The sequence below is a fragment of the Secundilactobacillus kimchicus JCM 15530 genome (assembly GCF_001433995.1).
Lineage (GTDB): Bacteria > Bacillota > Bacilli > Lactobacillales > Lactobacillaceae > Secundilactobacillus > Secundilactobacillus kimchicus.
In genome coordinates, this window is the sequence record NZ_AZCX01000001.1 from 402558 (window position 1) to 486001 (window position 83444).

The 83444-nt window shown below is 45.9% G+C and carries 84 protein-coding genes and 2 pseudogenes (1 of these 86 only partly in view); 12 read left to right on the forward strand and 74 right to left on the reverse strand.

The features are described 5' to 3' along the window. From tuf to rpsO, 4 genes are all read right to left on the reverse strand, one after another. Positions 1 to 451, reverse strand: partial view of an elongation factor Tu gene (gene tuf, locus FC96_RS02030; protein WP_054659658.1) — the 5' portion only. The gene continues 737 nt to the left of window position 1, outside the view; the window shows 451 of its 1188 coding nt (coding positions 1-451); the start codon lies at positions 449 to 451; its stop codon lies beyond the left edge, outside the window. A gap of 188 nt (positions 452 to 639) precedes the next feature. Continuing rightward, positions 640 to 1554: a hypothetical protein gene (locus FC96_RS02035; protein ID WP_056941813.1), complete on the reverse strand. Its 915-nt coding sequence runs from the start codon at positions 1552 to 1554 to the stop codon at positions 640 to 642. A gap of 58 nt (positions 1555 to 1612) precedes the next feature. Continuing rightward, positions 1613 to 3349, reverse strand: coding sequence for a ribonuclease J (locus FC96_RS02040; protein WP_056941814.1), 1737 nt, complete (start codon positions 3347 to 3349; stop codon positions 1613 to 1615). A gap of 303 nt (positions 3350 to 3652) precedes the next feature. Further along, entirely contained in the window at positions 3653 to 3922 is a 270-nt protein-coding gene (rpsO, locus tag FC96_RS02045) for a 30S ribosomal protein S15 (RefSeq protein WP_054659664.1), read from the reverse strand. 261 nt (positions 3923 to 4183) lie between these two features. On the opposite strand from rpsO, the gene rpsT reads away from it, so the two are divergent. Next, positions 4184 to 4447, forward strand: a complete 264-nt coding sequence (gene rpsT, locus FC96_RS02050) for a 30S ribosomal protein S20 (protein ID WP_054659666.1) — start codon at positions 4184 to 4186, stop codon at positions 4445 to 4447. A 56-nt stretch (positions 4448 to 4503) separates the two neighbouring features. Here rpsT and holA read toward each other — a convergent pair whose 3' ends face one another. The 16 genes from holA to pdhA all read right to left on the reverse strand — a co-directional run bounded on the left by holA (position 4504) and on the right by pdhA (position 20887). Further along, positions 4504 to 5523 (reverse strand): DNA polymerase III subunit delta, encoded by a 1020-nt coding sequence (gene holA / locus FC96_RS02055; protein ID WP_056941815.1) that lies wholly within the window; start codon positions 5521 to 5523, stop codon positions 4504 to 4506. Next, positions 5498 to 7690 (reverse strand): DNA internalization-related competence protein ComEC/Rec2, encoded by a 2193-nt coding sequence (locus tag FC96_RS02060; protein ID WP_056941816.1) that lies wholly within the window; start codon positions 7688 to 7690, stop codon positions 5498 to 5500. Before FC96_RS02060 ends, holA begins: the two co-directional genes overlap by 26 nt. 76 nt (positions 7691 to 7766) lie before the next feature. Next, positions 7767 to 8249, reverse strand: coding sequence for a ComE operon protein 2 (locus FC96_RS02065; protein WP_056941817.1), 483 nt, complete (start codon positions 8247 to 8249; stop codon positions 7767 to 7769). A gap of 62 nt (positions 8250 to 8311) precedes the next feature. Beyond that, positions 8312 to 8980, reverse strand: coding sequence for a helix-hairpin-helix domain-containing protein (locus FC96_RS02070; protein WP_235804704.1), 669 nt, complete (start codon positions 8978 to 8980; stop codon positions 8312 to 8314). 98 nt (positions 8981 to 9078) lie between these two features. Continuing rightward, positions 9079 to 10128 carry a SepM family pheromone-processing serine protease gene (locus FC96_RS02075; RefSeq protein WP_056941818.1) on the reverse strand — a complete coding sequence of 350 codons (1050 nt, stop codon included), beginning with the start codon at positions 10126 to 10128 and terminating at the stop codon, positions 9079 to 9081. A gap of 3 nt (positions 10129 to 10131) precedes the next feature. After that, positions 10132 to 10614 carry a pantetheine-phosphate adenylyltransferase gene (gene coaD, locus FC96_RS02080; protein WP_056941819.1) on the reverse strand — a complete coding sequence of 161 codons (483 nt, stop codon included), beginning with the start codon at positions 10612 to 10614 and terminating at the stop codon, positions 10132 to 10134. A gap of 1 nt (position 10615) precedes the next feature. After that, the gene (rsmD, locus tag FC96_RS02085) at positions 10616 to 11176 is read right to left on the reverse strand and encodes a 16S rRNA (guanine(966)-N(2))-methyltransferase RsmD (protein ID WP_056941820.1); all 561 of its coding nucleotides are present in this window, start codon (positions 11174 to 11176) and stop codon (positions 10616 to 10618) included. Continuing rightward, positions 11176 to 11466, reverse strand: coding sequence for a YlbG family protein (locus FC96_RS02090; protein WP_054659680.1), 291 nt, complete (start codon positions 11464 to 11466; stop codon positions 11176 to 11178). Before FC96_RS02090 ends, rsmD begins: the two co-directional genes overlap by 1 nt. Then, the gene (locus FC96_RS02095) at positions 11456 to 12619 is read right to left on the reverse strand and encodes an FtsW/RodA/SpoVE family cell cycle protein (RefSeq protein WP_056941821.1); all 1164 of its coding nucleotides are present in this window, start codon (positions 12617 to 12619) and stop codon (positions 11456 to 11458) included. The genes FC96_RS02090 and FC96_RS02095 overlap by 11 nt, the downstream gene beginning before the upstream one ends. A 137-nt stretch (positions 12620 to 12756) precedes the next feature. Next, positions 12757 to 14598 carry a translational GTPase TypA gene (gene typA, locus FC96_RS02100; RefSeq protein ID WP_054659682.1) on the reverse strand — a complete coding sequence of 614 codons (1842 nt, stop codon included), beginning with the start codon at positions 14596 to 14598 and terminating at the stop codon, positions 12757 to 12759. Positions 14599 to 14711: 113 nt separating this feature from the next. Continuing rightward, positions 14712 to 15497, reverse strand: coding sequence for an inositol monophosphatase family protein (locus FC96_RS02105; RefSeq protein WP_056941822.1), 786 nt, complete (start codon positions 15495 to 15497; stop codon positions 14712 to 14714). 12 nt (positions 15498 to 15509) lie between these two features. Continuing rightward, positions 15510 to 15791, reverse strand: a complete 282-nt coding sequence (locus tag FC96_RS02110; RefSeq protein WP_056941823.1) for a UPF0223 family protein — start codon at positions 15789 to 15791, stop codon at positions 15510 to 15512. Positions 15792 to 16015: 224 nt separating this feature from the next. Next, positions 16016 to 17440, reverse strand: a complete 1425-nt coding sequence (gene lpdA, locus FC96_RS02115) for a dihydrolipoyl dehydrogenase (protein WP_056941824.1) — start codon at positions 17438 to 17440, stop codon at positions 16016 to 16018. 7 nt (positions 17441 to 17447) lie between these two features. Next, positions 17448 to 18746 (reverse strand): 2-oxo acid dehydrogenase subunit E2, encoded by a 1299-nt coding sequence (locus FC96_RS02120; RefSeq protein ID WP_054659685.1) that lies wholly within the window; start codon positions 18744 to 18746, stop codon positions 17448 to 17450. A gap of 45 nt (positions 18747 to 18791) precedes the next feature. Beyond that, positions 18792 to 19769, reverse strand: a complete 978-nt coding sequence (locus tag FC96_RS02125) for an alpha-ketoacid dehydrogenase subunit beta (RefSeq protein WP_056941825.1) — start codon at positions 19767 to 19769, stop codon at positions 18792 to 18794. 2 nt (positions 19770 to 19771) lie between these two features. Continuing rightward, entirely contained in the window at positions 19772 to 20887 is a 1116-nt protein-coding gene (gene pdhA / locus FC96_RS02130; RefSeq protein WP_056941826.1) for a pyruvate dehydrogenase (acetyl-transferring) E1 component subunit alpha, read from the reverse strand. A 272-nt stretch (positions 20888 to 21159) separates the two neighbouring features. On the opposite strand from pdhA, the gene def reads away from it, so the two are divergent. Then, a complete protein-coding gene (def, locus tag FC96_RS02135) occupies positions 21160 to 21720 on the forward strand; it encodes a peptide deformylase (protein WP_054659687.1) in 561 nt (186 codons plus the stop codon). Between the two features lie 70 nt (positions 21721 to 21790). Here the strand turns inward: def and FC96_RS02140 are convergent, their stop codons facing one another. After that, positions 21791 to 22285 carry a hypothetical protein gene (locus FC96_RS02140; RefSeq protein WP_054659689.1) on the reverse strand — a complete coding sequence of 165 codons (495 nt, stop codon included), beginning with the start codon at positions 22283 to 22285 and terminating at the stop codon, positions 21791 to 21793. Between the two features lie 497 nt (positions 22286 to 22782). Here FC96_RS02140 and FC96_RS02145 point away from each other — a divergent pair, with 497 nt between their 5' ends. The 4 genes and pseudogenes from FC96_RS02145 (at position 22783) to tnpA (ending at position 26493) form a co-directional block, all read left to right on the forward strand. Next, positions 22783 to 23001 carry a DNA-directed RNA polymerase subunit epsilon gene (locus FC96_RS02145; RefSeq protein ID WP_054659693.1) on the forward strand — a complete coding sequence of 73 codons (219 nt, stop codon included), beginning with the start codon at positions 22783 to 22785 and terminating at the stop codon, positions 22999 to 23001. Further along, positions 22998 to 24674 carry a ribonuclease J1 gene (gene rnjA / locus FC96_RS02150; protein WP_056941827.1) on the forward strand — a complete coding sequence of 559 codons (1677 nt, stop codon included), beginning with the start codon at positions 22998 to 23000 and terminating at the stop codon, positions 24672 to 24674. Before FC96_RS02145 ends, rnjA begins: the two co-directional genes overlap by 4 nt. Positions 24675 to 24801: 127 nt before the next feature. Further along, positions 24802 to 25758, forward strand: coding sequence for a diacylglycerol/lipid kinase family protein (locus tag FC96_RS02155; RefSeq protein WP_056941828.1), 957 nt, complete (start codon positions 24802 to 24804; stop codon positions 25756 to 25758). Between the two features lie 208 nt (positions 25759 to 25966). Continuing rightward, positions 25967 to 26493: pseudogene (gene tnpA / locus FC96_RS12665) on the forward strand (IS200/IS605 family transposase). A 93-nt stretch (positions 26494 to 26586) separates the two neighbouring features. Here the strand turns inward: tnpA and FC96_RS02170 are convergent. The 40 genes and pseudogenes from FC96_RS02170 to FC96_RS02365 all read right to left on the reverse strand — a co-directional run bounded on the left by FC96_RS02170 (position 26587) and on the right by FC96_RS02365 (position 65856). Then, the gene (locus FC96_RS02170; RefSeq protein ID WP_056941831.1) at positions 26587 to 26793 is read right to left on the reverse strand and encodes a hypothetical protein; all 207 of its coding nucleotides are present in this window, start codon (positions 26791 to 26793) and stop codon (positions 26587 to 26589) included. A gap of 101 nt (positions 26794 to 26894) precedes the next feature. Beyond that, positions 26895 to 27260: pseudogene (locus tag FC96_RS13265) on the reverse strand (C40 family peptidase); the annotation flags it as partial. Positions 27261 to 28025: 765 nt separating this feature from the next. Further along, entirely contained in the window at positions 28026 to 28769 is a 744-nt protein-coding gene (locus FC96_RS02180; RefSeq protein ID WP_054659698.1) for a serine hydrolase, read from the reverse strand. Continuing rightward, the gene (locus FC96_RS02185; protein ID WP_054659700.1) at positions 28766 to 29656 is read right to left on the reverse strand and encodes a C40 family peptidase; all 891 of its coding nucleotides are present in this window, start codon (positions 29654 to 29656) and stop codon (positions 28766 to 28768) included. Before FC96_RS02185 ends, FC96_RS02180 begins: the two co-directional genes overlap by 4 nt. An 8-nt stretch (positions 29657 to 29664) precedes the next feature. Continuing rightward, positions 29665 to 30777, reverse strand: coding sequence for a mandelate racemase/muconate lactonizing enzyme family protein (locus FC96_RS02190; RefSeq protein ID WP_235804700.1), 1113 nt, complete (start codon positions 30775 to 30777; stop codon positions 29665 to 29667). Positions 30778 to 30862: 85 nt separating this feature from the next. Continuing rightward, positions 30863 to 31333 (reverse strand): arginine repressor, encoded by a 471-nt coding sequence (locus FC96_RS02195; protein ID WP_056941832.1) that lies wholly within the window; start codon positions 31331 to 31333, stop codon positions 30863 to 30865. 28 nt (positions 31334 to 31361) lie between these two features. Continuing rightward, on the reverse strand, positions 31362 to 32063 hold the full coding sequence (locus FC96_RS02200) for a Crp/Fnr family transcriptional regulator (RefSeq protein WP_056941833.1): 702 nt from the start codon (positions 32061 to 32063) through the stop codon (positions 31362 to 31364). Between the two features lie 52 nt (positions 32064 to 32115). Beyond that, complete coding sequence (arcC, locus tag FC96_RS02205) at positions 32116 to 33081, reverse strand: carbamate kinase (RefSeq protein ID WP_054659708.1); 966 nt, start codon at positions 33079 to 33081, stop codon at positions 32116 to 32118. Between the two features lie 60 nt (positions 33082 to 33141). Further along, positions 33142 to 34170 carry an ornithine carbamoyltransferase gene (gene argF / locus FC96_RS02210; protein ID WP_056941834.1) on the reverse strand — a complete coding sequence of 343 codons (1029 nt, stop codon included), beginning with the start codon at positions 34168 to 34170 and terminating at the stop codon, positions 33142 to 33144. Between the two features lie 23 nt (positions 34171 to 34193). After that, the gene (gene arcA / locus FC96_RS02215; RefSeq protein ID WP_056941835.1) at positions 34194 to 35429 is read right to left on the reverse strand and encodes an arginine deiminase; all 1236 of its coding nucleotides are present in this window, start codon (positions 35427 to 35429) and stop codon (positions 34194 to 34196) included. Between the two features lie 333 nt (positions 35430 to 35762). Beyond that, positions 35763 to 36785, reverse strand: coding sequence for a ribose utilization transcriptional repressor RbsR (gene rbsR, locus FC96_RS02220; RefSeq protein WP_056941836.1), 1023 nt, complete (start codon positions 36783 to 36785; stop codon positions 35763 to 35765). Between the two features lie 115 nt (positions 36786 to 36900). Further along, positions 36901 to 37893: an aldo/keto reductase gene (locus FC96_RS02225; RefSeq protein WP_054659710.1), complete on the reverse strand. Its 993-nt coding sequence runs from the start codon at positions 37891 to 37893 to the stop codon at positions 36901 to 36903. Between the two features lie 85 nt (positions 37894 to 37978). Then, positions 37979 to 38881, reverse strand: a complete 903-nt coding sequence (gene murQ / locus FC96_RS02230; protein WP_056941837.1) for an N-acetylmuramic acid 6-phosphate etherase — start codon at positions 38879 to 38881, stop codon at positions 37979 to 37981. 184 nt (positions 38882 to 39065) lie between these two features. Then, on the reverse strand, positions 39066 to 40052 hold the full coding sequence (locus FC96_RS02235; RefSeq protein ID WP_056941838.1) for a ribose-phosphate diphosphokinase: 987 nt from the start codon (positions 40050 to 40052) through the stop codon (positions 39066 to 39068). 60 nt (positions 40053 to 40112) lie between these two features. After that, complete coding sequence (recD2, locus tag FC96_RS02240; RefSeq protein WP_056941839.1) at positions 40113 to 42632, reverse strand: SF1B family DNA helicase RecD2; 2520 nt, start codon at positions 42630 to 42632, stop codon at positions 40113 to 40115. Positions 42633 to 42646: 14 nt separating this feature from the next. Further along, positions 42647 to 43330 carry a tetratricopeptide repeat protein gene (locus FC96_RS02245; protein ID WP_054659712.1) on the reverse strand — a complete coding sequence of 228 codons (684 nt, stop codon included), beginning with the start codon at positions 43328 to 43330 and terminating at the stop codon, positions 42647 to 42649. A 17-nt stretch (positions 43331 to 43347) separates the two neighbouring features. Next, on the reverse strand, positions 43348 to 44013 hold the full coding sequence (locus FC96_RS02250; protein WP_056941840.1) for a histidine phosphatase family protein: 666 nt from the start codon (positions 44011 to 44013) through the stop codon (positions 43348 to 43350). Between the two features lie 193 nt (positions 44014 to 44206). Next, positions 44207 to 45331 carry a tRNA 2-thiouridine(34) synthase MnmA gene (gene mnmA / locus FC96_RS02255; RefSeq protein ID WP_056941841.1) on the reverse strand — a complete coding sequence of 375 codons (1125 nt, stop codon included), beginning with the start codon at positions 45329 to 45331 and terminating at the stop codon, positions 44207 to 44209. A 113-nt stretch (positions 45332 to 45444) separates the two neighbouring features. After that, positions 45445 to 45792 (reverse strand): DUF1831 domain-containing protein, encoded by a 348-nt coding sequence (locus FC96_RS02260; protein WP_056941842.1) that lies wholly within the window; start codon positions 45790 to 45792, stop codon positions 45445 to 45447. Beyond that, a complete protein-coding gene (locus FC96_RS02265; RefSeq protein ID WP_056941843.1) occupies positions 45792 to 46958 on the reverse strand; it encodes a cysteine desulfurase family protein in 1167 nt (388 codons plus the stop codon). The genes FC96_RS02260 and FC96_RS02265 overlap by 1 nt, the downstream gene beginning before the upstream one ends. A gap of 22 nt (positions 46959 to 46980) precedes the next feature. Continuing rightward, positions 46981 to 47670 carry a 5'-methylthioadenosine/adenosylhomocysteine nucleosidase gene (locus FC96_RS02270; protein ID WP_056941844.1) on the reverse strand — a complete coding sequence of 230 codons (690 nt, stop codon included), beginning with the start codon at positions 47668 to 47670 and terminating at the stop codon, positions 46981 to 46983. A 21-nt stretch (positions 47671 to 47691) separates the two neighbouring features. Continuing rightward, entirely contained in the window at positions 47692 to 48003 is a 312-nt protein-coding gene (locus FC96_RS02275; protein WP_056941845.1) for a hypothetical protein, read from the reverse strand. Further along, positions 48000 to 48554: an NUDIX hydrolase gene (locus tag FC96_RS02280; protein WP_056941846.1), complete on the reverse strand. Its 555-nt coding sequence runs from the start codon at positions 48552 to 48554 to the stop codon at positions 48000 to 48002. The genes FC96_RS02275 and FC96_RS02280 overlap by 4 nt, the downstream gene beginning before the upstream one ends. A gap of 63 nt (positions 48555 to 48617) precedes the next feature. Beyond that, on the reverse strand, positions 48618 to 48845 hold the full coding sequence (locus tag FC96_RS02285; RefSeq protein ID WP_056941847.1) for a cold-shock protein: 228 nt from the start codon (positions 48843 to 48845) through the stop codon (positions 48618 to 48620). 63 nt (positions 48846 to 48908) lie between these two features. Next, positions 48909 to 51716, reverse strand: coding sequence for an isoleucine--tRNA ligase (ileS, locus tag FC96_RS02290; RefSeq protein ID WP_056941848.1), 2808 nt, complete (start codon positions 51714 to 51716; stop codon positions 48909 to 48911). A gap of 258 nt (positions 51717 to 51974) precedes the next feature. Then, entirely contained in the window at positions 51975 to 52700 is a 726-nt protein-coding gene (locus FC96_RS02295) for a DivIVA domain-containing protein (protein ID WP_056941849.1), read from the reverse strand. A gap of 17 nt (positions 52701 to 52717) precedes the next feature. Further along, positions 52718 to 53500: a YlmH family RNA-binding protein gene (locus tag FC96_RS02300; RefSeq protein WP_056941850.1), complete on the reverse strand. Its 783-nt coding sequence runs from the start codon at positions 53498 to 53500 to the stop codon at positions 52718 to 52720. A gap of 11 nt (positions 53501 to 53511) precedes the next feature. Further along, positions 53512 to 53793: a YggT family protein gene (locus tag FC96_RS02305; protein ID WP_056941851.1), complete on the reverse strand. Its 282-nt coding sequence runs from the start codon at positions 53791 to 53793 to the stop codon at positions 53512 to 53514. Positions 53794 to 53797: 4 nt separating this feature from the next. Beyond that, the gene (locus tag FC96_RS02310) at positions 53798 to 54238 is read right to left on the reverse strand and encodes a cell division protein SepF (protein WP_054659716.1); all 441 of its coding nucleotides are present in this window, start codon (positions 54236 to 54238) and stop codon (positions 53798 to 53800) included. Between the two features lie 23 nt (positions 54239 to 54261). After that, entirely contained in the window at positions 54262 to 55494 is a 1233-nt protein-coding gene (gene ftsZ / locus FC96_RS02315; RefSeq protein ID WP_054659718.1) for a cell division protein FtsZ, read from the reverse strand. A gap of 26 nt (positions 55495 to 55520) precedes the next feature. After that, on the reverse strand, positions 55521 to 56849 hold the full coding sequence (ftsA, locus tag FC96_RS02320) for a cell division protein FtsA (RefSeq protein ID WP_082593148.1): 1329 nt from the start codon (positions 56847 to 56849) through the stop codon (positions 55521 to 55523). Between the two features lie 128 nt (positions 56850 to 56977). Continuing rightward, a complete protein-coding gene (locus FC96_RS02325; RefSeq protein ID WP_056941853.1) occupies positions 56978 to 57817 on the reverse strand; it encodes a cell division protein FtsQ/DivIB in 840 nt (279 codons plus the stop codon). 12 nt (positions 57818 to 57829) lie between these two features. Beyond that, positions 57830 to 58927 (reverse strand): undecaprenyldiphospho-muramoylpentapeptide beta-N-acetylglucosaminyltransferase, encoded by a 1098-nt coding sequence (murG, locus tag FC96_RS02330; RefSeq protein ID WP_056941854.1) that lies wholly within the window; start codon positions 58925 to 58927, stop codon positions 57830 to 57832. Next, positions 58927 to 60306 carry a UDP-N-acetylmuramoyl-L-alanine--D-glutamate ligase gene (murD, locus tag FC96_RS02335; RefSeq protein ID WP_056941855.1) on the reverse strand — a complete coding sequence of 460 codons (1380 nt, stop codon included), beginning with the start codon at positions 60304 to 60306 and terminating at the stop codon, positions 58927 to 58929. Before murD ends, murG begins: the two co-directional genes overlap by 1 nt. A gap of 25 nt (positions 60307 to 60331) precedes the next feature. Next, positions 60332 to 61288 carry a phospho-N-acetylmuramoyl-pentapeptide-transferase gene (gene mraY / locus FC96_RS02340; RefSeq protein WP_056941856.1) on the reverse strand — a complete coding sequence of 319 codons (957 nt, stop codon included), beginning with the start codon at positions 61286 to 61288 and terminating at the stop codon, positions 60332 to 60334. A 48-nt stretch (positions 61289 to 61336) separates the two neighbouring features. Beyond that, positions 61337 to 63484 carry a penicillin-binding transpeptidase domain-containing protein gene (locus FC96_RS02345; RefSeq protein WP_056941857.1) on the reverse strand — a complete coding sequence of 716 codons (2148 nt, stop codon included), beginning with the start codon at positions 63482 to 63484 and terminating at the stop codon, positions 61337 to 61339. Continuing rightward, complete coding sequence (gene ftsL / locus FC96_RS02350; protein WP_054659722.1) at positions 63481 to 63870, reverse strand: cell division protein FtsL; 390 nt, start codon at positions 63868 to 63870, stop codon at positions 63481 to 63483. Before ftsL ends, FC96_RS02345 begins: the two co-directional genes overlap by 4 nt. A 28-nt stretch (positions 63871 to 63898) precedes the next feature. Then, the gene (gene rsmH, locus FC96_RS02355) at positions 63899 to 64852 is read right to left on the reverse strand and encodes a 16S rRNA (cytosine(1402)-N(4))-methyltransferase RsmH (protein WP_056941858.1); all 954 of its coding nucleotides are present in this window, start codon (positions 64850 to 64852) and stop codon (positions 63899 to 63901) included. A gap of 20 nt (positions 64853 to 64872) precedes the next feature. Continuing rightward, a complete protein-coding gene (mraZ, locus tag FC96_RS02360) occupies positions 64873 to 65304 on the reverse strand; it encodes a division/cell wall cluster transcriptional repressor MraZ (RefSeq protein ID WP_054659724.1) in 432 nt (143 codons plus the stop codon). A gap of 201 nt (positions 65305 to 65505) precedes the next feature. Next, positions 65506 to 65856, reverse strand: coding sequence for a DUF3397 family protein (locus FC96_RS02365; protein ID WP_056941859.1), 351 nt, complete (start codon positions 65854 to 65856; stop codon positions 65506 to 65508). Between the two features lie 173 nt (positions 65857 to 66029). Between FC96_RS02365 and FC96_RS12670 the strand changes: the two genes are divergently transcribed. Next, complete coding sequence (locus tag FC96_RS12670; RefSeq protein ID WP_082593153.1) at positions 66030 to 66155, forward strand: DUF4044 domain-containing protein; 126 nt, start codon at positions 66030 to 66032, stop codon at positions 66153 to 66155. Between the two features lie 38 nt (positions 66156 to 66193). Here FC96_RS12670 and FC96_RS02370 read toward each other — a convergent pair whose 3' ends face one another. Together FC96_RS02370 and FC96_RS02375 are read right to left on the reverse strand one after the other, a co-directional pair. Beyond that, positions 66194 to 68515 carry an FtsK/SpoIIIE family DNA translocase gene (locus FC96_RS02370; RefSeq protein ID WP_056941860.1) on the reverse strand — a complete coding sequence of 774 codons (2322 nt, stop codon included), beginning with the start codon at positions 68513 to 68515 and terminating at the stop codon, positions 66194 to 66196. Between the two features lie 24 nt (positions 68516 to 68539). Next, entirely contained in the window at positions 68540 to 69055 is a 516-nt protein-coding gene (locus FC96_RS02375; RefSeq protein WP_056941861.1) for a tRNA (cytidine(34)-2'-O)-methyltransferase, read from the reverse strand. Between the two features lie 332 nt (positions 69056 to 69387). On the opposite strand from FC96_RS02375, the gene rpsN reads away from it, so the two are divergent. Next, complete coding sequence (gene rpsN / locus FC96_RS02380) at positions 69388 to 69657, forward strand: 30S ribosomal protein S14 (protein ID WP_054659728.1); 270 nt, start codon at positions 69388 to 69390, stop codon at positions 69655 to 69657. Positions 69658 to 69701: 44 nt separating this feature from the next. On the opposite strand, the gene FC96_RS02385 is transcribed toward rpsN, so the two are convergent. Then, positions 69702 to 70862, reverse strand: coding sequence for an AI-2E family transporter (locus FC96_RS02385; protein ID WP_156403129.1), 1161 nt, complete (start codon positions 70860 to 70862; stop codon positions 69702 to 69704). Positions 70863 to 70943: 81 nt separating this feature from the next. On the opposite strand from FC96_RS02385, the gene FC96_RS02390 reads away from it, so the two are divergent. Next, a complete protein-coding gene (locus FC96_RS02390; protein WP_054659732.1) occupies positions 70944 to 71543 on the forward strand; it encodes a copper homeostasis protein CutC in 600 nt (199 codons plus the stop codon). Between the two features lie 65 nt (positions 71544 to 71608). Here the strand turns inward: FC96_RS02390 and FC96_RS02395 are convergent, their stop codons facing one another. From FC96_RS02395 to yjbM, 3 genes are read right to left on the reverse strand one after another with little or no spacing between them, the layout of a single operon-like run. Continuing rightward, the gene (locus tag FC96_RS02395; protein WP_056941862.1) at positions 71609 to 72550 is read right to left on the reverse strand and encodes an RluA family pseudouridine synthase; all 942 of its coding nucleotides are present in this window, start codon (positions 72548 to 72550) and stop codon (positions 71609 to 71611) included. Then, positions 72537 to 73349 carry an NAD kinase gene (locus FC96_RS02400; RefSeq protein ID WP_056941863.1) on the reverse strand — a complete coding sequence of 271 codons (813 nt, stop codon included), beginning with the start codon at positions 73347 to 73349 and terminating at the stop codon, positions 72537 to 72539. Before FC96_RS02400 ends, FC96_RS02395 begins: the two co-directional genes overlap by 14 nt. Before the next feature lie 2 nt (positions 73350 to 73351). Beyond that, on the reverse strand, positions 73352 to 73999 hold the full coding sequence (gene yjbM, locus FC96_RS02405; protein WP_056941864.1) for a GTP diphosphokinase: 648 nt from the start codon (positions 73997 to 73999) through the stop codon (positions 73352 to 73354). Between the two features lie 289 nt (positions 74000 to 74288). On the opposite strand from yjbM, the gene FC96_RS02410 reads away from it, so the two are divergent. Next, a complete protein-coding gene (locus FC96_RS02410; RefSeq protein ID WP_056941865.1) occupies positions 74289 to 74900 on the forward strand; it encodes a DsbA family protein in 612 nt (203 codons plus the stop codon). A 61-nt stretch (positions 74901 to 74961) separates the two neighbouring features. On the opposite strand, the gene FC96_RS02415 is transcribed toward FC96_RS02410, so the two are convergent. The 7 genes from FC96_RS02415 to FC96_RS02445 form a co-directional block, all read right to left on the reverse strand. Next, complete coding sequence (locus tag FC96_RS02415; protein ID WP_156403130.1) at positions 74962 to 75837, reverse strand: IS3 family transposase; 876 nt, start codon at positions 75835 to 75837, stop codon at positions 74962 to 74964. Then, positions 75834 to 76337 carry a helix-turn-helix domain-containing protein gene (locus FC96_RS02420; RefSeq protein WP_056941866.1) on the reverse strand — a complete coding sequence of 168 codons (504 nt, stop codon included), beginning with the start codon at positions 76335 to 76337 and terminating at the stop codon, positions 75834 to 75836. The genes FC96_RS02415 and FC96_RS02420 overlap by 4 nt, the downstream gene beginning before the upstream one ends. Before the next feature lie 83 nt (positions 76338 to 76420). Further along, the gene (gene pepF, locus FC96_RS02425) at positions 76421 to 78232 is read right to left on the reverse strand and encodes an oligoendopeptidase F (protein WP_056941867.1); all 1812 of its coding nucleotides are present in this window, start codon (positions 78230 to 78232) and stop codon (positions 76421 to 76423) included. 51 nt (positions 78233 to 78283) lie between these two features. Further along, the gene (locus FC96_RS02430; RefSeq protein WP_056941868.1) at positions 78284 to 79318 is read right to left on the reverse strand and encodes a competence protein CoiA; all 1035 of its coding nucleotides are present in this window, start codon (positions 79316 to 79318) and stop codon (positions 78284 to 78286) included. A gap of 70 nt (positions 79319 to 79388) precedes the next feature. Next, on the reverse strand, positions 79389 to 80072 hold the full coding sequence (locus tag FC96_RS02435; protein WP_056941869.1) for an adaptor protein MecA: 684 nt from the start codon (positions 80070 to 80072) through the stop codon (positions 79389 to 79391). Between the two features lie 157 nt (positions 80073 to 80229). After that, the gene (spx, locus tag FC96_RS02440) at positions 80230 to 80634 is read right to left on the reverse strand and encodes a transcriptional regulator Spx (protein ID WP_054659738.1); all 405 of its coding nucleotides are present in this window, start codon (positions 80632 to 80634) and stop codon (positions 80230 to 80232) included. A gap of 134 nt (positions 80635 to 80768) precedes the next feature. Next, the gene (locus tag FC96_RS02445) at positions 80769 to 81506 is read right to left on the reverse strand and encodes an MBL fold metallo-hydrolase (RefSeq protein WP_056941870.1); all 738 of its coding nucleotides are present in this window, start codon (positions 81504 to 81506) and stop codon (positions 80769 to 80771) included. 94 nt (positions 81507 to 81600) lie between these two features. Here FC96_RS02445 and FC96_RS02450 point away from each other — a divergent pair, with 94 nt between their 5' ends. Continuing rightward, complete coding sequence (locus tag FC96_RS02450; protein WP_056941871.1) at positions 81601 to 82095, forward strand: hypothetical protein; 495 nt, start codon at positions 81601 to 81603, stop codon at positions 82093 to 82095. 64 nt (positions 82096 to 82159) lie between these two features. Then, positions 82160 to 83377, forward strand: coding sequence for a DUF2075 domain-containing protein (locus FC96_RS02455; protein WP_056941872.1), 1218 nt, complete (start codon positions 82160 to 82162; stop codon positions 83375 to 83377). Positions 83378 to 83444 lie beyond the last annotated feature (67 nt).

Consider the following 83444-nt stretch of genomic DNA (forward strand, 5'->3'; position numbering starts at 1 on the left):
CAACCAAGTCAACCAATTCATCATCGTCAACTAAGTCGGTCTTGTTTAAGAATACAACAAGGTATTCAACACCAACTTGGCGAGCCAAAAGAATGTGTTCACGAGTTTGTGGCATAGGACCATCAGTTGCGGCAACAACTAAGATGGCACCATCCATTTGAGCGGCACCAGTGATCATGTTCTTGATGTAGTCCGCGTGTCCTGGGGCGTCAATATGTGCGTAGTGACGCTTTTCAGTTTCGTATTCAACGTGGGCAGTGTTAATCGTGATACCACGTTCACGTTCTTCGGGTGCCTTATCAATGTCAGCATAGTCTTCGGCTTTAGCCAAACCTTTGTCAGCTAAAACCTTAGTGATTGCTGCAGTCAAAGTGGTTTTCCCATGGTCAATATGGCCGATAGTACCAATGTTTACATGGGGCTTGGTTCTTTCATATGTTTCCTTTGCCATTAATGAAACCTCCTGTATTTTTCACAAAGATTATGCCGACGGAAACCGTCGACACCCTTTAGTGACAATTATACTACTTCTCCTCGAAAAGGTAAATCGAGAATCCCTCAAGAAGAATCCTTAAACATTATATAGATTGAACGAATGTTTGTAAACTATAAAATACCGATTTCTGAAAAAGAATTCGACTAACTTTGCATTGCTTGTGTCAAAGCCGCTAGTTTTTGTCGCCATGCCGTCATTGACTCGTCTTCCGCTTTCGGCCGACCCGGTGTTTTCGATGGGCCATCTAAACTCTGACTAGCCGCGGCCACCCACCTTTCAGGGCTGGTGACAACGTCATCAATAAACGGATACAGCAACGTCAAATTAACCATTTCGCCTTCTAATAAGGCCACTAATAATCCCGGATCAGTTCCCCGGCGCGATAAGGTTTCCAGCAATCGCTCTTGAACTTGCCTAACGGTCGGCTGTTCATCAAAATCTGTCAGTTGGCTGGGCACAATTTCCCGCGGTTCACCAATCAGCCACTGAAACCTAACCGGCTTATCAAATCGGAGCTTTTGCAAATCTTGAAGTAGCGTTACCCGAATGATGGGCGTCACAAATGGATCTACCAACAAGTGTTGGGTGGCTGTGAGCCACTCCTTGAGAGGTAGTTGTTTCCCCCGCTCATACCGTTCACGCTGTCCAGCAATGGATTCCGTGGCCAACTGATAAAACGCTTGATAGGCAGCTTGGAATCCCACCTGTTGTCGGTGGTGCTGTTCCGCCATATTAATTTGTTGATTGGCGGCTTGCTTCATAGCTGAATTCGTTACCGTCGCCGCTATCTGGTTTGCCATTAGTAACTGGTCATTTTCCAACACAACCGTCATCAAGAACTGAAAGTGATCCGCATCTGATAAGTAACTATCCGGTGCTTGCAAAACGACTTCAAACGCATACGCTGCATCTCCTAACGACATTAAGCTACGGGCTAATAAGTGGTTGATTTTAGCGCTGGGACGGGTCTGATAAATCGCTTCATAACGTTGGACAGCGGTTTGCCAGTCCCCGTCTTTAAACGCCTGATTTGCTTGGGCTAATGGTCGGTCATCCATCGTTTTCCTCCCCACGAAAAAGCCGTTCCTCAGCGACAGCTCGGAACGACCCTTCAACTTATTTTTCCACTTTCGGTGCGGCCTCCGACTGACTCTTTTTCTTTTTGCCCTTAGGCTTTTTACGTCGTGGGTCGACTTCCATAATCACCGGTAAGATAACTGGATGCCGCCTTGTTTGTTCAAATAGGTACCGGTTCAGCTTTTCGCGGACGTCCTGTTTCAAATGAGTCCAGTCAAACTCTTTGTTATCCAAGTTGTCTTGGACCGTTTTAGTCACAATATCCGCACTTTCCCGCATCAAGTCCTTATTTGCTTTAACGTAAACAAAGCCACGGGACGTAATCTTAGGTTCCGAAATAATCTGTTTCTTCTTGTGGTCAATTGTGACAACGGCCACAAAAATCCCGTCTTCTGATAACACTTTACGATCCCGTAACACGATGTTTCCGATATCGCCAACACCAATACCATCAATCATCGTGTTGCCAACCTCAATACTGCCACTCAAGACCATATCGTGACCATCATAGACTAATTGATCACCCTTAGCCGTTAAGAAGATGTGGTCATCATCCATCCCCACTTCCAAGGCAGCTTCACGGTGTGCCTCTAACAAGCGGTATTCACCTTGAACTGGAATGAGGTAGGTCGGATGGAGCAAGTTCAACATCAATTGAAGGTCCGTTTTGCTGGCGTGTCCCGAGGAATTTAATTCATCCGAAATGGCCTTAACCTCAGCGCCGGCGCGATAAATCATGTCCCGGGTTTTGGCAACCGTCGTTTCCATCGCGTGCGACGGTGTCGTGGTGATAAACACCAAATCACCAGGCTCGATGGACGGGCCCTTTTCTTGCTTGTTAGCCATCCGTTGAAGGGCCTTAATTGGTTCGCCCATCTTCCCGGTTTGCACAATGACAATTTGTTCTGGCGCCAATTTTTCTAACTGTTCAGCATTAATCAACAAATCGTCTTCAGGTAAGACCAATTTGTTTAAGCGCATTGCCGTATCCACGATTTTTTCAATATCACGGCCGGTCAATAACACCTTTCGGTTTGTCTTGGCAGCTGCATTAAAGACCTGTTGCATTCGCAAAATGTTCGACCCAACGCTAGCCACAATGATTCGCCCATTCTGATAGTTGAACGTTTCGGACACGTAGTCGTAAATATCACGCTCGGTGGCCGTCTCATTTGGATTCTCCGCATTAGCTGAATCGCTTAACAATGCTAATACACCATCTTTGCCAATTTCCGCAAGCCGGGCATAATCCGTTTGAAAACCGTGGACTGCCGTCTGGTCAAATTTAAAATCACCAGTATAAACAATGCTACCCGCGGCCGTCTTCAAAACAACCCCAAAGGATTCTGGAATCGAGTGCGTCGTCTTGAAGAACGAAGCAGTCACGTCTCCAAAATCAATTTCAGTGTTGGCATCGACCACGTGAAAATCATCAAAATCCTTCACATTAGCATCGTTTTGGACGTTTAACTTGGCTAACTCGATTGTTAACTCAGAACCAAAAACCGGGACTTTGAACTCCTCAAGAAAATACGGTAAAGCGCCAATCGCATCGGCATGCCCGTGAGTCAAGAAGACCCCCACGATTCGGTCTGCGTTTTCCTTTAAGTACGTGTAATCAGGGATGACAATATCGATCCCTAATAGCTCATTTTCTGGATACTGTAACCCACAATCCATCACGTAAATGCCATCATTCACATCAACTAAATACATGTTCTTACCGTTTTCACGGACACCGCCAAGCGGCATTATTTTTATGCTAGTCTGTTCCATAATTCACCTCAAACAAATTTACTCAATCTCCCCGTAAAAACGCCGTTACATCAAACGGGTCGCTTTTGCCAGGTCATTGTTATCCCCATCGTTTCTGGGGGCCGACTACAAACTGGTTACAGTTTATCATACTTTTATTGAAACTCCTACTTTCAGCCAATAAATTATACTAACTCGCTTGGCATCGTGATTCGCTAGTTTTGCCCGGCTTGAATCACAATGAAAAAAGCCCCCGCAAAATTGCAGGGACCCTCTGAGAAAATAAAAAAAGCGCCCAGTAGCTGAGCGCTTTGATTGCTTGAATTAACGACGCAGACCCAAGCTTTGGATCAAGTCACGGTAACGTTGAATGTCAGTCTTACGAAGGTAAGCTAACAAGTTACGACGGTGACCGATCTTCTTCATCAACCCACGTTGTGAGTGGAAGTCTTTTTTGTGTTCTTTCATATGCGTGTTCAATTCGTTAATGTCGGCAGTCAATACCGCGATTTGAACTTCAGCAGAACCAGTGTCGCCATCATGACGAGCATACTGCTTCATAATTTCGTTTTTCTTTTCTTGACTAATAGCCATGAGAAATCCCACCTTAAAAAATATTTTGTCCGCCTGTCACCGGGTAACCGTGAGATGAGATCGCGAATCACTAAGTGAAGGCAATTAAGAACGTTTTTAATTGTACCTGAATCCTTTCTAAATAACAAGCACTGCTTATCAAGTAATTTTACTTGTCATTTGTCATTCCAACGGTTGCAATCACCTGCTTTGTTTTGTATAATAACATTCGTTGAAAAAAATTACGATAGCCATCTGGCTTCTCGCATGGAGGTGAACCAAATGCCAATTATCAAATCTGCAATCGAACGTGCCAAGACCAACGTTAAGTCAAACAAACGTAACGCTGCTCAATTAAGCACGATGCGGACAACTGTTAAAAAGTTTGAAAAAGCAGTGACCAACCACGATAACAACGCCGCTGAATTATACAAGGCTGCTTCTAGTGCCGTTGATCGCGCCGCTTCAAAAGGTTTAATCAAAACCAACAAAGCTTCCCGCGACAAGTCACGGATGGCTGCTCGGTTAGCAAAAGCTAACGCCTAACACTTAATTGAAACAATCAAAAAGGACCGATTCGATCGAATCGGTCCTTTTTGTGTCTAAGCTGCTTGACTAGCATACTTTAACATAAACAATTCAAATAGTGTCATGGGATCTTGACTAGTGGATTTTAGGTCCTTCTCAATCTCAATCAGCCCTAGGTAAGCCCGCTTCAGGTTTACCTGTTGCAAGTGCCGCAAGCTCTGAAGCGCTAATTTCACACGGTACGGGTGAACCTTAAGTGTCGATGCAATGGTGCCTTGGCTATAGCCATTTCTAGCAAGGATCTGACACTGAATTAATAATCGGAATTGGCTCACCAACACTGCGTTAATTCTTAGCGGTTCCTCCTTAGTTAGAATCAGCCCCCGATACAGGGTTAACGCCGCGTTAATTTTTTTGGCCATCACCGCATTGACCAAATCAAAGACGTTTTGATCCAATGTTTTGGTCACTAATTCCCCAACTACCGAACTTGTAATGATCTTGGTGTCATAACAAGCTAATTCCAACTTGGGGAGTTCGTTCATCATTAGGGTTAAATCACCACCAGTTCGTTGCTGCAACTGTTCGAAAGCCGGATCGTCGATCGTATAGCCATCAACCGCTAATCGATCCGCCAACAAAGTTTGGATTTGACGCTCCCCAAGTGCCTCAAGCGCCACAACCTCAGCTTGTTTTTTGAGGGTTTTGACCAATTTTTTTCGACTATCTAGTTTTCCAGTGACAAAAATGACCACAACACTGGTCGGCTCGGGATGTTCAATATACTGCAACAGCCCATCAATATCATGATCGACTTTACCGCCCTTCTCAGTGGTTAAAAACGTCGCACGGTCGATAAAAACCAACCGACGTTCGCCAAAAAACGGGGCTGACATGGCATCATCTAGCGCCTGAGCAACTGGCGTTGTTTCCATATCGTAAGTCACGAAATTCATAGTTTGTTCACTTTCTGGAACCAGCGCGCGAAACGCCTGTCGCAATTGGTTAGCCAGATAAGGTTGATTGCCCGTCACTAAATAAAGTGGGCGCGGCGTTTGTTTTTTTAGTTCAGAAAGAACGGAAACGTAAGTCACTTCCGGGTGCCTCCTTTAAATACGATTGCCATTTTCCTGAATGACCACTCGTGTATTGATAACGTATCATTCCGTTCACTTGAGTATTATAATATGGAATCTGTTGCTGGGAAAGCATCGTTAAGGTTTCTTGATTTGGATGCCCATACCGATTCTTCCGGCCAGCTGAAATAACGCTAAGACTCGGATGTAGTTGGGCAACCACAGCTGGGTCTGAGGAAGTTTTACTCCCGTGATGACCCAGCTTCAATACATCCGTCTGCAGTCCGGGATAGTGCGTCATAATTTCACGCTCGCCTTCCCGGCCTAGGTCACCGGTAAATAAAAACCGAAGTTGCCCAAATTGACCGTGCAGAACCATTGAATCCTGATTTTCACCCAACCCGGCTTTGAATGGGTGGACCACCTTAAATCCAGTCGTGCCAATGGCATCACCCGCTTTAACCGGGATGATCCGTAGCCGCGTTTTAAATGCCGCTAGTCGCCGCATAAACTGAGGGTTCTGATCCATGCCAAGCGGAATATACAACGTCTTAACGCGTAATGTTGACAAAACGGGGACAATATCCCCAACATGGTCGGCATCTTGATGTGACAAGCACAAGGCATCCAAGTGGCCAATGCCCAAGCTTTTTAAGTAGTTAAGACTAACTTTTTCAGCTCGAGTCCGACCATGACTAATTCGACCCCCAAACTGTGGTTTGCCGCCAGTGTCGATCATAATAATTTGACGGTTGAAGGGCGTACGAACCAGAAAACTGTCACCCTGTCCAATATCAAAAAACGTGACTTCACCCGTTTTAGGAAAGTGAATCAGCATAAACATGACGACGTAACACCCCACCAAGCTAGTGACCAACCACCGCCTTTTTTTAGCTGCCAGGGTCACAAAAGTCAAAATGAGTGTCCCCGTTAACAACCAAATTGAGGGTTTCCCAAATAACACCATTCCTGGCAGTGCAGCCAGTTGGTCTAGTCCCCAGTTAAAGCCCGCCAAGGCCCTATCCGTCACCATCGCAATACTTGGAACCATTAGTCCCAAGATTCCGGCAAGAAGCGTCAGTGGGAAAACCACCCACGAAAAAATCGGCAAAATCAATAAATTAGCTAACAGTGTCAAGGCGTGCCACTGATAAACATGAAAGATAATAACGGGCAGGCTGACCAGATTCAAAAATAGCGTCCTCACCATCAACGACTGTTTGGCCGTGAAGATTAGGGTTAACGCTAAAAGATAACTTAACTGCCCCCCCATCTGGACCAGGAGGGCAGGATGACAACCAAGGCCTACCAATAAACTAATCCCAAAAACGGTCAGTGGTGTCCAGGACCGATGCCCAGCCTCCGCTATTAATCCGAGAAAGGCTACCAAAATGGCCCTCAACAAACTCGGGGCAGCCCCTGCCATTAGGTAATAATGGGGCAACGCCAGCATCAATAGCCAAATTGCAACTCGACGAGGTACCCGGCAGCCATTTAAAATTGCAGAAAATAAACCAATGACCCAGTAAACGTGAAATCCAGAGATACTGAATAAGTGAATGAGGCCCAAATCTGTGACTGATTTTAATTCATCATAAAAGTTGTCAGCTCGATATCCCAGAAACAACCCTTGAACGTACAGCCTTAGGGTCTTCGGTAACTGATTACTCAATCGAATCATCCAAGCACGCACGCCGTGGCAAGCGTTTTGCCACCACTGAACAGGCGTTGTTGCCTGAGCATTAGCAATCACTGTAAATCGAGTAATTTTTAGATCATTCATTATCCCGTTTTGGGCTTGATAGCGCTGATAATCAAATTCATTCACATTTGTCGCTTTCGGGATATCTGCAACGTCTGCGATCACCGAAATAACCATCGTCTGGTGACGATTTTCAAGAGGCGACTGTAAACTGTCTTCTGGCAAAAAATAAACCGCATCTACGGGTTGGCCATTAGGTAGGTGGGCTTTAAGTTGCAGACGCCCATCGCGCTTAGTCAGCTCGTCTGGTTGAACCGTTAAATTAAGTGCTTGGTTGGCAGCGCTGGGTAACGCACGACTCAAAACTTGCTGCTGTCGAAATGAAAACCAACCCGCAAACCCAACGCCCACCAATAAACAAATGATTAAAATTTGCCGGTTTCTTAAACAAATGATTCGAATGCTCCACAGTATCAATAACACTACACAAACCAGTGAATGGCCATAGAAGCACCCACTGATTAAGGCAACGAGAATCGCTACCCAAATAATCGTTTTATTAATGGTCAGCTAGGAAGGAATCAAAGGAAGCCTGTTCAATCATCTCGGTATCCATTTCGACATGATTAACCGTAACGTTTTTGAGTTTAATCAATGATAACGCGTAAGGATCATTGTTGTAGTTACGAAGATATGAAATCTTTTTGATACCGGCTTGTAGCAACATCTTCGTACACTGTAAGCACGGAAAGTCAGTCACATATATCTCGGCACCGTCCGTGGATTCACCAAATTTAGCGCACTGTAAAATTGCGTTCATCTCAGCATGGATCGTTCGCACGCAATGACCATCGACCATGTAACATCCCTCGTCTAAACAGTGAACATCACCCGAAACGGAACCGTTATAGCCACCAGCAATGATGCGCTTATCGCGAACAATTGTGGCGCCTACGGATAAGCGATTACACGTACTTCGACTCGCTAACAACACCGACTGCATCATAAAGTACTGATCCCATGGAATTCTCTTTTTTGGCATGCGCCCATCTCCTATTTTTTGTTTCAGTATATCAAATCCAAGGAGCGCTGACTAATATCGATTTAGACTCGAAGTTGCGGTTTAAGTCGTTCTAGTGTTTTATCACCAAATCCTGACACGTTCTTCAAATCATCAACCGACTTAAATTGACCGTTTTGTTCCCGGTACTGAATGATTTTTTCCGCTTTTTTCTCACCAACGCCATCTAATTGCTGAAGTTGCGTCACATCGGCATTGTTAAGGTCCACTTCAGGCGCTTGCTGCCCTCCTTGACCAGTAGTTGCTTGTCCGGTTCCCATAGTACCAGTTGTGCCCTGAGGGGCCTTCTCGCCACGCTGCGGGATAAAGACGACTTGTTGATCTGTCACTCGTTGCGCTAAATTCACTTGCCGTTGATCCGCTTGTTTTGTAAAGCCACCCGCTTCTTGGACAACGTCCACAATGCGCATGTCTCCGGTCATCTTTTTAAGACCAGGATCGTGGACCGCGCCTTTAACGTCGACATAAATAGCACTTGGCGCTGAGGAATCACTAGCGGCGCTTGAAGCCACAGCACTAGCAGAAGTGGCACTAAACATTTGTTCACTCGTCTCTCCATCGCCCATTTCTGACGAGGTCGCGTCACTCGTTGATTGGGTCGCCATAAAAACCACCATTGCCATCAAAACCAAGATTGTTGCAATCCCGCCAATGATAACCTCACGAACGTGATCAGCCAAAATTTCCTTCATCTTTTCCAACCTAATTCCTCCTTTCAGATACTTTCAACTACTCAACCAATTGAAAAAAACGCCTCAAAAGGATAAAAATCCCTTTGAGGCGTTCATCATTAATGGGTTTTAAGATACTGTAAAGCTTCTTTAAAGGTTTTAACTGGGACAACCTTCATCTTAGGTGCAACTTTTTTAGCTGTTTCTTTCGCTAATTGATAATTCGTCTGGTGCTCTTCTTCCAAAGCTAAGAGTGCTTTAGTGGGTTTAACATAGGGCGCAAAGAAAATGGTTGCGCCTGCTTTGTTAGCGGCCACAATTTTTTTATCAATACCACCAATTTCACCGACGCTACCATCTGGATTGATAGTCCCCGTCCCAGCAATTTTACGCCCATGACGAATATCTTGACCCGTCAACTGGCTATATATCTGAAGGCTAAACATTAGGCCCCCCGACGGGCCACCAATCTGACCTGGGTCTACTGAAATTTGAGGTTGCGTGGTCACTTTAACGTTATCCGTTAAGCTGATCCCAATTCCGGCTTTTTTCGTGGCTGATAGTCTGATGAGCGGCGCAGCGACCTGACCTGATTTTGTTCCACGTTGATAATTGACCCGGAGCTTATCGCCCACTTTTTTAGCCCGAATATAACGTTGAAACCCAAAAGCATTCTTAAAGTGGTGACCGTCAACTTTAGTGATCGTGTCACCAACCTTTAACCGGCCGTTAAATTTCGACTGCTTTTGCATCGCCATGACATAAATGCCCAAGTATTTTTTATCGACCTTTGCCCCAGCAGCCTTAGCCGCGACAGCTTTGGCTTCATTGATAGCGCTTTGCATGTAAAACGTCTGCATCCGCATATAAGTCGCGCCGCTCTGACCACCGGTCACACTTTGCTCATCTTCAATGGTATGGTATGGCAATACCTTGGCTAATAGGTAACTGACCGGTCGCGCCTGGGCGAGCCGGACCGAAGTTATCATAAACGCGCCCTTTTTGCGGTCGGGATGATTCTTAATTTTAACGAACGCACTGAGGTTATCGGCCGATCCAGGCGACTCTATATAATCAGATAACGGCCATAAAAAAGCCCACAGCACGAAACTAACCGCAAGAATACTGACGCCAATCCGGACACTTTTACGCTTAAAAAACGACCGCATAGGTTATTGGTCACCCCGCTTCGCTAACAGTGCTCTGTGAACTGCCGGTGGTACTAATCCAGAAATGTCGCCACCAAAAAACAGAACTTCTTTTAACACTGACGACGAGATAAAGGTATCTTTGGGGTCTGCCAATAAGAAAACTGTTTCTATGTGGTGCTCTAAGTAGCGGTTCATATTCGCAATCCCCGCTTCATACTCATAGTCCTTACTATTTCGAATGCCCCGAACAATTACGGTTGCTTGCACCTCTTTGACGAAGTTAACAGTCAGCCCGTTCTCGGCTCTCACCGTGACATTTGGCAAATCAGCAACGCTTGCTTCAATCATCGCAACCTTCTCATCACTTGTGAAGAGCGCTTTTTTGGCGGTGTTAGTCCCCACCGTCACAATCAACTTGTCAAATAACCGACTCGCGCGCTGAATCAAGTCAAGGTGCCCAACTGTTAACGGGTCAAAACTCCCTGGAAATACGGCAACTGTCATATTACGACTCCTTTTCAACATGGAAAATACTGATTCTGGTAATCCCATACTCTTTTTGTTCAACAAGGTGGGCAGCCCCTACCCAATTCTCAAATGTGGCTTCAAGATTGGTTTCACAGACAATAATACAGTCTTGGTTTAACAGATTTAGTGCCTGTAGTTGGCGGATTTCACTAGCGATTTTTTGAGCCTTATAGGGTGGATCAAAATAAACCAGATCAAAAGTCAAACCTTGCTCACTAAGTCGTTGAATCACCTTATCTGCGTCACCCTTAATGAGGCTGAATTTATCCGGCTCCTTAGTGACGTCAATGTTTTGTTCAATCGTTTTAATTGCGGCAGCTTGCCGATCAATTAAAACGGCGGCGGAAATGCCTCGGGACACTCCTTCGATACTGAGACCGCCAGAGCCCGCAAAAAGGTCAAGGCTTCGCCCACCGTTAAAGTACGGCCCAATAATGTTAAAAATGGCTTCCTTTACTTTATCGGTCGTCGGGCGGGTTTTCATTCCAGGAACAGCCCGTAACCGGCGGCCACCATATTCACCAGCAACAACACGCATTAAACTTCATCCTCCTCTTGCGACTGGCCACCCTGAGCTGGGGTCACTTGGTCTAGGTTCAAGAGTTCAGCTAATCGTCGTCTCGGTGACCGAACAATTCGCCGAACGAATTTTAATTGTTTTAAGCGACTAACCGTTTCCTCAACAAGCTCATCATTCATATAAATAACGGCATACCGCATGCGCTTCGACACATAATCAACATGCCCGTAGCGCTTCAACTGACGAACTTGTCTTAAACTAGAAACGTAGACGACTAAACTGGTTCGAGCCTGAAGTTCAAACATCATGATTTCGCTCCTTCCGTTCACGGGTACTGATATTTAGTAACGTTCCTAGCGCTAGGGTCAGGGAAAACATACTTGACCCCCCATAACTAATAAACGGGAAAGTCACTCCGGTAATGGGTAAAACTCCAGCCACACCGCCAACGTTAATCACCGCTTGAACTGTAAAGTAAGTCGCGATGCCATAACAAAGCAATGCGTAGTACCCATTGGTAGAACGAATGCCAAGCTGGACAGCGCGACCAATAATAATCGCAAGTAAAATTAAAATAACAACAATGCCTACTAACCCCAATTCCTCACCAACAATCGCCATAATAAAGTCAGTATTGGGTTCCGGTAAGTAGCCGCGTTTTTGAATAGAGTTCCCTAAGCCGACTCCAAAAAGACCACCATTACTCAGTGCATAATAGGAATTAACTAATTGGGCACCCGCTGAGCTAGCATGACCAAACGGATCAACGAAAGCTAACACTCGTGCCAGTTTGTAAGACTTAATAGCACCACTTTCTGACAATTTAACGGCGATAGGAAATAAAATGCAAACAATAAAGGCGACGGTGACGACGAGAATCCGAAAACTTCGCCGCCACGGGATACCGCTGGCCAGCCACATCATAAAACAAATGGCTGCGATGATTGTAGCCCCTCCCATGTCGGGTTGAAAAAACACTAACAATATGATTAAAGCACTCATGATAAGGGGTTGGCGCATCGTACGCCACCACTCCCCATTCAATAACCGAGTCTCCCGATTTGAACGAGTGATAAAAAAGGCGTTAATAATAATCAATATAAACTTTGCAATTTCAGCCGGTTGAATGTTAATGGGTCCTATCCGAATCCAGCCAGCCGCCCCATTGACCGTTTGGCCGAAAAATAGCAAACCAAACAGCAGGACCATGACCCCCAAATACCCCAGCCCCATTACTACCGGACTCTTTAAGATTGTAATGTTGATTGAGGTCATGAAGTAAGTAATCCCAAAACCAATCACAACAAAAAGGGCTTGCCGAATAAGGTAGGAAATCGGGGTCGTTCCATTCTGAGCCGCAACATTGGAGCTTGCCGAAAATACCATAATAATTCCAATAGCACATAATAACAGGTACGGAATTAAGATGTAATAGTCAATTTGTTTTATCCTTGAACTCATGTTTTCAGACCCCACCAATTTCAATCTACTGTTTTGTCACTCCTACGATTATATCATAGGTTGCAATTTTCGATACGGCGCTTTTAAAAACCTTTGAAAACCAAAAAACCCTCTCAAATGAGAGGGTTTAATACTAGCTACTTTGCGTTTGACCGCTTTTTCTTAGCTGCTTTTTCTCGAGAGTTGGTGTCCAGAATCTGCTTTCTCAACCGAACGTGATCCGGCGTTACTTCACAGTATTCATCATCGTTCAAGAATTCGAGTGATTCTTCCAATGAGAAATGAGTTGGCGTCTTAATCCGTGCCATATCATCAGAACCAGCTGCCCGGACGTTAGTCAGGTTTTTACCCTTAGTGATGTTAACTGAAATGTCGTTTTCACGACTGTTTTCACCAACAATCATTCCTTCATAAACATCAGTACCTGGATCAATTAACAACCGACCACGACTTTCGATTCCCATCATAGCATAAGTCGTTGCTTTGCCAGCGTTCATGGAAACTAAAGTTCCCTTCTTCCGGCCTGGGTTCCAGTTCTTAATAACTGGCATGTACTTTTCAAAGGTATGGTTCATGATTCCGTATCCACGCGTCATTGACATGAATTCGGTTGAGTAACCAATCAAGCCACGACTAGGTGCCAAGAACGTCAAACGAGTCTGACCGTTATCGGTACTTTCCATGTTTTGCATTTCACCCTTACGTTGAGACAGAGAATCGATCACGCTACCGGTGTATTCTTCTGGCGTATCGATTTGAACCTCTTCAAATGGTTCGCTTAGCACACCTTCAACGTCGCGGTAAATAACTTCTGGCCGTGAAACTTGTAATTCAAAGCCTTCACGTCGAAGTGTTTCAATCAGAATAGACAAATGCAGTTCCCCACGACCGGAAACAATCCAGGCCGCTGGTTCATCAGTATCGTCAACTCGTAATGAAACATCGGTTTCCAATTCAGTCCGAAGACGGTCTTCCAATTGACGGCTTGTCACAAACTTCCCATCCTGACCCGCAAACGGTGAGTCATTGGTCCGGAAAGTCATCTGCAAGGTTGGTTCATCAATCCGAAGAATTGGTAAGGCTTCTTGGTTAGAAGAGTCTGCTACCGTTTCACCAACGTTAATGTCTTCCATACCAGAAACGGCAATTAAGTCACCAGCTTTGGCCTCTTCGATCTCAAGACGCTTCAACCCAAAGTAACCAAACAGCTTAGTCACACGGAAGTTCTTCGTTGAACCATCCAACTTCATCACCGTCACATTATCGCCAACTTTGATAGTGCCACGGAAAACCCGGCCAATTCCGACCCGGCCGACGAAATCGTTGTAATCAAGCATCGCCACTTGGAATTGAAGCGGTTCGTCTGAGTTGTCGATTGGGGCTGGAATGTGTTCAACAATAGTGTCGAAAATTGGCTTCATTGTGTGTTCTTGAGTAGCTAAATCAGAATCATAACTTGAAGTTCCGTTCATAGCACTCGCATAAACCACAGGGAAGTCAAGCTGATCTTCATCGGCACCAAGTTCAATAAACAAGTCAAGAACTTCGTCCACAACTTCTTCAGGACGGGCACCTGGACGGTCCACCTTGTTGATGACAACAATTGGTGTCAGGTGTTGTTCAAGGGCCTTTTTCAGCACAAATCGCGTTTGTGGCATCGTTCCTTCGAACGCATCAACAACCAGCAAAACACCGTCAACCATTCGCATGATCCGCTCAACTTCACCACCGAAGTCAGCGTGTCCTGGGGTGTCCAAAATATTAATTTGCTTATCACCGTAACGAACGGCGGTGTTTTTAGAAAGGATCGTGATCCCACGTTCCTTTTCAATATCGTTCGAATCCAACGCCCGGTCGGCAATTTGAACGTGTTCGTCTAAAGTGTCGGATTGCTTCAACAGTTCGTTAACCAAGGTTGTTTTACCGTGGTCAACGTGGGCGATAATTGCAATGTTACGAATATCATCTCTAGTTTTCAAAAATGTATCTTCCTTTCACTTAGCAACTCGATTTCAACAAACGAAGATTCGGAAGTTGTTCAAAGGGCTGCCGAACCTGACGCCATAAAAAAACTGTGACAGAGCCGTCACAGTCAGCCGTTTTGACCGATGATTGGTAGAATGTCGCGTTGTGCATTCTCCGTTGCTACCATTACAAAACCTGATGATAGCATATCAAGCGGTTGCCCGTCAATAGTTGAAGTGACAAGGCCAAGAGTTTCTCCCAAAATTTTGCCAGCTGCAAAATCCCACGGCTTTAAGTACGACACATAGGTAATAATTTTTCCCGTTAATAAATGAATCATCTCAATTCCGGCCGAACCATAGACCCTGACTCCTGAACTTTCATCGGCAGCCTGCAATAGGTTAAATCGGTCATGAATCAGCAGCGGTGCACTCAAGCTGACGAGGCCATCAGCAAGAGCAGTATTGGCGGGTTGATCTAATTGCACATCGTTTTTAAACACGCCTAGGTTTGGTCCCCCAGAATAGAGTTCATCATTCATGACGTCGTAGATGTAGCCTAAAACACCTTGGCCATCAATGTATAACGCAACCATGATGGCAAAATGATCCTGCTGCTTGACAAAATTCATTGTGCCATCAATTGGGTCAACAATCCAAATCCAACCCTTTTCACGGTTAATTTGATCGCCAAATCCTTCTTCCCCTAAAACATGACTGTCAGGGGCGTAATTTTTGATTTTTGTAATCAGAAACTTTTCATTTTCCTTATCAACGTTCGTCACCAAATCCTTGCGACTGCTTTTTTCATTGACCGTTAGTCGCTCAGTCATCTTTGTCAAAACAAGCGTCCGCGCCTGACGGAGCCATTGTTTCACATTTCGATCAATCTGAATTAATGTTAAATCGTCCATTTTCCACCTCCGTTACGACATTTTGATCATTTTTTTCTCACTATTTTTTGCGGCCTGAACCGTTTTGTAAATACTATAATTACTAACCTGTTCAAACTGGCGGCCTAAATTTTTCTCTAGCGCCTTGCTATCGACAACTGTTTTAAATTGTAAATAACTCGCTAATAATTGCGCCCGGTTGACCCCTTGCGGTAACTCGTACGCATCTTCTACGTGACGGTATAGCGTTGTGACCGTCTCGATATCCTTCGCCGACCAATCTGGCTCCAGTGGGTACTGATAGTTTGTTTTCACCGTTACCCTCCTCGTTATCAACCTAACAGGTGGCTTACACCACGTTTCTTCTTTTCATTATAAAGAAAACCTCACGAAGCGCAACATTTAACCCTACGCCACGTGTTTTTCCAACATGTTCAACAACTTTCTTTGCCTCAACAGTTCATAAAACCCGTTTAATCACGAAAAGAGGAGGTAAGCTAGCCTGCTTACCTCCTCTTTATAAAACGTCAACCAATCAATTAAATATGGGTTGGGAATCCAATCGCAATATCAGCCGCTTCTTGAATCGGTTCTGATAGCGTTGGGTGTGGGTGAATGGTCAATGCAATATCTTCAACATTCATCCCACCATTAACAGCCAGACTCAATTCAGCAATTAAGTCCGATGCGCCAGGTCCGACCACTTGAGCGCCTAAGACGTTTTTTTCGTCCTTCGTGTAAACCAGCCGAACAAATCCATCAGGCTGATCAAGAGAGACAGCTCGAGCATTACCAGCAAATGGGAACTTGGCCGTTGAAACCTCGATTCCCTTATCCTTAGCGTCTTGCTGGGTTAACCCAACCGTTGCTAATTCTGGGTCAGCAAAGCAGACTGCTGGTACTCCGACCCAATCATTGGCCGTCTTATTGCCAGCAATGGCACCGGCAGCAGTTTTAGCTTCAAAAAAGGCTTTGTGAGCCAGCGCCGGACCCGGAACAATATCACCGATTGCCCAAATGTTCGAAACACTGGTACGACCCTGCTCGTCTACTTCAATTAAACCACGGTCAGTCGTCTTAACATCGGTCATTTCGAGCCCGATATCGTCAGTATTTGGTCGCCGACCAACAGTGACCATGCAGTAATCTGCTTTAATGTCTTGGGCTTTCCCGTCAACTTCATAAGTAACGGTCACACCGTTAGCATCCTGAGCTGATTTCTTAGCCATGGCACCGGTGACGACATCGATGCCCTTCTTCTTCATTTCCTTCAAAACAACGGCAACCATATCTTTGTCAAAGTTTGGCAAAATAGAGTCCGTTCCTTCAAGAATGGTCACATGAGAGCCGAGGTTTGCATAAGCACCAGCTAATTCAGTGCCGACGTACCCGCCACCAATCACAACAAATTCTTTTGGAATTTCTGGCAAGTTCAAACCACCCGTCGAGTCAATGACCCGGCCTTCAAATTTGAAACCAGGAATTTCAACTGGTCGACTTCCAGTTGCAATGATCAGGTTTTTAAACTCAATTGTTAGTCCGTCATCGGCACTCATAAACTGCTTTGGTCCCGTTGAAACAACCCGGAGCCGCGAATTTGAGTCCAGAACGGCTTCTCCTTGTAAGACATCAACTTTGTGTTTCTTAAGCAACATCTTAACGCCGCTGGTCATCCGATCAACCACAGAGTGTTGCTTCCAATCTTGCGTCTTTGAAAAATCAATACTTGGTTGTTGTGTCGTGATTCCAAAAACAGCAGCATCAGCAGCTTCTTGGAAACGGTGACCCGCGTTAATTAATGCTTTGGATGGCACACATCCGACATTTAAGCACACGCCGCCTAAAGTATCAGATTTTTCAATAACCGTCACACTTTGCCCGAGCTCAGCGGCTCGAATTGCGGCTACATAGCCCCCAGGTCCTGCTCCGATAATGACGGTATCGCGCTTTTCAACATCTGCCATATTATGGTCATCCTTCCATTAATAACAATTCCGGTTCATGGAGCAATTCGTTCATTAGGTTCAATGCTCGTTGAGCTAATGCGCCATCAATCAAACGGTGATCGTAGCTTAACGATAGTTTCAGCATGTTGCCAACTTCGATTTCCCCATCTTCATTGACGTACGGTTCCTTAGCAATCTTACCGACCCCTAAAATTGCGACTTCAGGTTGGTTAATTACTGGTGTGAAGAAACCGCCACCAATTGAGCCAACATTACTGATCGTAATGGATCCGCCTGACATTGCGTCGGCACTAAGTTTGTTATCCTTAGCAGCTTGCGTGTTTTCAGTGATTTCTTTGGCAATCTCAAACATGCCTTTGGAATCAGCGTTCTTCACGTTTGGCACATACAGACCGTGGTCCGTATCCGTCGCAATCCCGATGTTGTAGTAGTGCTTATAAACGATTTCTTCACTTGCCATATCCAATGAAGCGTTAAATTCAGGGTATGCCTTCAAAACAGCGACTAACGCTTTAACAATGTATGGTAAGAAAGTTAAATGGATGTCTTGATCAGCAGCCCGTTGTTTATACTTCTTCCGGTTAGCCATCAGTGCTGAAACTTCGACGTCTTGGAATGAAGTAACGTGAGGTGAAATATCCTTTGATTCACGCATTGCTTTAGCGATTACTTTACGAACCATTGACATCGGTTCGCGGGTTTCCAAATCAGGTTCGGCTGACTTGTAAGGCTTAATTGGTGCAGCAGCCGGAGCAGGTCCAGAAGCAGCTGGGGCAGCTGGGGCAGCTGGAGCAGCGGCACCGTTAAAGTTATCAATATCAGCTTTTAAAATCTGGCCGTGATTCCCACTTGGCGTAACGGTGCTAATATCGATCCCCTTGTCGCGGGCGTACTGCCGTACAGACGGCATTGCTAATACAATCTTATTCGGATCAGAAATCGCTGGAACACCAGTAGCGGGTGCAGCTGCAGCAGGTGCTGGCGCAGCTGGTTCTGGCGTTGCTGCTGGTTCTGGTGCCGGTTCAGCCGTGTCCGCACTACCACTGTCCTCCGGCGTATCAGCAGAACCGTCGTCGATTTCAACAAGCGTGTCACCAATCTCTGCTGTTTCGCCTTCCTGTTTAACAATCTTCTTAATCGTTCCATTTACAGGTGAAGGGAGTTCAGAAACAGACTTATCGTTTTGGATTTCAACTAACGGGTCATCTTCCTTAACGGTGTCTCCTTCTTTAACTAGCCATGAAGCGATTTCGCCTTCGGCCATACCTTCACCAAGCTCTGGGAGTTTGAATGCAAAAGCCATGGAAAAACTTCCTTTCTATTATCACAAAGTATTGCTAGGTACGACCTAGTAATTCAGGATCTCGCGCGCCTTTTCTTCAATATCGTCGGCGTTTGGTAACCAGTCATTTTCAACCTGAGCCCAAGGATAAACTGAGTCTGGTGCTGCAACCCGGCCAATTGGGGCGTCAAGGTTCATGATTGCATGTTCTGCAATTTCTGAAGCGACTTGAGCGCCAACACCGGCCATCTTTTGAGCTTCTTGAACAACAACTACTTTGTGGGTCTTTTCAACTGACTTAAAGATTGTATCGGTGTCAATTGGTGATAATGACCGCAAATCAATGACTTCAACGGAAATGTTTTCCTTTTCCAGCTTTTCAGCCGTCTTCAATGCTTCGTTGACTTCGGCACTGTAAGCCACAATTGTGAGGTCGGTCCCTTCTTTGACGACCTTAGCCGTATCTAGTGGCACCGTGTACTTGCCTTCTGGAATTTCATCCTTCATTGACCGGTAAAGCTTTAAGTTTTCCATGAACAAAACCGGATCGTTATTTTCAACTGCTGAAATAATCATTCCTTTGGCATCGTATGGGTTAGATGGGGTCACAACCCGCAACCCTGGCGTCCCGACAAAGTAGTTTTCCAGGTTGTCGGCATGCATTTCAGCGGTATGAGTCCCACCACCAAACGGCGTCCGAATTGTAATCGGCATCGCCCGCTTGCCGCTAAACCGGAACCGGTTTCGGGCCATTTGGCCTCCGATTGAGTCAACGGCTTCAAAGGTAAAGCCCATGAATTGAATTTCAGGGATTGGGCGCCAACCAGTTGCTGCTAGCCCGATTGATAACCCTAAAATCCCAGATTCCGCAAGGGGTGTATCGAAAACTCGGTCTTCACCATACTTATCTTGAAGGCCTTCCGTTGTCCGGAACACACCGCCGTTTTTACCAACGTCTTCACCGAAGATCAAAGTTTTTGGATCTTCGCCCAAGACAACGTCTAAACCATCTGTAATTGCTTTGATATAAGTTAATTTAGCCATGGTTACTTCGACTCCTTTGCTTCAAATCTTGCAATGTCAGCTTTGACTTGAGGTGTCGGTTCTTCAAACGTCGTCTTCAACATGTCAACAACTGATTGCGTTGGTGTGTTTTCGGCCTCTTTCATTGAAGCCTTGAAGTCATTCTTGTATTCTTCAACAAGCTTGTCTTCTTGTTCTTGTGACCATAATCCTTTATCCGTTAATACTTTTCTCATCCGAATCAATGGATCAGCATCGAACCAAGGTTTTTCTTCTTCCTTAGTCCGGTAACGTGATGGATCGTCACCAGCTGATGAGTGAGCCCCAAACCGGTAAGTTAAGGTTTCAACTAATGCTGGACCGTTACCGGCTGCTGCAAATTCGCGGGCCTCTTTAGTGGCAATGTAAACGGCCAAAACATCCATCCCGTCAACCTGAACACCAGGAACACCTGAAGCAACACCCTTTTGAGCCAACGTTTCAGCGGCTGTTTGCGTCTTTCGTGGTACGGAAATGGCCCAACCGTTGTTTTGAACCATAAAGACTGCAGGGGCTTGGAACGATGAAGCAAAGTTGATTCCTTCGTAGAAGTCACCCTGAGACGTCCCACCATCACCGGTATAGGTGAAGGCCACAGCATCTTTTTCACCGTTTTTCTTTAACCCTAAAGCGGCTCCGGCTGCTTCGACGTATTGAGCACCAATAATTATTTGTGGGAACCAAGCACGAGTATCGCCATAATCGTCGCCGACGGCATTTCCTTTTGACCAGAGGAAGCCTTGGGTGACACTTGCCCCGTGTTGAATAAGTTGTGGTAAGTCACGGTAAGCTGGGAACAGCCAGTCCTTGTCGGTAAAAGCAGAAACTGACCCCATTTCTGATGCTTCTTCACCAAAAGTTGGAGCATAGAACCCTAACCGGCCTTGGCGGGAGAAGTTCATGGTCTGTTCGTGCAAGGCGCGCTCCCAAACCATTTTTTTCATGAAATCTACCAGCTCTTCGTCTGAGAAACTATCGAAAAGTTCTTGATTCACAATCTTACCTGTTTCATCCACTACTTGGAGTGGCTTTTTGTAAGGATCGCTCATCTTGGCTTTAATTGATGCAAAATCAATTGTCTGCCCAGTCTTTTTCGCCATAACTAACACTTTCCTTTCCGTGTATATGCAAACGCAGTCCGCTCATTTTTTGAAAGCGTTTGCTTTCTCAACTACGACTCTAAATTAACACGCTTTCACAAATCGTGCAAGCCCTTTCATTACTTTTATATCGCAAAATGCTCCGATTCCGCGCTACGTCAATAAAAAGAATTTTCTGAAAAAAGATAGTGATTTTTATCACATATTTTGCAGTTTCATTTTTATTTGAAAATATGATAAAATTAATTGATTTTAGTTCGGAGGTCGTTCAAATGATTTTAATGAAAAATATTGTTCGCGACGGTGATCCGGTTCTTCGCCAAGAAGCCGAAAACGTCACTTTCCCACTCTCAGAGTCGGATCGTAAACTAGCCAACGATATGATGGAATACCTCGTCACTAGTCAAGACGAGACACTGGCTAAAAAGTATGGGCTTCGTGCTGGCGTTGGCCTAGCAGCACCACAGGTTGGCGTTTCTAAAATGATGGCCGCGGTCTTGGTACCAGCAGAAACCGAAGGTGGTCAGTCGCCTTTCACCGACGTCATCATTAACCCTGTGATCGTTAGTCACTCCGTTCAAGACGGCGCTTTAACCGAAGGTGAGGGCTGTCTATCAGTTGATGAGGATGTGCCTGGCTTTGTACCACGCCACGATCGGATTACCCTTCGCTATCAAGACGTTGAGGGCGAAACCCACAAAGTGCGCCTAAGGGATTATCCCGCCATCGTCTGCCAACACGAAATTGATCATCTTCACGGCATTTTATTTTACGACCATATCGACCGGGACCATCCTTTTGAAATTAGTGAAGACACCGTCATGTTTGACTAATATGACCCGTCCCTAGAAACGGTCACAAAAAGCCTCCGCAGATTTATCACCTAAATCTGCGGAGGCTTTTTTAGTCCCTTTGATCCACCTTATGTAGATCTTTTAAGTATTCAATCGTCGCTTCATTGACAAGGTAGGCAACACTCATGTGCACCCGGTCACCGTGTTGCCAAATATCGGTAACCAAGAAGGCCGAGCCCCCCGCCGGACTGGCAGTCTTGATGTCGTGATCACTCGCATAATCACTCAACATCCGATTAAGCTGCTGCCGAAAAATCTGGAGTTGCTCACCGCTATTAGTGGGCAATTTGACCACAAATTCAAACGCCATCACCCCGCGGCCCCACCCGTCCGCGACCGTTGTCCGTGATAACAAAACAGTCTGGTCGGAAACAAAGTGGTCGTCCACCAGGCGTTGAAGGGCTGCTCGCATGGCACTTTCAGTTTGTAAAAGAGCCTGTTCATGGGCTCGCCGGGTGGCCCGATTGACGATTCCCCGATGAATGAGGATGTAGATAACAATGGCCACAACAACGGCGATTATAATGGTTAGTTCACGACTCATGATCAGTCCTCCTTTAAAATAATCATACCATGGACTGTGAAAATTAGGTAATGCGATGCGATTGTACCCGGATTCCACAAAACCCACGGTACCGGCAAATCTGAGAAATCAAGTTTAAAAATACCAACGTTGCTGGCAACTGGCTGCGAGTTGCCAACTAAACCGAAACAGGGCCCAATCATTTGAATTCAGAGCGACTTGACGGCCTTTTTGCCCACTTATTACCAACAACTCAGAACTGCACAAAAGACACCTTTGATTGAGTGGGTCAGTAGCGAATGGTTTTGAAAACCTTAAAGCTTGTCGGACCAGGATTTTCAAACCAACCAAGATTATGTCAGCACCGGTTAAACTTATATACAATTTTTAAGCGATATGATAGTATGTAAATAACTGTTGTTGCTTACAACAAGACGTTCGGTTGCAAAAATAGATGATTCATTCTACATGAACTCGAAACGTATTTTTAACTCAGAAAGGATGCTGACTATTTCATCATGATTTTTAAAGTCTACTATCAAGAAGACCAAGTTCGCAACCCCAAACGGGAAACGACTAAGTCCCTTTTTATTAATGCTGACACGGAAGTTCAGGCACGAGCACTCGTGACCGAAAACACCGGTCATAACATTGAATTCATCGAACCGCTTGAGGGGAAGTTCCTTGAATACGAACAACAAAACCCGGACTATAAGTTGACGGAGTTTAATCAATGAAAAAATTGAACGTCAAAAATAATGAGACTGCAATTTTTGGCGTTGGTGGATTAGGCGAAATTGGGAAAAACACTTACGGTATTCAATTCCAAGATGAAATTATTTTAATTGATGCCGGGATTAAATTTCCCGAAGATGACTTACTAGGAATTGATTATGTCATTCCTGATTATCACTATCTTGTAGCGAATAAGGACAAGATCAAGTGTTTGGTTATCACCCATGGACACGAAGATCATATTGGTGGGGTTCCCTACCTATTAAAAGATCTCAACGTCCCCATTTATGCTGGACCACTAGCGTTAGCACTCATTAAAAACAAACTTGACGAACACGGGTTACTTCGGACAGCCGAGCTTCACGAAATTAACGAAGACACGGTGTTGAAGTTCCGGAAAACCAGCGTTGAGTTTTTCCGAACCACCCACTCAATTCCTGATACACTTGGAATTGCTGTTCACACCCCTGCTGGGGTCATCGTCCAAACTGGGGACTTCAAGTTCGATCTGACCCCAGTTACCAATCAGCCGCCTAACCTGCAAAAAATGGCTCGGCTTGGCGAAGAAGGCGTGCTATGCCTCATGGCTGACAGCACCAACGCCGAACGACCCATTTGGACAAAGTCCGAAAAATGGGTCGGTAAGTCAATCCGGAAAATTTTTGATCAAGTAGAAGGCCGAATTATTTTCGCCACTTTCGCCTCAAACATTTCGCGGATTGAAACAGCTTGCGAAACAGCGCTTGCACATGGTCGCAAGATTGCGGTGTTTGGTCGAAGCATGGAAGCTGCCATTGTTAATGGCCGCGAACTTGGCTACTTAAACATTCCGGACGAAGCCTTGATTGACGCCAATGATTTACGTTCACTTCCAGCCGACAAGGTCATGATTTTATGTACCGGTTCTCAAGGTGAACCAATGGCTGCCCTTTCACGGATTGCTAACGGAACTCACCGTCAGATTTCAATTCAACCGAACGATACCGTTGTTTTTTCAAGTAACCCAATCCCTGGTAACACCACCAGTGTTAACCACGTCATTAACGAACTTGAAGAAGCCGGTGCCAAAGTGATCCACGGTAAGGTTAACAATATCCATACGTCTGGTCATGGTGGCCAAGAAGAGCAAAAGTTGATGTTACGGCTAATGAAGCCGAAGTTCTTTATGCCAATTCATGGTGAATACCGGATGTTAAAGATCCATACCGAATTGGCTGAACAATGTGGCGTACCGCTTGACCATTCGTTTATCATGGAAAACGGTGATGTCTTAGCCTTAACCAAAGATACGGCGCGAATTGCTGGGCATTTTACAGCAGGCGATGTTTATATCGATGGTAGTGGAATTGGCGACATTGGAAATGTCGTTTTACGTGACCGCCAACTTCTTTCCGAAGAAGGGTTAGTCGTCGTTGTCGCGACGATCAACCTAAAAGATAAAAACATTCAAGCTGGTCCAGACCTGTTATCCCGCGGATTTGTGTACATGCGCGAGTCTGGCGAACTCCTTAATGAAGGGCGCCGCCTCGTCTTTTCAACAATCCGGCGGGCCATGCGATCGAAAAAGGCGAATGAAGCTTCAATTCGCAATGCCATCATCGATGACTTGCAGAATTTCTTATTTGAAAAAACAGAACGTCATCCCATGATTTTACCAATGTTGATCATGGACTAGACGACAAAAACGGTCTCAAAATTTCTATATTTGAGGTCGTTTTTTTATTTTTGCGCAAAGCATGTAGCCCGCACCAAAAAAATTCGCTATAATGATTAGGTATGATTTTTAGGAAAGGAGCCATTGGGTGGCTGTGAAATACTATGTTATTTTAAATGACCACGCGGGTGCGGGCCGTGCTAAAGCAGTGTGGCCGGCTATTGAAGAACAGTTAAACCAGCGAAACGTTACTTTTGAGCTCGGTCGGTCCCAATACGCTGGGCACAGCATCCTACTCGCTCATCAATTTGCTAAGAACCACGCCAGTGATCCGGCTAATTGGGTCGTTTTGGCTGTAGGTGGCGATGGCACGCTCCATCAAGTATTAAATGGCTTGAATGATGCCCATTTAACCACCCCCATCCCCGTTGCCTATTTACCCGTCGGTTCTGGTAATGACTTTGCACGAGGCCTAAAAATGGCTAATAGTTGGCGACCGGCCTTAAACCAGATTCTGGACTGCACTGCCGCCAATTGGTTAACCATTGGCCAGTATCGCGACACAATCAAACAGTCTAGCTCGGTCTTTACTAATAACGTTGGGATCGGGCTCGATGCGGCCATCGTAGCGGCCGCTAATAGCTCTCGCTTGAAAGTCTTTTTAAACCGGATTCACATGGGGAAATTAGCCTACCTCTTCTCTTTTATCAACGTTGTTTATAATCAACAAGGCTTCCCGCTTACGGTCCACGTCAATGGCCACCGGGATATTTATTCAAAAGCGTTTCTCGTTACGGTGTCAAACCACCCTTATTTTGGCGGTGGTATCAATATTCTTCCCCCCGCCTCGGTGAGCGACGCTAACCTTGATTTGATTGTGGTCGAAAAACCAAACCTATTTAAAATGATTGGAATCGCCCTGATGATTGCGTTGGGGCGCCATCTTAAAATGAAATCAGTTCACCACTATCATGCTGCTAAAATTCACCTCATTGCCCCTAGCATCGAGTACGGTCAAATTGACGGCGAAGAACTGGGCGGTAAGTACTGGGATGCTTACTTTGAAATCACACAATATCCATTCTGGATTGATCCCACCATTTAATATAATCACCACCACAAAAAAGCGATCAGCTAAACTGATCGCTTTTTTTAGTCGTATTGTCTTTAGACCGAGTTGAGCTCGCAAAGCGTGCGAAACAAAAACCCACCCGCTATGCGGGCGGATGGCAAATTTGTTAGACAAAAAATCCCCCAATCGGCATAGAATGTAGGTGTCGAAGCCAACATAAAATTCGAAGGGGGAAACTTTCATGGCGAATAAGCTCAATAGTCTCGCGCACACTAAATGGTTGTGCAAGTACCATATCGTATTTACTCCAAAGTATAGGAGAAAAGTAATTTACAATCAATACCGCAAAGATTTACAGGCGGTGATAAAACTCCTTTGTAAGTATAAAGGAGTTCAAATAATTTAAGGTCACATGATGCCAGATCACGTGCATCTGTAAACATTCCGCCGAAGTTAAGCGTCTCAAGCTTCATGGGATATCTAAAAGACAAGAGTGCCCTGATGATGTTTGAAAGACATGCGAATTTGAAGTATCGATTTGGCAATAGACACTTTTGGGCTGAGGGGGACTATGTGAGCACTGTCGGACCTAATGAAGCAACCATCACAAAATATATTCGCGACCAAGAAAAGCATGACATGGCTGTTGATAAGTTAAGCGTCAAAGAGTACGAAGACCCCTTTAGGGTCCAAGCAAGTAATACGATAAAGCGGTGGGCAACAGTGGTAAGTGCAGTTGGCTTTGACACACAAAAACCAGCGCCTTGAGACGCTGGCAAGTACATAGGGCTTATAGCCCTAGAGCAAACCACCCGTTTTACGGGTGGTTATGATTCCATCCAAAATTAATAAAACCAACCGCTAATCTTCGGAAGCCTCCATGGCTTCCAAGATCATTTGTAACTGATCGCATTTCCGACTCAGTAACTGCATTTGAAACCCAAATTCTGGTTGGATAACCACGGTGTCCGCAGTTTTCTTGATTCGTTTACATTCGGTCGTTTTTAAAGCATCTAGCGCTGTGGAAGCATCTTGCAATTCCGCAACAATCTCTGAGCGATTACTCATTTCAACACCCCGTCTAGCATCATAATTGTGACTCTCATTATGAGAACAAAACGTATTCTACAACCTTTTGGGCCGTTTGTTAACCCTTTTGATAAACTTTTTTACGCGTCAGTAACCGTCCCAGCGAAACTAGGCATAAAGTACTGACTAATCGTTTCAATTTCAACGTTTTGACCCGGTTGAGGCGCCGCGACATACTGGTTATTGCCAATGTAAATCGCATCATGATACGTGGCCCCTTCTTGACCCCAGAATAAAATATCACCGGGTTGGGCATCTGCTACACTGTGCGTTGAAACCGCCTTTTCCTGGGACACTGTGCTGTGTGCCAGACTAATACCAGCCGCATGACCATATACGTACGACACCAACCCAGAACAGTCCATGCCACTTAATGAAGCGCCACCCCAAACGTACGGAATCTTCATCCCCGCTAATTTGACAGCCAATCCTGTCACTGATGTGGTCGAGTTCGCAATGACCGCATCGGCCTTTGTCGTCGTTGCCTTCTTCTTAGAAACCGACTGCTTCAGAGGCTTAACGACCGATCCCGACTTCTGAGCCGCGCTAGCGCGAACCGCTAATTTTTCACCCGGGTAAATGAAATTAGACTTTAATCCATTCCAGCTCTTCAACTGATTAATGGTTACACCATATTTAGAACTGATCCGAGAAAGCGAGTCGCCCGATCGGACCGTATATGTAGTGCCTGTTGTGCGGGTTGTTGCGGTCGTCGCTTTAACCGACCGAACGACCTGCTTAGTAGTACCCGCTGCCTTAGCCTTAGCTGACTTGGTGCCAAGCGGCGCCGTCGTTCGCCCTGGTAAAACGATCTTTTGACCAGCAAAGATCTGGTCAACGCCCGCTTTAGTTTGCTTAATATGATTTAACTGTTCCAATGTTTTGATGGTCACACCATACTTGTTGGCGATTCCCCACATTGAATCTCCAGATTTAACGGTTATGGTCTTGGCACTGGCAGATAGACCACCTGCTACCATTAGACCGGCTGCCCCGATAAGCCCAGCCGTTGCAGCTTTAACAGCTGTCTGTCGTTTTCCCAAATCAAACCACTCCTTCGTATGTCTCCATATCAAATATCGCGTTTTAAAATGATACAAGTTCATATTAACACATTTTCCAAAAATGGCCCCACAAAACGTTAAGTTTTTCTTGCGAATACAGCAAAAAACTAAAAATAACCATAAAAAAAAGTAGCCGGTTTTCACCGACTACTGCGTCATTTCTTGCCAAATTAACTGACCAATTGATTGGATAAACGCTAATGCTTGCTGACGTCCCGGGATTCCAGCAGTTAGGACGGCCACGGTTACCACCTGACTGTCCGTCTCAAACCAGGCAACATCGTGATCGATGTTTGGACCTTCACCCGTTTTATTGGCAACCTTAACGGCCGTATCAAGCTCATCGAAGACCCCGGGCAACTTATAGCGAAATTGTTGGTTAAAAAACCATGATCGGACAACTGGATAACGCGTCAATAAATGAACTAACAGCCGTTCTGACTCCGCCGCACTAACCGTGTTCTCGCGGCCCTGTTTTAAGGCGCCCACATCCATTAACCGGCGATTCAAACCCGTTTCATGATAACCATTCCGGCCTAGCCAGTCGTTAATGGTCGCCATTCCAAGGTAGTCAATCAATAGATTTGCTGCGGTATTATCCGAAACACTAATCATTAACGCTGCAACATCCCGCAATGAATAGGTACCTGACCCCAATTCTTGTAAGACACCCGCACCACCCACGACTCCCTGGGACGCTAACCGAATCGGTTTCGCCATGTCTTCTTCTTGATCCATGAGCGTTGCCAATATAGCAAGCTTAATAATCGAAGCTGCTGGGAATAATTGACGAGCACGGTGAGCAAAAATGGTTTGATCAGCGACTTTGACAATTAATCCCACATGATCACTCATCGGGGCCACTAAGGTTTCAAACGCCGTTGTCTTCATGCCCGCCAGTACCTCCGAGCGCCGACGTATTCTGGTGCATACCGTAGCTCAGTCAAGGTCGCAATGTCCACTTGTTTCCCTAATGTCCGGGATTGAATCATCTGACCATGACCAATATACATGCCAACGTGGTGAATCCGACCGTGCCCATGTTCGTATGCAAAAAATAGTAGATCCCCGGGCTGGAGATTTTCAGCCGCAACGGGTTGACCATTATAGTACTGATCATCCGCATCACGTGGTAATTCGAATCCCAAAACGCGGTGAAGGGTGTAAACAAAGCCAGAGCAATCAAAACCGTACGCGCTAATTCCGCCCCACAAATAGCGAAGGCCCAAGAATTGACGCCCCATTGCTACCAACCGTTCATTCATTGCTAGATCAGCAAACGGCATGGCAATGCTTTCTTTATCGATATAGCCCGGCCCAAGCGGCGTGGCCACTTTAACCGCGTCCGCCGTTATATCAAGCTGGCTAAATCGCGTTCCCATTGAGACCGTTAGTAACGGATCGTGATGGTCATCAAATAACGTTGTTAATGGGCTCGCCACCGTGACCTGAGTTGTCGTCACAGCATCTGGTGCAATTTCGGTCAAAAGCGCCGTTTTAACCCAGCCAGGATAACCGCGAACATCTGAGTCATCAGCCTGCGACGGCACCACAATTTCAGACCAGTCGCCAGCCTCCGAAAGCACCAACACCTCATCATTAAACAGGACTTGCGTGGCAATCCGGTTGCCATCTCCCAATGTAATGCTGTCCGCATCAGACATATCCGCAACCCATTGTTGCACATCGCCCTTCAAAGCGGGCGCATCTATTTCTCGGGGCGCCGTCGAACTAGTCCAGACCGTTGCGACTGGCACCACCACCCGTTTCAATTTCATTTAATCACTCACCTCACTTGATTTGGTTCATATTTAAGACCCAGCCCAGCGGCATCAGGAACCGTAATGACGTTGCCTTCGTTCACGATTCCACCTTGAGCTGGCTGTGATTGAAACATCATCGCGGCATCCAAATCGACGTAGGCGACATTTTGCTTAGCCGCTACTAAATGGGCTGCTGCTGTCACTGACACTTGAGATTCAATCATCGATCCCACCATGCACGGAGTGCCAAAGGATTCTGCAATTGTGTTAATCGTTAAAGCATTGTCTAATCCGCCAGCCTTCATTAGTTTAAGGTTGATAATATCACATCCGCCCATATTTAGCAGGCGCAACGCATCCGCTGGTGAAAAGATGCTCTCGTCCGCCATAATTGGGACCTCGGTGTGTTGTGTCACGTACGCCATTCCAGAGAAATCAGCGGCTGGCACCGGTTGTTCAACCAACTCGAGATTAAGACCTGCGTCAGTCATTTCATTGATTGCCCGCGCAGCAGCTTTTGGATGCCATCCTTGGTTGGCATCCAGTCGTAATCCGATCGCTGGTCCAACTGCCGATCGAATAGCCGCTACGTGTTGCCGGTCGGCCTCTGGCGCCAACGTGCCCACCTTAATTTTCAACGTTTTGAACCCCTGCTTTACTAATCGTGCCGCGTGATTAACCATCTCCGCTTCAGAGCCAACGCTGATGGTATAGTCGGTTTCAAAAGCCGATCGAAACCCACCCAAATAACGCGCAACGGAGACACCATAGTGCTTGGCTAATAAGTCATTAACCGCAATATTAACGCCTGCCTTGGGACTATGATTGCCCACAATGGCCGTTTCAATCGCGCGTTTTACCCGCTCTGGGGCTGTCAATGGCAACCCCACAATCTTCGGGGCAATTGCGGTTTCAATGGCCGTCTTGATGCTTCCCTGAGTATCACCGGTAATTGCAGCCGTCGGTGCAGCCTCACCTAACCCCGTCATACCATCGGAATCAGTCAACACGATGAGGGTCGTTTCAGCGGTTGTCACCGTGCGCAATGCAGTTTTGAACGGTTCCTTCAAAGGAACGGATACGGGGAACAGAGCAACGGATTTAATCGTCAGGGTCACAATCATCTCTTCTTTCATTTTGATGAAATTTTTATGAAAATCGTCTCATTTATTGTAACTCAAAAGACCAGCCACAACAATACGCTGTGACTGGCCTTTTGAGTTACTCCTCTGACAAATCAGGATTTGCATACCTTGCAAAAACTGCCAAAACGGATTCTGCATCAGGCTCGCTTGGACTGATTAAGACAATGGTATCATGCCCAGCTAGCGTGCCAGCGACCGCATCTAAATCTAAGTCGTCAATGATGGCCGCCAACATGTTAGCGTAGCTCGGTAGCGTGTGCACGATCGTAATAAATCTCACGCGCTGATAGTTCGTCACCGTTTCGCTAATGGAGCGATACAGGCGCTGCCGCTCGTTTTGGTTGCCTGCTTTATAAACCATGTAGTGTGACGCCCCAGTAGCGTCTTGTTGCTTCACAATTTGCATCTCCCGAATATCGCGCGAAATAGTGGCTTGCGTGGCCACAATTCCAGCGCTTTTTAACCGGGCCATTAGTTCCTCTTGCGTCGCAATTGAATACTGGTTAATGAGTTGTTCAATTTTGGATTGCCGAACCTCTTTTTTCATGGTGAGCCTCACTTTTCCAACCCGTTCGCTATTGACCGTGCGACATCAAATCATTGGGATCAAACGTGAACATCTTCCGGTGGTACATAATTTTACCTGATTCGACCAGTTGAGCCACAATCTGACCAGCCGTTTCCCTAGTCGTCCCGCTAACACGAGCAAGCTCAATTAGCGTGATTGGGTACGGAATTTTAATGTTGGTCGCCACTGAAGGGACCCCCAATTCCTTGCCAAATATAATCAGCGCTTGCATCACTCTATTGCGGGCACTCGACGTCACCATTCGTTGAAGTCGATCCTCAGTCACGTCAATAATTTGTCCCAGTAGCTTCACCAATCGCGCCATCGTTGCTGGGCAATGACGAACCGCGTCCTCATAGTCGCTCATCGGAAATGAGGCAATAATCAAGGGCGTCATTGCAACCGCATCGTACGGGTACTCCGTCGCTGAAAAAATCCCTCGGTAGGGAAATCCCTTGTCCGGCTTGACATAATTGAGGTAGCCAAAATCGCCCGTTTCGTCGATCCGCTCAAGGCGAACCACCCCATCAATCACATAGTAAAACCGGTCGCGGCCGTCTCCTTGACTAAACAGGACTTGGCCTTTCGGATACTTTCGGACTTGCAAATCAGCCGTTAAATTAGCAAAAGCCGAATCGCTTAGCGTATTGAAGTCATCTTTTTCGCGCAGCAGTGGTCTGTATTGATCAAGCGTTCCTCTGTTGTCCATCAGTCAATGCGAACCCTTCCGTATCATTCTGGTTCCATTATACCGTGTTCAACTAGGACTGGCTAGGGACGGGAGACATTGAAATAATCGTGCCGTCGCCCTTTTCGAGAAACCGGCCAACATTTTCTAATGACGTAATGACCGCCGAACTTTCTGGCCGACTCTCCACAAAGTCAATGGCGGCTTGAACCTTCGGCAACATGCTACCTTTAGCAAACTGATCTTGCGCAATATAGTCCTTCATTTCAGCCACCGAAACAGCCTCTAACCGTTTTTGATCGGGCTGATTGAAATTCACAAAAACATTGTCGACCGCAGTCAGAATAATTAAGAGGTCAGCCCCCACCAACTCGGCTAATTTTTCGGATGCAAAGTCCTTATCAATCACGGCTTCACGCCCAACAAAACGCTGGTTATCGCGAACAACTGGGACGCCACCGCCGCCCACCGTAATTGGGACAATGCCAGCACTCACCAACTGGTTAACAACACTTGCTTCAATCACACCAATTGGTCGCGGAGAAGGAACCACACGCCGATAGCCACGGCCTGCGTCTTCAACAAAAGTTTGCTCGGGATGAGCTGCTTTGATAAGGTCACACTCAGCCTTTGAATAAAACGGCCCAATGGGTTTTGTTGGGGTTATAAACGCCGGATCATCAGGGCTCACTTCAACCTGAGTCACAATTGTGGCCACCTCTGTCTCTAACCCATTTTCGACCAAAACCTCGTTCATTGCGTTTTGGAGCCAGTAGCCAATGCTCCCTTGAGTCATGGCAACTGCTGTATCCAGTGGCATTGGCGGGTTCTTTTCAGTGCTGCCGGCCGCTTGCTGGAGTAGTAAGTTCCCGACTTGCGGTCCGTTTCCGTGAGAGATAATGAGTTGATCGCCTTGTTTGATAAAGGCAACGAGGGTTTTCGCGGTGTCTCGTAGTGCTTGCTGTTGTGCTTGGGCACTCGCATCTTTGGATAGAATCGCGTTGCCGCCAAGTGCGACCACAATCTTTCGGTTTGCCATCCTAATCACCTTCCTATTAAAAACGGGCACATAGTCATCACTATCTGCCCGCAATTGTTGTTAAACCCGTGGAATGAAGAGGTTTCCAAGGGTTGCAGCCATCATCGCTTTGATTGAATGCATCCGGTTTTCAGCTTCTTCAAACTGACGTGCATACTTACTCCGGAAAACTTCATCCGTAACTTCCATTTCGGTTATGCCATATTTTTCTTCAATTTCTTTCCCATATTCAGTTGTTGTATCGTGGAACGCTGGTAGACAATGCATGAAAATTAACTGATCATCAGGCGTACCCGTCTTTTTCATGGCGGCCATATTCACCTGGTAAGGCGTTAATAGCTTAACGCGTTCCTCCCAGTTACTTTCACCCATCGAAACCCAAACGTCTGTATACACCACGTTTGACCCCTTCAAGCCTTCATCGAGATCATCCGTAATTAATAGTTTGGCCCCGGAGTCGGCAGCAAAACCGTTGGCGATATCTTGAACCTCCTGAGTCGGATGAAGTTCCTTAGGGGCCACGATGTGAATGTTAACCCCTAAAATGGCGCCAGTAACCAATAAGGAATTAGCCATATTGTTTCGACCATCACCCATAAAAGTCAACGTGAGACCTTTAATGTGGCCAAAGTTTTCTTTAACCGTCATAAAGTCAGCCAGCATCTGGGTCGGATGCCATTCATCAGTTAGCCCGTTCCAAACCGGAACGCCAGAGTATTGCGCTAACCCTTCGACCGCACGTTGCGAAAAGCCACGGAATTCGATGCCATCAAACATACTACCCAAGACTTTGGCCGTGTCTTCAACTGATTCTTTCTTACCAAGCTGAATATCGTTAGCCCCTAAAAACTCTGGGTGAGCGCCCAAGTCAATCGCAGCCGTTGTAAAGGCCGATCGAGTCCGAGTTGACGTTTTTTCAAACAACAACGCAATGTTTTTACCTTCCAAGTAGTGGTGTGGAACCCCAGCTTTTTTGAGGGCCTTTAAGTGAAGTCCAAAATCAATCAGGTAGCTCAACTCGGCAGCTGTAAAATCCTTTTCGGCCAGTACTGACCGGCCCTGAAAGACACTATTTTTAAAATCAGTCATAATTTTTCTCCTTAAAAATGAATTTAGATGTCCTCGCGAACTAGTGGCATACTCATGCAACGAGGACCACCACGGCCTCTAGATAATTCACTTGACAGCACTTCTAGCACTTTCAAGCCGTGTTCGCGTAATACGCGGTTTGAAACGTAGTTCCGGTTATAAGTCACCACAACGCCGGGAGCAATGGCCAACGTATTTGAGCCATCATTCCACTGCTCACGATCCGCGATTAACGGATCGCCACCACCTGTTGGAATCAAATCAAGATCGTCCAAGTTAAGCGCATTTTTAAGCACTTGCTTCAGATCCGTGTCGTGCTGAAGGTGAAGTTCCCCGTCGTTGCCCTGCGTGATTGTCCACGTATCAATGTAACCACCCTCGCCTAAAATGCCTGGGTGAACCGTAAATTGATCATGATTAATCATTGTAAAAACCGTATCCAAATGCATCATTGCGTGGTTGTGAGGAATCTTAATGGCAATCACTTTTTCAAACGTGCTGCCCTTCGTAAACAGGTTTTGAGCAATGTCTTCAATGGCGTTAGCACTTGTCCGTTCAGAAACCCCGATTGCCAGCACTTGTGGACTCAAGACAAGTTCATCTCCGCCCTCAATTCGGGTTGTGTGGTGACGATCCCGCCAAACGTTGAGTCCCTGGTTCGCAAACCGTGGATGATGTTCAATAATGGTTTCCATAAATAAGGATTCGCGTTGCCGTGCCGGGAAAGTCATGTGATTAATGCTAAGACCATCGCCAATCGAGGCAGCCGGGTCACGGGTGAAGTAAAGGTTTGGCATTGGATCCATGAAAAACGGATAATCTTGCTCCTCTGCCGCACTAACCAAATCACGTGGAATGAAGTCCAACTCGTTCTTTCGAACCCCACCCATAATCTTAACCACCATGTCTTGGGTGCTCATCGAACTTAAGTAATCCTTCAAAACGCCGTGCAGCACCCCAGCCGCGTAGCCAGATTCCGTTAACATCTGGTTTAAAAAGGTCGCTTTAACCTCTGGCCCACCCGCATCGAGGGCTTCAGCCGCTAATTTTTCTAGGTATAAAACTTCAACTTCGTTATCCCGTAACGTGTCAGCAAAGTTATCGTGCTCCTTTTGCGCAATTGGCAGGTAAGGAATGTCATCAAACAGTAACCGTGGCATCATTTCTGGCGTGAAGTTTTCAACCTCAACACCCGGTCGTTTCAGCATCACAACATTTAATTTACCGATTTCTGAAGTTACGTGAATTGGACTTGTCATATGATAACCCTCCTAATCTCTATTTGACACTTCTATCATAGTGCAAAATAAAAATGGTTTCTTGAGAAAGTTATCAACCAAAATGTGAACTATTTCGCATTTTAACCCCGTTTTGAATACGCACCCAGAAAATTTCCAAAAGCATGTATATTCAGTTCGAAATCATTAAATATACTGAATATGATGCATAAAATTTAAAAATTAAATTTTGATTATAAATTTTAAATGCCGTGAATCTGCTGAATTTCGGACATTTAGTCAAACTTTCTTCATCTAAAATTCACAATTCATCCTATTTAAATCTTCAGACAACATAAAATCATCATGAATAATTCAAATTTTTGGTGAATTTGAAATCGTCTGGACACTGTCGCGTTCAATTAATTCTAACGGTAACTGTCGATCCTGATGATCGAGTCTTGGATCATTAATTCGCTCAATCAGAAGCTCTGTTGCGACCCGTCCCATTTCAAAAGCAGGTTGCCGAATCGTGGTGAGTTTGGGAGCGACAAACTGGGCCAAATCAATGTCATCGTACCCCATAATTGACAGATTCTGTGGAATTTTCAACCCCCGTTCGGTTAAACCTCGGTACAGGCCGACCGCCATTTCATCGTTAATGGTAAACACTGCGGTCGGGGCCTTAGCTAAAAGCTTATCGACCGCCTGATACCCGCCCAATTTAGTCATTTCCGTTTCGATGATCATATCATCTGCCAAGTTCAACTGATACTGCCGCATCACTGACCGGAACCCACTAATTCGTTGCTGAATGTTCTTAGTTGGATTTTCGCCAATTAGTAGTGCTATCCGACGATGGCCGCTTTGTAACAGGTAATTTGCCGCCATTTGCCCACCTTTGTAGTCGTCAACCCACACCCGATCACCCACTTGAGCATCGTTTTGATCAAATAACAGGTATGGAATGCCATTTCTGGTTAAAATCCGGTCAATATCGTTCGCATCTAACGTTGCACTGGCAATAATTAACCCGTTGGCCGCCCGTTTGATAAGTTCCTCCAGATATAGATCTTGAAGTTCAAGGTTATGGTTTGCATCAAAAATAATGGGAACGAACTGATGGGCCTGGGCCGCCTTCTGAATTCCTTTAATAAACATACTAAAAAAGGGATTAGCTAAATTAGGGATGAGGACCCCAATCGTTTGAGTGGACCGCATAATCAGATTGCGAGCGTTATAGTCTGGGACATATCCCAGCTGCTCCTGTAAGTTTTGGACTCGAGCTCGAGTATCGCTACTAAATCGATCCCCTTTACCGTTTAAAATTTGTGAGACGGTCGTCACCGAAACCCCAGCGGCTTCTGCGAGGTCTCGAATGGTTACTTTTCGTGTCACGAGTTCCCCCCTATCGGCAAGCCTGAATTAGTTTAGACCCATCACTTGGATCATCAGACTACCGTAAAACAAAAAATCCCCATTCCACCAAGTTGATGAAACAGGGAATGTCAGCCTAGGCGTTTAGAATGGATTCAATCCGCTCTAATTCGTCAGTCGTAAAGCTGGTATTTTGAACTGCTTGTAAGTTATCTTGCAAATGTTTCACTTTCGAAGCCCCCGTGACAACGGAAACCACCACCGGATCCTTGAGCAGCCAAGCCAACGCCATTTGAGCAAGGCTCTGATTTCGGCCTTGTGCAACTTCGTTTAAAGCATTTAGCTTCTCAACCAACTTGGCCCGCCCTTGATCCATGACGTCGGTGCTACTCCAATGGATTTGAAAATCTTCTGGAATACCACCGAGGTAGCGATCCGTCAACAAACCTTCCGCAAGCGGCCCGTAGGCAACCATTCCAACGTTATTGGCTTTCAACGTGTCTAACACGCCATCTCGTTCAATATCCCGGTTCAACATGTTATAGGACAATTGGTTTAACACAAAAGGCGTATGCAATTCTTTAAAGACTTTTAGGACCGCCTTTGTTTGGGCATCAGTGTAATTTGAGATTCCAATGTATAACGCTTTGCCTGAACGAACAATGCTATCCAATGCTTCGGCAGTTTCTTCGGGATCCGTTTCGGGATCAAAACGGTGGCTATAAAAGATGTCAACGTAGTCTAACCCCATCCGTTTCAAACTACCGTCAATCGCGTTGATCAATGTTTTACGCGAACTCATTTCGCCGTACGGCCCTGGCCACATGTGAAAGCCCGCCTTAGTGGTAATGACGAGCTCGTCACGGTAAGGCTTTAAGTTGGCTTGATAAACTTGGCCAAACATCCGCTCAGCAGCACCTGATTCTGGCCCGTAATTATAAGCAAGGTCGTAACTAAAAATACCGTTATCAAAAGCATTTAAAATAATCTCTTGACTGTCCGCAAAGTTGGCGTCGTCGCCAAAACTATGCCACATGCCCAAAGATACAGCGGGAAGTTGCAATCCTTTGTTCCCCGCCCGCCGAACTGGCATCCGCCCATCGTACCGGTTTTCATCAGCTTTGTACAAATTCAATTCCTCTTCTCTCTTAAATCTCAGTTTCCACCATTAATTCTATAAGTGAAAACAACCCGCGTCAACCTTTACCCTCGGCTTATTTCGACCCTAAATTAACAGCGGCCGCCACATGCCCATCGGACTGGTCCAAAAGCGCTTTTGCCTCTGCAATCGTCCCCTTCGTCTCAATCAACACAATGGCGAGTGGCACGTTGTTATTAGCACGTTCTAGCGCTCGCTCTGCAGCTAACTCGGACGTTTGAGTAGCGGCCGCGATGATCCGCTTTGCTCGTCGCAGCGTTTTCTCGTTAGTTGGCACGACACTGATCATCAGGTTTTGGTAAATTTTGCCAGACCGAATCATGATTCCGCTTGACAGCATGTTCAACACCATCTTTTGAGCGGTACCCGCCTTCATTAAGGTTGCCCCAGTCACGACTTCCGGCCCAACAATTGGCGAAATTGTCACGTCCGCATTTTGTTCCAATGGACTGTCATTGACACAGGTAACCGCAATGCTTAATGCGCCAACCTGATGGCTGTAGCCTAAGGCAGCCACCGTGTACGGCGTCGCGCCACTGGCTGCGATGCCGATCACAATATCCTGTTGCGTCAACGCCACTTTTTTCAGGTCGTTAACAGCTAAATCAGCGGAATCTTCAACGCCTTCAAGCGTGTGAAACATAGCCTCCGGACCTCCCGCAATAATGCCAAACGTTTGCGATTCTTCCAGACCGTACGTTGGCCGGAGTTCAGTAGCATCCAACACGCCTAACCGGCCCGATGTCCCAGCGCCAATGTAGATTAACCGGCCGCCAGAATCAAATCGGCGAGTTGCCAAATCAATTGCCTTTGCAATTTGAGGCAGTTCCTTTTGAATGGCCCGGCCGACCCGCTGGTCTTCACGGTTAATAATATCAACCATTTCCTGCGTTTCTACCCGATCGATATGGGTGGAATGGCGGTTGCGTTGTTCCGTCAGCAAATCTTCAAAATTCATGGGTCACCCTCCAATTAAATCGCTTAACGACTAGCCAAAGGTTGATAGTTATCCTATGGTATCGCTTTCATTTCTCCTATACAGGTATATCATGTTTCACTTCGGATTTCAATTTAAAGGTGAAATTCTTCCTCGTTTTCAGTAAAAAATAAGAAAAGGGCCCCTAAATTCGGGGCCCTCTACCTTACTTTTCAATATTTTCTTGTTCTTCTTTTCGGAAGAGTTTCCCAACACTTCGTTTACTATAAATTCGACGAATTGCACGACCCATCAAATCCCCAACAGAAATCAATTCGATCTTATCAAATTGCTTTTCTTCTGGAATCTGAATTGAATCCGTCACAATCACCTTTTTAAGTGGCGAATCAACCATGTGCTTCACCGCATTCTGACTGAAAACCGGGTGCGTCGCTGCCGCATAAATGTCGTTAGCCCCCGCGTTTTTCAACGTCTGCGCGGAAATTGAAATCCGTTCAGCGGTATCGATAATGTCGTCAACCAAAATGGCATTCATGCCCTTAACTGAACCAATCACCGCATCCCCTGAAGTCGTCGATTCGTCCGGCGTCCGATTGTCAATAATAGCAATTGGTGTCTTCAACAGTTCAGCCATCCGGCGAGCCCGTGACACTCCGGCATGGTCGGGAGACACCACAACTAAATTATCGGCCAAATTATGATCAATAAAGTATCCCGCTAATAGCGGTGCAGCCTCTAAGTGATCCATCGGAATATCAAAAAAACCTTGCAGTTGGGCTGCATGAAGGTCCAGCGTGACCACCCGGGTCACCCCGTCGTCTTCAAGAAGCGATGCGATTAACTTGGCAGTTATCGGCTCCCGAGAGCGGGCTTTCCGGTCGGCACGGGAATACCCGTAATACGGAATCACCACTGTAATGGCGTGAGCACTGGCCCGACGTGCTGCATCGACCATGATTAATAATTCCATCAAGTTGGTATTAACCGGATCTGAAACTGACTGAATAATATAAACTTCAGCCCCACGAATACTTTCGGTAATTGTGATGGCGATTTCACCATCACTAAAATGCTTCACACTAGCTTGACTTAACTCAACACCTGCTGACGCCGCAATTTTTTCAGCCAGCGGCCGGTTGGAACTCAACGCAAACAACTTTAATGGTCGCTTATTTTGCTCTTCAATCGCCATCGTATACCTCCACGTAATCTCAATAACAATATTATCGCAACTTTTCAACGTCGGCGCAAGCTATTCTCGACTTGGCATGAACGATTTTGGCGTGATGCCCTGCATCCCAATCATTGGATCAATCTTACCGCTTGCTAGCAGGGTTGGGGTCAGTGGTCCCGTGGCTTGCGATGATTCGGGCGAATTCTCAACTGAAAGGGGTTCTGTTCCAACTGGTTCGGTCGCCCCTGAACCGACGTTTGCTGGTGCTTCTTTAGAAACCTGATCAGCCGTTGTCACTGGTTCAACGCTTTCTGAAATCGTCTTTGTCATGCGCTCTTTCAAAACTGTTAATCGATTAACCGACTCGTTTTCAACACTTCGTTGAAAGGCTTGACTATCCCCTAACATAATCAAGGTCTTCTTGGCACGCGTGACCGCTGTGTAGAGTAAATTTCGTTGCAGCATCCGCGCGTACTGCATCACCATTGGTAAAATCACCATTTTGAACTGACTTCCCTGAGCCTTGTGGATCGTCGTACAATACGCCAACGTTAAACGTGACCAATCGTTACGGCCGTATGTCACTTCGTTTTGATCAAAGGCAATTGTGAGCTTATCTGCGCGATCAGTGTTGCCCTTGTCCTTAGCGTAGGCAATCCCGGTAATCCGGCCAATATCACCATTGAACACGTTGTTTTCGGGACTGTTCACAAGATGCAGAACCTTGTCTCCAATCCGAAAAGTCTCGCCACGAAACTCGACTTCTTTTTTGTGGCTTTCCGTTTTAGGATTCATAATATCTTGAATGATGGTATTTAGGTTCGTCACCCCTGCTGGTCCCCGGTACATCGGGGCTAACACCTGAATGTCGTCAGCAGTGAACCCCTTGGCCATTGCGCGCGAAATAATTTGCTCAACCACAGATGGCATCTGATAAGCTTGGCAGGCAATAAATGAGCGATCGGTCTGATTCTTTTCAAAATCTGCTGGTAACCGTCCATTCTTAATCTCATGAGCCAACGGAATGATTGATGACGCCCCACTTTGACGGTAAATCGTATCCAGTTCAATTGCCGGAACACGGTGACTGGCAAGGAGATCAAAAAAGACCTGACCAGGGCCAACAGACGGCAACTGGTCTTTATCCCCGACAAGAATCACCCGCATCCCGTCCGGAATAGCACGTAGGAGCGTTTTAAACAAGTAGACATCGACCATCGACATCTCATCGATAATTAAAATGGCCCCTTCCAAATCCTTGGCTGCATTCACATCAGTCGTTGACTCGCGGCCGGTCAAACCTAAAAGCCGGTGAATTGTACTTGCTGGTAATCCGGTTGTTTCACTCATCCGTTTCGCTGCACGTCCGGTAGGGGCCGCTAATAAGATGGGAAATGGTTTGTCCTTGTACTGGTTAATGTCTAGCGAAATCTCATGCAACCGGGCATAAAGGTTCACAATCCCATTGATAATCGTCGTTTTACCAGTCCCTGGCCCACCCGTTAGGAGAAACAGTGGGGACTGAATGGCCGCCTTAATTGCGTCATTTTGAGAATCATCGTATGTGATTCCCTGATGCTTTTCCACCACTCGAAGCTGCTTTTGAATGGCCTCATCGTTGAAGTCATCCGTAAAATCAGCGTGCAGGAGCCGGTTTAAGTGCTCCGCAATTTGCCATTCCGTATCAAACAAACTCTTCAGAAAAATTCGGTCATCTTCGCCAACGACTTTTTGTTGGCGGCCTAATTCTAATAATTCGTCAGCAATTAACTGCGGTGCAACTTCCTGTTGACGACTTTCTTGAAGTAAGCTGATTGTCCGGGTCAGGAGCGGCCGAGCGGTTGTATAAGTGTTTCCCTCCGCCATGGCCAATTCGTTAAGCGCCTGTAAAATCCCGGCTTGGATCCGCTTGGGTGAATCGAATTCGATACCCAGCTGAGCAGCAATTTGATCAGCCCGCTTAAAACTCACTCCACTAATATCTTCTACAAGTTGATATGGGTTCTCCTGAATGACGGAAAGCGTTTTTTCTTTATATTTTTCAAATATGGCACTGGCCAACTGGCTACCAAAACCGTAACCATTTAGCCCAATAATAATTTGTTCAACCCCGTTATTTGCCGCAAGGGTCGTCACTAAGGTGTCCTTGACTTTAGCGGATAGGCCTAGTGGGTTAAGAACCGCTGGGTTGGCATTAATTTTATCAATCGTGGTTGTTCCAAGCGCTTCTACAACCCGTTCAGCTGTTTTTTGACCAATTCCCGGAAATTCGTCAGAGGATAAGTAACTAATCAAGCCGGATTTCGAAGTCGGCGTCTCGTTTTGATAGTTTGTGGCCTGAAACTGTTGCCCATATTTGGGATGTTCCACCAACCGACCGAAAAACCGGTATGCAGCTTCGTCGGCAATATCGGCAAAGCTACCAGTCACAACAATTTCTGGCTCCTGCCATTCAAGATTTGTTTCGGTCACAGACACCAATAGTACCTTATAAAAGCTATCGGGACTTTCAAAAAAAGTGGTTGCAACCTTGCCAACCACGTATGGCTGACTGGTTTCATCGGTGGATTCAAATAAGCTGATACTGTCAGTTGCCATGCCGTGGCCCCCTTCTAATTGTCGGTACTTTCCTTTTGACGCTGATTTAATGCACCCTGAATATCAGCTAATCGCTGTTGGCCCTTCTCGTAATAGGCCGCGTCCAGTTGTTTAGCTTGCTCAAAATAGCGAGTTGCATCCTGCTCAAGAATGATCGCCGTAATACCACGGTCAAACTGAGCACGCCCATTCCGTGGTTGACTCGCTAGGACACGATCAAAATAATCAGCAGCTTCTTTAAAGTGGCCTAACGCCAAAAAGTTATCCGCAATCAGTTGGTTAACTGCGGGATCCTGCTGACTATGTTCGCCAGCTGTCAGCGCAAAAGCCAAGGCTAATTTGTGATTGCCCGTTCCCATATAGCTCTGAGCTACCATTAAATACGCATCTTTTTGAAGTTTTTGATCCTTGACTTTGCCATACTGCTCAATGGCTTTTTGGTATTCTCCCGCTGCGTAGTACACGTTACCTAATCCGTAAGTTAAGGTGTCCGTTGTTTTCCGCCCACGATCACCAAATAAGCCAAGCGCTTTTATCAGCAATTCTTCAGCCTGCGTATAGCTTTTTAACTCAATCAGTAGTGCTGATAAATCATAGTAAGTGTGGTAGTTATTAGGATCATCATCGATTTCTTGAATGAGTCGGTGTAACAACACCTCTGCCTGTTGTTGCTTATCGTTTTCTTCTTGTTCACTCATGGCGTTTCTCCAATCCGTTAGATCGTATCTGTCTGGTCCCTTGGACCGGTCAGATAACTCGTATTGTTCCAATCAATTAGCCGAAATGACTGCCCTGCATCAAGCGTTTCAAGGACTGTGGTCGACGTGTTACTCAAACCACCGCGATCCCGGAGATGGGCAAGTGGGATTCCTAATAGTGCATTAATTTCAGCGTTTAGAGCTGCCCCGTGACTGACCACCAAGACGTTGTCGTGGGGAGCTGAAAATGATTGAACAATCGTCTGGATAGCCGGTGTCATTCGCTTGATCAACTCAGGAAAACTTTCCCCACCAATAACGCCGGGCTCATATTGGTCAGGAGCGTTTCGAAACGCATTAAACTGCGCTGGAAATTGGCGTTTCGCTTCTGAAAAAGTCATACCCTCAAGTTGACCAAGGTGAAACTCCTCAAGTTGACTCAGGAGCGTCAGCCCAGGCATTGGATTTTGATCAAAACGGCGCATCACACCAAGTGCTGTGTCAAATGCTCGTTTAATTGGGCTTGAAAAAACGTGCCTAAAAGGAACCTGGTCCAAGTAGGCGGCTGCCTGCTCAATCTCATCATAACTCGTCGCAAGCAACGGTGAATCACCGCCAGCCCCTTGATAGCGGGATTCTAAATTCCATTTTGTTTTACCGTGTCTCAAAAAATAAAGTCTCACTGTTTTTCCTCTTTATTCCTACCAGTATTTGAATGATAAAGTCAAAATATCCCGTTCCATTATGCCAGTTTTACCGCGATTTAGCAAAGCCTGCACCAGCGGTTTTCGAAGTCACACTAGTCATGATCAAACGAAAAAGCCAGGGTCGCTAATGCGCCCTGGCTAGCATTGGCATCACACCAATGCTTAACTATTATACGTATTGTAATTCGTGACTGGCCTTGTAAGCTCGGTCGATAATGGCGCTCCCTAAACACTCGCTGCCATCGTAGAAAACAACCGCCTGGCCTGGTGTAATGGCCCGGACTGGATCATCAAAAGCCACCGTCACTGTTTGCCCATCATCTGACAGGTGAACCGTTACACCGGTATCAACCTGACGATATCGGAACTTCGCCGTACAGTGGAAGTCCTGACCACGATCCAAATTATTAACCCAGTGAATGTCAGAAGCATCTAAGTGCGTCGCGTACAAGTGCTCGTTATGATAACCCTTGCCCACATACAGAACGTTTTTCTTGAGATCCTTACCAATCACAAACCACGGCTCGTTGTCTTCGCCATCGCCACCAATGCCAAGACCTCGACGCTGACCGATTGTATAGTACATCAAGCCTGCGTGCTCACCCTTGACCTCACCGTCAACGGTCATCATTTGACCGGGGGTCGCCGGCAGATACTGGCCTAAGAACGACTTGAAATTCTTCTCGCCAATAAAACAAATTCCAACGGAGTCCTTCTTGTGGGCGGTTGCCAAGCCAGCTTCCTCAGCCATTTTCCGCACTTGGGGTTTCTCCAAATCACCAATTGGAAACATGACCCGGTCTAACTGCTCAGTTGACAACTGACTCAAGAAATAAGTCTGATCCTTATTTGAGTCAACGGCCCGCATCAAGTGCATGTGCCCGTCAGCATCCCGGTTTAACTGGGCATAATGCCCCGTTGCCACGTAGTCAGCACCAAGCTCAAGCGCGTAATCTAAGAAGGCTTTGAACTTGATTTCCTTATTACAAATGACATCCGGATTAGGTGTCCGCCCCTTCTTGTACTCGTCTAAAAAGTACGTGAAAACCCGGTCCCAATACTCTTTTTCAAAATTGACTGAGTAGTAGGGAATCCCAATCTTGGCCGCTACTTTGGCCACGTCCTTGTAATCTTCAGTCGCGGTACAGACCCCGTTTTCGTCAGTGTCGTCCCAGTTTTTCATAAACACACCAACGACGTCATAACCCTGCTGCTTAAGCCGCAAAGCGACAACGGAAGAGTCAACACCACCACTCATGCCGACAACGACACGAATTTTGCTGTTGTCCTGCATTTGTATCACCATCACTTCATGATTAGATTCTGGAGAATCTACGAGTTGAAGGTCGCAAAAATCCAGTAATTTTCAGTTTACAAGGAAATGTCAACAAATGCAACTATGTCGCGTTAGTCTGCGACAGGCATTAAAATATCGCGCTCAATCATGGCATTCATATTGTAACGAAACTGCTCTACCATGCCTTTGGATTCTGGCAACTCAAAAATGTTAACTTCGTGAAGGCCGTTTGACGTCAGTGCTTTCATCCAAAATCCCGTTAAATCAGCATCTACTGTTATTTTTAACGTCACTTTAGGATTGTATGGTGAGTCCGGATCTAGGCCCCGTTCCAAAACAAAGTTCCCCCGCTTTGTTTCGTTAAACCCAACATCCTTTAACGCAAATTTTTTAGCGGCTGGACTTAACGTGTAAGTCACCGTGTCTCCCTTTAGTGTCGTTTCTTTGCTGTACGCCATTACTCATGCACCCCTCGTTTTGATTTCAACCGATCGACAATGGCGACCGTTGACTCAATGAATTTGGCCACGTCCTCAGTGGTCGTATACCGCCCGAAACTGATCCGGATCGATTCTGAAATTCGTGGACTGTCCGCCCCGTACATTGCGATTAGCACGTGGGAAGGTTCAATTGACCCAGCAGTACATGCTGATCCACCAGAAACAGCAATCCCAGCGAGATCCAGGTTCGTTTGCATCACGTAGGTGGAAATCCCCTTCAGCCAAATATTTAAAACGTGTTGTAGTTGATCGCTAGCCAGCGACCCATTCACTTCAAAATCAACGTTGGCGTCAGTGAGACCCTTAACAATTTGTTGCTTGAACCCCGCGTATTTCTCTTGGCGATGGGCCTTTTCAGTTGGCGTAATTGCCGTCACGGCAGTTGCCATTCCAGCAATTCCCGGAATGTTTTCGGTCCCGGCACGACGTTTTTCCTCTTGCTCGCCGCCCTTAAGGAAACTCGGGAAGTTTACCCCTTCTCGCCGGTACAAAAAGCCAACCATTTTGGGTCCGTTAATCTTGTGAGCCGAAGTTGACAACAAGTCAATGTGGTCACGTTTAACGTCAATATCCAACAATCCGTATGCTTGAACCGCATCGGTATGGAACCAAGCCTGATGGTCAGCCAAAATTGTGCCGATCTCGTGGATCGGCATGGTCGCACCGACCTCATTATTACCGGTCATAATCGTCACTAGGATGGTATCATCCCGTAACGCGGCCTTAAAATCGGCCAGTGAAATCGTTCCGGTTTCATCAACGGGTAGGTACGTCACTTCGTACCCCTGAGATTCCAAGTAAGCTAAGGGTTGCAACACCGCTTGGTGCTCAACCGCGGTCGTAATAATATGCTTCCCCAGATTCTGACGAGCGATTGCCGTTTGCATAATTGCCGTGTTATCGCTTTCGGTCCCACCGCTGGTAAACACAATTTCGTTATCATCAGCGTTGAGACTTTGAGCAATCGTATGGCGACTTTCTTCAAGAATGGTATGGGCAGTACGGCCTAATCCATAAAGGGTTGAGGCGTTACCATAAACGTTTTTCAGCTTATCCGTCATTTCGTCGAGGACTTCATCTGAAATAGGTGTCGTTGCCGCATTATCTAGATAAATTTCTGACACGATTATTCCTCCATTTTACAAGTTAAACCGTTTTAAACAACGCCAACAGCATCGCTGCAGAACGTTTACCGGCCTCAATAATAAAGTCATCAAAGCTAACACCAGCGTTTTCATCACCAACATCTGACATTGCCCGAACAACCACGTATGGCACCCCAAACTGGTGAGCAACCTGACCCACGGCAGCGCCCTCCATTTCGCTTGAGAGCGCATCGGGAAAGTGTTTTAAAATTTCGGTAATGGCCGTTTTACTGGCAATAAACTGATCCCCTGAGACTATCAGGCCTGACTTGACCGTTAATCCAGTCTCTTCAGCGGCTGTTTTTAATTTTGCAATCCAACCTGTGTCCGCGTCAAATCGCGCGGGCTGCCCAGGTAACTGCCCGTACTCGTAGTCAAATGCCCGGGCATCAACATCGTGATACGCGGTTTGCGTTGATAATACCACGTCTCCAACGTGCAGTCCCTTACCAATTCCACCAGCTGAACCCGAGTTTATCACAACGTTGACATTAAAATTCGTCACCAACAGCGCCGTGGTGAATCCCGCTTGCACTTTACCAATACCCGAACGAACCAAAACAACCGATTGGCCGTTAATGTCGCCTTCATAAAAGGTAACTCCTGAAATGTCCGTGGTTGTGCCGTTTGTTAATGCCTGTTTAAGGGTTTCAATTTCCTCATCCATAGCACATAAAATTCCAAATTTCATTCTTTACCCCGCTTTATAATGTTAAAATTCGACAAAAAACAGAACGAGAAAGACCGCGATAATACCTAAACTTAGCCAAAAAATGGCCCAGTTTAGTCGTCGGCCTAACCGTTGACGCTTTCTTTCTGAGAGTTCCTGTGAGACCTGGTCAGTCTGTTGATTCACCTCGGCATGGGTTTTAGCATACCGCTGTTCGGCCCGCATTCGTTCTCGATCCCGCTTCTCAAAGGCCTCTTTTTGGGCGCGCTGTTGTTTTCGATAATCACTCCGACTGAGCTTTTCACCAGCATCGTTTTGAGTATCACGGTCGTTTCGATTGACGATAGTTATCACCTACCTTGGTGTTGCATCAATTCAAAGTACCATACCGCCATCACCGTTTTAGCATCCTGAATCTGCCCGGTTGCCATCAGTTTCTTTAATTCTGGTAGGCGGTACTTAACAATTTCCAAGTTCTCACCGGCGTCTCTTGGCAGTTCATCGGCCACTGGCTGAAGGTCCGTGGCTAAGTATAGTGTCATATACTCGTCCGAAAATCCCACTGAGGAATAAAAACCAGTAATTTTTTCTAAATGACCCGCATGCAACCTAATTTCTTCGTTTAATTCACGATTAGCCGCATGTTCGGTGTTGGTCGAATCGCGGTCGTCTAACTTACCTGCCGGAATCTCGAGTGTGGGCTGGCCAATCGGGGCCCGCCATTGCTTAACCAAAATCAGTCGCTCATCGTCCGTGATCGCAATCACGCCAACTGCCCCACTATGCCGGACAATTTCACGATGCGCAGTTTCACCATTTGGCAAGCGAACCGTCTGCCGCTCAAGGTCAATAATCGCGCCATGATACAGCTGTTTTTTCTCGACCACTTCTTCTTTAAGATTCACCTGCTCACCACCTTAATTAATATGTTCATTTTAACAGTTTCGATATGGTTTGCAATTTTTGGGTTAATCCTTAGCTGAATCTTTCTGATCGTCTACCAGGGCAACCTTGACTGCTTGGGGCCCCTTGGCGCCTTCCACGACAACAAAGCGGACTTTTTGCCCAGCAGTTAGCGTTTTAAACCCAGCCCCTTCAATCCCCGTGTAGTGAACAAATAAGTTTTCGCCATCATCACTTGTAATGAAGCCGTAACCGTTTTTTTCGTTATAACTCTTAACAACACCTGTTAGCATCCCTGAACCCTCCATTGACAACAAAGAGCGTTCAAAACTCCCGTCTCGAACGCTCAAAGTTAATTAGTTTTCGTAATCTTCAAAAGTTGAATCAACCGTTTCCGGGAAATTTTCACGCACAATTTTGGCACAACGAGCACAGAAATGTGGATAGCTCGGATCGCTACCAACGTCTTCGCGAGTCATCCGACAGCGATCACAAACGTCACCGTCCGCTTGACTCACTAGCACAGCCACACCATCGTCAAAGTTTTCGGCGTTATCGGGTGCGCTCGTTAACGATGAAACCGTCAACCCTGAAACCATCAAAATCTGAGAAACGTTAGTATCCAACGCCTTCAAGAGCGTTTGATACTGATCATCGACGTATAGATCAAGTTTAGCCTCCGAGGCCTTCCCGATTAACTTCGCATCCCGCGCCTCCTCTAGCGCCTTCAGCACATCACTTCTAAGGGCCATGAAGCGCCCCCAGTTCTCAAGCAATTCAGCTTGGTTATCATAGGATTGAACCACGGGCATCTCCGCTAATTGCGCATAATCTTCGGGCTCCTTCAAGAATTCCCAAATTTCTTCGGCAGTGTGTGGCAGAATTGGTGTGAGCAACTTAGTTAACCCAACGGCAACGGTGTAAAGGACTGTTTGCATTGACCGGCGACTAGCGCTGGCTTCAGCGTCGATGTACAAAATATCCTTTGCAAAATCCAAGTAGAACGCAGATAAATCACTAATCACAAAGTTCATGACCTGCTTATAAATACCTAAAAAGTCATAGGTATCGTACTTAGCTTTCACATCTTTGACCAAGTTGTTGAATTGGACCAACATGTACTGGTCTGCGCTAGCTAATTGATCGTAGGCAACAGCATCCGTTTCCGGATCAAAATCGCTGGTATTCGCCAACATGTAGCGCATCGTATTTCTGATTTTCTTGTAAGCATCAGAAATTTTGGTGAAGGCATCCACTGACACTCGAACATCAGCGCTGGAGTCCACTGAAGCCACCCACAGCCGGATGATTTCAGCGCCCATTTGCTTGATGATTTCTGCTGGTGCAATGGTGTTTCCCAACGACTTACTCATTTTATGGCCTTGACCATCAAGGGTGAACCCTTGTGATAGGACTTGCTTATAAGGCGCATGACCCGAAACAGCGACACTCGTAATCAAACTTGAGTTGAACCAGCCACGGTACTGGTCAGACCCTTCAAGGTAAAGGTCGGCCGGGTAAGTCAAGTCAGGTCGTTCAACTAACACGCCTTGGTGTGACGAACCGGAATCAAACCAAACATCCATGATGTCTGTTTCCTTGGTAAATTGGCCATTTGGTGAATGCGGTGAAGTGAACCCATCAGGTAACAGATCCTTTGCATCACGATCAAACCAAATATCTGATCCATATTTTTCAAAGAGTTGGGCAACGTGTTCAGTGGTTTCTTCTGTGATGATGGCTTCACCGTCTTCACCATAAAAGATTGGCAGTGGAACGCCCCAAACGCGTTGCCGGGAAATGACCCAGTCGCCCCGGTCAGCAATCATATTATGGAGCCGCTTCTTACCCCAATCTGGGAAGAACGTCACATCGTCAATAGCCGCAAGAATTTCATCTCTGATCTTATCAACAGACGCAAACCACTGTGGTGTGGCCCGGAAAATAACTGGCTTTTTAGTCCGCCAGTCAAATGGATAGCTGTGTTCGTATGGCATATAGTCAAGGAGCACACCCGCTTCTTTGAGCTTATCAAGTGCAATCTGATTTCCGTCTTCGTAAAAGACCCCTTCAAAATCTGGCCCAGCTTCGGCGGTTAAATAGCCTTTATCATCAACTGGCACTAAAATATCAAGCCCGTATTGTTGACCAACACGGAAGTCATCTTCACCAAATCCTGGTGCCGTGTGGACGAGTCCAGTCCCAGCATCTAAGGTGACAAAATCGCCGAGCATCGTCACTAATTTCCGTTCAGGATAAAATGGATGCTGCGTTAAGACGCGGTCTAGGGCTTCCCCTTTGACCATTTTTAACGTTGTCACATCTTCCCAGCCAAACTTTTCGCTCACGTCGGCCAATAGCTCAGCGGCAACCACGAACTTACGCGTTTCGCCGGCTGGTTGAACAACCGCATAGTCAAAAGTGGCATCCACGGTAATCCCCTCAGAAGCGGGAATCGTCCATGGCGTCGTCGTCCAAACCACCAAGTACGTGTCTGTATCTAAGACACCTTTACCGTCAACGACGCGTTCTCCATAAAACGCTGATGGCGAAGTCACGTCGTGGTATTCCACTTCAGCTTCAGCCATGGCAGATTCAGATGACCATGACCAGAAAACGGGTTTTTTACCCTTAAAGATTAACCCCCGTTTTGCAAAGGCACCAAACACCCGAACTTCTTGGGCTTCAAATTCAGGGTTCAAGGTCAAATATGGGTTATCCCAGTCACCGGCAACACCTAGTCGCTTAAATTCTTCTCGTTGCCGATCCACTTGTTCCAGGGCATATTGTCGACAAAGTTTTCTAAATTCCGTGGTCGACATCTTCTTACGGTCGTAACCCTGTTGCGTTAATTTCTGTTCAATAGGCAATCCGTGTGTATCCCAACCTGGCACGTACGGTGCCCGAAAACCATTCATTGACTTAAAACGAACAATAAAGTCTTTCGAAATTTTGTTGAGTGCATGCCCCATGTGAATGTCACCATTGGCATATGGCGGGCCATCATGAAGAACGAAGGTCGGTTTACCTTCATTTATTTTTTGTCGAAGTTGATAAACCCCGTTTTCTTCCCAAGCTTTTTCGCGATTCCCTTCCTTAACTGGCAGATTACCGCGCATTTTGAACTTGGTTTTACCTAAATTAAGCGTTTCTTTTACCCGCATTAGGGTCCCTCCTTATTTTTCGGATTAGAACCACAAAAAAAGACCTCATCCAAGGGACGAAGTCTTCGTGGTACCACCCAATTTTAGAATTATAAAATTCTCTTTACTTCGTGATAACGGCACGGTACCGGTCTAGCTTACTCATTCGGCTAGACAACCCGAAGATGATCTGCACAATGATGAGTGGCCACCGGACTTTCACCTAACACCGGCTCTCTATGACGTCACCACGCGCTTTCTGTTCCCCGAACGTTTTTCTTACTTATAAGTGTCATCCGCATCATCCGGGAAAACGACGACTGTTTCCACATTTTCCGGACTCTGCGAGTTGACTGTTTGCTCGGTTTCTTCAATCTCTTCCGGTGCCTGATCGGCCGCCGATTGATTCTCTGAAACCGGAGCTTGCGAGTTTGAGTTTACCTCTTGTCCGTTAGCGTTGTCAAGTTCAGACTGCTCAATTGCGCGCTTCAACTCATCAAACGAACTATCTTGGGTTAACAGGTCATCCCAATCGCCGCCCTTTACCACTTCCAGTTGGGTGTCTAACATCACTTCCAGTCGTTGACGGAAAACCCGAACACCCTTCTTCAAGTCGTCGGTTTCAATGGCTAGCCGCTTAGCTTGTTCAACAGCGCCATTCACTAGCTGGTCGGCTTTCTCATTAGCGGCATTGACAATATCAGTGGCCTGTTTCTGGGCCTCCTGATTAATAATCTCAGCCTCGCGCTGAGAGTTATTTTTGACCTTATCCGCCGCCTCTTGGGCAACAATGATGGATTGGTTCAACGAGTCTTTTAACTCGGTAAAATACTTTAATTTTTCATCGCTGGTGGCCAATTGTTCGGTCAGCTTTTTATTTTCATCTAGCGTAATCTGATAATCCTTAATGATTTGTTCTAAAAAATCGTTGACCTCGTCGATGTTATATCCCCGAAGCTTGGTCGAAAACTCCTTATTATGAATATCTACTGGGCTGAGTACCATGTGAATCCCCCCAAAACTTATTTGTGTAAAATTGACAACGTGACCCGCAACTTTTCCCGTTTGGTCAAGCCGTCAACGCTGTCTAACCGAACCCGACCATAACCGCGAACTGAAACAACGTCTGCATATTCCAATTGATAATCAGGACGGTCAAAGTCCGTCCAGTTCAACTGAATCCGACCCGCTTCAATCAATTCTTTCGCATGGTGTCGTGAGAGGTGAAAAGCCGTTGCGACAACATTGTCCAGTCGAGCTGATGACAAGGTTGTTTCGCTTTGCTCCCATGCCGTTACCGGTGTTATCACTTGATCAAGGCTAAGCGGTTCTAAACGGACTTTGACCTTGCCAATTCGGTCGATTTGCAAACTGACATACTCACTCATCTCATTGGTGGTGACGAGTTGCCAGCGCGTGTCATCCGTGATGATATCACCGACAACGCCGCGTTCAACACCGGCCCCCATTAGGGTTCCTAAAATTTGACCATGGTGCAATTCCGTAAACTTAATCGGATAGTTAATTTCAAACAAACTCAGACTAAAGTCTGCTTCATGAATGTCATAATAATCCGGATAAATTAATCCCCGCTTCATTTCAGCTGCCTGGTATCCCCCGTTAAGACCTAGTTTAAGGCCTTCAACCCGATTGACTAGAGTCGTTAAAATGTATTGCTGCCGGGGATTCAAAAAAAGGGTCAGAATCGGCCGATACTCGTCACTGGCCTGTTGAATCCAACCCGTCGCCGTCTCAATAAACGGCGCTTCGTCTTTTCTAAAATGTTGTGCAACATTGTCTGCCAAAAGATTGCCTCCTAGTACAACAGGTTCAGCAACAGAATTTGGACGTACTGAAGGCCGTATTGAACCCCGGTCAAAACCAAAATTGCGACCAGTGGGGCGAACCCGATCATGCCTAAATGCGCCCAGTTAAACCAGCTTTGAAACGGCTCAACGATTCGAGCCAATAGTCGCCCAAGTCCGGTCTGATAAGCACCCGGGAACCAACTGAGTAACGCATAAACGACAATCGCTAGAATGTAAACTTGGATCAGACGTTGCAACACGTAAAAAATTAAACTGATGAGACTGATCAACGGCTTACTCCTTATTAAAGTTGTCTGAGAAGTTAGCGGAAATATCACCGCTAACCTCATAGTTACTAGGCGTGCAAAGAAAAATTTGGTTTCCGATTCTTTCGATATCACCATCGATGGCGTACAAAGCACCCGTTAAGAAATCGACGATGCGAACCGCCTGATCGTGCTCAATTCTGGAAAAATTTACGACAGCCGCCTGATTTTTCATCAGTTGGCTTGCAATCTCTTGAACATCAGAATAAAGTCGCGGTTCAAACAGCACAATCTGATTTAACGTTGGTTTCGCTGCGTTAATCGAGACAACCTTATTGTTTGGCCGGATTGGCGCTCCTGAAGGTGACGTCGTTGAGGACGTCGCTTGGTCGCTACCATCCGTCTGTTCAAACGCATCATAATCATCATCGTCAACGCCAAAAAATCGGCTTAGACTAAATCTTGCCATTATCCAGACCTCCCCCGGTTGGTTTAATCGTCGCTTTTACGACGATGCTTGAAGAACGGTGGTGTATCAAGCCCACTATCGTCTGAAGAGTTGTTCGTGTCATTGTCATTAAAAACGTTAAAATCTGGTTTCGAAACACCGTCAAATTCATTGTCCACTGGTCGCGGTGCTGGCCGGTTTGTTTCTTGACGGGGTGCTTCATTAGGTGTTGATGACCAGTTGCTAAACGGATCATTTAAGGCTGTGGCGTTGTCCGTAGTGGCCCGGCGCGCTGTTCGAGACGTCGCAGTGCCGCTATTGCGAGCATCAATTCCGGTTGCAATAACCGTCACCCGAACTTCGTCACCGAGATCCTCATCAATGGAAGTCCCAAAGATAATGTTAACATCACTGGTTGCGGCCTCAGACACAATTTCGGAAGCAGCTTGAGCTTCGAAAAGTGATAGGTCTGGCCCACCCGTAATGTTTAAAAGCACTTGTTCGGCACCATCAATCGATACTTCAAGAAGCGGTGACGAGATGGCTTTCTTGGTGGCATCCGCTGTTCGGTTTTCGCCGTTGGCTGCCCCGACTCCCATAAGTGCTGAGCCTTGGTCCTTCATAACTGTCTTAACATCGGCAAAGTCCAGGTTCACGTAACCAGGGCTTGTGATCAGGTCTGAAATCCCTTGAACCCCTTGACGTAACACGTTATCAGCTTCTTGGAAAGCTTCCATCATTGGCGTCTTTTTATCAACCATTTCGAGCAGACGGTTATTAGCAATCACAATCAGAGTATCCACGTTTTCCTTCATTGAGGCGACCCCTTCAGCTGCGTAACGGGAACGCTTTGGACCTTCAAACGTGAACGGTCGAGTGACAACGCCAACCGTTAAAGCCCCAGAATCTTTGGCAATCTTAGCAACAACGGGAGCGGCACCGTTACCGGTACCACCACCCATTCCGGCCGTGACAAAAACCATGTCGGCACCGGTTAACGCTTCACTAATCTGTTCTTCGCTTTCCTGGGCGGCCTTTGCCCCAATCTCTGGATTGGATCCAGCCCCTAATCCGCGGGTTAATTTTGGTCCGAGTTGGATCTTAGTTTCTGCTTTTGAGGCTTCAAGTGCTTGAACATCAGTGTTAGCAACAATGAATTCAACCCCTTTAACGTCTTCGGAGATCATTCGGTTAACGGCGTTACCACCGCCACCACCAACACCGATTACTTTAATGTTGGCACCGTGATTTTGAGCCGAGTCTAACGAAAATTCCATTTTTATTTCCCTCCAATTGGTCCGTTTTAATCAAAAAAGTTGCTGAAGAAATCACGCAGCCCTTGACCACGGTTTTTCTTTTGTTTGGGTTCCCGAGCAACCTGCTTAGCTGGGCGGTGCCGAGAGTCCTTTTCCTCGGTTTGAACCTGCGTGGGATCTGCTGGCACCTGAACCTTGCCAGCTAACTGCCCACTACCAGAAACGGCTGATTGGACCAACAAGTCAACTTCGCTCATCTGACCACGATAATCAACCAGTGATAGCGCCTGCGTAAACGACGGATGGCGTAACCCCATCTGATCAGGAATTGACACCCGAACTGCCGTATCAAACTCGGCTTTAACAAGATCAGCAATTCCTGGTAACGCAGCAACTCCACCGGTTAAAACAATCCCACCGGGTAAGCCAGGCGCATTAGTTGTCGCTAATTTAGCCCGTAATTTATCAAAAATCTGCATCAATCGGGCCTCAATGATTTCTGCTAAATACTGTTCCGAAATCGTGGTCGGTTGACTTTGGCCAATAACATCTACTGGAAACTCATTTTCTTCTGAAGCTTGAGTAGCGTCAGCATAGCCGTAGTTTCGTTTTAACTTTTCCGCGTTTTCAATCGACGTGTTTAAGACGACCGAGATGTCTTTTGTGATGTAGTCGCCGCCTTCAGGATCAACATCGGCATACTTCAACCGGTGATCATGAATAACAGCCGCTGTTGACTGGCCGCCGCCAAGGTCCATGATGATCGTCCCAAAGTCTTGTTCACCATCACTTAAAATGCTCTTACCCTGGGCGATCGGACTCACAACGGCCAGTTCCACGTTTAAGCCGGCCTGTTCCGCTGCTTTTTTAGCATTATGCACAATGGTCTTTGGTCCGCTAAACAGCATCCCATGCATCTCAAGGCGAACCCCGACCATTGAACGGGGGTCTTTGATGCCATCAAAACCATCAACAACGAATTCGTCAGCGACTAAGTTCACGATTTCCCGCTCCGGAGGCAAATTTTGAATAATTGCAGCTGAAGCAACGTCTTGAACGTCCTGCTCCGTAATTTCTCGAGCCGCGTCACCAATGGCAATTGTGCCAGTGACTGGCTCGATTTTCAGCATGTTAGCTGAAATGCCGACTACCACGTCGTGAATCTGCACACTGGCTTTTTCCTCAGCCGCTTTAACCGCCTTACCAATGGCTTCACTTGCTTGGTCAATATCAACGATAACGCCCCGGCTAACGCCAGCTGAACGCTCGTTTCCAACGCCAATAACGTTCAATTGGCCCTTAAGATATTCGGCCACGATTACTTTTATTGAGGTTGTTCCAATATCTAGTCCCACATACATACCTGAAGTATCCATTCTGTAGGAGCCTCCCCTATTCCACATGATTTATGTTTGTTTTCATGAAAATTTGTCCTATATTAACACTCAGTTTACCACAAATGACCTACCGGAAAAAAGTGCTATTGTGAAGCGTTTTCCACTCCTTAAGAATTAAAGGGATACGAATACGCCCCAACTTCCAAATTCACAACGCCCTTTGTTTTCATTTTTTCGGCAATACTTGGATAGTACGCCATCTTTTTGGCAAAGGTGGACAGACTCGCATAAACCTCGTTACCATCGTTCATAAAGGCGTGAATACGCTCAGGATTAGACTTCGTTGGGAGGTATTGAATTTCAGAAATTCCGCCCTTCAAGTCATCCGGTAACTGTGAAAATTGAACAATCATTTTATGTAACGTCTGCTGCGAGTTAAATTTATCATAAACCGGATAATTTCCTGAAGGTTGTTGCCGGGTCTCCTTAGAAATCACACCGCTTTCTAGCGCAACCTGATATTGCCCCTTCGAAGCCACATACCCAGCCGTCGGGTATTCCTTAACCCGGATTTTTAAGTGGTTAAAATTGCTGATGTCAAAAGAAAGTTGGCGAACTCTTGGTTCCTTTTTTTCGGCCGAAGCCGTCAACTGGTCTTTTTTGCCAACCACTCGGAAAATCGAATCACCACGGTGAACCGCGGCTACATTTTCAACTTGGCGACTCGTGAGTTCACGATTTCCTACCACTTGAATGGCGCTAATATGACTAAGGGGTGATACAAAATACACCGCTATTAGTAAAACAACGCCAAAAGAGCCGATGAGAATCCCCATCCGCCGGCTAAGTTGACGTTCTTTTTGCTGTTTGAGCTTGGGCAACTTCTTACCAATCCGCAACTTAGGCCGATGCTTTTTAGCAGCAGCGTGTTGTTTTTGAGCTTGTTGATACTTCTCCCAAGGGGTGAGCTCGGAATTGGAAGTTGTCTTTTTGGATTTAAAGGCCATCAAAGGACCCCCCTACGCGTCGTGCGTCACTGATTTTAAAATCGTAATCATTTCATCCGCCGCATGTGGTTTGCCCATTTTTTTGGACGCCTGCGCCATTTTGTCACGCTGAGACGAATCAAGCATCAATTGATCAATAGCTGAAACCAACGTCGTTGCAGACAAGTCGGCTTCTCTAATCATCACAGCAGCCCCTTGATCAACGAGACTTTGAGCATTCTTGGTTTGGTGGTCAGCCGTGACGTACGGACTCGGAATCAAAATAGACGGGACACCAATTGCCGTAATTTCAGCTAGGGTCGTTGCGCCAGCCCGACCCACAATGGCCGACAATTTCCGCAAAACAGCTGGCATATTATCCACATATGGTTGAACGGCAACGTTTGCGACGGTCCCCATTTTTTTGAGCTCAGCCGATACTGCGTCAAACCGCTTAGGCCCAGTCACAAAGACCACCTGATAATCCCGTTGAGCAAATGTCGGTAAGGCGTCAACCATCACTTGGTTGAGTCTCAGCGCCCCTTGACTACCGCCAACCACCATGACAGTGGCAACGTCATCCTTCAACCCAAAGCGACTCAGCGAAAAATCAGCCGGAGCGTTGACAGCTTCTTGGGCCCGTGGGTTCCCAGTCATCACGACTTTTGCCGCCGGAAATTGCCGTCTAGCAGCCTCAAAATTAATTGCAATCTTATCGACATACCGGCTCAGAAACTTATTGGTCACCCCGACAACACTGTTTTGTTCGTGGATCACCGTTGGGACCCCCATCTTAGCCGCAGCGTACAAAACAGCTCCCGAGACGTACCCACCAGTCCCTAACACAACGTCAGGTTGAAACTTCTTGATCAATTTTCGCGCAATCCTAACGCTTTTCAAGAACAAGTACAAGGTTTTAAAATTTTCAAGCGACAGGGACCGCTTAAATCCCTGGATCTCGAGTGCTTCAAATGGCAGGCCGAGTTGCGGCACAATGCTACTTTCAATTCCCCGCTTTGAACCGACGTACATGACCTCGGTGTTGGGGTCGTTTTTTTTAAGTTGGTTAATAACGGCCAGCGCCGGGTAGATATGCCCCCCGGTACCGCCACCTGAGACCATTAAACGCATTACTGTTCCTCCTTTTGACCAGTAAGGGCTTCAACTGCTTCAATGAACCGATCGCCCCGCACTTCAAAGTTTGGATACTGATCCCAACTTGCATTTGCAGGAGATAACAAGATCACATCGCCAGGTGCACTCAGATTGTAGGCAATTGGAACCGCAGCTTCCGCGTTTTCAGCATAGGCAATCGTTGAGATGCCTGCCGCTTTAGCGGCCTTTGCCAGTAGCTGTTGCGTCTCACCAAACAAAACAATCGCCTTAACGTGTGCTTTAAAGTAGGGCACTAGATTGTCAAACTCATAACCGCGATCTAGTCCACCAGCCAATAACACGACGGGTTCTTTAAATCCGTTCAATGCCATTTCCGTTGCTTCCATATCGGTGGCTTTGGAATCGTTATAATACTTTCGGCCCGCGGCCGTCAAAACATACTGCGTTCTGTGTCGGACCCCACCAAACGTCGTTAACACGTGACGAATAGCGTCATTTGAACGTCCCTCAATCTTAGCGACTGCAATGGCTGCTAACGCGTTTTCGATGTTGTGCGTACCAGGCACACGAACGTCACTGGCAGCCATCACAAGTTCACCCTTAAAGTATAAATTGCCGTCTTGTTCGTAGGCACCATCAGTTGTCACTGCTTGTCTTGAAAACGGGACAATTTGAGCCTGACTGCGTTGCGCTAATGTTCGCCACTCTGGGGCATCAAAATTAACGACAAAGTAATCGTTCGCGGTTTGGTTTGCCGTAATGCGCATTTTAGCGTTAACGTAATTCTCACGGGTCTTGTGATAGTCTAAATGGTTAGAAAAAATATTCGTTAAAACGGCAATGTGGGGATGAAACGTCGTCGTTCCCAGCAACATAAAACTCGACACTTCTAGAACCAATGTGTCATCAGCGGTCATTTCCTGAGCGACTTCACTAGCTGGAACACCAATGTTACCGGCGTAGGCGCTTCGGCCCTGAACGCGTTCTTGGTTAAGAATTTTGGTAATCATCGTTGTGGTGGTTGTTTTACCGTTGCTACCAGTAACGGCGACGAGTTCGCCTTCGTTAACTTCACTAGCCAACTCTACTTCCGTAATAATTGGTAACTGCTTAGCAAGGGCGGCTTGGACTAAGGGAACGTCGTACGCAATCCCGGGGTTTTTCACCATTAAATCAAAATCATCCGTCAATTGATCAGCCGTTTGCGGGCCAGTTAAAACTGTCACACCGGCAGCTTTTAAGGTTTGTGCAGCTGGATTATCACGCAGCGTTTTTTGATCACTGACCGTTACCTTGGCTCCGAGTTTTTGCAAAAGTAACGCTGCATGATACCCACTCTTCGCTAGGCCCAAAACAAAGACCTTTTTACCACTATACGTTTGAACATTTTTCATTATTTCTGCCACCTATCGAGAAGTATTACCACATCACTAAAACACCGGTAACGGCTGTGATCAGACCGATTGCCCAAAAAGTTCCGTCAACTCGCCATTCGCTCCACCCTTTCATTTCAAAATGATGGTGAATTGGACTCATCAAGAATAGCCGTTTCCCGGTCAGTTTGAAGGAGGCAACTTGTAAAATGACACTAGCAGTTTCAATGACGAAAATAAGGCCAATCCATAAAAGCGACAACTCGTGATGCAACAGAATTGATACCGCAGCCAAAGCACCACCTAGGGCAAGCGAGCCCATGTCGCCCATGAAAATTTTAGCTGGCTTATGGTTATAAATGAAAAACCCAACCAAACCGCCGACAACTGCCAAACAAAAAATCATAATGTCAAATTGATGTTGGTGCCAGGCCAGAAAACCATACGCACCAAACGCAATTGTGGCTAAACCGGAAACTAGACCGTCTAATCCGTCGGTTAAATTGACTGCGTTCGAAAAACCGACGAGCCAAATAATTACAAACAAGATGTACAAGAATCCCAGGTGTAAATCACCCATCCCCGGAATATGAACCGCCAGCGGGAGCCTTTCATGAACGTAAACCACCATAAAGATTACCGCGCCGACGATTTGCCCAGCCAATTTCTGCCAAGCCTTCAAGCCCTCATTTTGGCGTCGAAAAAGCTTGATGGAATCATCCCACATGCCCAGTAACCCATATAGGACCAAGATGAAGAGAAGAATCCCTAATGCCGGGCTGAGCAAGCCTGCCATTGCACCACTAACGACTGACGCCACTAGCATCGCAATGATAAATAATAGACCACCCATCGTTGGGGTTCCAGATTTCTTTTCGTGCCACGTTGGGCCTTCTTCACGAATCATTTGCCCCTCATGCTTGGCCCGAAAATACCGAATTAACGCGGGCATTCCAAGCGCCGTGATTAAAAAACTAATCGCTGCTGACACTAATGAACTCATCTTGTTGTTCTCCTCTTCCTCGGTGCAAGAATTTCGCAGCGACTAGCGCTACTTCAATGTCACTTTTAAATGACTGTTATCACTAACTGTTTTATCTGCGGCAATGCTTTGTTTAGCAACGTAACCGGATCCGTCAAAGCTGACCTTCATGCCTAAAAGTTGACCTAGACGGAGGACGTCACTCTTTGACCAACCGGTGACATCAGGCATCTGAATCGGCCCGGCCGTCACCAACATCACTCGTTGTCCCGTCAGCATTAATTGCCCGTTCGTCGGCGATTGCTGGCGGACAGTTGACCCGTTGCCAAGAACTGTGACCTGAAAGCCCTGCTTTGTTAGTTTGCTTTGCGCAGTTGCCAGTTGGGTTCCGACGAGATTTGGCATTTTATTCGTCTTTTGACTCATTCGCGGCGTTTGTTGGCCGTTTGCTTCCTGTAATGCGCGCTTTAAGACGGGCTTAAAGACGTCTGACGTGAGTTGAGTTGGCGTTTCTGATCCTGGTAACGTTGGTTGCTTCATCGTCACGTACATCACGTACTTAGGGTCCTTGGCGGGTGCCATCCCCGCTACAGAATACAGATAGCTGTTATCCCCGGTCATATAGCCTGAACTACCAGCCACCTGTGCCGTCCCGGTTTTAGCGGCCACCCGAACCCCTTTAATTTTAAAATCACTACCGATACCGTAAGACTTATAAACAACGTCTTCCATATGTTTTCGGACAGCTTCTGCCGTTGCTTTTGAAACCGGCTGGCCAATCACTTTTTTACCGTATTTCTTAATAGTCTGACCAGATGACGAGGTCACTTTACGAACCACGTAAGGCTTTAACATCTTACCATTATTGGCAATGGCGGACAACGCTTGCAGCATCTGAATCTGAGTCACTTGAATCCCTTGACCAAAAGCTGTATTCGCCTGTTCAATTGGTAATGAAAATTGATAACTACCGGACTGTTCGCCTGGTAGCCCAAAATTGGTAGACTTAAGAAAATCAAACCGTTTGATGTACTTTTTCCACGTTTCTGATCCCATTTGCTGCTCAAGGTGAGCCATAGCAACGTTACTAGAAAGGGCAAATCCCTTGTTATAGGAAATCAAGCCCCAACCGCCAGTATTCCAGTCTGGCACAATTCGACCGCCAACCTCGTAGCGCCCGGAATTGTATAACGCATTCCCGTTATAATGACCACTATCAATTGAGGCAGCCATTGTAAAAATCTTCATGGTTGACCCAGGTTCATACAAATCTTGCGTTAACGAGTTACGCCATGCATTCCCAATGCCCTTACCCGTCTGCGGATTAAACGTTGGGCGCTGCGTAGTTGCTAGAATCTCCCCAGTTTTTGCATTCATAAGCGTGGCCCCTAGCGACTTCGCATGAACCTTGGCCTGAAGCGAGGATACTTCCGTTTCCAAAAGTGTTTGAAGTCGTGAATCCAGCGTCGTATACACGTTATCCCCGTTTTGTGGTTGCCGATCCTTTTGCAGTGTGCCCGGAATTTGGTAACCGTTATTATCTTGGCTCACTTTTTTAAAGCCATCACGCCCATTTAATATCGAGTTGAAGGCTTGTTCTAGTCCCATCGTTCCAACTAACTGATTTTTTTGCGTCGTGACATTCCCAATCAGGTTTGACGCAAAAGTACCGTTAGGATATAACCGCGCTTGCTGTTGCACAAAATTTAGACCCGTTAAGTGGGCCTTTTCAATCTTACTCTTTGTAGTCAAGGAAATATTTTGGCCCGCTGCACCAAATTCAACTTGAAACGCTTTTGAATTAGCTGGTGTCAAATAAGCCATCGCTTGTTTTTTAGTCAGTGGCAAATTCTTCGCCAGAACCGTTGCAGTTTTTTCTTTGTCTTGGACGTAAAGCGGTTCACCTGCAAGACTTTTTTGCGATTTATCAAGGACTGCATACAACGAATAGGTGCTTGTATCCTGCGCGATTGGTTGGTTGTTAGAATCGTATATGCTACCACGATCCGCTTTTAACGTTTGGGTTGCGGTATATAACTTTTTGGCTTGGGTGCTTAAGTTAACGTGTTCCACACTCTTGCCAATAGTGATATACGAAAAACGAACAATGAATAGTAAGAAAACAGCTGAAAATAACAGCAGAAGAATTCGACCGAACACCCTGCGATTACGCCGCGCATCTTGACTAGTCACCGTTCGTTTAGGTGATTGTTTCATTTGTTTACATTCCTTATCTTACCGTTCGAAAGTGACAAACCGTCCTTTTGGGCAATCTTATCTAAGCGGGCCCGATTTTGCAGTTCGTTAACTTCCTGCTTGGTGCTCACGTTTTTAGTTTGAACGGATGCAATTCTTGAATTAACGTCCTGTAAGTGTTGTTGTGCTGTAGAAACCCCGATCTTTAAACTGACCAACCAAACCATCATGCACATCGTAATAACCGTCCCCACGGTCATCAGACATTTTTCAAACTTTGAAAGTGCAAGGTGCTTTGGAACTTCTACTGATTGATTCCCTGTCGTTGTATGTATTGGTCGTTCGGGATTTGCTACCCGCAGTGGTTTCATTGGAACCGCTTGTCTTGCCAAATTGTTTTGAGCCATACATCATCATCCTATCCCTGTACATAGTTTATCTTATTGTTCGGCTTTTTTCAATAACTCTTAGTTTTGCACTATGAGCGCGATGATTTTCTGCCATCTCAGCTTCACTAGGCACTATCGGTTTGCGCGTAACTAACTTAAAGTCAGGTTGTAGTTCATCTGGGACCACCGGTAATCCCGGAGGTAACTCTGGCAAGCTACTCTTCTCTTTAAACATTGATTTAACAAGCCGATCCTCTAATGACTGAAACGTTATCACACTAATTCGTCCCCCCGGATTCAACAGTGATAACGCTTGTTCAAGTGATGTCTCTAACGCACCCAATTCATCATTGACTGCGATCCGAATTGCTTGGAAGACCTTTTTCGCTGGATGACCTCCATGCCGCCTAGCTGCCGCTGGAATGCCTTCTTTTATGATGTCCACAAGTTGCTCGGTTGTCTCGATCCTTTTAGTCTTACGATACTGCTCAATTTTTCTTGCGATCGGTTTGGCAAAGCGCTCCTCACCATAGCGGTAAAAAATGCGCACCAAATCTTGGTACGACCAGTCATTCACAACGTCTTGCGCAGTTAACGTTGCGGTCTGATCCATTCTCATATCTAACGGTGCGTCATATCGGTAACTAAATCCCCGACTAGCATCATCGAACTGGGGTGAACTAACCCCTAGATCATAGACGATTCCATCGACACCGGTGACATGACGAGCTGCAAGTTCCCCCTGTATGTTTCGAAAATTTGCATGGATCAATATGACACTGCCTGCTTGAATTTCCTTAGCAAACCGATTGGCATTAAAATCGATTGCCGTTTGATCTTGATCGAACGCAAACAAGCGTCCTGTCGTCAGCTTTGAACTAATCTTTGAGCTGTGACCGCCGCCCCCTAGCGTGCAGTCCACATAGTCGCCGCTCCCCGTTATCTTCAATTCGTTAACCGCTTCATTTAACAAAACCGTTTCGTGATTAAACGTGGCCACGGTGACCCTCCTTTCAAAGCTTAAATATCAAAATCCATTAAATTCTCCGCAATATCGTCGAAGTTTTCTTCAGCACTGTCAGCAAATGATTGCCAACGCGTCTGGCTCCAAATTTCAAAGCGGTCAGAAACCCCAACGATGATGCATTGTTTCTCTAATTCCGCATGTTTCGCCAATGGACTAGGAATATTAATTCGGCCCTGCTTATCGAACGTGCACTCAGTAGCGGCAGAGTAGAAAAACCGGACAAAGGCCCGGGCATCTCGCTTATTCAGTGGCAATTGCGATAACCGTTCTTGAAGTTTTTCCCAACCACTCATCGGATACCCAAATAAGCAGCCATCCATTCCTCGAGTTACCACAAATTTTTCCCCTAATTCACCACGAAACTTTGCTGGAATAATCAGTCGGCCTTTGGAATCAATTGTATGCTCAAACTCGCCCATGAACATCGTTAGATTCCTCCCCTCCCACTGATATATTCAGTCTACCACAAGTCCCCACTCCCTACCACATTCCCCCAAAAAAATTCTAAAAAAAGCAAAAAAACAACCGATCTTTATTACTAAGATCGGTTGTATCCCCGTTATATCAATGATTATGTAGTTTTTAGTTTGGGTGGGGAATGGTGGGGACTTCCACCCATTTTTCGGTTACTTCAACCAGGGCATGGCGAGAATCGTGGCAATGTAACCCAAGAACAGATAAACACCACTTAGTCGCAAGAACAAGACTAGAAATTTGCGCCACAGGATTTCGCCTCGCTTAGCCGCCAAATAACACGTGACGCCAATTCCGAGAATCGCCCACCCCATCAACAGATAGGCCCACCAGGGAAACGTCCACAAATGAGCTAGTTGCCAAATGAAAAACGCCAGAAAAAAAGGTAACCCATCCCGAAACCGAATTTTTTTAAGTTTGGGACTGCGACCAACCCTTTGGATGAGTTTCACAAGTACCCAAGCGCCAACCAAAACAATTAACTGCATCATTACAATTCCCACGGTTTGCTCCGCCTTTCGTCAATTTTAACTTTCCCATTATAACGGTGTTTTAATTAACATTCAAATTGAGATCTGATGAGTGCCCCGGATTTAAGTCATTATTTAAATTGCATTTCTAAGCATTCCACGTTACACTTACGACAGTAATCTTTTAAATGGGGTTGTGACTCAATATGAAATCTTCAAAGAAAAAAAAGTCAACATTCCAGAAAATAACTATGGTTTTTGTCTGGTTAATGATTATCGTCACCGTATTTTCAGTCTTCGCTGGGGCCGCAGGGTCACTAGGATTATTCTAAATAAAAAAGCCATCGGATACGAATTCCGATGGTTTTTTTTATTCTTCCGGTTTTGCTTTATAAACTTGTCGGGGCTTGCTCCCCTCCTGTGGCCCAATGAAACCACCTTGCTCCAAGTCATCGATCAACCGGGCAGCGCGGTTATAGCCAATTCGAAAGTGGCGTTGTAATAACGAAGTACTAGCTTTTTGCTCATTAACAACAAACTCAAGGGCTTCATTAAACAATTCATCGTCCGAACTGTCAGCATTTTCGGCAACTTCCTCATCACTGACCATCATCTGCTCGTCATAGTCAGCCTGCTGCTGATCCTTAATAAAGGTCACCACACGCTCCACATCCTGATCCGGGATAAAGGCCCCTTGAACTCGGATTGGCGTGTTTTGGTCAATCGGTAGATAGAGCATATCCCCTCGACCAAGCAGTTTTTCAGCACCATTGCTATCAAGAATTGTTCGGGAGTCTACCCCGCTTGAAACGGCAAAGGCCATTCGCGACGGAACATTGGCTTTTATTAACCCCGTAATCACATCAACAGACGGCCGTTGCGTGGCCAATATCATATGAATACCGGCTGCCCGCCCCATTTGGGCTAGGCGAATAATGGCATCTTCAACCTCGTTGGAAACAGTCATCATCAGGTCGGCCAACTCATCCACAATAACCACGATATAGGGCAATAGCGGTAACGGTTTATCGCTCGTTTTGTTTTGTTCCTGAACGTATTGGTTATACCCCGAAATCTTTCGTTGACCGACCTTTGAAAACAGATCGTATCGCTGCTCCATCTCGTGAACCACTTTGTGAAGGGCCCGTGCCGCTTTTTTCGGTTCCGACACAACCGGCGTTAGCAGGTGGGGAATACCGTTGTAGACACTCAATTCAACTTTTTTGGGATCAATCAACATAAGCTTAACCTGGCTCGGTTTAGCATTCATTAGGATACTGACGATGATGCCATTAATGGCAACTGACTTACCGCTCCCAGTAGATCCGGCAATTAGCAGGTGGGGCATCTTGGTTAAATCGCTGCTGATAACCTTTCCTGTCACGTCCCGACCTAGCGGGACTTCCAACGGATGGTTTGCTGAATGTGACACTGCCTCACTCACGTCCCGAAACGACACTGTCGCCACTTCCCGGTTAGGCACCTCAATACCAATTAAGGATTTACCTGGAATAGGCGCTTCAATCCGAATATCTTTAGCCGCCATCGCTAAGGCAAGGTCGTCCGCCAAATTAACGATTCGTGACACTTTCACGCCAATGGCCGGATGAAGCTCATATTCGGTCACTGATGGTCCTAAATTAACATGCCTGATTTCCGCATCGACCCCAAAACTGTCTAAGGTTTTTTCAAGCACTTTCGTATTCTTTTCAATTAATTTATAGTCATCTGTTTGGTCATTTTCGGTAACCGGTGTTAACAAGTTCGAACCCGGTAACTGGTAGTTAGGATCATCATCGGCAACTTGAATCATGGAGGATTCCTCAAATTCTTCATCGTTTTTTGGCTTAGACTGATTTTGATCCGCCGCAACGTTAATCGTGACGGGTTGGGCACTAGCTGACTTTGTCGGCTGTTTTTGATCCAGCACAGGTTCAGGCAACGTCTTATCCTCCGGGGCTACCAAAGGCGTCTCATCGACTTTAACCGCCTTCCGGGCAGGCTTTGACTGCGATTTTGACCGGTCGCGAGCACGACGCTCAAACCACGCCTGACACACTTGGTAAAGCTGGGTCAGGTGAGTCCCCAGCCAAATTGCCATTTTCTGAATGATCTGTAAAACCCGAACAAATGGAATGTCGAAGAAGATTAGGCCGCCGGCAACCATCACCAAAATCGCTAAGACCTGAGAGCCTAGAAAAGCAACTAGAAAATGTGTTAGCGTTAACATTAACGCCCCAAACATCCCGCCGCCTAAATCAAGGGATAAGCTGCCGTGACCCAGATCAGATGCCCAGAGTTGCCAAGTATAGGCTAAAAATCCAGTATGTTGACCGGCTGATAGAAACATCGTCACGTGACTCATTAGTAACCACCCGGCTAAAGCAAGGCCGCCCCCCCACCAATAATGGGCCTTAAGGCTGGGCCAAACACCCATAATCAAGAGCGTTAACCCAAGCGCACTTATTAAAAGAGCCAGCAATAAATAACTATTCCCGACAAATAATCGGATGACATTAGCCACTAACGTTCCGACGAAGCCGGCCTGAAAGAGGGCTAGTAAGCTCAACGAAAACAAGCCTAACCCTGCTATGTTAAGTTCATAATGCAGTGCCTTAGCCTTTTGTGTTGTTTTTTTGGGCCGCCGTTTGGTGGCTGTCGTTCGTTTTGTTGACTGGCGTTTTGCTGCCAAAATGCGTTCCCCCTGTGTTCAATCTCACTTTAGTTTATCATTTTCATAGTGGTGGCTGCGCTCCAAGTTATTAAAGTTTTGCTGCCGGAGAACCTCGTAAATTACAATGGCTGCTGAATTTGACAAGTTTAACGCCCTAATATGGGAATCATCTTGGGGAATTCGGATTGCCTTTTCGCTATGTTGACGCATAAACGGTTCTGGTAACCCGGTTGTTTCCTTGCCAAACATAAAGTAAAAATCCCCCCCAGCCACGTCGGTATAATTCGGGTCCGTATAGGCTTGGTCCGCAAACTTGGAGACCAAAAATAACCGGCTCATATCGTGAACCGTCGCCATGAACGCCGCCAAATTATCGTGATAAACGATGTTAACTTTGTCCCAGTAATCCAACCCGGCCCGTTTTAAATGCGCGTCATCCACTGAAAACCCGAGTGGTTCGATTAAGTCTAACGTGGTGTCGGTTCCTGCACAAGTCCGGGCAATGTTGCCCGTATTGGCTGGCATAAGCGGTTCAAATAATACAATGTGGTTTGCCATAACTGTTCCTCGCTTTAAATAAATTAGAATGCTTCGCATAAAAAAACGCAACCCCTCGGTGTTATCACGGCGAGGAACTGCGTTAATGAAGTGCGAATTCGAGTATAGCTGACGACTGGTCGACATCTACACCCGAACGATTTCTCGACTAATAACTTAACACTATTTTATAATGATTGCAAGAAAATCCCAGATAGCCACTATTCTAAAAAAGCAAGAAACCAGTTTTAAATAGTAGCAATTACGATTATGTTGTGTTATCCTAAAAAACAGTTTGTTACTCATCGATATTCGTCACAGCACCAGACACTATTTGATGAAGGAGAATCTCAATGGCTAAGAAATCTAAGATTGCAAAAGAAAAACGAATTGAGGAAACGGTTGCTAAGTACGCCGCTATCCGTAGTGAATATAAGAAAAATGGTGACTATGCCGCTTTAAGTCGGCTACCACGAAATGCATCACCTACCCGAATTCATCATCGAGATCACTTGGACGGCCGGCCTCACGCTTACATGCGAAAGTTTGGCATGTCACGCTTGAATTTCCGACAACTAGCCCACAAGGGCCAAATTCCCGGTATTAAGAAAGCTAGCTGGTAAATTTCAGGGTTCGTCCCTCGCGATTGCGAGGGACTTTTTTTGGCTCATTTGGTCGAATCTGCAGGCGCCTCAAACTGACTTTGACTTTGATACCAATGAAATATTTCGGTCCCTATCACTTTTAACACTGCATATCCGGGGATTCCCAAGATAACGCCGACAATCCCAAATAATTTTCCTGATGCGAGCAAGATAAAGATAATGGTGACCGGGTGAATTTTTAACGTGTTTCCTAAAACGAGCGGGGAAATAATCCGGCCTTCCAAAGTTTGCTCAATCACAAAAACAATTAGAACCTTTAATAACATTACAGGCGAAACAAAAGCGCCAATGACAATGGCTGGCACCATGGCCAAAAATGAACCAAGGTATGGAATTAAATTTAACAAACCCGAAGCAATCCCCAGTAGTAACGCAAACTTCATCCCAATAAGCCCGTACCCAATTGCAAAGATAACCGCCACAAAGAAGGCGACAGTTAACTGACCGCGCACGTAATTACTGACTTGCCGATTCATGTCCGTTAGGATTCGCAAAAACGAGACCCGCTTGCGGACTGGAATGAATTGTACCATGTATTCTGGCAATTGATGGCCATCTTTTAACAGGTAGAACAAGACAAATGGTGCGGTTATGACGGCGATTGCAATGGTTGAAACGTGCGAGACAACGTGACCAATTGAGTTCAGGGATGTTTGGACAAAATTGGATCCCCCACTCTTAAAGAAATTGTTGACCTGATCATTGATATCGGTCAGTTGATGGCGAATGGCATCAAATTCGGAACCACTTAGTGATTGCAACACAAATTGCTCCGTATGATGCCAATAAGTTGGCCAATTATTAATAAGCCCCGTCAACTGCTCCTGAACAACCGGGATTACCGAAAAGATACCCCAAGCAATCAAACCAAAAATAACAACAAAAACAACCGTAATTGTCACGAGTCGGCTAATATTAAATCGATGCTGAAGCCAATCAACCAGGGGATTAATTAAGTAATACCCCACTCCCGCAATAATGACCGGAACGCCCAAAATATCAAATAAGCTCTGAATGGGCGCCCACAATCCTGGTAGTTTGCTTAAAATCAAGACGTTTAACAAAATGAGCAGTAATACTAAAAGTGAGACCACGACTTTATTATCTAAAAACCAACTCGTGAACCACGTTCTAATCTTAGGTCTTGGTTGCTTCAATATCATTCACCTCATCAATAAAGATTGTTATAATCGATTGTAGCATACTAAAATCGATAACCTGCCACAGGAAAGGAACTTAATTTAATGATCAAAATGCCACTCATTGAAAACGCGACCCAGTTACCTGAGTTAGTTGGTCAAGCCGGTCTGCGCCATCTCTTAATAACCGATAATTTAACCAACGGTGGAACCACCGTCAGTAAGGGCGTCATGGCGGAAAGCATCCGCTATGCTCACGAAAATGGGGCCAGTCTGGACTTTGTCATTCGGCCCCGGATTGGTCAGGCCCAATACACCGACACCGAGCTAAAAATCATGGAGGCCGATATTCTGGAGGCCCAACAACTTGGGGCTGATGGCGTCGTAATGAGTGCCCTCGGCCCAGACAACACCCTGGATACTGATGGTTTAAACAACCTAATTGCCGCTGCTGGCGGTATGACACTAAGCTTCAACCATGATTTGGATACCTTAACTGAAACGGACCAGACGGCCGCCTTGGATTGGCTGGCTGCCGCTGGCTTTGACCGGGTCTTAACGACCAATTTTGATCACTTATCTGATCGCATTAAACTGGCGCAAGACAAGGGTCTCAGCTTGGTCCCCATTAGTTCTTCGACGTCCGCAACTGAGACTCTTGTGGCAAGCGCTGCTCTTAACTACGTCATTGAAATTCAAAAGTAATCAGTAATTTTAATCAAAAAAGTCGCGACCGTGCTCAAAATAAAGAGCGCCCCATCGCGACTTTTTTAATTTTTATTAGCCATGGTCACAGCACTAAGCGGCTGCCCCGGTTGCCGTGATTCAAAGGTCACCGCCCGTGCTAAATCTGAAGGTAAGGGCGCGTAACACGTCACAGTAGTGGCTGCAAACGGATCATAGAAGGTCACGCTGGCGCAGTGCAGGGCCTGCCGGTGAATAAACGGATCGGTCTGCTGACCGTATAAAAAATCACCAACCAATGGGTGCCCAAGAGCGGTTAAATGCACCCTAATTTGGTGTGTCCGCCCCGTGTGCAATCGTAGCTTGAGCAACGTTGTCGCCCTCATTTGTTTGACGACCCAGTATTCCGTTAAGGCCGCCTTTCCATCCGTCCGAACCATCCGTTTAACAAACGAACCCGGCTGCCGGCCAATCGGTTGATTGATCGCCCCATGCCGATTTTTGAATCGACCTTTAGCCAATGCAATATACATTTTTTTGAGGCGATGCTGTTTTAGCTGGGTATCTAGGACAGTATGCGCAAAATGATGCTTTGCAAAAATAACCACCCCGCTTGTTTCACGATCAAGCCGCGTTACAATATGAGTCGTCTGATTTGCCGCATGAGTCGTGACAAGGTAACCCTTAACGCGGTTAACCAGCGTATCGTCCGGATACAAATGCGACGGAACCGAAGCAATTCCTGCTGGCTTATTGACCACCAAAAAGTGCTCACTCTCAAATAAAATCGCTAAGGGTTCAAAGGAAGGAACAATCCGGTCATTTCCCGGTTCCGGTGGTAACTTAACTACTAATTCATCACCCTGGGTTAACTTACGAGTCACCCGGACCGGTTCGTCATTGACCCGAATATCGCCGCCGTTAAACTTAATGGACTTCAACAACGTTCGACTGATACCCCGTTGGCGGACAAAGGTCCTGACGAACATTGGTGCGCGTCCCTCATAGCGCCAACTAAAGGTTGTCATTACGTTTTACCCCAATAAATGATTCGGAAACTCGACGCCAGAATTGCGTGTGCCGGTACTGCGCAAAATTGATTCGCTTTTTCGAAATCCGGAATCCGACCTCTTTGATGGCCCGGTTTTCAACTAAAATTTGATCGCAAGTCAGCAAATTCTCCCGCGAACGCACCGGTTCAATTCGAACCCATTCGTCAGGCGATAAAATAAGCGGTGACCCCAAAGTTCGAAACACACGATTGTTAATTGACGCGATTTCCGAAATTTGAATTGCATCCAATCCCGGACTTAATACCGCACCGCCGGCTGACTTGTTATAGGCCGTTGAACCAGTTGGTGTGGACACACAAAGCCCATCACCCCGGAAAAGCTCAAATAGCTCATCCTTGATGTAGACGTTAGCCATCATCGTTCCCGTCACTTTTTTTAGGGTGGATTCATTCAACGCCAACAACTTCTTTTCTTGTTCACCGTCCGCGTACGTGACCCAGATATCCAGCAACGGATAGCTCACACTTTGACCATTGTCGTGGGCCAGACTGTCAACCAACTTATCCACTTCGTAATCTCGCCAATCCGTATAAAAGCCGAGATGTCCCGTATGAATCCCCACAAAGCGAATTTTATCCAGCTGTTCGCTATAGTGGTGAAAAGCAGACAATAATGTGCCATCGCCCCCCACCGTAATGACGATATCTGGGTGGGCATCATCTAATGTCAGATGTTCGAACCGGATTCGGGTTCGCAGAGCATCTGACACATTTTGTGAAGCCCGACCCGAGTTACTAAAAATTGCAATTTTCATGCTCACTCACCCTTTTTGTCCTGTGCATCTGGTCGTTTACCATAGGAAAATAAATGCTGTGCTTCTTGAATTTCTTCTCTAATTTCAGACATTTCGGTATCTAATTTAAAGGCCGCCTCGGCGGCCCGTTGCAGTCGGGCGCTTAATTCCTCGGGAAAATCCCCTTGATACTTATAGTTTAATGAGTGTTCGATCGTCGCCCAAAAGTTCATCGCCAACGTTCTCACTTGAATTTCAGCCAAAATTTTCTTTTCACCCGTCACCATTTGAACCGGGTATTCAACCACAATGTGATAAGACCGATAGCCGCTCGGTTTCTCATTATGAATATAGTCTCGTTCTTCGAGAATAGTCATGTCGGCCCGTTTGCGAAGTAGGTCAACAACTTGGTAAATGTCATCAACAAACTGACACATAATTCGAAGACCAGCAATATCTTGCATGTCTTGTTCTAACCGCTCTTCCGTCACATGTCGGCGAACCATTTTTTCCTTAATACTATCCACTGGTTTGACCCGCCCCGTCACAAATTCAATTGGCGGTCGTTGGTTTTGGTTTTGAAATTGTTTTCGCATGCCACGAAGCTTTACTTTTAACTCATCTACAGCCTGCGTGTATGGCAGTAAAAATTGATCCCATTGTTCAATCACGCTAGTCACCTCAAAACTTCGCATTTCGGCTTTGTTTATTAACTAACAAACCTAAAATCTATTCTATCATATTCTTCTTAATCCGGCGCCATGCAATGATTGTTCATTGTTTAAAACAAAATACTTTACGAATGAGCCAGAATAGTGCATTATATAAGAAGTCGTCGCTACTACCCAATTAAAGGCTCTCTCAATAGGCAACTTGCTTGCAATCAGCTTAGAATGCTTTATGATTACTGTTGTAGTGAGGCACAATAAAAAGTTTATCAAGATAATGGAGGAATAACCCGTGTTAGAAGTGTATCTATTTATTAATCCGCTGGGATCCCGATGTATGAAGTCGGAACGCAGTATATTAAGACTAGCCGGCACGATTTTAGACAACATTTCTTACCAGTTCATTCCGTTGTTGTCACCTAAAATCATTGACTCCCACTTGCGCAACTCTGACGAATTGAGCAACGATCTAACGACTAGAAACGAACAGTTTGAAGTGCATTATAAGACGATATTGGACTACAAAGCAGCGCTTTTTCAAGGAAAAAAGCGCGGTCGCCAGTTCTTAATGGGCATGCAAGACGCAATTGTCGAGGAAGGCCGGGAATATTCTGACGACCTAGCCTTAGAAATTGCGGAACGCTATTCACTTGATTTGGAGATGTTTCAAGAAGACCGGCGCTCGCCGCTGGCACAAAAAGCATTTAAAGCCGACCAACATCTGGCAGCTGAAATGAAAGTAGAATCACCTTCAACAGCAGTAATTTATAATATATCTGTTTCAGATTACGGTCTACTCTTAGACGACGTAACTGACCAAACATTATATAATATCTGTGAAGATCAAGGCCTTTTGAATCAACCACTAATCAATCAAGGCAAGCCGAATCTTCGCGTCTTATAAAAAACGTTCACGGAACTTTGAGGTGTACCCCAAAAGTTAAAGTGAATATTGCTTGTCTTTCCTAGGCGGCAAGTTGTCGATATTTAATCGGCGACTTGCCGCCTAGTTTCATCTGAATCCGTCTGGTGTTGTAGTAGCTAATCCACGATTTAATGGCTTTAATTAATTCTTGCGCAGACCGGTACTGGTTTAGATTGCCTAACTCTACCTTCAGTTTGTTGAAGAAGCTTTCTATACAGGCGTTATCAAGACAGGTAGCACGTCTCGCCATGCTGGGTGTCAGGTTTGCTTTTCGCAACTTGCGTTGCCATACTTTGTGCCGAAACTGCCATCCTTGATCAGTGTGGACGAAACGCTTCATATTCGGGTTAGGAAGCTTTTCAATCAACTCGTTTAAAGGTTGTACTGCGAATTCTAAATTAGGACTATCAGATGTCACTGCGTAGGTCAGAATTTCGTTATTGTAAAGATCCATGATTGGCTCTAGGTAGACTTTTTCCAGTGTTTGGGGAATTTTGAATTCCGTCACGTCCGCAACCATTTTCTGGAATGGGCGGTCCGTACGGAATCGCCTATGCAACTTGTTCTTAACTCTAGTACCTTCCGGTCCTTTAGATGAATCGTACCGTCTACTTTTCTTGTGGTATCCCATACCGTAGATATCTAGTTCATGCATCAGGCGTCGGACCCGTTTGTGGTTAACTAGTACCGAAAATTCGCTACGCAGTAACGAGGTGATTCTTTCAATTCCTAAATGGTTATCGCCTTGCCATAAGTACATGATCAAATCACACAAATGTGCATCCCTAGAAGGCTTTTTAGACTGTCTCCGCCAGTAGAAGAATGTTGCTTCTGAAATCGGTAATACACGGATTAAATCAACTAATTTAAACTTGGCCTTGAGTTCACATATTACTTGCGCGATTTGTTGGTTCATTGCTTCATCGAGGCCAATAATTTTGACGCTTCTAGCTTGATTCTAAGCTCCTGATTCTCGTCTTCTAGTTCCTTAATACGTTGTTGGTCAGTCGTTTTGGACGCTTTCTTACGAATGTTTTTCTTCTTCAATCTTTTCTTATTATCCATAGATGGTTTTCGTCCTTTTGTGATAGACAATAAACCATTTGGCCCCTTTTGGCGATATATTTTTCGCCAAGCCATAATTTGCTGAATCCCTACATAGCCAAATTTAGCCGCTACTTCAGTGTAAGAAGCTCCCGTTTTCTCAGCCCAGCGGGCCAACTTAACGCGATATTCTGACGTCACCTTTGGTGGGTTCAACAATACATCGGTACCGTGAGTCCGGTAAGCAGCTGCCAACATTTGCATTGTCCTTGGATGGATTTGATATTTTTTTGCTACAGTTTTTAGTGACGTAGTCCCTTCAAAATACTCAATTAGTGCTTTCAGCTTAGTTTGTTTCGAAATTTTTGTCATAATAAAACCCCTAAAGTTAAAGTGATTTCACTTTAACTTTAGGGGTAGGCCTCACTTTATCCGTGAACGTTTTTTTAAACCTTTTAAAGCGTCTTGGCGAGCTTTTCAAATTCGATTAATCGTTGTTCGAAAACCTTAAACGCTTGATCCAAATAGTTGGTGGCTGTCATATCCACACCAGCCTGTTTCATCACTTCAATGGGATAATCCGAACTCCCTGCCTTTAGGAAGCCCAAGTAAGCTTCTCGAGCGCCCGGTTTCCCTGTAACGATGCCGTTTGCCAAGGTATTGGCAGCCGCAAAACCAGTTGCATACTGGTAAACGTAGTAATTGTAGTAGAAGTGAGGAATTCGACTCCATTCCAGTTTGATCTCATCATCTGAGATGACCGCATCGCCGTAGTAGCGCTTATTAAGGGCTAGATACTGCTGATTCAAATAATCAGCTGTCAATGGCTGTCCAGCCGCATCTTGTTGATGAATCAAGTGCTCAAACTCGGCAAATTGCGTTTGACGAAATACCGTGCCCTTGAAGCCATCTAGATAATGATTGAGAATAAAGGCTTTTACTTTAGGATCCGACGTTTCATTAAGCAGATAGTCGGTCAGAAGGTTTTCGTTCGTTGTGGACGCAATCTCAGCGACAAAAATTGGATAGTCGCCGTATTGATAAGGCTGGTTGTGGGTTGTGTAAAAACTATGCATACTGTGCCCCATCTCATGGACAAGCGTAAATAAATTCTCTAAGTTGTCCTGCCAGTTCAATAACATGTATGGTGCTGTATCATACATCCCTGACGAATAAGCACCCGATCGTTTCCCCTTGTTTTCAACGACGTCTATCCACCGCGAATTAAAGGCGGTTTGGACGGTTTGAATGTAGTCATCGCCCAAAACACTGAGGGCTTTTAAAGCCATCTGTTGGGCCTGTTGATACGTATAACTGAGGGCCGGCTCACCCATAATTGGGGTGTACAAATCATACATATGCAGTTCTTTAACACCAAGTAATTGCTTTCGTAACGCGACGTATCGGTGAAGCAGCGGCAAATGCTCATTAACCGAGTCAACTAATGAATCAAAAACGCTTTCTGGAATGTGATTTGCAAATAACGCCGCTTCACGAGCATTTGTAAAATGGTGGGCTGTTGCCTGAAAATTATGAGTCTTCACATTTCCAGATAACGTAGCAGCCAAGGTATGTGAAAATTGCCCATAAACTCGGTAGAGTTGTTGAAAGGCCATTTTTCGAACCTCAGGTTTTGTTGATTGAATTAACTGATCGTAAATCCCCTGGGATAACTGTACGGAATGCCCATCATCATCCATAACCACAGGAAATTCCAAATCAGCGTCATTAAGCATACTAAAAGTGTTGCTCGAAGCGTTTAAAGCGTCTCCGGCACTCGCTAATAATTTTTCTTCACCCGCTGATAAAACGTGCACCCGTTGCGTCAGAATTGCTCGTAAATAGTGGCGGTACTTCTGGAGCGTTTCATCGTCGTTCAACCATTGATTGAGTTGGTCCTCTGGCAATGCCATTAACTCTGGCTCAAACCAAGATGCGACTTCAGAAAACGAGGTCGCTAACGTTTGCGCCCGATTCAGCAGCGCTTGATTAGCGGCATCAGCCGTATCCTGATCATGCCGAAGTGATGCATACACGTAGAGCTTTTCCAGTTCACGCATGCTATCCAAAATAGTCCTGACTGCCGTCTCAACGGCTCGGGGTCCCTGATGTAAGGTACCAGTGAGTTCGCTAATTGCCGGTAGTTGGGCCTTGAGAGATTCAAAGTCCGTGTTAAAATCGGCGATTGAAGAATAGATGGGCGTCAGATCCCAAGTCATTTCAGGGTCAACCTCGTCTCGAGTGGGTAATTGTTTAATTTCTGACATACTAATGCCTCCTGTGCGGGTAATACCCTTACTTTAACACATTCGCAACCCTCATGACGCTGATGACCGCTTAAACCATCGATGGTGTTTCCTGATGACCTGTCCATTCGCTTCTAGGTCAGCCATTAAGGCAATGGCCAGAGCATACTGAGTAGATAAAACAGCTGATGACCCCGAAGCCGCTCCATTCGTCAACTCCGTCACTTGCTGGCTCCACCGCCAAAGCTGACGTTCTTTAATCCCCTGGTGCGACCAGTTAGCATCTAATTGAGCTAACAATAATCGCCGCCAAATCACAATTGAGGTTCCTAAAACGGGAGGAATCACCCGCGTCGTCCAACAAACATCCGGAATGACTTGCAAGAGACTGTTTCGCCAATAACAAAACTGCTGCCACCCTAAAAACCGTCGATTTCTAGTTTTTAACCCAATCGTAATTTGGCGCTCCAACAACTGCCGTTCTCGGGCCGTATGCCTAACTTGAATCCAGCCGGTTTCCCGCCACTGTCCAGCAACTAAGCAGTTACTGCGGTAGCATAACCGGTTCAACCAATCGACTTGCAGATTTTTCCAAACTTCTAGGCATTCACAATCCACTCGCCAAAATCGCAGGAGCCAACCATCTCGTTGAGTGAAAACGACAAAGGGGTGGGCTCCTGAGGCCTTTTTAAATCGGTCTCGATACTTTTTCCCCAGTAGCCAAACAACCTCAATCCCTAATTTTCGATAGCCATCAGTCCGCTCTTCTAACCGACTCGTTGATAATGCCGAACACTGAAATTCGATTGCAATCAATCGGTTAGCTCGTCGACAAAGGATATCCGGGCGCTGGGAAATGACACTAAGATAGACTTCTAGATCACCGTTAAACTGCTGTTGAATCTGCCATTTACCACTTAAGTGTTCAGCCGTCTCCGGTTCTTCTTGACGGACACACAGCCCGTTTTTTTGGTGGCTAAAATGGGCAATTTTAACACGCCCACGCTTCAAGACAACTGGCTCATGACATCCAGGACATTCGTAGTCACCACCGCGAACCGCCGCACTTGCAGACACTCGCCTAGACGCCGAATTTGCAATCAGCAAGTCAACTCCCCCTTCCTTCACAAAATTTAACTACGAAAAAAGAGCTGATTTTCATCAGCTCTTTTTGCAGTTACTTACTAAAATATCTTCGTGTCAGCTCCATAGCAGTTTGTGCCATGATCGTTTGTCCATGTTCTTCAAGAACATCAACTGTGACATCAGCCTTGTTAGCATACTCATATGCAACCGCTAATTCATCCTTGATACTCTCTGGCGACGTTTCATTGATTCGAAACGTGAGTTCCAGATAGTAATGGCCTTGGTAGAAATAAAGGCTCGCTGGCGTGTCGGTCAACTTCGTATTCACAGCAATCGAAATCATGTCCTCAAATGAATGAAGTTTTAAGACGACCGTGTGCAACGGTGTTTCACGTTTAGTTGGCTCGTCAGGGACTTCTTCCGGCTCTAAACCTTCCTCATCATCGCGCTGCATGAGTTGTTGTTTTAAGAAATCAGGAACCTCTTCTTGACTAATTGATTCAATTGAATCCTGATTTTCATCAGGCTCATCCTCATCACTACTTTTACTAATGAAAAGTTCAAGGCCATTGCGATTAGGCAATACCTGAAAAGTGACCGCATCTGTCTCCTGAAATTGATGGTCGACGTCGACTTCTTCCAAAACACTGTAAAAGAAGTTTTCGATTTGCTTGTGGTTGCCCAGCAGATCAAGAACGGTAATCCCCCGTTGGGTCAGATCGTCATTACCGATCAACACACGAATTGTATTCTCATTGATACGTTCCATTTCCATGTCTAAACACCCCTTTCTCTGCGGGTCAGAACTTTAACCCCACCATTTTAGTGGAAATCTGGCATTTGTAAAGCAAATAGCCTGTTAAAAGTCCGCGACTATGCAACCTACTTCATATAGGCAGTATAGCAACCTTTCGAGGGGTACGTCAATAGGCCTACACCATATTAGCACGGCGTTTTGCCGCTTCCAATTCTCGGGTACGTGTCTCACGTGGCAGGAACCGCCGAATCTCATCATCATTGAAACCAACCTGCAATCGACGATCATCAAACATGATGGGTCGCCGCAGTAATCCTGGATGTTCGGTGATCAACGTTATAAGCTGACCAACCGACAAGTTGTCCCAATCTAAATCTAGTTGCTGGTACTCTTTGGACCGAGTCGAAATAATATCCTCAGTACCATTTTCAGTCAATTGCAAGATTAGTTTAATCTGCTTGACACTTGGTGCTTTAACGAAGATATTTTGTTCCGCAAAGTCGATATCATGGGCTAAAAACCATGTCTTAGCCTTTCGGCAAGATGTACAACTTGGTGACGTATACAATGTAACTGTCATAAGATGATCCTCCAAACTTTATTCAGGCTTAGTGGGCTACCTCTATTGCCAGTATAACAAGTCGGATCATCATTTATGCTATTTTCACAAAAAGGTCACACTATTCTCCGCTTTTCGTCACAAATTAGCCGCGCTTAAATATCAAAAACTTGATCAGCAAAAGCCCGTTCTACGCGACATGCCGGTGCAGCAGCCTGCGCCTCAGCGACAAGCTGATTCAAATCCCCCGTTTGTGGTAAATGGGTCAAAATAAGCTGCGTGGCACCTGTTGCCATGGCTAGGTGTCCCGATTCACCACTAGTCATGTGCCATTTGGTCCCAGTCTTGTCGTTGAAAAAGTTTGTGTCGGTCAGCAGGGTATCAGCCCCCTTGGCAAAATCTACTAAACCTTCAAAATAAGCTGTATCTGCTGTAAAAACAAGGACTTTCCCACTTGATTTTTCCGTGATTCGCATCGCATACGCCGGAACCGGATGGTGGGTCAGCATAAACGTGACGGCAAACGGTCCAATGTTGACCGGCTGGGTGTCACTATATCCATGGCCTTCAGAAGCATGTGGCCAAGTAAGACTACCAAAATTTAACGGGTCCGACGTCGGACCATATATGGGTAAAACGGCCACGTTAGGGCGCGCCTCATGGAGTTGCCAATAGTATTGAAGAACACCCAGATCTGCTGTATGATCGTGGTGATAGTGGGAAAGTAATACCGCATCTAAAGCAAGCGGATCCATGTGAGTCTCCAATTTTAGCAACGCACCACTGCCGCAGTCCAATAACAGATGAAACTCCCCACTAGATAAAATATAACTACTGGTACCGACGCCGTTAGCTGGGTAACCACCGTAAAACCCTAGAACAGTTAATTTCAATTCACGCACTCCCTTATCTATTTTTTAAACAAATTATTATTATTTTGGAAAGATAACCCGTATACTTAGGGTGAACTAGTTAGGAGGTCGTCATATGATTACTCGAATTAGCATCACTTTCGGCACAAAGGCCGTCCTTGAAACGGTCATTAAAAAATATCCGGACCGGCAAATGTTATTGTTGGACACTTCAGAAAAGGGTGACCAACTCGCGCTATTAGACGTTTCAGGCCAACCATCGGTCTTTGCTTCCCCAGTCCATTATGACATCAAGTTGCACCGAGGGACAGCCGAGTGGCGAGGTTTTTTCAATTTTATGTACTTCAATAACCTATCTCCCGAAGATCAAAAAACATTTAATGCAAAAGCATCTCAATTTGTCAAAAGTCAGCCAATGCCCGATGGCATGCGAGCCGTTTACTTTATGAAAGAAGAAAAGAACCGGTCTAATAACATTATCTTCTCCATTTGGGATTCAGCTGATGATTATCTCACATGGAAACGGACGGCTAGTTTTACTCCCTTCTCTTACTTTACTGGCCCACTTAATAACTTTCACGCTGCCAGTTACCACCAGGTGAATGGCTAACAGTTGAGCTCGACCAACGGCCGGGCTTTTTATATTAATCAAGTTCTGAAAGGAAGAAAGCACCGTGCAAAACGCCGCAATCGAAAAACTATCGCCTGTCCGCCATTTAACGCCTGAGCAAACTCATCTAATTCAGCGCATTAAGGAATTCATCGCTACTCACAAAGGGACAGAACAACCTGCTGTTTTTGTCATTCACGGTGACGCTGGAACGGGTAAGAGTGTGATTTTAAGCCACCTCTTTTTCCAACTTCAGCGAGCAAGTCGTGACCAAACCAGCCCGCTTTATCAGACTAATAACTACTTTTTGGTTAATCATCCAGAACTACTAAAAGTTTATCGGCAACTGGCCGGTGGCCTTCCTGATATGTTAAAGAAAAACTTTGAACGCCCTACAACTTTGATAAATCGAGTCGCTAAAACCAATGAACACATTGATGTGACCATTGTTGATGAGGCTCACTTACTTCTTTCTCAGCCCGATCACTATAACAATTTTTACGGTCATGATCAGTTAACCGAATTACTAAAGCTGACCAAAGTCCTCATTTTAGTTTTCGATGAACATCAAGTACTTCGAACCAAAAGTTTCTGGACCCCCGCTCAATTAAAAAAGCGGTTAGCACCTTATCCAACAGAGTGGGCTCAGTTAAAGCAGCAAATTAGAATGACCGCCTCCCCCAGCCTACTCAACTGGATCAATGCATTTACGGGAGATGGCGAACTACTCGCAATGGATCAAAGCTTTACATCGCACTATGATTTTCGGATCTTTTCAGATGCAGAAGCGATGCGCCAAACCATCATCGCCAAAAATAACCAGGTCGGCTTATCCAGAATTGTGGCCACCACAGGTTACCCTTCAGTTCTCGATGGTGGAAAACACTACATTGAGGAAGGCAATTTTCGACTACCTTGGGACCAATATAATCATACCGCGACCCCGTGGGCAGAAATTCCGTCAACAATCAATGAAGTTGGCTCAATCTACACTGTACAAGGATTCGACTTAAATTACGTTGGTTTGATCTTAGGACCGCCCGTTCAGTTAGCCCCGGATGGCCATCACGTTCTAATTGATCCCGCTAAAAACACTGATGTGGTTTCTTTCAAAGGCCGGGCCCTTTTCAAAGACGACCACCAATACCGATCAGCAGAAATACAAATGATTCGTAACTCAGTCAACGTTCTCATGAAACGCGGCGTATCTGGACTCTATATTTTTACCCATGATCCAGCATTGTCACAAAAGCTCTTAGACGATTACAACGCCATAGTTTAAAAAAACACCAATCACAAATGTGATTGGTGTTTTTGGAACGGTCCGTACGAGACTCGAACTCGTGATC

Coding starts and splice junctions, on each gene's coding strand:
- FC96_RS02035 (WP_056941813.1), bottom strand. CDS start 1,554: ATGGATGACCGACCATTAGCCCAAGCAAATCAGGCGTTTAAAGACGGG.
- FC96_RS02040 (WP_056941814.1), bottom strand. CDS start 3,349: ATGGAACAGACTAGCATAAAAATAATGCCGCTTGGCGGTGTCCGTGAA.
- rpsO (WP_054659664.1), bottom strand. CDS start 3,922: ATGGCTATTAGTCAAGAAAAGAAAAACGAAATTATGAAGCAGTATGCT.
- rpsT (WP_054659666.1), top strand. CDS start 4,184: ATGCCAATTATCAAATCTGCAATCGAACGTGCCAAGACCAACGTTAAG.
- FC96_RS02065 (WP_056941817.1), bottom strand. CDS start 8,249: ATGCCAAAAAAGAGAATTCCATGGGATCAGTACTTTATGATGCAGTCG.
- FC96_RS02070 (WP_235804704.1), bottom strand. CDS start 8,980: ATGAAGGAAATTTTGGCTGATCACGTTCGTGAGGTTATCATTGGCGGG.
- FC96_RS02075 (WP_056941818.1), bottom strand. CDS start 10,128: ATGCGGTCGTTTTTTAAGCGTAAAAGTGTCCGGATTGGCGTCAGTATT.
- coaD (WP_056941819.1), bottom strand. CDS start 10,614: ATGACAGTTGCCGTATTTCCAGGGAGTTTTGACCCGTTAACAGTTGGG.
- rsmD (WP_056941820.1), bottom strand. CDS start 11,176: ATGCGTGTTGTTGCTGGTGAATATGGTGGCCGCCGGTTACGGGCTGTT.
- FC96_RS02090 (WP_054659680.1), bottom strand. CDS start 11,466: ATGATGTTTGAACTTCAGGCTCGAACCAGTTTAGTCGTCTACGTTTCT.
- FC96_RS02095 (WP_056941821.1), bottom strand. CDS start 12,619: ATGAGTTCAAGGATAAAACAAATTGACTATTACATCTTAATTCCGTAC.
- FC96_RS02105 (WP_056941822.1), bottom strand. CDS start 15,497: ATGGACGATTTAACATTAATTCAGATTGATCGAAATGTGAAACAATGG.
- lpdA (WP_056941824.1), bottom strand. CDS start 17,440: ATGGCAGATGTTGAAAAGCGCGATACCGTCATTATCGGAGCAGGACCT.
- FC96_RS02120 (WP_054659685.1), bottom strand. CDS start 18,746: ATGGCTTTTGCATTCAAACTCCCAGAGCTTGGTGAAGGTATGGCCGAA.
- FC96_RS02125 (WP_056941825.1), bottom strand. CDS start 19,769: ATGGCTAAATTAACTTATATCAAAGCAATTACAGATGGTTTAGACGTT.
- pdhA (WP_056941826.1), bottom strand. CDS start 20,887: ATGGCGAAAAAGACTGGGCAGACAATTGATTTTGCATCAATTAAAGCC.
- def (WP_054659687.1), top strand. CDS start 21,160: ATGATTTTAATGAAAAATATTGTTCGCGACGGTGATCCGGTTCTTCGC.
- FC96_RS02140 (WP_054659689.1), bottom strand. CDS start 22,285: ATGAGTCGTGAACTAACCATTATAATCGCCGTTGTTGTGGCCATTGTT.
- FC96_RS02145 (WP_054659693.1), top strand. CDS start 22,783: ATGATTTTTAAAGTCTACTATCAAGAAGACCAAGTTCGCAACCCCAAA.
- rnjA (WP_056941827.1), top strand. CDS start 22,998: ATGAAAAAATTGAACGTCAAAAATAATGAGACTGCAATTTTTGGCGTT.
- FC96_RS02170 (WP_056941831.1), bottom strand. CDS start 26,793: ATGAGTAATCGCTCAGAGATTGTTGCGGAATTGCAAGATGCTTCCACA.
- FC96_RS02180 (WP_054659698.1), bottom strand. CDS start 28,769: ATGAAGACAACGGCGTTTGAAACCTTAGTGGCCCCGATGAGTGATCAT.
- FC96_RS02185 (WP_054659700.1), bottom strand. CDS start 29,656: ATGAAATTGAAACGGGTGGTGGTGCCAGTCGCAACGGTCTGGACTAGT.
- FC96_RS02190 (WP_235804700.1), bottom strand. CDS start 30,777: ATGAAAGAAGAGATGATTGTGACCCTGACGATTAAATCCGTTGCTCTG.
- FC96_RS02195 (WP_056941832.1), bottom strand. CDS start 31,333: ATGAAAAAAGAGGTTCGGCAATCCAAAATTGAACAACTCATTAACCAG.
- FC96_RS02200 (WP_056941833.1), bottom strand. CDS start 32,063: ATGGACAACAGAGGAACGCTTGATCAATACAGACCACTGCTGCGCGAA.
- arcC (WP_054659708.1), bottom strand. CDS start 33,081: ATGGCAAACCGAAAGATTGTGGTCGCACTTGGCGGCAACGCGATTCTA.
- argF (WP_056941834.1), bottom strand. CDS start 34,170: ATGACTGATTTTAAAAATAGTGTCTTTCAGGGCCGGTCAGTACTGGCC.
- arcA (WP_056941835.1), bottom strand. CDS start 35,429: ATGACAAGTCCAATTCACGTAACTTCAGAAATCGGTAAATTAAATGTT.
- murQ (WP_056941837.1), bottom strand. CDS start 38,881: ATGAATTTTGAAGATTTGCTGACGGAACAACGCAACCGCCATTCCACC.
- FC96_RS02235 (WP_056941838.1), bottom strand. CDS start 40,052: ATGGCGATTGAAGAGCAAAATAAGCGACCATTAAAGTTGTTTGCGTTG.
- recD2 (WP_056941839.1), bottom strand. CDS start 42,632: ATGGCAACTGACAGTATCAGCTTATTTGAATCCACCGATGAAACCAGT.
- FC96_RS02245 (WP_054659712.1), bottom strand. CDS start 43,330: ATGAGTGAACAAGAAGAAAACGATAAGCAACAACAGGCAGAGGTGTTG.
- mnmA (WP_056941841.1), bottom strand. CDS start 45,331: ATGCAGGACAACAGCAAAATTCGTGTCGTTGTCGGCATGAGTGGTGGT.
- FC96_RS02260 (WP_056941842.1), bottom strand. CDS start 45,792: ATGGCGTACAGCAAAGAAACGACACTAAAGGGAGACACGGTGACTTAC.
- FC96_RS02270 (WP_056941844.1), bottom strand. CDS start 47,670: ATGAAATTTGGAATTTTATGTGCTATGGATGAGGAAATTGAAACCCTT.
- FC96_RS02285 (WP_056941847.1), bottom strand. CDS start 48,845: ATGCTAACAGGTGTTGTTAAGAGTTATAACGAAAAAAACGGTTACGGC.
- ileS (WP_056941848.1), bottom strand. CDS start 51,716: ATGCGGGTAAAAGAAACGCTTAATTTAGGTAAAACCAAGTTCAAAATG.
- FC96_RS02295 (WP_056941849.1), bottom strand. CDS start 52,700: ATGGTACTCAGCCCAGTAGATATTCATAATAAGGAGTTTTCGACCAAG.
- FC96_RS02310 (WP_054659716.1), bottom strand. CDS start 54,238: ATGGCAAGATTTAGTCTAAGCCGATTTTTTGGCGTTGACGATGATGAT.
- ftsZ (WP_054659718.1), bottom strand. CDS start 55,494: ATGGAATTTTCGTTAGACTCGGCTCAAAATCACGGTGCCAACATTAAA.
- ftsA (WP_082593148.1), bottom strand. CDS start 56,849: ATGGATACTTCAGGTATGTATGTGGGACTAGATATTGGAACAACCTCA.
- FC96_RS02325 (WP_056941853.1), bottom strand. CDS start 57,817: ATGGCCTTTAAATCCAAAAAGACAACTTCCAATTCCGAGCTCACCCCT.
- murG (WP_056941854.1), bottom strand. CDS start 58,927: ATGCGTTTAATGGTCTCAGGTGGCGGTACCGGGGGGCATATCTACCCG.
- murD (WP_056941855.1), bottom strand. CDS start 60,306: ATGAAAAATGTTCAAACGTATAGTGGTAAAAAGGTCTTTGTTTTGGGC.
- mraY (WP_056941856.1), bottom strand. CDS start 61,288: ATGAGTTCATTAGTGTCAGCAGCGATTAGTTTTTTAATCACGGCGCTT.
- FC96_RS02345 (WP_056941857.1), bottom strand. CDS start 63,484: ATGAAACAATCACCTAAACGAACGGTGACTAGTCAAGATGCGCGGCGT.
- ftsL (WP_054659722.1), bottom strand. CDS start 63,870: ATGGCTCAAAACAATTTGGCAAGACAAGCGGTTCCAATGAAACCACTG.
- mraZ (WP_054659724.1), bottom strand. CDS start 65,304: ATGTTCATGGGCGAGTTTGAGCATACAATTGATTCCAAAGGCCGACTG.
- FC96_RS12670 (WP_082593153.1), top strand. CDS start 66,030: ATGAAATCTTCAAAGAAAAAAAAGTCAACATTCCAGAAAATAACTATG.
- FC96_RS02375 (WP_056941861.1), bottom strand. CDS start 69,055: ATGGCAAACCACATTGTATTATTTGAACCGCTTATGCCAGCCAATACG.
- rpsN (WP_054659728.1), top strand. CDS start 69,388: ATGGCTAAGAAATCTAAGATTGCAAAAGAAAAACGAATTGAGGAAACG.
- FC96_RS02385 (WP_156403129.1), bottom strand. CDS start 70,862: ATGATATTGAAGCAACCAAGACCTAAGATTAGAACGTGGTTCACGAGT.
- FC96_RS02390 (WP_054659732.1), top strand. CDS start 70,944: ATGATCAAAATGCCACTCATTGAAAACGCGACCCAGTTACCTGAGTTA.
- FC96_RS02395 (WP_056941862.1), bottom strand. CDS start 72,550: ATGACAACCTTTAGTTGGCGCTATGAGGGACGCGCACCAATGTTCGTC.
- FC96_RS02400 (WP_056941863.1), bottom strand. CDS start 73,349: ATGAAAATTGCAATTTTTAGTAACTCGGGTCGGGCTTCACAAAATGTG.
- FC96_RS02415 (WP_156403130.1), bottom strand. CDS start 75,837: ATGAACCAACAAATCGCGCAAGTAATATGTGAACTCAAGGCCAAGTTT.
- FC96_RS02420 (WP_056941866.1), bottom strand. CDS start 76,337: ATGACAAAAATTTCGAAACAAACTAAGCTGAAAGCACTAATTGAGTAT.
- pepF (WP_056941867.1), bottom strand. CDS start 78,232: ATGTCAGAAATTAAACAATTACCCACTCGAGACGAGGTTGACCCTGAA.
- FC96_RS02435 (WP_056941869.1), bottom strand. CDS start 80,072: ATGGAAATGGAACGTATCAATGAGAATACAATTCGTGTGTTGATCGGT.
- spx (WP_054659738.1), bottom strand. CDS start 80,634: ATGACAGTTACATTGTATACGTCACCAAGTTGTACATCTTGCCGAAAG.
- FC96_RS02450 (WP_056941871.1), top strand. CDS start 81,601: ATGATTACTCGAATTAGCATCACTTTCGGCACAAAGGCCGTCCTTGAA.